This is a genomic window from Nocardia sp. NPDC003979 (assembly GCF_053605015.1).
The window spans coordinates 280,239-376,181 of sequence record NZ_JBSGIJ010000006.1 but is presented as its reverse complement, the minus strand read 5'-3'; the positions used below and the strand labels follow the sequence as shown (position 1 = coordinate 376,181).

Below are 95,943 nucleotides of genomic sequence, written 5' to 3'. Positions count from 1 at the left end.
ACGAATGGATCTTCCCCGAGATCGCCGATCTGGCACCGTGGTCCGCGCGCTGGGCCGCTGTCGTCGGCCCGGTCGCCACCCACGCGGTGGACGCGCTCGAGACTCGCGCTTCGCGCATGCGCTTCGAGCGCTGTTCGCGCGGCCGGGCCGCTGCGCCGCTTCGCGGCGTTCCCTCCTCGAGGTCGGGAAGGGTGCGTGGTTCGGGGTGCGGTCATGGCGGACTTGGGTGGTGCGGTGTGGCTGGGAGTGCGGTAGGTGGCGCACTGAGTGGTGCAGTAGGGCTGGGAGTGCGGTAGGTGGCTTACCTGAGTGGTGCCGGGTGGCTGGGAGTGCGGTGTGTGGCGGGCTCCGAGGGGTTCCGGCCCGGGGTTCGAATCAAGCGATGGCCGGTGCCATCGGGTCGTCGGCGAACTGGGTTCTGTAGAGCTCGGCGTAGCGGCCGTCGGCGTTGAGGAGGTCGGCGTGGGTGCCGCGTTCGATGATGCGGCCGTCTTCCAGGACGAGGATCTGGTCGGCGGCGCGGATGGTCGAGAGGCGGTGGGCGATCACCAGGGCGGTGCGGCCGGTGAGGGCCTCGGTGAGGGCTTCCTGGACGGCGGCTTCGGAGGTGGAGTCCAGGGAGGCGGTTGCCTCGTCGAGGATCACTACGCGCGGCTGCTTGAGCAGCAGGCGGGCGATGGTGAGGCGTTGGCGTTCGCCGCCGGAGAGGCGGTAGCCGCGTTCGCCGACGACGGTGTCGAGGCCGTCGGTGAGCGAGTCGACCAAGTCGCCGAGGCGGGCGCGGTGCAGGGCGTCCCAGAGTTCGTCTTCGGTGGCTTCGGGGCGGGCGAGCAGCAGGTTGGCGCGGATGGTGTCGTGGAACAGGTGCCCGTCCTGGGTGACCAGGCCGACGGCGCGCTGGATCGATTCGGTGGTGAGCTCACGCACGTCGGTGCCGTTGAGCCGGACCGAGCCGGAATTGACGTCGTAGAGTCGCGAAACCAGTTGGGCGATGGTCGATTTGCCCGCACCGGAGGAACCGACGAGCGCGATCAGCTGGCCGGGTTCGGCGCGCAGCGATACATCGTGGAGCACCTCCACCCCGCCGCGCGTGTCGAGCGTGGCGACGTCCTCTAGCGAGGCGAGCGACACCTTGTCGGCCGACGGGTACCCGAAGTGCACGCCGTCCAGTTCCACCGAGACCGGGCCGTCGGGCACCGCGACGGCGCCGGGCGCGTCCTCGATCAGCGGCTTCAGATCCAGCACCTCGAACACCCGCTCGAAGCTCACCAGCGCCGACATGATCTCGAGCCGGGCACTCGCCAGCGCGGTGAGCGGGGTGTAGAGCCTGGTCAGCAGCAGCGACAGCGCGACGACCGACCCCGCGTCGAGGCTGCCTGCCAGCGCGTACCAACCGCCGAGACCGTAGACCAGGGCCAGGGCCAGGGCCGACACCAGCGTGAGCGAGGTGACGAACGTGGTCTGCAGCATCGCCGTGCGCACCCCGATGTCGCGCACCCGGGTGGCCCGCACGGCGAATTCCGCCGATTCCTGCTGCGGCCTGCCGAACAGCTTCACCAGGGTGGCGCCGGGCGCGGAGAACCGCTCGGTCATCTGCGTGCTCATGGCCGCGTTGAGCTGGGCGGCCTCGCGCTGCATCTCCGCGAGACGATTACCCGCGCGCCGGGCCGGGATGACGAACACCGGGAGCAGCACGAGTGCCAGCAGCGTGATCTGCCAGGAGATGCTGAGCATCACCGCGAGGGTCAGCAGCAGCGTCACCAGGTTGGTGATCACGCCGGACAGGGTGTCGCTGAACGCGCGCTGCGCGCCGATCACATCGGAGTTCAGCCTGCTCACCAGCGCACCCGTCCTGGTCCGGGTGAAGAACGCCACCGGCATCTTCTGCACGTGGTCGAACACGGCGGTCCGCAGGTCGAGGATCAGCCCTTCACCGATCCGCGCAGACAGCCAGCGGATCACCAGCCCGAGCCCCGCGTCGACGATCGCCAACCCCGCGATGGCGAGCGCCAGAATCACCACCGTGCGCGGCGCCGACCCATTGACGATGTCGTTGACCACCTTGCCCGCCAGCACCGGCGTTGCGACACCGAGCACGGCGGCAACCACGCTGAGCAGCAGGAACGCCGAAATCCGGCGGCGGTGTGCCTGCGCGAACCGCAGGATCCGGCGCGCGGTGGCCATGCTGAACGGCCGCTCCTCCTCCGGCGCGTTCATCCGCCGATACATCTGGCTGTAGGCCACGGACTCGATACTCATGTGTGCTCTCCCTCGGCTCCCCGCCCAGTCAACTCCTGCCCACCGACAGTAGAACCTCAAGTTAGGTTGAGAGCAAGCCGAAATTCGGGCTACCCAACTGGGCCGGATGGCGGCTTGTGGGCGGGTGGTCACCCGGGCCGAGGTGAGCACCGGGAATAGGCTGGACGAGTGACGAGGCGCGTGGATGCGGAGCGGTCGGCCGATGCTTTGCGATCGCGGGTCGGCTGCGTGGTCGATGTGTCCTCGCGCAGACTGGCCGAGTACTCCTCCGACGCCTCCAACTATCGCGTCCGGCCCACCATGGTCGTTTTCCCGCGCGGCGACGACGATGTGGCGGCGACGCTGGAATTCGCGCGCGAGAACGGCCTGTCCGTGACCCCGCGTGGGGCGGGCACCTCCGTGGCCGGAAACGCGATCGGCCCCGGGATCGTCGTCGACTTCAGCCGCTATATGAATGCCGTTCGTGCTGTCGACGTGGAGTCCGCGACCGCACGGGTTCAACCGGGTCTCGTACTCTCCGACCTCCAAGCCCACCTGCGCCCGCACGGCCTGCGCTTCGGTCCCGATCCCTCCACCCAGGACCGCTGCACCCTCGGCGGCATGATCGGTAACAACGCCTGCGGCCCCCACGCCCTGGCCTGGGGCCGAACCTCCGACACGGTCCGTGAACTACGCATTCTCGACGGAACGGCCACCGAGCGGCGCTTCGGCACCGGCCCTTCCACGCCTGCGCGGTCGCACGCCGACGGCCGATTGCCGGACAGCAGCCTCCGAACATCCGGGCTTTCCGTGATACCGGGCCTGGCGGAGTTCACCCGCGACAACCTCGCGGTGCTGCGGACAGAACTCGGCCGGTTCGACAGGCAAGCGTCGGGATACAGCCTGGAACACCTCTTGCCGGAACGAGGTTCGTCGACAGCGAAGGCTTTCGTAGGCTCGGAAGGAACGTGCGGCGTGCTGCTCGAAGCCGAAGTCGCGCTTGCTCCCCTGCCGGACGCGACAGTCCTCACCGTGCTCGGCTACCCCGATATCGCCTCGGCCGCGGACGATATCGCGGCCGTCATGCAGTGCGCACCGATCGCGGTGGAGGGAATCGATGCCGGTCTGGTCGACGTCGTACGCACCCACCGCGGCACGGTCCCCGACCTCCCACGCGGCCGCGGCTGGCTGTTCGTCGAAACCGCAGGCGCCACACCCGCCGAAGCCCTGGCGCTAGCCCGGCAACTCGTCAAGGAAGCTCACGCCGATGACCACCGCATAGTCACGGATGCCGCTGAGACGAAAGCACTCTGGCGTATCCGGGCCGACGGTGCGGGCCTCGCCGGCCGCTCCCCCGACGGCAAACCGGCCTGGCCTGGTTGGGAGGACGCCGCAGTCCCCCCGGAAAGTCTCGGCACCTACCTGCGCGAATTCGCCTCGCTCACCGAAGAATACGACGTATCCGGGCTGCTCTACGGCCACCTCGGCGACGGCTGCATCCACGTCCGTCTCGACTTCCCCATCGCCGACGCCCCACAGCGCTTCCGCTCGTTTCTCTTCGACGCGGCGCATCTGGTTGTGCGCCACGGTGGTTCACTGTCCGGCGAACACGGTGACGGTCGCGCCCGCTCCGAACTGCTCGAGGTCATGTACTCGCCGGCCGCACGCGCGGCTTTCGCCGGCTTCAAATCCTTGTTCGACCCGGACGGCATCCTGAACCCGGGCGTGCTGGTCACCCCGCGCCCCGTCGACACCGACCTGCGCGTAGCCGGTCTGAGCCCGGTCCGGGCCCATGGCTTCGCCCTCCACAACGACAACGGCGATTTATCCACAGCTGTGCACAGATGTGTAGGAATCGGCAAGTGCCGAGCCGACACCGGTGCATCGGGTGGCTTCATGTGCCCGTCGTACCTGGCGACCGGCGACGAAAAGGACACCACACGTGGCCGCGCGCGGGTCCTCCAAGAAGTGGTCCGTGGGGAACTGGACTGGCATGCAGAGGAAGTCGAGGAATCTCTCGACCTGTGCCTGTCGTGCAAAGCCTGCTCCTCGGACTGCCCCGCAGGTGTCGACATGGCCACCTACAAATCCGAAATCCTCTACCGCCGCTACCGCCGCCGCCCCCGCCCGGTGGATCATTACGTGCTCGGCCAACTCCCCCGCTGGCTCGCCCTGGCGCAACGTGCCCCACGCGTGGTCAACAGACTCGCCGACGCAAAGTTCCTGCGTCGAATCGGAATGCGCCTGTCTCGCATAGACACTCGCCGCGAGATGCCGACGCTGGCGTCGAAGTCGTTCCGTCGAATGTGGTCGGCGCTGGGCGGAAACCAGCGCACCGAGCCACTATCGAGTGCGCACCCTCCCTTCTCACAGCTCGCGATCGACCGTGAACATGCCACTCAGATCGACCGTGAACATGCCACTCAGCCGGGTGAACGCGGCACCGTCCTGCTCTGGATCGACACCTTCACCGACACTTTCGACCCCGAAAACGCCCTCGCCGCAACAGAACTCCTCGAACGACTCGGCTACCGGGTCGTCATCCCCACCACCCGCGTCTGCTGCGGCCTCACCTGGATCAGCACCGGCCAGCTCGACGGCGCACGCAGCCGCCTGCGCGCCACCGTCGATGCTCTGGCCCCCCACGTGGCCGAGGGCGGCAAGGTGGTCGGGCTGGAACCGTCCTGCACCGCCACCCTGCGCGCCGACCTCCCCGAGCTGCTCCCCGACGACCCACGCGCCGCCCGGGTGGCCGCATCGGTCCGCACGCTCGCCGAATTCCTCCTCGAGCACCCCGACTGGCGACCGCCGGCCCGCGCGGACACGGTCGTCGTCCAGCCGCACTGCCACCAGCACGCCGTCGGCGGCTTCACCGCCGAACGAACCATCCTCGCGGCGATGGGCGTGACGGTCCGGGAACTGGCCGGTTGCTGCGGGCTCGCCGGAAACTTCGGCATGCAGCGCGGCCACTACGACATCTCCGTAGCGGTCGCGAACAATGCTCTGCTCCCGGCGCTGGAAACGCTGGAACCGGACGCGGTCTTCCTGGCCGACGGCTTCTCCTGCCGCACCCAGGCCGCCCAGCTGGCCCGCAGACCCGGCCTGCATCTGGCCAGGTACCTGCTGGAACGGTGACCGGGCTCAGCTGCCGAAGGGCAGGGTGCCCGGCGGGATCTGATACCCGGAACTGCCTGCGAAGATATTGCCCCATGCGGCGAGCAGCCAGTTGAGCGCGTCCGTGATCATCCGTTGCCTCCTGTGACGAGGGGATGCCGACTGTTTGCCGACGAGGGTTTCATCGTCGCGAATGTGGTCGGTATTACGAAATGGCGTCGTCGGGGGAGAAGGGCGCACAATGGGTCGGTGCGTGACCAGACCCTGAACCCGGACCTGGCCGGGCTGTCACGGACGGTCCGGTCGAGCAGGCCCTTCGACGTGGGGCTCACGGTGGCGCCCCTGCGCCGGGGAATGGGCGATCCCTGCCATCGCACCGACCCGGACGGCTCGCACTGGCATGCCTCGCGCCTGCCGAGCGGCCCGGTCACCTACCGGCTCACCCAGGACGGCCGTGACGGCGTGCACGCACGCGCCTGGGGTCCCGGTGCGGAGGAGTTCCTCAGCGGCCTGGACCGCATGCTGTGCCTCGAGGAGAACGTCGAGGATTTCGCCCCCGAGCATCCCAAGCTGGTCGAGGCGCACCGCCGCGTCCCCGGCCTGCGGATGCTGCGCACCGGCCTGGTGCTCGAATCGCTGATCCCGGCGATTCTCGAGCAGAAGGTGCACACCAAGTCCTCCTTCGCGGCGTACCGCACGCTGGTGCGCGAGTTCGGCACCAAGGCCCCCGGTCCGGGCGACCTGATGATCGCGCCGGACGCCGACACCTGGCGGCGGATCCCGTCGTGGAAATTCCATCGCGCCAATGTGGGCCCACAGCGCGCGCAGACGATCGTGCGCGCCGCCCGCGTGGCCGACGCCATCGAACGCACCGCCTGCCTCGACCCGCGCGAAGCGGCGACCCGGCTGCGCAGTATCCCCGGCATCGGCGTGTGGACCGTCGCCGAGACCGCACAGCGCGCGTTCGGTGACGCCGACGCCCTCTCCGTCGGCGACTTCCACCTGGCCGCCACCGTCGGCTGGAGCCTGCTCGGGCGCCCCATCGATGACGACGCCATGGTCGCCTACCTGGAACCTCTTCGCCCACACCGGTATCGGGCCGTGCGTCTGCTCATGCTCAGCGGCCAGGCCCACAAACCGAAATTCGGCCCGCGCACACCGATCACCGATCACCGCGCCCGCTGATCGATCGGCCCCAATTCACTGCACGGAACCCAAGGGAGAGTGCAGGATTCCCCACAGCGCGAATCGAAGGAGCACGGCTGTGGCCACTGCATCTAACCGAACTCCGGCGGCGTCTACGCTGCCGCGCCGTCAACTCGGCCGCCATCTGCGTGAATGGCGGACCAAGGCGGGCCTGACCATCGCCGAGGCGGCCAAACGCATGGAATGGGGGGCGAGCACCCTGCAACGCCTGGAAAAGGGCCACGCCGACCGCATCCGCACCATCGATATCAACGAACTCTGCCGAATCTACGGCGTTCCGCGCGAGGTGACCGACGGACTGGCGGGGCTTGCTCAGCAGGCCGCCGTCAAGAGTTGGTGGCACGCGTACGGCGACCTCATTCCCGAGAACTTCGACATCTACATCGGTTTGGAGGCTTCCGCCCGCACCCTGCGCACCTATCAATCCGAGCTCGTCCCCGGTCTGCTGCAGACCGCGGACTATGTGCGCACACTGAATCGACTTGCCTGCCCGAAGGATTCACCCACCGAACTCGAACGGCGCGTGTCGCTGCGCATGCAGCGCCAGACCCTGATCGGGCGCGAACACGAACCGGCCGAACTCGATGTCGTTGTGCACGAGTCGGTCTTGCATCGCGTCGTCGGTAATGCCAAGGTGATGGCTGCGCAGTTGCGCCATCTTGCCGATTTCGGTACCCGGGGCAATGTCGCACTGCGTATTCTGCCGTTTGCCGCCGGTGTTCCACTCGGAGTCTCCACCGGACCTTTCACGGTTCTCGAGTTCGGCACCGATGGCAGCGGTAAACCGGTCGAACCACCGGTGGTGTACGCCGAAGGCTTTACCGGCGACCTCTACCTGGAACGACGCACGGATGTCACACGGTACGACCGGGCTCACGAGTGCCTCCGGCGCCATGCGCTGGATTGTCAACCGAGTAGAGACCTGCTCCGGCGGGTCGCGAAGGAGTATGTGGCATGAGTTTCGATCTCGTCGACGCACACTGGTTCAAGAGCACCCGCAGCAGCGCGAACAAAGATTGCGTGGAAGTTGCCTTTCTGTTCGGCGGGCACGTCGGCGTGCGTGACAGCAAGAATCCGGCGGGGCCCGCGCTGGTCTTCGACGGACCGAGCTGGGACGCCTTCACCCGCAGCATCGACACCGGGGTACTGGCGTGAACACCAAACGCGATATCGATCTCACCGGGGCCACCTGGCAGCGCGCAGGCGACGGTGACGACGCGAGCGTCGAGGTGGCGATGCTCGACGAGGGCAACGTAGCCCTGCGTGACGGCAAGAACCCGGACGGCCCGGTGCTCATCTTCACTCCGAGCGAATGGGCGGCGTTCACGGCGGGCGTACACGACGGTGAGTTCGACCGCCCGTAACGTTTGCCGAATGCCCCCGGTGGGTAATCCTTCGCCATGGACCGAGGGTTGAAGAAAACTGCACCCCGGTACCGGAGGCTGGCGCCTGAGGACGGGGTGGAACGCCTGATCGTGATCCTGCTTTTCGCGGTATCGGCGATCGGAATCTACACACTCACCGGATCGTTGCTCGCGGCGCTGTTCATCGGATTACTGGTCGGATCGGTAGCGGTAGGGACCGTGGCTGTCTTGTAGCGGACAGCCACGGTCTCATCGCCGGAACAATTTATTGCCGAGCCAGACAATCGGATCGTATTTACGGTCGACCACCCGTTCCTTGAGCGGAATCAACGCATTGTCGGTGATCTTGATGTGTTCCGGGCACACCTCGGTGCAGCATTTGGTGATATTGCAATAGCCGAGGCCCGCGTCCTCCTGGGCGAGTTCGCGCCGGTCGGCGGTGTCGAGCGGGTGCATCTCCAGTTCCGCGATACGCATCAGGTAGCGCGGCCCGGCGAATTCCTGCTTGTTCTCCTCGTGGTCGCGCACCACGTGACAGGTGTTCTGGCACAGGAAACATTCGATGCACTTGCGGAACTCCTGCGAGCGCTCCACGTCGACCTGCTTCATCCGGTACTCGCCCGGCGCCAGCTCCGGCGGCGCGAAAGACGGGATTTCCCTGGCCTTCTCGTAGTTGAACGACACGTCGGTGACGAGATCCTTGACCACCGGGAAGGTGCGCATCGGGGTCACCGTGATGACCTCGTCGGGGGCGAATGTCGACATGCGGGTCATGCACAGCAGCCGTGGCCGCCCGTTCACCTCGGCCGAACACGAACCACACTTGCCCGCCTTGCAATTCCAGCGCACCGCCAGATCGGGGGTCTGGGTGGCCTGCAGGCGGTGGATGATGTCGAGCACCACCTCGCCCTCGTTCACCGCGACGGTGTAGTCCTGCAGGTCGCCGCCGTCGATGTCACCGCGCCAGACCCGGAAACGAGCGTCGTATCCCATGGTCACGCCTTTCCTTCGGCGGCCGGGTGGGTCGCCAATTCTTGCTCGGTGTAGTACTTTTCGAGCTCGGAGAATTCGAACAGTGCCAGCAGGTCCTCGCGCATGGGAGTCTGTTCCTTGCGGGTGACGGTGACGCCGGGAACCAGTCCGTCCGAGCGCGCCGGATCCAGCGCACAGACCAGCAGCGAATTGCGCCAGGTCGGGTCCATGCCCGGGTGGTCGTCGCGGGTGTGTCCACCTCGGCTCTCGGTGCGCAACAGCGCCGCCTGGGCAACGCATTCGCTGACCAGCAGCATGTTGGCCAGGTCGAGCGCCAGGTGCCAGCCGGGATTGAAGTGCCGGTTGCCCACCACGGTGACCCGCGCGTACCGGGCGCGCAGGTCGGCCAGTTTGTCGATGGCCTCGCGCACCTCGTGCTCCTTGCGGATGATGCCGACGAGGTCGTTCATCGTCTCCTGCAGCTCGGCGTGCAGGGTGTACGGGTTTTCGCCTGCGCCGTCCGTCGGCGGATCGAACGGTGCGAGAGCGGTTTTCGCCGCCGACTCGATATCGGCGTTGGTGGGTGCGGGGCGCTCCGTCAGCCCGCCGACGTAGGCCGCGGCGCCGAGGCCTGCCCTTCTGCCGAACACCAGCAGGTCCGACAGCGAATTCCCGCCCAGTCGATTGGAACCGTGCATGCCGCCGGAACACTCACCGGCAGCGAACAATCCGGGCACTATGGCCGCACCGGTATCGGGATCGACCTCGATACCACCCATCACATAGTGACAGGTCGGGCCGACCTCCATCGGTTCGGCGGTGATGTCCACATCGGCCAGCTCCTTGAACTGGTGATGCATCGACGGCAACCGCCGCACGATCTCCTCGGCGGGCATCCGGGACGCGATATCCAGGTATACCCCACCGTGTTCGGTGCCGCGGCCCGCCTTCACCTCCTCGTTGATCGCGCGTGCCACTTCGTCGCGGGGGAGCAGGTCGGGGGTGCGGCGCGCGGAGTCGTTGTCGCGCAACCACTGATCGGCCTCGGCCTCGGTCTCGGCGTATTGGCCTTTGAACACCGGCGGGATGTAGTCGAACATGAACCGCTTGCCCTCGGAGTTCTTCAGCACGCCACCGTCACCGCGCACACCCTCGGTGACGAGGATTCCCTTCACGCTCGGCGGCCACACCATGCCCGTCGGATGGAATTGCAGGAACTCCATATTGATCAGCGTGGCACCTGCGCGAAGCGCGAGGGCGTGCCCGTCGCCGGTGTACTCCCACGAGTTCGAGGTGACCTTGTAGGACTTGCCGATACCGCCGGTCGCGAGCACCACCGCGGGCGCCCGGAACAGCACGAATTGCCCGGACTCGCGGTAGTAGCCGAACGCACCGGCGATCCTTCCGCCCTCGGTGAGCAGCTCGGTGACCGTGCACTCGGCGAAGACCTTGATCCGCGCCTCGTAATCGCCGGTCGCCGCGTAGTCCTCCTGCTGCAGCGACACGATCTTCTGCTGCATGGTCCGGATCAGTTCCAGCCCCGTCCGGTCACCCACATGCGCCAGACGCGGGTAGGTGTGGCCGCCGAAATTGCGCTGGGAGATGCGTCCGTCCGGCGTCCGATCGAACAGCGCCCCATAGGTTTCCAGCTCCCACACCCGGTCGGCTGCCTCGCGGGCGTGCAGCTCGGCCATCCGCCAGTTGTTGAGGAACTTGCCGCCGCGCATCGTGTCCTTGAAGTGGGTCTGCCAGTTGTCCTTCTCGTTGGCATTGCCCATCGAGGCCGCGCACCCGCCCTCGGCCATCACGGTGTGTGCCTTGCCGAACAGCGACTTACACACCACCGCCACCGAAAAGCCTTGCTCGCGTGCCTCGATCACGGCTCGCAGACCCGCGCCGCCCGCCCCGATCACCACGACGTCGTAGTCGTGCCGTTCCACCTCTGGCATCGAAATGAAGCTCCTCGCGTTGTCGCGGTTCAGTTCACGAACCGCAGATCCGAAATGGTCTGGCTCGCCACCAACATCACGTAGAAGTCGGTGAGGACGAGGGTGCCGAGCGTGGTCCAGGCCAGCGCCATGTGGCGGGTGTTGAGTTTGGACACCTGAGTCCAGAACCAGTACCGCACCGGGTGAGCCGAGAAATGCTTGAGCCTGCCGCCCGCGATATGCCTGCACGAATGGCACGACAGCGTGTACGCCCACAGCAGGACGACGTTCACCAGCAACACCACATTGCCCAGGCCGAAGCCGAAACCGCCGCCGCTGCCGTGGAACGCCGACAGTGCGTCGTAGGTGTTGATCAGTGAAACGACCAGCGCCACATAGAAGAAGTAGCGGTGCGCGTTCTGGATGATGAGCGGCAACCGTGTCTCGCCGCTGTAGCGCGCGTGCGGTTCGGCCACCGCGCACGCCGGCGGCGACATCCACATCGACCGGTAGTAGGCCTTGCGGTAGTAGTAGCAGGTGAGCCGGAACCCGAGCAGGAACGGCAGCACCACGAACCCGAGCGGAATCCACATCGGCAGCTCGGGAAACGGCGTACCGAAATGGCTCGAACCCGGCACACACGAATCGCTGAGGCAGGGGGAGTAGAACGGTGTCAGATAGTGGTACTCCGGCACCCAATAGGCCGTGCGCACAAATGATCTGACCGTCGCGTAGACGACGAAGGCGGTCAGGCCGAGGGTGGTGAGCAGCGGCGGCAGCCACCAGCGGTCGGTGCGCAATGTGCGCGCGGCGATACGGGCCCTTGTTCGGCTGAAGACGCCGGTCCCCGCGGCGGGGGTGGTGGTCGGTGCGGCACTCACGGTCGATGCCTCGCTGCTCTGCAGGTGTGCGGCGGCAATCATTCCCCACCGCTGTGGACTGTGATGTGGAGCACCATACGCCTGTGTTCCGGCCGCTCGAGTCGGGTCGCACGCACTCACCTGCCGCGCATGGCGGTGATCTCCATCACAGCGTTGCGCCTGTGAAGGCGCGTCATGCCCGTGCAACAAACGTGTGGTGCCCTATGGCGATGAGAAGAGCCGCGATCGTGGCGCCGGTCCGCACCCCGAGCGGGGTGGAGGGCGGAGCGCTGTCGGGAATGCCCGCCGAGTGGCTGGCGACGACGGTCCTTTCGGCGGTGATCGAACGCTCCGGCATCGACCCGCTGCGCATCGAGGACGTCGCCATGGCCTGCGTCGACGGCGGCCTGGCGAACGTGCCTGCCGTCGGTGCGCTGGCCGCACGAGGCGCCGGGTTGCCGTTCGCGGTGCCCGGCTTCCTCACCGACCGGCACGGCGGCAGCGGGCTGCAGGCCGTGATCACCGCGGCCATGATGGTGCAGACCGGCGCCGCCGACGTGGTGGTCGCCGGGGGAGTGGAATGCGTGACCACCCCGGCCGGACTACCCGGCGGCGTCGAGGGCCTGCACAATGCCGAAGGGCTGGCGGGCTACTACGGGATCGACCGCGCCGCGGCCGACGAATTCGCCGTGGCCAGTCATCGCAAAGCCGCGCGGGCCTGGCGCCAGGGCGCGTTCGGCGCGGAAGTGGTTCCGGTGGATGTCGGCCCGGGACACGGTGGTCACCAGATCGGCCGTGACGAAGGCGTGCGCGACGACCTGTCCACACACACCCTGGCCGGCCTGCGGCCCCTGCTGCCCGACGGCGTGGTGACGGTGGGGAACATGAGCAGCCACCGGCTCGGTGCGTCGGCCTGCCTGGTCGTCGCCGAGGACCGGCTGACCTCGCTCGGCCTGACCCCGATGGCCTTCCTCGCGGGCTGGGCCGCCGCGGGCTGTGACACCTCGGGGCCCGCGCTCGGCGCCGCACCGGCGGTCGCCAAACTGCTCGGCCGCACCGGTCACACGCTCGACGATGTCGACCTGCTCGAGATCAACGAGGGCTACGCGGTGGAGGTGCTCGCCCTGGCCACCGCCTGGGAACTCGACCCGCTCGATCGCCTCAATGTGAACGGTTCCGACATCGCGCTCGGTCACCCGGTCGGTGCGACCGGCCTGCGGATCATGACCACGATGCTGCACGAACTCGGCCGCACCGGCGGGCGATTCGGGTTGGAAGCCATCGCCCTCGGCCACGACCACGGCATCGCCGCGCTGTTCGAATCCGCCGAATCCGACGAGCCGGTCGAGACCCCACGCGGCGCCCGCTTCCACGGTGTACGCAGCAGTCGGCGATTGGGTAGACACCGCGCCTGACCGGTCGGCGGCACCGTGGGCGAGTCCCGCGGCAGTGTGTCAGGCTCGTGCGCCGCTGACAGGGATCGGCGCGGCAACCCGGAGGCTGCCGCGCCGAGGTAGTGCTCCTACTTGGTCCTCGGCCGCGAGTGGAAGCCGAGGCCCTCGTCCTGCGCACCCATCCAGGCGGCCTCGTCGGACTTGCTGTCGGGAACATAGATCGGTTCCGCCCGGCGCGGCACGGCCAGTTCCGGCGGGGGCGCCTGCTCGAAGTCCTCGGCGTCGATGACGAGCCGCTCGAGGTCGTTCTCCAATCGGCGCACGGTGGCCGCGTCGCCGTAGTTGGAGCGCAGTGCGCCGATCGATTGCCGGAGTTGGCCGACCGCGTAGCGCAGTTCCGCGATATCGCTGCGTGTCATCGTTACCTCCTGGGTATATGGCGGGCATACCGACTCGCCGGATCACGGGCACGCCCGAAAAGCTCCCGGGCCGCGCTGCACCGAGCTGTGTGACTCACCACACAACGTGATCTCCACCACAGTAACTGATCTTTTCGGTTTACGCCCGAAGTTGCTGGGGATTCGGCGGTTGCCGTCGGATAACTGTTGGATGTCAGCCCGCGATGGCGTAGCGGTTGTGAACACTCACACCGGCCCGCTCCACCAGCGCCGCGATGGCGTGGGCCACCTCCTCGGCGTGTTCGAGAATCACGCTGTGTCCGGCGCCTTCGATCCGCACCAGCTCGGCACCGGCCAGCTCCGAAGCCATCGCGATCGAATGGGTGAACGGCACCATCAGGTCGGCCGACCCGGCGAGCACCAGCGCGGGCAGGTTGCCGAAGCGGCGCAGGGTGTGCGCCTCGTCGAAAGTCAGCAGCGAGTTCAGGAAGCCCGCCATGGTGAGCAGCGCGGTCTCGTTGAGGATCGCCGTGGCGATCGCCGTCGTCCTGGTGCGCTCGCGGCCCTCGCGGATCAGGGGCCCGAACACCCAGCGTGACAGGCGCTTCGAGGCCTGCATCACCCGTGGCGCGTGGACCACCGCGCGCTGCAGGGAGGCGACGGCGTGCCGGTTGAGCAGTCTGCCGAGACCCAGCTCGGTGAGCCCGCCCGCCGCGCCCGCGATGAGGCCGACGCCGGTGACCCGCGTGCCGATGGTCTCGGGGTAGAGCCGGGCGTAGGCGAGCAGCACCATGGCGCCCATCGAGTGCCCGACGAGCACCACCGGACCGGCAGGCGCGATCGTGCGCAGCACCGCGTCGAGGTCGGCGGCGAGCTGGTCGATGGTGTAGGTGTCGTGGTGGGCGTGGCCGGATTCGCCGTGGCCGCGGTGGTCGTAGAAGACCATCTTGGTGTCGGAACTCCACCGGGTACGCAGCTGTTCGCGCAGGCGGGCCCACGATTCGGTGCGCAGGCAGTGGCCGTGCACGAAGACGACGGTCATCGGGGCGTCGGGGGAGCCGTAGGTGCGGGTGGCGATCGGCGTGCCGTCGTCGGCGACGACGGTGCAGCGGCGGGCATCGGCCGTTGTGGTGTCCATGGGCTTGGCCTCCCGGTCGGCTGCGTGCGCGGGCTGTGGTGGTGTTTCGACCTAGGTAGCCCTGGCGTTAGCCGGGCATGCCTCGCGTTATTCAGCCGATGCGCAAAAGACTCCGGCGCGGCGGTTCCCGTGATCGCAGGAATCTCTAAAGGAATCTAGGGTCTCATCTAGATGCCCGAAGAGGAGTATCGAGACGGTGTTCGTCAGCTCTCTATATTGATGTCTAGTAGAAAAGCTATAGGGCTGGATAGTTCTATACGCTGCGTAGATAGCGCCCGAAATGTGGAACCGTGAAGCCGATCGTCCCGCGCTCGGCGGAGTAGATCAGGCCCTTCTTGATGAGCCCGTCGCGGGCAGGGGAGACCGAGGCGGGCTTACGGCCCAGCTCGGCGGCGACCGCGGCCGTGGCGACCGGGCCGTCGTCCCCGGCCAGGTCGGCCATCGCCCGCATGTACTCGCGCTCCGCGGGGGTCGCGCGTTCGTAGCGCGAACCGAAGAAGCCGACGGCGAGTTCCTCCTCGGCGGCGGGGGAGGCCACGGCCACGTCCTCGGCCGTGATCGGGCTCTCGGGTGCCTGATCCCAGGCCGCCTTCCCGTACGCCTGCACGAAATACGGGTAACCGTCGGCCCTTTGGTACAGCGAATCGAGCGCCTCGGAGGTGAACTTCACCTCCTCGCGCTCGGCGGGCGCGATCAGCGCCTGATCCGCCGACTCCCGATCGAGCCGGTCGATGCGGTGATAGCTGAACAGACGCTCGGAATAGCTCTTCGATGCCGACAGCACCGCGGGCAGGTGCGGCAGGCCCGCGCCGACCACGATCAGCGGCGCGGCATCCTGGCTCAATTCGTGGCAGGCGCCGCAGATCGCCGACACATCGGCGGGCCCCAGATCTTGCATCTCGTCGATGAATATGCCGATGCCCACCCCGATCGCGGCGGCCAGCGCCGCGGCCTCCTTGAACAACTCGATCAGATCGATCTCGATATCGCCGGAATCGGCCCGGCCGGTCACCGCGGGCACATCGATACCCGGCTGCCAGCGTTCGCGCATGCCCTTGTCGGCGGTGGCGCGCAACGCGAAAGCCTTGAGGATGCCGAGGAAATCGTCGACCTGTTCCGGATTGCGATGCGCCATCGCGACCGCGCGCACCGCCATGTGCAGCGCCGAGGACAGCGGCCTGCGCAGATCCTGATCGGGCCGGGCCTCGATCTTGCCGGTACCCCAGCCGCGCGACACCGCGGCCGACCGAAGCTGATTGAGCAGCACGGTCTTTCCCACTCCGCGTAACCCGGTGAGCATCACGCTGCGCTCCGGCCGCCCGCGCGCCACCCGTTCCAGCACGATGTCGAAGGCGGCGAGTTGCTTGTCGCGCCCGGCCAATTCGGGCGGACGCTGACCGGCGCCGGGAGCATAGGGATTGCGCACGGGGTCCATGCCTGGCAACCGTAGCGCGTGTGCACGGCAGAATCTCGGTAACTCTGTGCCGTGTCCTAGATACTGCTAGCGAACCCGAGAAAGAACGGAGCCCGATGTTCGAGGAGCCAAGCTCGGAGCAACCATCGCGAGACGAGGACGCCACGTCACCGATCTACCTGACGCCCGCCCAGGTCGTCGCCGGCTGGCGGGTGCCGCCCGGCGCGCACCGGGCCGACACCATCAAGCGCGGCGTGCTGGCCGCCCTCGCGGCGGGAACCGGCGACATGAACCCCGTGGAGGCCGTCGCCCACATCGCCATCGGCCCGGTCGTCGCGGCGCTGGGCCGGCTCGAGGCCGATCTCGCCGATGCCCGCAGCCGCATCGCCGAACTCGAACAGGCGCTGCGCGACCGCGACGTGCAGTGACATCGGGAGACCGGACCGTTATCCCTCTCGACACGCCGTGGCAGCGCGCTGAACAGGGCTTTGGCGGCAGCGGGAAAACAACTTGCGGGCACCGCTGGACACCGTGGATCACAGGCCGTAATCTTCTCGTGACTTAGTGGAGTCTGTCGCTTCGTCAGAGAAGCGGCGCCATGGGTCACCGCCGAATAATCGTGTTTCCCAAGCGAACACGACAGCGCGGCGGGTGAGCAGCAAGATCGGAGACTCGTCTCGGTGGGTAAACACAGCTTGCAGCGGGATTCTCGTCTGCCGAATTCCGTCAAGGGTGCACTCGTCATGGGTGCGGTGGCCGCCACAACCGGTGCGATGCCAGCGATTTCGCAGGCCGCCACGATCAACATTCCGGGCCTCGGCAATTTCGATCTGCCGCCCGAACTCGAGCAGCCCGCCCAGCAGGTGGAAAAGCAGCTGCAGTCCATGGTCGCCCCGCAGGGCCAGGCCGCGCCGCAGCTGCCGAGCGTGCAGTTCGACAACCCCTTCGAGCAGCAGCAGCAGTCGGCGGGCAACATCGCCCTCGACGCCGCGCGCAGCAAGCTCGGTGCCTCCTACAACTGGGGCGCCGCGGGCCCGTCGAGCTTCGACTGCTCCGGTCTCGTGCAGTGGGCCTACCGCCAGGCCGGTGTCGAGCTGCCCCGCACCAGCTTCGAGCAGTCCCACGTGGGTGCGCCCGTGTCCTTCGACAACCTGCAGGCCGGTGACATCGTCATCACCAACGGTGGCGGCCACGTCGGCATCTACGCGGGCAACGGCCAGCTGCTGAACGCCGTGCAGTCGGGCACCCCGGTGTCCTACACCCAGCTCTCCGCCGACGACGTCGTAACGGCACGCCGTATCGTCTAAGGGGTGTCCCCAGCGGAACAACGATCACCCGACCAGGCCCGCGTCGACGCGTGGACCTGGTCGGTTCGTCTGTTCAAGACCCGGTCGGCGGCGGCCGACGCCTGCCGCGCCGGGCACGTGCGCGTCAACGGGGTGACGGTGAAACCCGCCCAGCCGGTGCGTCGCGGTGACGAGATCAGGATCCGGCACGCCGGGACGGAACGCATCGTCGTGGTCGAGCAGATCATCCACAAGCGCGTCGGCCCACCCGTGGCCGCCCAGTGCCTGATCGACCGCAGTCCACCGCCCCCACCGAAGGAAATCCTTGCCACCTTGCCGCGCCGCGATCGTGGTGCGGGCAGGCCGACGAAACGCGAACGCCGCGAGACGGACCGGCTGATGGGACGCACCGACTGATAGCCCGGTATTCGCTGGATGTGGATGCGGAATCATTGCGGTGGTCGGTCGTCGCCGCCATCGCCTACGGTGGCACTCATGGGTGAGCACAGAGCTATGTTGACGACGCTTCTCACCTGTGGTGTCGCCGCGATCTCCTCGGGCCCACGGCTGCTGTGGCCACGCGGCGCCGACACCCGCTTCCTCGCCGCCCTCGAGCAGACGCCACTGCCACCGGCGCGCCACACCGTCTCGCTCGCCGCGCTCACCCAGGCCGAGTTGTCGGCACCGACGGCGGCGGTCGTCGAGGGCACGCGGACGTTGCGCTGCACGCCGCTCACCATGTCGGCCTTCCTGATCCGCCACCCCGAGGCCACCTTCCTGGTCGACCCCGCCCTCTGCGCAGGCGTGCACCAGCGGGTGCTGCCCGAACTCCCCTTCCCCATCGCGCGCGTTGTCGCCCTCGACGACCCCGTGCGCGGGCTGAGCGAGGCACTCGCCGACCACGAGCTCACCGGCGCCGACATCGACTTCGTGCTGCCCACCCACCTGCACTGGGATCACGTCTCCGGGCTCTACGAGTTGCCCGGCTGGGTGCCTATCCGCGTGCCGGGAGCCGAATATCGCTGGGCCATGGGCGATTCCGGTCCGCCGTTCGCCGTGGCGCGTGGCCCGCTGCGTGGACGGGTGTTCGACCTGTACGACCTCGACGGCCCACCGGTACTCACCTTCCGTCGCAGCCACGACCTGTTCGGCGACGGCTCTGTTCTCATCGTCGACCTGGTCGGCCACACGCCCGGCAGCGTCGGCGTACTCCTGGCGGTCGACGACGGCAGCCGCGTGCTGCTGGCGGGTGACGCGGTGTGGAGCAGGCGGCAGATCGAACTGATCCGCGAAAAGGCGCCGATTCCCGGCGATTTCGTCGACCACGACCGCACCGCCGCGTTCGAGACCATCCACCGCCTGCACGCCCTGCCACCGGAGATCGAAGTGATCCCCGCCCACGACCGCGCCGCCGTCAACGCCCGCGTCACCGCATCCTGACCCGGCGAGCAGCTCAACCGGCCGCGAGTCCTTCGGCGACGCTGGAATACCTGGGCTGCCAACCCAATTCCGCGTGCGCGAGTTCGCTGGAGATCCGCATCGACGTATCACCCATCAGCGCGGCGATATAGGGCACACCGAGCCGAACCAGCCACAGCGGCAACCGGATCGGCCGCGGCGCCTGCTTGCTGTGCCGCACCAGACGGAAGAACTCACCCCAGGTGATCGGGGTGTCGTCGGCGAGGTTGTAGGCACGACCGGCCACTCCACGTTCCAGCGCCGCCACCGTCGCGGCGGCGGCGTCTTCCACATGCAGCCAGCTGTTCACCCCGCCCTCGCCGAGGGGCCCGACCGGCTGACGCTTGCGCATCATGTCGCCGAAGAGGTCGCTGAACGCGCCCGGACCGTAGAACAGCCCGTAGCGCAACGCGATCGCCTCGAGTCCGGACGCCGCGAACGCCTGCTCCTCCGCCGACACGCACGCCCGCACGACTTCGTCGGCCACGCCGCCGTCGTACACGCCGAACGTGTCGCGCTCGGTGAGCGGAACCGTGCCGTGGTCGCGGTAGCCGTAGCCGAGGATCAGCGACTGGGTGAGAAAGCGCCGGGCACCGACCAGCTCTGCCGCCTCGAGCAGATGGGCGGAGCCGACGGTGCGCAACAGGCCGGTCGGATCGTCGGCGGGGATGCGGCGCTGAGGCTTGGCATCGCGCAGCGCGGTGGCCTGGTGGATCACCGCATCGGCGCGCACACCGTCCAGGGCGCGCAGCAGCCCCTCGCGATCGAGGACGTCGGCGGTGACGGGCTCGGCACCGAGTTCGCGAACCAGCCCGTGGTTGGCCGGGTTGCGCACGATGGCGGTGACGGCGTGCCCGTGGGCGGTGAGTGCGCGGATCAGAGGGCGCCCGATGGCACCGGTCGCCCCGGCGAGCAGAACCTGCATGATCGTTCCTTCCGGTGAGGTGGTTCCTTGCTTCCTGGACGGGACGCGGCGTCGTGATGTGACGGTCTGTGACCCGGTTCACGCTGGTCAAAGGCGACTGCGAGATTGGGTGATGTCACGGCGGTTCCACGGCGTGTCGGTGTGTATCGTGCGGCTCATGCGAGTCGACGGGCGGGAGATCCCGGTCACGGGGAGTCTCCTGCAGCCGAGGATCAGGCGGACGAGTGACATCGTCCGGGTGGTCGCGGCGTCGTTGGGCGTCGGCGTGGTGGTGGCGGGTTCGCTCATCACCCGGCCCGAATGGCTGGCGCTGGAACGGTCCGTCGCCAAGATCGTCGACTTCCTCAGTCCCGAGCAGTCGACGCTGGTCTATCTGATCTACGGGATGCTCATCCTGGCGTTGCCGTTCGCCATCTTCATCGAACTCGTGGTGCGCCGACAGTGGAAACTGCTCTTCGGTTACGGCGCGGCGGGATTGCTCGCGGTGCTGGCACTGTCGATCACCGGGGCGGGCATCTCCACGCCCAAATGGCATCTGCCGGTGCCCGACCGGTTCGACACGTTCCTTTCCCAGTTCCTCGACGATCCGCGCTGGATCGCCATGCTCGCCGCCATGCTCACCGTGTCGAGCCCGTGGTTGCCGGTGCGGCCGAGGCGCTGGATGTGGTTTCTGCTGCTGATGTTCGCGCCGATCCACCTGGTGGTGAGTTCGGTGGTGCCCGCGCGGGCGATGCTCGGCCTGGTCGTCGGCTGGCTTGTCGGCGCCGTGATCGTCTGGCTGGTCGGCACACCCGCGCTCGAGGTGCCCCTCGACGCTGCGGTGCGCGTGCTGGCCGCACGCGGGTACACGGTGAACTCGTTCCGGGTGGTGCGCCCCGCCGGTCGCGGGCCGCTGCTGCTCGCCACCGCCGTCGACGGGCCCGAATCCGAACTCATCGTCGAGCTGTACGGCAAGAACCAGCGCAGTTTCGGTGCCATCCGCCAGCTGTGGCGCTGGCTCACCTTCCGCTCCAGCGAGACCGCGCCACTGCACGGCTCGCTGCACCGGGCGGTGGAACATCGCGCGCTGCTCGGTATCGCCATCGGTGATCTCGGTATGGCCTCGGCGCATCAGGTCGCGGTGGCGAGCCTGAACCGTGGCTGGATGCTGTACGCGCACACCGTGCCTCGCGGCACACCCTTGCGCAAGCTCTCCGCGCAGGTGCTGCCCGGGGTGTGGCGCTCGCTGGTCCGCCTGCACGACAACCAGATCAGCCACGGCGACCTGCGCCCCGACCATGTGCGAATGTGCCAGGGCGACACCCTGTTCAACGGTTTCGCCGCCGCCGAATTCGGTGCGTCGGACTCCCAGCGCCAAACCGACATCGCGCAACTGCTCGTGTCGACCACCGCGCTGTTCGGCAAGCACGAGGCCGTGTCGGCGGCCGTCGGCGTACTCGGCGAGAGCGCCGTCGTCACCGCCGCGAGCAGGCTCACCAAATCGGCCATGCCTGCGGGCATCCGCAAGACGGTGCCGAAATGGGCCAAGGTGATGGCCACCGCGCGGGAAGAGGTGCGTGAACAGACCGGTCACGACCGCATCGGCTCCGAACAGCTCACCCGGTTCACCCGCAACCAGGTGATCCAGCTGGTGCTGCTCGTCGCGCTCGTCTACGTGGCCTACCCGTTCTTCAGCCAGGTGCCCACGTTCTTCAGCCAGCTGCGCACCCTGAATTGGTGGTGGGCGCTGCTGGGCCTGGTCATCACCGCGTTCACCTATGTCGGTGCGGCGGCCGCGCTCGGTGCCTGTGCCGACGGGCTGGTCAGGGTCCGCGACCTGTTCCTCGAACAGTTCGCCAACACCTTCGTCGCCACCACCACCCCGGCCGGTGTCGGCGGACTCGCCCTGAGCGTGCGGTTCCTCGTGCAGGCGGGCATGTCGACCGCGCGCGCCACCGGAGCCGTCGCCTTGCAGCAGTCCATGCAGGTGCTCACCCACCTGGTGCTGCTCGTGGTGTTCAGTGTCGTCGCGGGCACCTCGACCAACCTCGCCCACATCGTGCCCGACGCCACCGTGCTGTACCTGGCCGCCGGGGTGGGCGTCGGGTTGATCGGCGCGTTCACGTTCGTACCGAAACTGCGCCGCTGGGTGAACCATTCGGTGTGGCCGCAGATCCGGGAGGTGGTGGGCGAGGTCGTCGCCCTCGCCCGCAACCCGGTGCGGTTCTCCGTGATCGTCGGTGGGTCGGCGGTGATCACGCTCGGCAAGGCGTTCGTGCTGTGGGTGAGCGTCGAGGCCTTCGGCGGCGGAACCGATTTCGTCGCCGTCACGATCGTCACCATGATCGGCGGCACCCTCGCCTCGGCCGCGCCGACCCCCGGCGGTGTCGGTGCGGTGGAAGCGGCCCTGATCGGTGGTCTTGCCGCCTTCGGGGTGCCCGCCGAGATCGCGGTGCCCGCCGTGCTGCTCTATCGCGTGCTCACCTGCTGGATCCCGGTGGCGCTCGGCTGGCCGATCATGCGCTGGATGGGCGAGAAGAACATGATCTAGTTCGCCCGCAGCGCGATGGTGAGCCCGTCCTTCTCGCAGATCGACGGGACGGCCGGGTCGGGCTGGGCGTGGCAGTCCCAGCCGTCGACGTCGAGCTCGTCGGACGGCTGGATCGTCGTCACGTAGGTGGAGGCGACGTTGATCGCCTCGGTGCAGCCGGGGCGGCCCTCCGGCGAGCCGACGGCGATCACCGTGCGGGTGCCGCCGACGGCGTCGGTGACCGGCCCGCAGTCCACGTCCTCGACGGGCTCGTCGGGGGCCGAGCTCGTGGTCCTCGACGCGGTGGAAGTCGCCCTTGTCGTGCTCGATGCCGCTGCGCGGGTCGGCTCGACGATCTTACTCGGCGGGGCGACCACCTGGGCCGATGTGGTCGGCGCGACGGTGCTGCTCGGATGTGCGGACTGGTTGCCGGAGTCCTCACCACAGCCGGAGGCTCCGGCGATCACGGTGAGCGCGGCGACCGCGCACACGACGAAATGAATCTGCTTCAACGCATCCTCCAGAGTCTGGGGTCCCGCCGATACGTGCGCATTCAATCACGATGCGGCGCAACGCTGTCTGATCCGCGCGCAGCAGAATCGGGAATTCTCGCTGCCCGAATCGCCGGTTGCCTGCCGGTCGCTGAACATGCCGGTCGGTCGGATCGGTTTGCTGATCGGCCGGGGTGGGGAATCACCGCGAGGATTGCCGACCGTGCCAAGCGTCGTATCCAGCGCCTAAGCTGTCTGGGACGTAGCCGGATCATGACCGAGAGGTGTTGCTTCGATGGGATCCCGGACGGTGGTCGCCGACGTCGCCGACGAGCTGGCCCGCCGTGTCGCCACCGGCGAGTACCGGCCGGGCGAGCTGATGCCCTCGGTGCGCCAGGTCGCGGACGAATTCGGGATGAACCGGGCCACCGCCCAGCTCACCCTCGGCAGGCTCGAGTCCTACGGCTTCGTCGAGGCGCGCCGTGGCAAGGGCTTCACCATTCGCGATGTGCGCTCCGAAGGCGGGATGGACGCCTACCGGCACCTGTTCCGCTTCTCCCTGTCGGCGCCCGAGATCGCGGCGGAGATGTTCGCCGACATCGTCGAGGTGGAACGCGGCATCGTGCTCGAGGCGCTGCTCACCTACACCGGCGCGGCGAAAACGCTCGACCACCGCGAACTCGCCGCAACCGTCGACGAGCTCGAGGCGCTCGCCCGCCACGCCGTGCCCGACTATCCGCGCATCATCGCCACCGAGATCGCCCTGATCCGGCGGGTGCTCGGTGCGCTCGGGATGAGCATGCAACGCGCGGTGCTCAATACGATCGGTGACATGGTCGCCGAGGTGCCCGAGGCGGTCACCGCCTACTTCGCCGTCGCCGCCGACCTGCACGTGCTCGTCTGGCGTGCGCTGCTCGCGGTGTGGGAGTCGGGCTCCGAGCCGACAGAGGCGCAATCGGCCCTGTTCGTCGACCTTTTCGCGCTGTACCACGAGAAGGTGATCGCCCGGTTCGACGATCTGCTCGGCATCACCGGCCCCGCTGCCGAGGCCGAATCAGCCTGAGCTGTCTGGGTCGCCGTGGCGGCGGGCCTCGGCGGCGTGCCGCGCGTCGGCCGTGTGATGCCATGGCAGGTGCGCTCTGGGCACGATCGAATCGAGGATCGGTCCGACGTGCGGCGGGTAGGACGCCCGCAGGCCCGAACCGACCATCACACCCAGCGCGATCGACATCACCGACAGCAATGCCGAGGCAATCACTTCCAGCCCGCCGCTCGCGGCCCCACCGTGGGTGCGCATCACCAGCTCCGAGATGCCCGTGAGGCTGATGCCGCCGGGCACGAGCATCCAGAACGCGGGCAGGAACGCCACCTGCGTCGGCGGTGCGTTCTTGCGGTTGCGGATCAGGTAGGCCGCGGGCACGGCGACGAGTCCGCCGAGAAACGTGCCGGTCAGCGGGCCCGACAGGGCCTTACCGGCGAACTGCGCGAGATAGGTGATGTAGAGGACGAGCAGCAGCCAGCCCACCGAATTCTGCGGCGCGCTCGACCGCCACGAATGCCCGTACCCGATCAGCAGTACCCCGAGCAGCGGTGCCCACCAACCCAATTGGGCCGAACTCACCGGAACCGTCTGCAACTGCCCGAGCAGACTGATGCCCACGAACAGCCCGAAGGCCAGCAGGAACAGCATGTTGATGCCGTAGACGAGCCGACTGGCCCCAGCGACCATCGACCCGGTCGACAGCTCGATCGTGCCGTTGGTGAGCATCGCCCCGGGCAGCAGCGTCGCCACGGCGGGGATCAGCAACTGCTGCGGCTGACCACCGGCCAGCGCCCCGGGGAACCCGAACGACAGCATCGCGACCACGGCCGCCGCGACCACCGGCAGCGACGACTTCAGCAGGCGGAACCGGTCGGCCAGCTGGGTGAGCAACCCGACGATCAGCCCGAGCACCACGTACCCGACCAGGGCCCGCGCCCCGGGATTGAGCATCATGCCGATCCCGACCGTCAGCACCACATGACCGAGCAGGATCACCAACGGCGGACTGCCCGGTTTCGCCGACAGGATCTTGTCGAGGTCGGCCGACGCCTCGGCCGGCGGCGGCGCGTCCTGCTCGATCTTGTCGATGAGCTTGTAGAGCCCGGCGATCTGGTCGAGCGGCAGGGTGCCGACCCGCGCGTCGAGCATGTCGACCGCGGATCCCTCGCGCGTACGAACGCGCACGAACACCGCCGTGGGCAGCACCATGAAATGGATGTTGTCGGTGGCGTATCGCTTGGACAGCCGGTCGAGGATCTGCTGCACGCCCTGGGAGGTCTCGCCCGAGCCGACCAGCGCCACGCCGAGGCGGCACAGCAGGTTCAGCAGGTCGGCCGGTACCGGTGGGTCGTCCACCGGCGCCGGCCGGCCGGGGTACTGCGCGCGGGTGGTCGCCACGGCCTCGGCGACCCGCTTGCGCGCCGCCGCCCACGTGCTGATCCTGTGTTCGGAAGCCATGTCACCGCCGTCCGCAACCGTTGGGCACTGTGCACCTGGGTGAGATACCGCGAGTCTAGGCGAGCAGTGCCGTCGCGACGGTGTGGCGCCGGCAACCTACCGGCATCCGTACGGTCAGGAGTTCAGGGTGTTGAGCCGATCGCACGCGGTGACGTATTCGTTCACCAGTCGCTCGATCACATCGGCGCTGCGCTCCACCTTGTTCATCATGCCGACCACCTGGCCCACCGGATTGAAGTTCACGTCCTTGGCGGCCTCGGGGTAGCGGTGGCCGCGCTTGACGCCGTCGAGGGCCACCATCATCTGCAGCGGCATCGGCAGCGGGTCGGGAGTGCCGGTCGACTCCCAGGCGTCGGTCCAGTCGTTGCGCAGCATGCGGCACGGCTTGCCCGTCCACGACCGCGAGCGGATGGTGGAGTGGCTGTCGGCCTCGAGGTAGGTCTCCATCTGCGCGGGCGGCACATTGGCCTCCTCCACGGTGAGCCACAGCGAGCCTGTCCACGCGCCCGCCGCGCCCATCGCCAGCGCCGCCGCGACCTGCGCGCCGTTGCCGATACCACCGGCGGCCAGCACCGGAGTGTCACCGATCGCCTCGAACACCTGCGGCCACAGCACCAGCGAGGACACCTCGCCGCAGTGCCCGCCGCCCTCGGTGCCCTGGCACACCACGAAGTCGAGGCCCGCGGCCTTGTGGTTCATGGCGTGCTTCACCGAACCGCACAGCGCGCCGATCACCCGGCCGGAGTCCTGGATGCGCTTGATGACATCGTCGGGCGGGGTGCCGAGCGCGTTGGCGACGAGCTTGGCCTTGGGATGGTTCAGGATGACGTCGACCTGCGGGCCCGCGGTGGTCGCGGTCCAGCCGAGCAGCTCGTTGTGGTGTTCGCCGTCGGGCAGCGGCGGCACGTTGTGGTCGGCGAGGATCTGCTGGGCGAAGTCGCGATGGCCCTGCGGAACCATCTGCGCCAGTTGCTTCTCCAGCTGTTCGGGGGTCAGCCCGTCGACACCCTTGCCCTCGTACTTCGAGGGAATCACCAGGTCGACGCCGTAGATGCCGTTGACGTGTTCATCGAGCCAAGCCAGCTCCACCTCGAGCTGTTCGGCGGTGAAGCCGACCGCGCCGAGCACCCCGAGTCCGCCCGCATTGCTCACCGCCGCCACGACGTCGCGGCAGTGGGTGAAGGCGAAGATCGGGAATTCGATGCCGAGCTGTTCGCAGAATTCGGTACGCATACCGAACTGTAACACGTTCTAGTTTGGTGGAGAATGCCCAATTTCTAGAGTGCCGCGTCCTCCAGCGCCGACAGCGATTCCTCCAGGTGATCGAGCAATCGATGCAGGTCGGGCAGGGTGCGGCGGCACCCGACCAGACCGAAATCGAGGTTGTCGGCATTGGAGGTGAGGGTGATGTTCACGGCCTGGCTGTCCAGTGGGATGGAGAGTGGGAAGACCGCGTCCAGGCGCGCGCCGTTCCAGTACATCGATTCGCGCGGACCGGGCACATTGGAGATGACGATGTTGAACGGCGGCGCCGTCATCGACGCGAACCCCGGGAGCAGCATCGCCGCCATCGGGCTCACCACCGCACCCGACACGGCGAGCGTCTGCAGCGGACCGAGCCCGTGATACACCTGCTTGTTGCGCCGCATCGAATCACTCACCACCCGAAGGCGTTCCGCCGGGTCCTCGATATCGGTACCGAGATTGCACAGCAGCGCAGCCACTTTCACGCCCTGTGTGTCCAGGTCGTCCTCGTCGCGCAACGACACCGGAACCATCGCGATCAGCGGCTTGTCCGGTAAGGCGTTGTGCTCGAGCAGGTATGCGCGCAGCGCGCCCGCCGACATCGCGAGCACCACATCGTTGAGCGTGGTGCCGGTCGACTTCTTCACCTGCTTGAGCCGGTCCATCGACCAGCTGCGCACCGCGCACTTGCGGGCGCCGCCGATCGGCACGTTGAGCATGGTGCGTGGCGCCTCGAACGGGAGGGTGAGCTGCTGCTCGAGCAGCCCGGTCCTGGTGGCTTTCAGCAGCGCGGCCGCCGAGGAACTCGCCGACGACAGCGCGCCGAGCAGTCCCGTCTTCGGCTGCGCGGTCCGCGGCGTGCGCTCCTTGCGTGGCAGGTTCCACGGAACCGTCACCTCGGTCGCGAACGGATCGGTGGTGAGGGTGCGCTGCATGATCCGCTGGGCGGAGACGCCGTCGATCAGCGCGTGGTGCATCTTCGCGTACAAGGCGAAGCGGCCGTCGGCCAGACCCTCGATGAAATGCATCTCCCACATCGGGCGGTGCCGGTCGAGCAGCGCGCTGTGCAGGGTCGAGACGTGGTCGAGCAACTGGTCCATCCCGCCGGGCGCGGGCAGTGCGCTGTGCTGCAGGTGATAGTCCAGGTCGACCTCGTCGTCCTCGGTCCACGCCAGCTGTGGAGCACCCAGCCAGGTGGCGGGCCGCCTGCTGAAGGTTGGTCGAACGCTGTTGTCGGCCAGTAAGGTTTCGCGGAGTTCGCGAAGATAGTCGGGCCCGGCATCCTCGGGCGGTTCGAACAGTTGCAGTGACCCGACGTGCATCGGGTGTTCCCGAGATTCCGCGAGCAAGAACAGCGCATCCAACGGCGCTATGAGATCCATGCGAGATCGCCCCCTGACGACAGGTGATGGCAAAGATTTCAGATGATCGACCACGCTGTCGGGTACGGCACCCCTGCGTGCCGTATGTATCCACGCTACCCGGTGGTGCGGGGTGCCGTCAGCCGAACGTCGCGACCCTGCCGAACTCCACAGCGCACCACTGTTTCACCTCGTGCGGGGAAACAGTGGTCCGGACGAGGTTGCACCGGGCTGCGAATCAGTGCGTCCGCCGGGCTCGCATGCGATGGCGGATCAGGCCCTGACCGTTTCGGCTGCGCGTGGGTCGGCCGCATCGCGCGGATCATCGTCCAGTGCTTCGCTCGGGTGCTCTGATTCCGCGAGCGGCTGAGTCTCGGCGACCTGTTCGGGTTCGGCCTGGACATCAGCGGATTGCTGTGGCGCGGACGGTGGCTGCTGCGGCTCCACGGACTCGGGTGCATCGGAATGTGCTGTCGGCGGCGGGGTTTCGGCAACGGGCCGCACCGGTACCGGAGCCGGTTCCGCGCCTACGGTTTTCGAGGCGATCTCGATCCCGAGTTCGATCCGCGTGGTCTCCACCAGCGCCCGCTCCTGCTCGGCCGCATGCCGCATCGCCTTCTGCCACAGCGACGCCATCTCCTCGAGCTCCTCCACCGTCGCCTCCACATCGATGTGGAGCTTCAGGCGCTGCATGGTGATGTGCTGGGCGACGGTGAGCGTGCGCAACAGGTCTTCACACTTGTTGGGGATGCGGCGATGGGCAACCACCCGCAACCGAGTGAGCATCCCGCTCGGGCCACCCCAGATCAGCTTGTGGATCTGCGCGCCCGCATTGTCGATCTCCTCGGTCGTCAGCAGTTCCCAATCGCCACAGCTGGCCAGATCGGCCCGCACCGACGCCGAGGTCTCCAGGATCGAAGCGACCGCGGCGAGCACGGCCTCGCGCCGCCACGCCTCGTGATCGCGTTGGTCGCCGACCATGTTCGACAGCTCGACGTGGCGTTGCGCGGCGTCGAGCGCCTGCCTGCCACGCTCGTCGGCCGAGGCGATCGCGTCGCGGTGGGTTCGGTTGTTGGCGAGCACGCCGACCAGAACTGCGCCGGCGACGGGGAGCGAGCCGAGGAGTGGGAGCCACTGAGTCACCCGCCGATCATTGCACCGAGGCCCGTCACAGTCACCATGATCGGCGCGTCGGACCCCGATGTCGGTGCGTTCCCGGCGGGCGCGGACACGAAAAACCCGGTGCGACACGAGGTCACACCGGGTTCTTCGGCGTCGATCAGTTCGTCGCGGTGGTGGACGGCTCGACAGTGGTGCTCGGCGCGACCGTTGTGGTCGGAGCCACCGTTGTGCTCGGCGCGGGCGCCTGGGTGGTGGTTTCCGGGGCGGCGGCCTGGTTGGTCGCAGGCTCTTCGGTGGTGGTCGGCGGAACCGTCGTGGTGGACGGTGCGACGGTCGACGATTCGACGGTGGTCGTCGGCTTCGACGTGCTGGTCGCCGCCTTCGACGTGCTCGACGTAGGCGCGGCCACCTTGGACGTGCTCGGCGCCGCCGAGGTGGTCGTGGTCGCCGGCTTGGTCGGCGCGGCGAGCGCGGCCGTCACATCGGAGTCCTCCGGAGCCGACTTCGCGTCGACCGTCTCGCCCGCCTGCGCCTGCTTGGCCAGGTGTGTCAGCCAGGCGGCGGCGTACTCCGCCGAGGTCAGCGGCTTACCGTTGGCCGCATCGGAATCGCGCCAGTAGTCGAAGTGATGACCGGTGCCGTTGGGGCCGAGAGTGAGCTGGTACGGATCGCTCAGCGCGACCGGGATGGTGTTCTGGTTCGTGACGATCAGCCCGATGATCTCGTTGAACACCTTCTGCGGCAGGTACGCCAGCGGCGAGATCTTCTCGGCCGCAATCGTGTCCGCCTTCGCGGGTGCCTTGGTCTCACCCGGCTTGTAGTCCGGGTCCGACACCTTCAGCAGCACGTCGAGGAAGGTTTCGTCGCTGGCCATCCAATTCGGGTTGGCGGCGATATCGGAGAAGGCGGCCATCGCGATCCGGCCGAGAGTGAACGCCATGTCCTGGCCCGTCGCCGGGGTGAGACCGTCGCGCTGCAGATCGTCGACATTGATCTGCCTGCCCACGTTGGCGGCCAGTTGCAGCAGCGAAATGTTCTCCGGGGCGGCACAAGTCAGGTCGCCCTCGGAGCAGAACGAGGCGATCTTGCCGTTGAGGGCGCCGAAGTCGCCGCCCGTGGTGACGCCCTTGCCCGAGATCGGCTTCGTGCCGTCCTGGTACTTCTGGTCGAAACCGTCCGGGTTGGCGAACGGGTCCTCGGCGCCGATGAACGGGCCCTCACCCGCTCCGCGACCGGCGTCGGCGAACATCACCACACCGAGCACGTCGTCGGGGTCGACCACTCCGTAGCCGTCCGCCGGGTCGTCGTTGCCGATGCCCTCGGCGACGCGGCGGACCACGTCGGCGCCCTCGCTGTAGCCGACGATGGAGAACTTGGTGTCCGGGCACGCCGCGGAGATCTCACGCATCACCCGCTGGGTGTTGGCGACACCCGCGTTCACCGCGTCCTCGTAGGTCGACATGTCCGCCGGATAGGCGATGTACACGGCCGCGTACTGGCCTTCGGCCAGATCGTCACGTGGCGCGTTCACCACCGGGTCGACCCACACACTGCTGTGGTCGCCCGACAGCGCCGCGGGCAGCGGGTTGCCGTTGGCGTCGAGCAGCATGGCCGTGGTGCCCTCGACCGGGGTGTCGTTGCGTCCGGCCACCGAGATGGTCACCATCTCGCGGCACTCGGTCACCGATGTGGTGAGGGTGTATTCGGGGGAGGCGGGCTTCGATGTCACCGCGAACGACGCGGCGACGATGGCCGCGACCCCCAACGCCGCAGGCGCGGCAACAGCAGAAGCGATGCGATGTTTCGCGAGAAACGCACGCAGATTCATATGTTGATCCCGTTCGAACGACCTACAGGTGGGCAGGCCCCCCGACGGGCCGCATGTCACGAACCATGTCGCCCCCACCTGCAAGATCGTTACTGCGGCGTACGGGACCGTATGCCCCCATTTCCATTGTCATGTTGGCTCGCTATCGCCGCGAGGGTGATGGCGGGGGCCGGGTGATAGCGTCCGAATGGAACAATGACGACGTGAACCGACCCGTCATCCCCAGGTAGGACTATGACCTCGCACCTCCCGGCCGACACCGTGCACCTCGCGCTGCTGCCCGGCTTCCTCGACCCGGTGAACCTGCTCAACTCCTTCGGCACCTGGATGCTCGCCGGGCTGCTGCTTGTGGTGTTCATCGAGTCCGGGTTGCTGTTCCCGCTGCTGCCCGGCGATTCCCTGCTGTTCACCGCCGGGTTGATCGCGGCGTCGAAGTCGACCGAGATCGAACCGTTCGCGCCGATCGGGGTGCTGCTCGTGCTGATCCCCGTCGCCGCGATCCTCGGCGATCAGGTCGGGTACGTGATCGGTGCGCGCGGTGGGACCGCGTTGTTCAAGAGCAACGACGCCCGGTTCTTCAAGAAGCGCTATATCGACGAATCCCACGAATTCTTCGAAAAGCACGGACCGATCACCATCGTGCTCGCCCGCTTCGTCCCCATCGTGCGCACCTTCGCGCCCGTGGTGGCAGGCGCGTCCGGCATGCGGTACCGGACGTTCCTCGTCTACAACGTGGTCGGTGGTGTCGCCTGGGGTTCCGGTGTCACCTATCTCGGCTTCCTGCTCGGTCAGATCGCCATCGTCCGCGACAATGTCGACCTGATCTTCCTGCTCATCGTCGCCGTCTCCGTGCTGCCGATCGTCGTCGAGGTCGTCAAGCGGATGCGTCGCAAGGGTTCTCCCGACGACGACACCACCGAGCGCGTCAACTCCTGACCGGCCCGGCCGGGAAGTATGTCGCTTCCCGGCCCCGTCGGCCTCATCCGGCGATTTCGCGCACCGAATCCGCGATCGCCCGGAAATCCTTGCGCAGGATCGCACCGTGATTGCTCGGCACCTTCGCCCCGAGCTCGATGTTCTCGTTGCGGGCGACAGCCGAATCCAACCCCTTTCGGATCTTCTCCTGCTCGTCCTTCTTGCTGCCGAACGACGTTCCCGAAGCGATCACATACCGCACCGGAACTGTGATCGCGTCCAGCACCGGACCCAGCGCACTCTCCCGCGAGAGTTTCCCGAGCTCGATATTGCTCTCGGCCTGCTCGGCCGCTGACAACCGCGGCGTCAACCCTGTCGGCCGCAGCAACGGCATCACCCAGTTCAACCGCTTGAACAGTTTCCGGATCCGCTGCTCCATCGCGTCGTCGAGCCAGTCGTACGGAAACGCGCCGTCCACAAGCACCGCCCCGATGGTCCGCTCCGGATTCCGTTGCGCCCAATGCGCTCCCACGACCGCGCCATAGGACCACGCCACGACGATGGCCCGCTCCACACCTCTGGCCGCGAGCACGGCATCCACATCCCGCACCGCCGCCTCGAACGAGTAATCCTTCGAAGTCCTGGACTTCCGCCCACGCCCCCGCTCGTCGAAGGTGATGTGCCGGAAGCCGTCACCCAATTCGGCAATGGTCTTCTTCCAATAACCCTGGGTAGCGAACTGCCCGTTCAGGTAGATCACCGGAATCCCGTCGCCACCGGTGTCGGTCACCGCCAGCGCGGTGTCGTCCACCTCGACCATGCCGCTCCACGCATTACCCCGAGTAGTTCCCTGAGCAGTCATCACTCACGCCTTCCAGTCGTTCTCGCCGTTACGAGAACCACTGTCACGTCGTCCCCTGATACCGCCCTGACATCCCACCTACACGCCCGCTGACATACACGGTGACCAGGTCACCACAGCTGTCCAAGTCGGCTCCTAGTGCCTTCCAAACCTCGGGGAGCATCCTCGGAACACATGCGAAGTCCCAGGAAGGAAGCCGAAATGCTTGTTATTACCGGCCAAGTCATTGCCACCGTCGCCGTCCTTGCCAATGCCGTCGTCTACGGCACCGATGTCTGCGGGGCGGTGATCATGCGCTCGGTGTATCGGAAGCTCGACGACGCGACGGTCACCGTGAGTGCGGGGTGGGGTCACTACTACGGCGACAAGCGCATGCCGGTCATCGGCGCCGGAGGCATAGTGACCGCGGTGCTCACCCTGCTGATCGCGCTGCTGGCCGGCCAGCTGGGCGCCGCCGTCGCCGCGGCAATCACGGTGGCGGCTCTATTCACCTGGCTCGCCCTCTACGTGCGCATCGCCAAGCCGATCAATTCCCAGCAGACCGCCGCCGCTCTGTCGGGCATCATTCCGCCGAATGCCCGGGCGCTGCAAAACAAGTGGGACAGCATCCTGAAGTATCGAGTCGCCCTGCAGTTCAGCGCCATCGCCGGCTTGTGCGCCGCACTGATCCTGTTCTGATCCGTCACCGTGGTGAAGGCCGCAAATGTATCGCTCCGAAACCGATCAGCCGCGCGCCATATCCACGAATCGGCTCAAATGCAGCTGGTGCGCAACGGTGATCGTGGCCGTCGGACCGTTACGGTGCTTGCCGACGATGAGGTCGGCTTCGCCGCCACGCGGGTCATCGCGTTCGAACGCGTCCGGGCGGTGCAGCAGGATGACCATGTCGGCGTCCTGCTCGAGCGAGCCGGACTCGCGGAGGTCGGACACCATGGGGCGCTTGTCGGTTCGCTGTTCCGGACCACGGTTGAGCTGGGAAATCGCGATCACGGGAACTTCGAGTTCCTTGGCCAGCAGCTTGAGGTGACGCGAGAATTCCGAGACTTCCTGCTGCCGCGACTCGACCTTCTTGCCCGAGCTCATCAGCTGCAGGTAGTCCACCACAACGAGTTTCAGATCATGACGCTGCTTGAGCCGCCGCGCCTTGGCCCGAATCTCCATCATGGTCAAGTTCGGCGAATCATCCACGAACAGCGGCGCCTCACTGATCTCACTCATCCGCCGCGCGAGCTTCGTCCAGTCGTCATCACTCATCCGCCCGGACCGCATATCACCCAGCTTGATCTTCGCCTCAGCCGAAAGCAGACGCATCACAATCTCGGTCCGGCTCATTTCGAGCGAAAAAATAACACTGGCCATGCCGTGCTTGATCGAGCAACTACGCATGAAATCCATTCCAAGGGTCGATTTACCGACACCAGGCCTCGCGGCGACGATGATCATCTGACCCGGGTGCAGACCGTTGGTGAGCTCGTCCAGTTCGGTGAAGCCCGTGGGGACGCCGAGGGAGATTCCGCCTCGGGAGGCGATGGAGTCGATTTCGTCCATCGTCGGCTGGAGGAGTTCTTCGAGGGGGGTGAAGTCCTCGGTGGTGCGGCGTTCGGTGACCTCGTAGATCTCGGCCTGGGCGCGGTCGACGACCTCGGCGACGTCCTGGCCGTCGGCGCCTGCGTAGCCGAACTGGACGATGCGGGTGCCCGCTTCGACGAGGCGGCGCAGGATGGCCTTCTCGGCGACGATCTCGGCGTAGAAGCCTGCGTTGGCGGCGGTGGGGACGGTCTGGGTGAGCGTCACCAGGTAGGCGGGGCCGCCGATGCGCTTCAGCTCGCCACGGCGGTCGAGGCCGGCGGCGACGGTGACGGGGTCGGCGGGTTCGCCGCGGCCGTACAGGTCGAGGATGGTGTCGTAGACGGCCTGGTGGGCGGGGCGGTAGAAGTCGCCGGGACGCAGCACCTCCACCACGTCGGCGATGGCGTCCTTGCTCAGCAGCATGCCGCCGAGGACGGACTGTTCGGCAGCCATGTCGTGCGGGGGCTGGCGGCCGAAGTCCTCGCCAGGGGGCTCGGGTGGAAACTCGGTATGCGCGCGGTCACCGGTGGTAGTCACCAGAATCGACCGTCCTCTCTGCCCGCGGAACCGGGGGTTTCACATCGATGTACTCGTTGTACTCCCGGGCACCGACACGAGTGCCAGCAATCGGTTCCCTGCACGATTCCCGGGGTCACGTGCGAGGCGATGCGATGAACCTAGGCGACGTTTTCGAGCCACGCCAAACCGACATGTGCACACAACTGTGGATAACTTGGGGGTAGTTCACCTGTTGTTGTGCAGCCCCTGTGGAAAACGTGGGGAAAACCCAGGTCAGTGCGGTAGAACGCCCTGATAGACAGCCCTTTACCAGACTTCGACCCTGTGGATTAAAGAAGTTGCGGCGTGTCGGCGAACGTGAACAACCGGGCGTGTTGGGTAAACAGCGGGCGTTCACGTTATGACCGGAGTCACAATTCTGCCGGTCGGTTTCCTCGGTAATCCACAGGCTGAATAACAGGAGGTCAGGCAGTTGCCGACTGTGGGCCAGGTTACTCGGCCACAACGAACCCAAATCTCGGCTACTCACCAGCTATCGGAGAAGATCCCTCGACGAGGGCAGCAGAAACCACCCCCGTGACAACACGGGGGTGGTTTCCGGCGAAACTAGTTCGCAGTGACCTCGAGGTCGAACTTGGCAACCACATCGGGGTGCAGGTGCACCACGATGCCGTGCTTACCGGTCGCCTTGATGTGCGACTTCGGCAGCTCGATGCTGCGCTTGTCGACCACGGGGCCACCGGCGGCCTTGATGGCCGAGGCCACGTCGGCGGTGGTGACCGAACCGAACAGCTTGCCGCTGTCGGCGGTCTTCACGGCCAGCGAGACACCGGTCAGGCCCTCGATGGCCTGCTTCAGCTCGTTGGCGTGATCCAGGTCGCGCACCTTGCGGGCGTCCTGGGCGCGGCGGATGCCGTCGACCTGCTTCTGGGCACCACGGGTGGCCTGGATGGCCAGACCGCGGGGCAGCAGGAAGTTGCGGCCGTAGCCGTCCTTGACCTCGACAAGGTCGCCGGGGGCGCCGAGATTGTCTACATCAGCAGTGAGGATGAGCTTCATCTGTCCGACTCCCTTTCTCAGCGAGCAGTCGACACGTAAGGCAGCAGAGCCACCTCACGCGAGTTCTTGACGGCAACGGCGATGTCACGCTGGTGCTGCACGCAGTTGCCGGTGACGCGGCGGGCGCGGATCTTGCCGCGATCGCTGACGTACTTACGCAGCAGCGTGGTGTCCTTGTAATCGATATTGACGATTCCGGACTTGCTTTCCTTGCAGAAAGCGCAGGCCTTCTTCTTCAGTACCTTTTCGCGCGCGGGCGCTTTAGGCATGGTTTTCTCTCCGTACTATGAGTGCCGTTCGATCAGAACGGCGGTTCGTCATCCATGCGGCCGCCGCCCCCGAAGGAGCCGGCCGCGGGCGCGCTACCCCACGGGTCGTCGTCGCCGGCATTACCTGCCGGGCGTCCGCCACCACTGTTGGCGTTGTAGCCGCCTGCGCTTGCACCACCACCGGCATTACCGGAACCACCACCGAAGCCACCGCCTCCGCCACCACGACCGGCCTTGGAGACCTTCGCGGTCGCGTACCGCAGCGACGGGCCGACCTCGTCGACCTCGAGCTCGACGACCGTGCGCTTCTCACCCTCGCGGGTTTCGTAGGAGCGCTGCTTGAGCCGTCCGCTCACGATCACGCGAGCGCCTCGGGTCAGGCTTTCGGCGACGTTCTCCGCTGCTTCGCGCCAGATGTTGCAGCGCAGAAACAGTGCCTCGCCGTCTTTCCATTCGTTCGAATTGCGATCGAACACACGGGGAGTCGAAGCGACGGTGAAATTCGCCACCGCTGCGCCCGCGGGCGTGAAACGAAGCTCGGGGTCTGCCGTCAAGTTTCCGATGACGGTGATGACCGTGTCGCCTGCCATGGGGTTCCTCCTGCTCGGGGGTGCAGTCCACATCCTGGATTTGCGCTGAGCCTAAAGCCAGGCTCCGACACAAAGGAGGTGAACTACTTGTCGTTGCGCAGAACCTTGGTGCGCAGCACCGTCTCGTTCAGGCCCAGCTGGCGGTCGAGCTCGCTCACGGTGGCCGGGGTCGCGGTCAGGTTGACGATCGCGTAGATGCCTTCGGCCTGCTTGGCGATTTCGTAGGCGAGCCGGCGGCGGCCCCAGATGTCGACCTTGTCGAGCTTGCCGCCCTCGGTCTTCACGACCGAGAACAGATTATCCAGGGACTGCCCGACGATGCGCTCGTCCAGGCTGGGGTCGAGGATGACCATCACTTCATATTGACGCACGGACCAATCACCTCCTGTGGACTGGTAAACGGCCACGGACTTTCCGTGGCAGGAGGGTTCGTTGCGTCAGCAACCCGCCAAGGCTACATGAGCAGGTAGTTGCCGACGAAATCGATCTTCGCGGCGGGTATGCACCGGGCGCCGGGGCAACAGCCGCTTAATGTGGTCGACATGACCACGGCCGTACCGCAGCAGCATTCGGCACGCCGTGCGGCGACAGCCACGGCGTTGACCTTCCTGATCGTGCTGTTGTGCGGGCTCACCCTCGCCCTTGCGTATGCGAACAAGGCGCGGTGCGCGGGCGGCGCGATCGACGAATCGGGCCGCAGCCTGGTCTTCGAGGAGCGCAAGGACACCGCTGTCTGTTATTCGGATATCCAGTTCCTCTGGCTTGGCCGCGATATCGACAATCACGTTTTCCCGTACGTCGACGGTGCCATCACCGACGACGGCGCGCTCACCGGTGGCGCCGTCGAGTACCCCGTGCTGAGCGGCCTGCTGATGTGGGCGGGCGCGATCGGCGCGACCAACGACGCCGACTTCCTGTGGCATTCGGCGCTGCTGCTCACCCCGTTCGCCCTGCTCACCGCCTGGATGCTGGCGCGAATGGCCGGTCCGGCCGCACTGCTGTGGGCGATCGGCCCGCCGCTGGTGCTCTACGCCTTCCACAACTGGGAGCTGCCGGTGGTGTGCACGGCGGTGGCGGCGGTCTATGTGATGACGATGCTGACCGGTCTGTCCGTGCGGACCCGGGGAATCATCGCGGGGGTACTGCTCGCGCTCGGTTTCTGCCTCAAGATCTATCCCGGAATCTTTTTGCTGCCCTTGGCCTTCTACGTCCTCACCGAGGGTGCGCCGCGTGACGGGCGCCGCTTGCGCGAACTCGATGTGGCAGGCGCGTCGCAGACACTGCTCGCGGCGATGGCGACGGCGGTCGCGGTGAATCTGCCGTTCGTCCTGGCGGGCGTCGAGGGCTGGCGGGCCTCGATCACCTTCCAGCAGATGCGGCAGGCCGACATCACCACCAATTCGATCTGGTACTGGGGTCATCAAGCCCTGTTCGGCCGGACCGCCGAAACGTCGGCAAGCTGGCACACCATGGTCTCGGTGGTCTCACCGCTGCTGATCTTCGCGTCGTTCGCCCTTGCCCTGTGGCTCGGTTACCGGCGCTGGACCCCGGCCTCGGCGTTCCCTTGGGTAGGCGTGAGCGGTGCGATGCTCGCCGGTTTCCTGCTTTTCCACAAGGTGCACTCACCCCAATACACTTTGTGGATAATTCCGTTCCTCGTGTTGCTCCAGGTGCCGTGGACACTCGTCGCGGGCTACCTGATCGCCGACATCGCGGTCGGCGTCGGCGTCTTCCGTTACTTCGCGGCGATGGGCGAGGGGAAGAACGTGCACCTCATGGAAGGCATCGTCCAGTTCGGTGTCTGGGCACGGGTCGTCCTGCTCGTCATCCTGTTCTTCGTGTTCCTGCGGGCTGGTCCACGCCGCACCGACCAGAGCGTCTCAGGACAGCTCCGGCGCGAACTGCAACCGGCCTGAGAAACGACAACGGCGGCGGATCCGTCGAGGATCCGCCGCCGCAGGTCACCACGTCTAGACCGACGCGGGTTCCTTGGTGTCTTCGATCGCGTCCGGCTCCGCCTTGCGGTTGCGGATGATCGAGCTGATCAGCGCCGCGCCGATGAACGCCACACCGATCAGACCGGTGATGAGTTCGTCGACGTGCACACCGATCGAGACCAGCAGGATCGTGGCCAGCGCACCGATCGCCCAGTGGGCGCCGTGCTCGAGGTACACGTAGTCGGCCAGCGTGCCCTGGCGGACCAGGTACACCGTGATGGACCGGACGAACATCGCGCCGATGAGGCCGAGGCCGAGCGCGATGATGATCGGGTCGGAGGTGATGGCGAACGCGCCGATCACGCCGTCGAAGGAGAACGACGCGTCGAGCACCTCGAGGTAGAGGAACAGGAAGAACGCGGCCTTACCGGTGGCCTTGACCAGCGTGGACGGGCCGCCCTGCGGGCCCTCTTCGAGCTCCTCGGTGTGGAACATCGAGCCGAGACCGTCGACGAGGATGTAGGTGATCATGCCGAGCAGGCCGGCGATGAGCACCGTCGAACGCTTGTCGTCGGCGGCGAGGAACTCCGCGACCAGCACCAGGCCGGTGCCCGCGACGACGACGGAGAGCATGTCGAGCTTGCCCGCCTTCGCCAGCGGCTTCTCCAGCCAGCTCAGCCAGGTGATCTCGCGCTCTTCGAAGATGAAGTTCAGGAACAGCAGTGCGAGGAACATGCCGCCGAAGGCCGCGATCTGCGGGTGCGCGTCGGTGAGCAGCTTCTCGTAGCTGGGGCTGCCGTCGGGGAAGGTGAGGGCATCGTTGGCCGGCGGGTTCAGCGCCAGGTCGAAGGCCTCGACCGGGTTCAGTCCGGCGGTCGCCCACACGATGGCGAGCGGGAACACCAGACGCATACCGAACACGGCGATGAGGATGCCGACGGTCAGGAAGATCCGCTGCCAGAATTCGCTCATCCGTTCCAGCACGGTGGCGTTGATGACGGCGTTGTCGAACGACAGCGACACCTCGAGGATGCCGAGGATCGCACACAGTGCGAGGGCGGTCAGACCACCGTAGAGGTAGGCCACGACCAGCGACAGCACCGTGATGACGATGGACAGGCCGAAGATGCGCGTTATCACGCGGAGGGACCTTTCTGTGTCACACGAGCAGGGGGCCCGCAGTGACAAGCCCCCTGCTCATGATGATGACTAGACGTTGACGCCGTAGTCGCGGGCGATACCGGCCAGGCCGGAGGCGTAGCCCTGACCGATGGCGCGGAACTTCCATTCGGCACCGTTGCGGTACAGCTCACCGAAGACCATAGCCGTCTCGGTGGAAGCGTCCTCGGACAGGTCGTAGCGGGCCAGTTCGGTGCCGTTGGCGCGGTCGACAACGCGGATGTAGGCGTTGCGCACCTGGCCGAACGACTGCTGACGGGTCTCCGCGTCGTAGATCGAGACCGGGAAGAAGATGCTCTCGATGGTCGGCGGGGTGTTGGCCAGGTCGACGTTGATGACCTCGTCGTCGCCCTCGCCCTCACCGGTGGTGTTGTCGCCGGCGTGCTCGATCGCGCCCTCGGGCGACTTCAGGTTGTTGAAGAACACGAAGTGCTTGTCGGACACGACCTTCTTGTCGGCGCCGGTCGCGATGGCGCTGGCGTCGAGGTCGAAGTCGGTGCCGGTGGTGGTGCGCACGTCCCAGCCGAGGCCGACCGCGACCGCGGTCAGGTTCGGGGCCTCTTTGGTCAGCGAGACATTGCCGCCCTTGGACAGACTGACACCCATGCGGGAATCCCTTCGGTTAGTCCGGTGTGTCGTTTCCCAGCATGTCCGAATCGCCGGGTACCGCTACGACAGTAATAGGTTTCGGCGAACTTGCGTAGGAACAACCGAGAGCCCTGGTAGCGAGGGGGAATCTCCTACGATCGAGCACAGCGGGCGGGTGACCGCTGCGTGGTTCGGAAAGGGGATACGCCGGTGACACCTCGCAGACGCGGATGGTTCAGGTCGGGGCCCGACAATGGCTGGATCAGTGGGGCGCGGGCCGCGACGGCCGCCGCCTTCCTCGATATGGATCGCAGGCAGACGGCAGCGGAGGCAGGTGTGGCGGCGAGCGAGCAGGTGTTCCCCGAGCGCCACATCGGCGCCGTATGGGAACCGGTGCGCGCGCGTTGCTATGCCGCGTCGGGCGCCTATCTGAGTTTCACCGACGAGCTCGACAGCGCCGAGGCCGCGGGGACGGCGATCGCCGACGGTCCGGCCAGGGCCGACGCGCTGGTTCGTGAGCTCGCCGACGCCGCGCGCGGGGTCGACGAGTTCTATCACGCGCATCGGGCCGGCCTCGAGCACGCGGTGAGTGTGCGGGCGTCGGTGCCGCAGTTGCTCGCGCAGGTGCGGGCCGAGGCCGAGCGGGAACTCGCCGCGGCCGAGTCGTCGGAGTATGTCTCCTACCCTTCGGTGGCCGCGGGCGTGCGGAAATTGAGTGAGGCACTGGTCACAGCCTCCGTGGTCGATCCGGGTACCGCCGTCGCGGCTGCCCGGGAGGTCGCGACCGAGGTCCGCCAGTCGTGTGTGGAATTGCGGGAAGTGTTGGCGCAGGCACCATCTCGTGCCAACGCCGCGTCCAACGCGATCGCCTCGGTGACCACCCGGCTGGCGGCCGTGCGCAACCGGGCCGACGCGCTCGGCCCCGCGTACTCGGCGTTGTTGCGCGAGTTCAACGCTGCGAGTTCGGCGGATCTGACGAACAATGAACGCGAAAGCCGGCGCGGTATCGAGGCCGCGGACGCGGCGCTGGTACGCGCGCGTGTCGCGGCTGCCGATCGCGACCCGGAGACCGCCCTTGACCTGACAGCGACCGCGCGCGAACACCTCGCCGAGTCCGAACAGCTCGTCGATGCCGTCACCCGGCGGCTCGAACTGTTGCGCGAGGTACGTGCGGACCCCGAAGCGCAGCTACGCACCGTACGATTCCGGCTGCGGGACGCGCAGATGCTCGCCGTCGATCGAGGGCTGGTCGGCGAGTGGGGTTCGGTGCTCGATGCGCAAGCCGAACGCCTCGATCGCATAACGGCCGGACTGACCGGTCGTCACCCAGACTATTGGGCGTATGTTTCTGAACTGCGAACCGTCGCGGAGTTCATCGCCGGAGTGGTCGATCGCATGCGAAAAACCGTAGGAACCGACAGCACTTAGGACCGCACACGACATGACACGGGTCGACGAATGAGGTGGGGGGAATGACCGCAGGCTACGCCATCGCACCGGAGGTGAACCTGCGAAAGCAGGTGCCGCTGCGCCACTTCCACAACTTGCAGGGCCCGCGCAGCCGTGAGTTGTTCCTGGTGGAGCCGGAACCGATCCCGGGAACCGCCGACCGCGAACTGCTCGCCACCGCCCTCGGCGCCACCCTGTACGTGCCCGCGACCCGTCCCGATCTGGCCGCGACGATCCTGCGTCGCGCCGCGCGAGGAGTGTGCTCGATGGTGATCGACCTCGAGGACGCCGTGGCCGACCATCAGGTCGACGCCGCGAAGGAACATGCGGTCGCCACCCTCGACCTGCTCGCCGGAGTCGCGGACCCCGTGCCGATGCTGTTCGTCCGGGTGCGCGACGTGCAGACCGTCACCGAATTGGCCGACCGGCTCGGCCCGGGCGCCGACATGCTCACCGGTTTCGTCTTCCCCAAGTTCGACGCCGTCACCGGGCCCGCCTACCTGGCCGCGCTCGACGCGGCCGGTGACCGCCTCGGCCGCCCCGTCTACGGCATGCCGGTGCTCGAATCGGCGAACCTCGTGCATCGCCAGACCCGCGACGAGCAGCTCTCGCGCATCGCCGAGCTGCTCGCCGAGCATCGGGACCGGTTGCTCGCGGTGCGCATCGGCGCCACCGACATGTGCTCGACCTTCGGCATCCGCCGCGACCGCGACCTCACCATCTACGACGTTCGGGTGATCGCCGACGTGATCGCCGACATCGTCAACTACCTCGGCCGCGCCGACGGCACCGGTTTCATCATCACCGGCCCGGTGTGGGAGTACTTCGCCGACCACGAACGCATGTTCCGTCCGCTGCTGCGCACCGCCCCGTTCGAGGAATCCGACGCGGTGCCGTTCCGGCAGTACCTGGTGAGCCGCGATCTCGACGGGCTGCTGCGCGAGATCACCCTCGACCGAGCCAACGGCATCCAGGGCAAAACGGTGATCCATCCGTCGCACGTGGCCGCCGTGCACGCGCTGTCGGTGGTGACGCACGAGGAATACGCCGACGCGCTGCACATCATGGAGGCCGATGTCGGCGGGGTGGCTGCCTCCGAGTACCGCAACAAGATGAACGAGATGCGCCCCCACCGCAGTTGGGCCCGCCAGACGCTGGTCCGGGCTCGCGCGTTCGGGGTGGCGAACAAGGGAGTGTCCTTCGTGGATCTGCTGACAGCGATGATCGCGGAATGAATGCCGTGAGCACGACCGACATGCCGTGGGCCACCGTGCATCTGGGGATTCGCCTGCACCACGGGCAGGCTTTCACCGCCTGCGGCTCCTCGGACGGTTCGTCGGCGGTGACCGCGATCGACCCCGCGCCTGTCGAGCCGGGCGCCGCATTGCCCGATGCGCTGTCGATCGATGAACTGGTGCGTCCGGGCTTGCGCCGTAATCCGCGCCGCGCTCATCTGCTGGTCTCCACGGTGCTCGGCAAGCATCTGCCCACGGACCCGCGTGTGGTGATCGGCGCCGGTAACCGCCTGGCCGACCTGGTGCGCGACAAGCTCGGCGACCGAGAGGCAGTTGTTCTCGGATTCGCCGAGACCGCAACCGGTTTGGGGCACTGTGTAGCGGCGCGACTCGAGGCCGGCTGCTACCTGCATTCCACCCGGAGGAGCGAGCCCAGGGCCACCACGCTCACCGGTTTCGAGGAGGGCCACTCGCACGCCACCTCCCACCAGTTGCAGCCCGCGCCCGCCGAGATCTTCGCCAACGACCTGCCGCTGGTGCTTGTCGACGACGAGATCTCCACCGGCGATACGGCCATCGACGCTGTGCGCGCCCTGCACGAATTCGCGCCGCGTTCGCAGTACGTGCTGGCCTCGCTGGTCGACTTGCGGACCGCCGCCGACCGGGACAAGTTCGAGAAGTTCGCGGCCGAACTCGGGGCACGCATCGACACCGTTTGTCTGGCAACAGGTCTGGTCGACCTACCCGCCGGACTCGTCGACGCGGTGGCGGCTTTGTCCGAGCCGCGACTCAATCCCCGATCGGTTCGGCCGGGTTCGTACAGCCGCATCGAATTGCCTTGGCCGGACGCTGTTCCCGAGGGTGGGCGGCACGGCGTTCTACGCACCGACGCCGCGGCTTTCGACGACGCCCTGGCCATTGTCGTCGACGAAGTGCGGGCACATTTGGACGCCGAGTTCGCTGGTCGGCCGGTCATCGTGCTCGGCCACGAGGAACTCATGTACCTGCCGGTGCGTCTGGCCGCCGGGCTGGCCGACGCGGGGATCCTTGCCCGCTTCCAAACCACCACCCGCTCACCGGCTTACGTCCTCGACGAGCCGGGCTATCCGCTGCGCCGAGGTTTCCGCTTCACCGCCCCCGAACCCGACCCGACCGCCCAGCGCTACCTCTACAACGCTCAGTGGGAGGGTGAGAACCCGGTCCTGCTGGTCGTCATCGACCCGCCCGCCGACACGCCCGAACTCGTCGCCCCCGGCGGTCTGGTCGATGTGCTCACCGCGTCGGGTGCCGATGTTCTGGTCGCCGTCGTCCCGGGCGCCGATCCCCGCGAGCTGCACGCCGCTCGCCTTGCGCAAGCGTCGGACGAGGGGGCGCCGCGCGATGCCCGGGGTCGGGAAGAGCTGGTGACTATTGATCACTGGGTCGTAGAGTCGCGTGGTACCGGTGAGCTCGCTGTCGGGCCGAACGACTTCCCTGCTCCGCTGCACGGCCCGAACTTCGGCTCGTACGCGCGCGAGGATGTCTCGTGGCTGCTCAAAGACCTCTCCGACATCGACCTGGAAGCCGATGTGGCCGAGCGGGAACGACGGATCCAGGCAGGCAAAGCCCACTACGCCGAGTCGCTGCCGGTCGAGTACCAGCCCGACGCCGCCTACCGCGAACTGTTCGACCACGTGCTCGCCGAGAGCGCCGAGCGGCTCGCCCTGGCCGTGGCGACGGTGGCCGAATTGGTCGTCGCCGAACGCGGCGAGAACATCGTGCTGGTGTCGTTGGCCCGCGCCGGTACACCGATCGGTGTGCTGATGCGGCGCTGGTTGGCCAGCGGTATCGGTCGCCCGGCTTTGGACGCGCCGCACTACGCCGTATCCATCGTCCGCGATCGCGGCATCGACTCGGTAGCCCTGGATTACCTTGCCAACCATCACGATCCGTCCACGATCGTGTTCGTCGACGGCTGGACCGGCAAGGGCGCCATCACCCACGAACTCACCGCCGCCCTGGACGCCTATCACGCGGCGGGCGGCGCCAGGTTCGACGACGAACTCGTGGTGCTGGCCGACCCGGCCAATTGTGTGCGAACCTTCGGCACCCGTGACGATTTCCTCATCGCCTCGGCTTGCCTGAATTCGACTGTCTCCGGACTGGTTTCACGCACGGTCTTGAACGAAAAGCTGATCGGTCCGCGTGACTTCCACGGCGCCAAGTTCTATCGCGAACTGGCCGCCGACGACGTGTCGAACAAACTGATCGACACCGTCACCGCCGCCTTCGAAGCCATTCGTGACAAGGTGCCCGCCGCGGTCGCCGCGATCCGGGATTCCGATCGAACTCCCGACTGGTCGGGCTGGGCGTCGGTGGAGAAGGTGCGTGCCGAATACGGCATCAGCACAGTGAATTACGTGAAGCCCGGCGTCGGCGAGACCACCCGGGTGCTGCTGCGCCGCGTACCGTGGCGGGTGCTGGTGCGGGAGGCCGACGCACCCGAGCACGCCCACATCCGTCTGCTCGCCGCCGCACGCGATGTCCCGGTGGAGGTGGTGCCGGATCTGGCCTACTCCTGCATGGGCCTGATCAAGGAGCTATCGCAGTGACCGCCCTGTTCGCCACCGACCTGGATCGCACGATGATCTTCTCGCGCAACGCCTTCCACGGCGCCGAAAGCGTCGAGAAGGAATGCGTCGAGTATTACGAGGGCGAACCCCTGTCCTACATGACCACCATCGCGATCGCCCGTTTGCGTGAGCTGGCCGCGAACGCGCCGGTGATCCCGACCACCACCCGCACCATCGAACAGTTCCAGCGCATCGAATTGCCCGGTGCGCCGTGGCGTTTTGCCATCACGAGCAACGGCGGCAATATCCTCGTCGACGGCATTCCCGATCCGGCGTGGCGGTTGTCCATCGACGATCAGGTCAACGCGACCGGCGCGACCTTGGCTTCGGTCGGTGCCGAGTTGCGTTCGCGGATCAGCGATTCCTGGGTCACCAAGTATCGCGAGGCCGACGAATTGTTCTGCTATCTGGTCGTCCGGCCCGAGGCGGTCCCGGCGGGTTTCCTCGCCGAATGGGACACCTGGTGTCGCGCCAACGGCTGGTCGGCCTCCCAACAGGGCCGCAAGATCTACACCATGCCCGACGCGGTCTGCAAGAGCCGCGCCGTCGCCGAAGTCCGCCGCCGCCTTACCGAATCCGGCGAATTACCCGAGGGCGCGCGACTGTACGCCGCAGGCGACGGCGCCCTCGACGCGGCCATGCTCGAATCCGCCGACGCCGCCATCCGCCCCCGCCACGGCGAACTCGAAGAACTCGCCTACACCGCCCCCAACCTGACCGTCACCACCGCCGCCGGCATCCTGGCCGGCGCGGAAATCCTCGACTGGTTCCACGCCGCCCTCCCCGTCGCGGATCCGGTCTAGTACTGCTGCTGACCCGCGAGTTTCTGGGTGACGACGGCCTGGATGCGTTGCAGGCCGCCCACGCTCACGCCGCTCTGCAACTGACCTTCGATGGTGCGGACCAGGGCGTTGTCGCTCATCACCTTTTCCGAGGACTGGATGAGGACGGTGCCCGCGCCGGTGAAGTCGAACTGGCGTTCCTCGCCGGAGGTGGCGCCCATCGCGGCCGCGCCCGCCGAGAGGAAGCCGGTGATCCAGCCCTGGTCGTAGTGGTGGCTCGGGGACGGGCAGTCGGCCCAGCCGACGAGCGCCTCGGGGTCCACCCGCAGCGGGGGTTCGGCGAACATCACCGGTCCGTTGGACGAGGCGAGGAACTTGCCGGTGCCGATGAGGGTGAGGAAACCGGGCACGATCGACTGTTTCAGCGCGAGGCCCGGTTCGAACGCGAGCAGGTTGGCGCCGCGAATCGTGAGGTTGCCGTCCTCGAGATCGTAGGAATTGATGTCGTAGCCGCGGTCGCCGATGATGAGCTTGCCGTGGCCCTCGGCCACCACGTACTCACCGGCGAACAACGGTGCCGAGAACTGGCTGCTCACCATTTGGGTGAGATGGCCCTGCAGACCGTGCGTGAGCAGCTGGAAATTGATCTGCCCGTAGTAGGCGATCATGGCGCCCTTGCGCATGAACCACGGCCCGGTCAGGTCGATGCAATAGGCGTAGCTGTTACCCGGAATATTGTCGCTGGCACCGAGATTCATGGGGGACAGGATTTCGCTCATGACTCACAACTTCTCTTCGGAGGCCTGCACATACACGACACCCTGACCGTGGCAATGCAATTGCATCGCCTCGCCCGATCCGCGACCCACCGCGTCGCGCCAGCTCATCGCCGCCTTCAATTCGGTCTGCACGTTTCCGTACGCCGCGACGAATGCCTGCGGGTCGACGACCACCGGATTCGGTCCGCCCACTTGCAATTCCAGGAATCCGCCGTGCGCCAGCAGCACCGCCGAACCCTGACCGCTCAGTTGCGTGGTGAACATGCCCTGCCCGGTCGCCACACCCGCGGCGGCTCCGCGCAGCGCACCCATCAAGCCACCACCGCCACCACCACCGGAACTGGCCACCGACACCACCGAGGCCTGCAGCCCGGCAGTGTTCGCCAGCAGCCGCGAGGCCTCCACCCGTAGCACCGCACCGGGCTGCATCTGCACCACGTGCACCTCGAGTCCGGCGAATCCGTAATGGACGGAACCGTTTCCGCGCGCGAGCATGGTCCGCTCGTGTTCGCCTGCCATCATGGCGCCCGCCATGCGCATCAGCCCACCGCCGCCGCCCATGCCGCCACCCGCGCCGGGAATCTGGTGTGGGGAGAACTGCACCTGGCCGGTGTAGAACAGCATCGCGCCGGTGCGCCCGACCACCCCGCCCGCCTGGGCGACGTCGACCTTGACGACCTTGCTGTTGACCTTCTCGAACATCGTCGCTTCCCTTACCGTTCCGCGGGCTGGATCAGCACAACGCCCTGGCCGTCCCACCGCAGCGAGAACGCCTCGCCCGCGTCCTGGCCGACCATCGTGCGCCAGGAGACGTCGGTGACGAACGACTGGTTGAGATTGCCGCGCGCCGCGACGAACGCATCGGGGTCCACGATCAGCGGGTACTGCGGCGACACCTCGAGGTGGATCAGCGGCCCACCGGCCGACAGCAGCGCAACTTGGCCCTGACCGCTCACCGTTGTGGTGAAAAGGCCACTGCCCGAAGACATTCCACCCACACCGGCGAACCGCACGTCGGTGCGCAGATTGCCCGCGAAGGCCAGCAACTGCTGCGACTCGACCTGCAACGTGTCGTTGTTCAGGTTCACCACGGTGACGTTCTGGCCGTTGACCGCGAAGAACACCCGGCCGTTGCCGGTGCACTCCATCAGCGACAGCTTCTCGCCGGTGGCGCGGCGCTTGAGACCGTTGAGCACGCCCTCGCCGCCGCCGAAGCCGGCCGATTTGAACTGCACATTGCCCTCGTAGGCAACCATCGAGCCCGCGATCGCGCGGATACTGGTCCCCGCGAGATGTGCCTCGATCACTTTTTTCGATTGTTCGAACAACTGCGCCATTCCTGGCCCCTTTGTAAGGCGGGTGCGACGCCCCGATCCGAGTGCGACGTCACCCTAACCGATCGGGAGGCTGAACGCCCGGGCCCGGTTTCTCGTACAGTGACAACAAGACCGCACCGACAAGCGAAGGGTCTAACTTGTCTGCAACACTCGCCAAAGGCCAGAACGGTCCGCTGGCCGTCAGTGACGTGGTGATTTCGCTCCAGCTCACGGCACCGGCCGATCTGTCCGCGCTGCTCGTCACCGAGCAGGGCAAGGTCCGCACCGACGCCGATTTCGTGTTCTACAACCAGCCGAGCGGTCCGGGTGTGGACCTGCGACCCGGTCCGGCCGGGCAGCCCGCCTCGCTCGCGGTGTCGCTGCCCGCCGTGCCCGCCGAGATCGACCAGATCCGCGCGGTCATCACCCTCGACGACGCGAACAGCAATTTCGGTCGTTTCGCCCCGCCGACCGCGATCATCTCCGACGCCGCGGGCAACCAGCTGTACTCGTACCTCATCGAGGGCCTCAACGCCGAGTCGATCGTGATCGCGTTGGAGCTGTACCGCCGTCAAGGTGGCTGGAAGGTGCGCGCCGTCGGCCAGGGGTACGCCGGTGGGTTCGCCGCGCTGGTCACCGATCACGGTGTGCAGGTGGATGATTCGCCCGCACAGCCCGCCGCCGCACCGCAGCAGGCCGCCCCGCCGCCCCCGGCGCCGAGTTACCAGCAGCCCGCGCCGGCCTACGCGCCGCCCGGTGGGGGTTACCCGCCGCCCGCACCGCCGCAGCAGCCCCCCGTGGGTGGTGGCTATCCGCCGCCGCAGCAGGGTGGTTACCCGCCGCCGCCCGGTGGGGGCTACCAGCCCGCCGCCTCGCCTGCCGCGCCGCCGCAGCCGACCGGGGAGATCAGCCTGAGCAAGGACCGGCCGGTCAGCCTGCAGAAGGGTCAGCGGGTCACCCTGCGCAAGGAAGGCGCCGCGCTCACCTTCGTGAAGATGGGGCTGGGCTGGGACCCGGTGCGCACCCGAGGCATGTTCGGCAACCGCACCGTCGACATCGACCTCGACGCCTCGGTGTGCCTGTTCGCCGACCAGAACCTGGTCGACGTGGCCTACTACGGTCAGCTCTCGTCCAAGGACGGTTCGGTCCGCCACCAGGGCGACAACCTCACCGGTGAGGGCGAAGGCGACGACGAGATGATCCTCGTCGACCTCACCCGCATCCCCGCCCACATCTCCACGCTGCTGTTCATCGTCACCTCCTACAAGGGACACACCTTCGAGCAGGTGCAGAACGCCTTCTGCCGCCTGATCGACGGCACGACCAACGGCGAACTCGCCCGCTACACCCTCGCGGGCGGCATGCCGTTCACCGCGATGGCGATGGCGAAGGTGTACCGCGTCGGCGGTGACTGGAAGATGCAGGCGCTCGGCGAGGGATTCCAGGCCAAGCATCCCGGCGAGGCCGTCCCGCAGCTCGGCCGTTTCCTCGGCCGCGACTGACCTTCCGCACCACACAGCAAGGCAGACACCGTGATTCACCTGAAGGCAGGGCAGAACACCGCACTGACCGCCGACTCCGTGCGTTTCACCGCGCAGACCACGGGCACCGTCGAACTCGGCGCGCTCGTGGTCGGCGAGGATCTGCGGGTGCGCGACGAACACGATCATGTGTGCGCGTCGCGACCCGCGGCTCCCGGTGTGCGGTTCGGTGGCAGTTCGGTGGAACTGACCCTGTCCCAGGTGCGTTCGGACGCGCACGCCGTGCTGCTGTTCGTCGCCGCCGGGCACGTGCTCGGGCCGGTGACCTCGTTGCTCGCCGAGAACGATGTTCCCGCAGCGGAATTCGTCATCTCGCCGACGGCGGGTGAGAGTTCGCTGATCTGTCTCGAAGTGTACCGGCGGGGGTCGGGCTGGAAGTTGCGTGCGCTCGGCCAGGGTTATGCCGGTGGTGTGGCTCAGTTGCTGAGCACACATGGCGTTCCTGGCCAAAGTCCCTCGGGTGCCGCCGCTTTCGGGCACAACGCGGCAAATGGCGTGCAGTCGGCGACCGGTGGTTTCGGGTCGGGCGCGCAGGGCGATTCGTTCAGCGGTAGTGCCCACGGTGGCGTACCTGGCGGTGCTGCCTTCGGCGGTGTGCCCGGCGGTGCTGCGCACGGCGGTCACGTTCCGGATGGGACGGTACCGGTGGCGCCGGTTCATGGAGCAGCCGCGTCGGCGGGACCAGCTTCGGGTCATGCTGCTGCCTCGACCGAATCGCTCGCCCAACCGACGCCCGCCCCCGGCATCCCCCTCGAAGTCGACCACGGCCTGCAGCGTATGTGGATGATCTTCGAGGACGCCGCACGCTCCGCCGCAGCCCTCGTCTCGGCGCGCGACTACGCCGCCAAGCGCCTGGATCAGGAACTGTCGGAAGCGGTTTCGAATCCCGCAACCCGCAATACCCCTGCCGCCGACGCCGCCCGTCAGGCCGCGCAACGCCGTCACGACGAGTTGGTCGGCCGCGCCGATGCCGACCACCGCCGCGACAGCGACATGCTCGCCCGCGAGATCGCCGAGGCCGATTCCGTGATGCCCGCGGCTCTCGCCTCCTGGCTCGCGCCCGCCTGGACCACCCGCGCCGCCGCCAGCGACGGCATCCGCCTCGGCGAACTCTACGCACCCGACCGCGGCGACCTGCGCGTCCCGTATTGCGTTCCGGTGCCGCTGAATCGGCCGCTGTGGGTCGACACGGAGTCCAGCGCGGCCGCCTCCCGCGTGGTCGGCGCCCTGCTGGCCCGCCTCGTCGCCGCCATCCCCGACCGGCCGACCCGCATCGACCTGATCGACCTCACCGGTGGTCTACGCGGCCTCGCCACACCTCTGTCCCCGTTGCTCGCGGGCCCGGTGATCGCCGACCACCTCGACATCTCCCCGCGCCTGGCCGAACTGGCCAATGCCGCCGAACTGGCCGAAATCGCCTACCACGCAGGCGAAGTGGCGCCCCCGAAAGAACACCGCATCCTGGTAGCGGCCGACTTCCCCCACGGCTACCAAGCCACCGACGTAGTCCGCCTCGGCCAGCTCATGGTCCGCGGCGACCTCATCGGCCTCTCCCTCCTCATCGTCGGTACCGCCACCCCCGACGCGGCCGACGCCCCCGCCACCCTCCTCTCCCAATCCTGCCGCCACCTCCCCACCCTCCCCGGCACCCCCCTCTTCGACCCCTGGACCGGCAACGCCTGGGAGCTCGACCTCGACATGCTCCCCCTCGAACCCGAACTCCAGGCCCGCTACCTGCGGATGTAGGACCGCTCAGTAGACGCGGGACGGTCCTGCGTCTACTCGGACGGCGTCCGGATGCGCGGGGTCGGTCCAACTCCTCCGTGGTTGAAGGAAGTGTGGGAGCCAGGGGAGGAGGGGGTCCGGGGCGCGGTCGAGGATGCCGCCCGCTGGGTCGTCTACGTGGTCGCGGCGGACCAGGTCGGCTTCGGGGCGCAGGATTTGGTAGATGATCATGGCGCACAGGCCGACGACAGCCAGGTCGCGCAGCACCACCGTGGCGGTGAACCACTGTTCGGGGAGGCCCTTGTTGTCCTCGCCGAGGTAATAGAACATGCGTGGTACCCAGACCAGAGCGTCGATTGTCATCCAGGCCAACAGGATTCGGCGGTGGGGAAGGGCCAGGACGGCCAGGGGTACCAACCACAGGGAGTACTGCGGGCTCCACACCTTGTTGGTGAGCAGGAACGCGGCGACCACCAGGAAGCACAGTTGGGCGAGGCGGGGGCGGCGGTTCGCGGTGAGTGCCAGGTAGGCGATCCCCGCGCAGGCCAGCACGAACAACAGGAGCGAGACCGTGTTCAGGATGGTCGGGGGCTCACCGTGCGACAGCGGACCGTCGAAGCCCTCCCAGCCGGTGAACGAGGCGATCACGTTGTAGATCGAGTCGGGGTCGGCGTGACGTGTGGTGTTGAGCCGGAAGAACTCTCGCCACCCGTTCGGGAACAGCACCGCGATCGGCAGGTTCACCGCACCCCACGTGCCGAGGGCCGCCGCCACGGCCAGCGTGGCCGAACCGAGCGGACGCTGCGCGAAAACCTGTGTCCGCGTCGGGGTCGCACGCAGCCAGGCCAGCGCCGCTGCGAGACTGTCGATATCGCGTAATCGCAGGCCTGCTTGGGCGGCGGGCACACGTTGCATCGGATCGGTGCGCAGACACAGCACGATGATCGGTCCGAGCAACAGCAGCGGATACAACTTCGCCGCACCGCCCAGACCGAGCAGCACCCCGGCGAGCACCGGCCGCCGCCGTGCCCACGCCAACAACCCGGTGGCCGCGAAAGCCGTTGCGAGGGCATCGAAATTGGTGAAGATGTGCACGATCACCAGTGGCGACACCGCGATCAACGCGGCATCCCAGACCCGGCGCCCGGCTAGTCGCGACGACGCCCACACCGTGATCAACCACCCCACGGCCAACCCGAGCGCGACCACATTGAAGTACACGACAACCGACAGCGCACCGGGTAGCGGCAGGTGATCCCACACATTGCCGATCTGCATGGCCGCGTACTGGTAGAGCCCCGAAAGCACCGGGTACTCCATGTATCTGACCTCGGTGCCACCGTCGGGTGTCGACTCGAGCCAATACTTCTTGTACGGGAACGCACCCTCGTTGAGCCGCTCGGCGCCGTAGAGCGGCACCGTGTCGGAGTAGCACATGGCCACGTATTGGCGGCCGTTGTTCCAGTCGAGCATCAGCCCGCCCGCGCCGTCGTCGGTCTGCTGGATGCAGCCCGCCTTCGTCGCCCAGCCCAGCGCGAGGAAGACCACGGTGAAAGCGAACAGCACCCGCAGCGGCGTCCAGAACCGGACTCGGCCGATCAGCGCGTGCGCGCCGACCGGGCCGCCGATCACCGTCGACAGTTGCGAGGTGAGGGAATCGTTGCGGCTCGGGCGGTCTCGCGCATCGATCGAACGCAGGTCCGGTGCCAGTGGGGCGGGCGACACGTACCGCGGCTCGCGCCCGGGCCAGGTGTCGTTCGGCGCCGGCTGGTCCGCGAGTTGCTGATCGGTCACGACATCCGAGGCTACCGGTGGCTATCGGGAACGCGTCGGTGTGGCTCCCGCGCCGCCGCTCTCCTCGTCGTCGTTGCCGCCACCACCAGGCCTGCCGTTGCCGTTGCCGTTGCCGGGCGACTCACCCGGCGTCGCGGTCGGCTGACCGGGCAGCGGGCCGGTGGTCGGCTCGGCCTGCTGCGGCGCCTGCACGGCGGGCTGCTGCACACCGGGCACGGGGATGCGGATGCCGGGCAGGATCTCCACCTGCGACGGCACGATCACCGGCGGCGCGACGGTCGGCGCGGTGGTCTCCGGCGCCGTGTAGGGTGCCGACCATTCCGGCACACCGGCCTGGCCCTTGATCGCGGCGGGCTTGGGGAACGTCTCGGTGGGGGTGCCCGCCAGGGCGCCGTCCATCGTGGCCTTCCAGATGTCGGACGGCAGGCCGGAACCGTAGATGTGCGAGCCGCCGTAGTTCTTCAGCGGGTCACCCTGTTCGGTACCGACCCACACCGCGGTCGACAGCGACGGCGTGTAGCCGACCATCCAGGCGTCGCGGTTGTTGCCGGTGTCGCCGAGCTGGTGGGTACCGGTCTTGGCGGCCGATTCCCGGCCACCGGCCAGGTTGTGGTTGTTGGAGTAGGCCGCGATCGGCTTCATCGCCGCGGTGACATTGTCGGCGACGGCCGCGCTCACCCGCTGCTCACCGGCCGGTTCGCCGCGATCGAGCAGCACCTGCCCGTCGGCGGTGACGACGCGCTGCACGAAGTGCGGTGCGTGGTACATGCCGGAGGCGGCCAGCGTGGCGTAGGCCGAGGCCATGTCGAGCGGACGCGACTGGTACTGGCCGAGGATGATGCCGTTGTTGGGGCCCGCGCCGTCGGGTTCGGTGAGCGTGGGGCCCACGCCCGGCAGTTCCTTGGCGATGCCGAGCTTGTGACCCATGTCGGCGATCTTCTGCGGACCGTTCTGCATGTCGAGCTGCATCCGGTAGAAGCTGGTGTTCAGCGAACGCTTCAGCGACTCGGCGATCGTGCACATACCGCACGACTGGCCTTCGACATTGTTGATCTCGATGCCGTTGACCTTGAGCGGCGAGCTGTCGTACATCTGCGACAGCGGAATGCCCTGCTCGAGGTTGGCGGCGAGACCGATCACCTTGAACGACGAACCGGTCGGCAGACCCGCGTTGGCGAAGTCGTAGCCCTGGCCGTCCTCACCGCCGTAGTAGGCGCGGACAGCACCGGTGCGCGGGTCGATGGACACCACCGCGGTGCGCAGGTTCTCGGGTTCGCCGTCGAGCTTGTTGCGCGCGGCGTTCACCGCGGCTTCCTGCGCCTTCGGGTCGATGGTCGTGGTGATCTGCAGGCCCTCGGTGTTGAGCTGCTGCTCACTGATCCCCGCGGCCGACAGTTCCTCGAGCACCCGGTTCTTCACGTGGCCCTCGGGGCCGGAGTCCAGGCTGTTCTCGCCGAGCGACGCGGCGGGCACCACGGCCGGGTACTGCATCGACTGACGTTCGGCCGCCGACAGGTTGCCGCCGGAGACCATGCCGTCGAGCACGTAGTTCCAGCGCGACTTCGCGCCGGTGGGGTTCTTCTCCGGGTCCAGCAGCGAGGGCAGCTGGATGGTCGCGGCGAGGACGGCGCCCTCGGACACGGACAGCTCCTGCACCGGCTTGCCGAAGTAGGCCTTGGCGGCGGCGTCGATGCCGTACGCGCCACGACCGAAGTAAATGGTGTTCAGGTAGGCGGCAAGGATTTCCTCCTTGCTCCACTGGCGGGCCATCTTGGCCGAGATCACCAGCTCGTGCATCTTTCGGGTCATCGAGCGCTCGTCACCGACCAGCGCGTTCTTCACGTACTGCTGGGTGATGGTCGAACCACCACCGGCGCTTTCCTTGCCGAGGATGTTGTCGCGGGCGGCACGGGCGAAGCCCGACACCGAGAAGCCCGGGTTGGTGTAGAAGTCGCGGTCCTCGGCGGCGATCACGGCATTGCGCACATGCGGCGGGATCTGGTCGATGGAGACCTCGGTGCGGTTGCCCTGCGGCGGAACCACCTTGCTGATCACGCTCGTGCCGTCGGAGGCGTAGATCATGGCGACCTGATTGGTCTCCAGATCCTCCGGCTTGGGCACAGACACAGCGGTGTAGGCGACGAGGAAAACGGCACTCGGCACGACGATGGCCAAGGCCATCAGGACATACATTGTCCGGCGCACGGCACGCCACGGCGATTTCTTGGTCACCGAACCATCCCTACCCGAGCCGTCGTCGCCCCCGCCACCATCGCGGCGATTGCGTGGCCCGACCGGCGGGGGTGTGCCGCCGGTACCGGTGGCGCGACGTTCACCCGTGGTCGGTCCGCCCGGACGACGACCCGCGCCCGGTCGCGCGGCGACGGGTGTGCCACCGGTACGCGGACGACCCGCCTCCTCGCGCACGGTCCGCGGCGGATGACTCGCCCGCACCGTCGACTCGTCGACACCGGGACGGGGAAGTTTCTGAGTGGCGCCGGCAGCCCCGGCGGCGGGCGCGGCCGGACGACCCGGCGCGGGCCTGCCCTGCGGCGCACCGGGACGCTCCTGCGGTGCACCGGGTCGCTGCGGCGGCTGACCGGGCCGACGCGGCGGCATCCCACCTGGCGGCGGCGCGGGCTGACGGTTCTGCGGCTGCGGACCACGTGCACCCGGCGCGGGCCCACGCCCGGCCGGTGCGGGCGGACGCCCACCCGGTCCACCCTGCGGGCGCGGCGGTCCGGCGGGCGGCGTCGGCCGACGCGGCGGCCCGACAGGACGATCACCGGACTGCTGACCTGGTTGTGCACCCCGCGACGGGCGGCCGCCGCGCGGATCGTCACCGTAGGGGGAGGGCTCGTAGGGCGAACTCACTGACCAGATCTCCATAACTCGTAAGGTTCGACCGGCACACAACATCCGCGCCGGAGGACCGGCGCGGATATTTTGCACCCCGAACTGCGGCGCGTCACGCGGCCGCTGTCATTCGGCCGCAGAGCGACGTCCCGCTCTCGGTCCCGCCCGGCGACGGGCGGGCGCGGGCGCCGACCCGAGCACGTACGACTGCACCAGGTGGTTCCAGCTGCACGAGCGGCACACCTCGACGACATGCACCGAGAATTCCTCGTTCGACTCTGCCATCCGCGTCAACTCGTCGGGTGTGCGCGCCGACCCGGCCGCCTGGCCGAGCCCGTCGCCGAACACCCACGACACCAACGTCAGCTGCTCTTTCCGGCAGATCGGGCAGGTCACCTCGCTGCCGCGGCCATGGAACTTGGCGGCCCGCAGCAGGTAGGGATTGGCATCGCACACCTCGGCGACGCCGACCCGCCCCGCGTAGACATCGGCGAGCAGCGACCTGCGCCGGAGCGCATAGTCCACCACCTGCCGCTGAATTCGCACGATCACCAGAGTAGCCGGGATTGATTTCCACCGCCGGTGCCACCGCTTGTTGCCCCCGGCGGCCTTAGACTCCCGATACCGGGTACTTTCCGGGTCTTTTCGCAGGTGAGGCATGGCAAGTAGATGGCAGATTCTCCACAGGCGCGCTCCGTCGCCGATCCCCGGACAAGGGCGCGTGATATCGATCGCGCCGAGGTGTCGACCGTGCTTGACGCGGCCTACGCGGAGGGCCAGCTCGGTGCTCAGGAGTACCACGACCGGGTGAAACGGGCCGGTTCGGCGCGCACACTCGGTGAATTGCGTGGTCTGACCGCCGATCTGCAGTCGCCGGCGGTCTTCGGTCCGACCACCGAACGGAAGCGCTTCGGCCGCAAGCATTCCGGCGAGTACCCGGCCAGGACCAAGGCGCGCGACGACGACCGGGCACGCACGATCGCCGCCCTCGACACCGCCCGCGCCGACGGTCAGCTCGATGCCGAGGAGCACACAGCGATGACCGAGTTGGCCGCCGAAGCGCGCACGCTCGGTGAGCTGACCACCCTCGTCGCCGAGCTGCAGCAGCGCCCGGCGCCACCGGTTAAACCCAAGGCGCGCAACACCTTCCGCATCGTGACGATCGCGGCCGTCGTGCTCGCGGCGGTCGGCGGCTTCGCCTGGACGATCCGGGACGACGAACCGGCCGCGAAGGAAACCGCCGCGTCGGTCGACTACGACGCGGCGCCGCCCCTGGTGATCCCCACCCCGAACCTCAACACCGTCGCCGGGTTCGTACAGTTCCGCGACGACTACCGCATCAAGTTCGGCGACGCCGTCGTCGACGAGGCAGTGCTGCACGACGAGCACGCCTCGGCGGTCCGCCGCGCACCCGACAACGGCGACTGGACCGTGAGCTACACCTATCGCGGCGGTTTCGAACGCTCGAATTCGCAGGTCACCACCCGTGACCGCAAGGCGGTCGACATCGACCTGGCCCAGGTGAACACCGACGCCCTCGCCGCGGTGCTGAACACCGCCGCCGCCACCCTCGGTGTCCGCGACGGCGTGGTCACCCACTACCGGATCGCCAACGACACCTGGGTCGGCAGGCCCTCGATCACCGTCTACGTGCGCAACGAGGTCTCCCAGTCCGCGCATCTGGTCCTCGCGCTCTCGGGCGAAGTGCTGAAGACCTACCCGTACGAAAGATGACGCCATGAAGACCACCTCCCCGGCGAAGAACCTGCGGGCCCGTGACGCCGACCGCGCCGACGTGTGCGCCCTGCTCGACGCCGCCCTGGCCGACGGCCAGCTCACCGAGGCCGAGCACGGCAAGCGCACCGCCACCGCCATGCGCGCCGAGACCTTCGGCGACCTCGACCGCCTCGTCGACGACCTGCAGATCCCCGACGGGCTGGCCGCCACCCCGGTCGCGCGCGGTGTACCCCGCGCCCCGCGCCGCTGGTGGCTCCCGGTGGGCGCGGTCGTCCTCGCCGGCCTGGTCGGCGCAGGTGCCGGTCTGCTCGGCCGCAGCACCGTCCTCGCGCCGCCGCTGCCCGATCTCACCACCGGCAACGGCTTCGCCCATTTCCTCGCCGACTACCGCGCCGAATACGGAAGCGCGCTCGCCGACGAGTTGACGCTCTATCCGGAGTACGCGCTGGTCGAGCGCGATTCCGGGAAGCCGGGCAAGCAGGACGAGCTGCAATATCGCGGCGATTTCGACCGGTGGGGTTCGTCCGGTTCGCGACCGCCGGGCACCCGCTCGTTCGACCTGGCCACGGTCGACCCGGCGAAGTACGCGCGCCTGATGTCAGGCGCCCCGCAGACCACCCGCGTGCCCGGTGGCTGGGTGTCGCACGTGCTCGTCCGGTTTCCACCGGGTGGCGCCAAAGATGCCGAGCCGGAAATCAGCATCTACGTCAAGAACGAGGCCGAGCAGAGCGGATATCTGAAGATCCGGCTCAGCGGCGAACCTATCGCGGTGTACCCGGCAGACTCCTGACCTGCTGATCCGCTCGGCCCCGACGGTCGGTCCCCCACCCGTGTGAGGGATACGACTGCACCCTGATGTATCGCTCCGATATAGTGGGAAGTCGCATCCATCGGTTAGGTCCGTTCGGCCTGTCAGGCCGTCATAGTCAGGGAGTGAGGTCGGCATGCTCGAGTTGGCGATTCTCGGCCTGCTCCTCGACGCGCCCATGCACGGTTACGAGCTGCGCAAGCGGTTGACGGGCCTGCTCGGGGCGTTCCGGGCCTTCTCCTACGGTTCGCTCTACCCGACGCTGCGCCGGATGCAGGCCGACGGGTTGATCGCCGAGGAGATACCGGAGGGCGCGACCGCGCGCCGTGCGCGCCGCGTCTACCGGCTCACGCCGGTCGGGCGGGAACGGTTCAAAGAACTCCTCGCCGATACCGGTCCGCAGAACTACACCGATGACGGCTTCGGTGTTCATCTGGCCTTTTTCAGCCGCACTCCCGCCGAGGCGAGGATGCGGATCCTGGAGGGCAGGCGACGCCAGGTCGAGGAGCGCCGAGAGGGTCTGCGGGAAGCGATCAAGAAGGCCAGTGGCTCGCTGGATCGCTACACCCGCCAGCTCCACCAGCTCGGATTGGAATCAAGCGAGCGCGAAGTGCGCTGGCTCAACGAGTTGATTGCGGCGGAGCAATCGACGAAGGCGGCACCACAGAAAGAGGGAAAGAGCGGCCATGAGTGATGTCAACAAGGTTGGATCCGGCGAAGTACGCGTCGCGATCGTCGGTGTGGGCAACTGCGCATCGTCGCTGGTGCAGGGCGTGCAGTACTACAAGGATGCCGACGAGAGCGCGACCGTTCCCGGCCTCATGCACGTCAAGTTCGGTCCCTATCACGTCAAGGACGTGAAGTTCGTCGCCGCGTTCGACGTCGACGCCAAGAAGGTCGGTTTCGACCTGGCCGAGGCCATCTTCGCCAGCGAGAACAACACCATCAAGATCTCCGACGTGCCGCCCACCGACGTGACGGTCCTGCGTGGCCCGACCCTCGACGGCATCGGCAAGTACTACGCGCAGACCATCGAGCAGTCCGAGGCTCCGGCGGTCGACGTGGTCAAGGCCTTGAAGGATGCCAAGGTCGACGTCCTGGTCTCCTACCTGCCGGTCGGCTCCGAAGAGGCCGACAAGTTCTACGCCCAGTGCGCCATCGACGCGAATGTCGCGTTCGTCAACGCGCTGCCGGTGTTCATCGCCTCCGACCCGGTGTGGGCCAAGAAGTTCACCGACGCCGGTGTGCCGATCGTCGGTGACGACATCAAGTCCCAGGTCGGCGCGACCATCACCCACCGCGTGATGGCCAAGCTGTTCGAGGACCGCGGCGTGGTGCTCGACCGCACCTACCAGCTCAACGTCGGCGGCAACATGGACTTCAAGAACATGCTCGAGCGTGATCGCCTGGAGTCGAAGAAGGTGTCCAAGACCCAGGCCGTCACCTCGAACCTCACCGGTTCGCTGGCAGGCAAGGTGCACGACCGCAACGTCCACATCGGTCCCTCGGACTACGTGGAGTGGCTCGACGACCGCAAGTGGGCCTACGTCCGCCTCGAGGGCCGCGCCTTCGGTGACGCCCCGCTGAACCTGGAGTACAAGCTCGAGGTGTGGGACTCGCCGAACTCGGCGGGCATCATCATCGACGCCGTCCGCGCGGCCAAGATCGCCAAGGACCGCGGCATCGGCGGACCCGTCATCCCGGCCTCGGCCTACCTGATGAAGTCCCCGCCGGAGCAGATCGCCGACGACGTCGCGCGCACTCAGCTCGAGGCGTTCATCATCGGTGCCGACTAGTCACTGAACGAATAAGGCCGGGCACCCGATGGTGTGCCCGGCCTTTTTCGTGGGACTCAATCCAGGGAGACGTACACCTCGACCGAGGTGGGCCCGGTGTAGCGCTCCAGTTCCGCGGTGTGGGAGCGGGTGATGGTTCCGGCGTTCTCGGCCTTGATCACCTGGGCCCAGGCGGTGCGCAGCAGGTCGTAGGGCTTGTCGGAGACGACGAATTTGGCGTAGCGGCCCGCGGGGATGCGGGTCAGGACGTCGCCTTCGTCCACGTCGTCGAGGCCGGCCACCTCGTAGCCGAGGACGGCTACCGCGTGGTCGTTCTGGCCGATGTAGGCGGCGGTCCGGGTGACCGGCTTCTCGCGGGACAGGTAGCGGTCCCAGGTGAAGTTCACCAGGTCGAGATCGCGGGCGGTGACCTCGCGACCGGCCAGCGGGACGGTGAGTCCGGCGATCAGGCTGTTGTCCAGGGTGACGATCTCGAAGTCGGCGGTCATCGGCTGTCCCCGCTCTGCGCGTCGGTCAAGGAAACGAAGATCTCGACGGTGCGTTCGTCGGGGTACTGCTCACAGTCGCCGGTGTAGGCGCGCACGAACTCACCCGCGGCCTCGGCGTCCCACACCTGCCGCCACAGGGCGACGATGGTGTCGCCGATCTCGTCACCGTGCGCCACGAACCGCGCGTAACGGCCCGCCGGAATGCGGGCGAGCACGTCACCCACCTGCAGGTCGGCCAGGGTTTTGCACTCGTAGCCGACGATGTGGGTGAGATAGGAGTTGATCTCGGGCGCGAAGTCGACGTACCCCGTCGCGAACGGTCCGGGTAAGTCCTGTCGTGCCCGCAGCCGCTGCCACGCTTCCACCACTTTGGCGCGTCGTGGCCCCTCCACAGCGAGCGCCGGACTGCGCAGCACAGTGCCCGCGATCAGCATCTCGGGACGGTCAACGACATTGAAATCCACCTGCGTAGCCCCTATGTCTAGTCTCGTCGTCGCTCGAGCGCACATCTTCCCGCATGGATACGACAGGTTCCGCGCCGGGATTCCGCCGGCGCCCGATCTCCGGATGCGCACTGGCCAACGATGTTGCCATGTTCGTGCAGATGTGTGGTCACGCCTGTCCAATCCGTGATCTATCGCGGTGCATCACCACCGAGTCCGGGGAACCATTCGCCGGGTGTACTCGGGCTCGGAGCGGGCGGGATGATGATGATCGGCGCCGGATTGCGTGGTGTGTCGCTCGGTGGGTTGAGGATGTCGAAGCCACCACCACCGCCGCCACCGGACGAGGGCGGCGGAGCAGGTACCAGTGACCCGCTGCCGCCCAGCGGCGGAGTCGGGAATTCCTCCGCAGGCGAACCGGCGAGCGCGGTGTCCATCGTCTGCTTCCAGATGTCGGCGGGCAGCCCCGAACCCCAGATCGGGTTGCCGCGTCCGTCGCGCAATGGCTGCGGATGCTCCGTGCCCACCCACACCGCCGTCGACAGCGACGGCGTGTACCCGACCATCCAGGCGTCCTTGTTGGCCCCGGTCTCGCCCAACTGGGTCGTCCCCGTCTTGCTCGCCGACGGCCTGCCCCCGGCCAGGCCGTGGCCGTTGGAGTAGTTGGCGATCGGCTCCATCGCCCGCGTGGTCGCGTCGGCGATGGCCGGGCTGATGCGCTGCTCCGGCTCCGGAAGTTGTTTGCCCCTGCGGGTTTCCGGCGGACCGCGATCGAGCAGCACCTGACCGTTGCCGGTGGTCACTCGCTGCACGAAGTACGGCTGCCGGTACACCCCCGACGCGGCGAGCGTGGCATACGCCGACGCCATATCGATCGGCCGAACCTGGTACTGCCCCAACACGATTCCGTTGAGCGGTGGCTCGCCGTTCTCGGTGAGCGTCTCGCCCTCGACCCCCGGAATGTGCTCGGGGATGCCCGCGAGATGCGCCGCCTGGGCCACCGAGCGTGGACCGTCGGCCATCGTCATGGTGAGCCGGTAGAAACTGGTGTTGAGGGAGCGTTTCAGCGCCTCGGCCAGCGAACACCGTCCACACGAGTCGCCGTCCACATTCTTGATGGTCGTACCACGATCGGTGATGGGCGAACTGTCGATCGCCCGCGTCACCGGGATGCCCTGCATCTGGGCGGCGACGAGCGCGAAAACCTTGAAGGCCGAACCGGTTTGCAGCGGTGCCTGGGCGAAGTCGAAGCCGGTGCCGTCCTCGCCGCCGTAGTAGGCGCGCACCGCACCGCTTCGCGGGTCGATCGACACTACGGCCGCCCGCAATTCCGGTGGCTGCCAAGAGGATCGAGCGCGCACGCTGTCGACGGCGCCCGCCTGCGCGACCGGATCGATGGTCGTGGTGATCTGCAGGGCGCCGGTATTGATGTCGGCGTCGGTGAGCCCGGCGGCGCGCAGTTCCCGCAGCACCATGGTGCGGATGTGGCCCTCGGGCCCCGATGCCTCGGGTTCGGTCGCCACGTCGTCGAGGGCGAGGATCGGGGGGAACACCGTCGCGTCACGGTCGCCCGGAGCGAGTACGCGCATCTCGACCATCCCGTCGAGCACGTACTGCCAGCGGGCCCGCAACTGGTCGAAGTGGGTTTCCGGGTCGAGCACCGAGGGGGAACGGATCACCGCGGCCAGCACCGCGCCTTCGGCCAGTGTCAGTTCCGGCACCGGCTTACCGAAGTACGCCTTGGCCGCCGCCGCGATGCCGTAGGCGCCGCGACCGTAGTAGATGGTGTTCAGGTACGCGGCGAGGATCTCGTCCTTGCTCCACTGCCGCGACATCTTCGCCGCGATGATGAGCTCGCGCATCTTGCGGGTGACGGTGCGTTCGGAGCTCAGGAAGGCGTTCTTCACGTACTGCTGGGTGATCGTCGACCCGCCACCGGCGTTGTCGTGCCCGGCCAGGTTGTCCCGTGCCGCGCGCAGGAACCCGCTCGTGGAGTAACCGGCGTTGGTGTAGAAGGTGCGGTCCTCGGCCGCGAGCACCGCCTCCCGCACGTGCATGGGCACCTCGGTCAGCGGGATCGGGATCCGGTTGCCTTGCGGCGGAATGATTTTCGCCAGCACCGTTGTGCCGTCGGCGGCCAGCACCGTCGCCGGTTGCTCGACGGCCACCTCGCCCGGTTCGGGGATCTCCGAGCTCCAGTACACCGCGAAGAACAGCAGCGCGGGCACACACACGAAGATCACGAACAGCGCGAAGACCAGCCGCCGGATCCGCTGCGCCCTGGTGCGTGGCTGGCGGGGTTCCGGGTCGTCGTCGCCCGCCAGCCGGGCAGCCTGGGCTCGCCGGGCCGCACCCTTGCGCGGCTGCTGCTCGCGCAGAGGATCCCGGAAGCCTGCGATCGACGTATACGGCACGTCCTCGTCGGAACGCCCGCGCCTGCCGGCCACGACCATCTCCTCCCGTCGGTGCAGGCGACTTTACCCGCCTGCACCGGCATAACCCGGGAGGAGCACGCCCGTCAGCTCTTCACGCCGCCCGCGGTGAGGCCGGAGATGATGCGGCGCTGGAAGATCAGCACCATGATCACCAGCGGCACGGTGACGATCACACCGGCCGCCATGATCGCCGCGTACGGCTGGACCAGCGGGTCGTTGCCGGAGAAGCTCGCGATGGCGACCGTCACGGGCTTGGTCTGCTCACCGGAGAGCAACCGGGCGAGCAGATATTCGTTGACCGAGGCGATGAACGCCAGGATCGCGGTGGTGAACACCGCGGGCGCCGCAAGCGGCAGCATGACCAACCGGAACGCCTGCAGCTTGCTCGCACCGTCGATGCGCGCGGCTTCTTCCAGCTCCCAGGGCAATTCGGCGAAGAACGACGCCAGGATGTACACCGTCATCGGCAGTACGAACGAGATGTTCGGGATGATCATCGCCTGGTACTGGCCGATCCAGCCGAGGTCGGTGAACAGCTGGAACAGCGGCGTCACCAGCACGACGGCAGGGAACATCGACGCCGACAGGATCAGCCCCGAAACCAGGTACTTGCCCGCGAAGGTCATCCGGGCGAGCGCGTACGCGGCGAGCACGCCGAGCAACAACGCGACCACCGTCGTCACCGAGCCGATGATCACGCTGTTGAGCAGCGCCTTGCCGAAGTCGTTGCCGCGGCTGGTGTCGAAGGCGTTGCGGAAGTTCTCCAGCGTCACGTGGGTCGGCCACGGCGTGCTGTCGAAGGTGTGGGCCGGGTCGCGGAACGCGACAACGGCCATCCAGTAGAACGGTCCGAGCCCCCACACGAGCACGATCGCCACACCGAGGTACAGGCGAACTGTTCCGAGCCGTTTGCGCCACGAAACCGGCTGTGTCGCAACAGGTTCGCGTTCGACGGTGGGCTCTTTGGTCATCGAGATGCTCATCAGTTCGCCTTCCGCTGCTCTTCCTGCGTGCGAACGGCGTTGGCGCCCAACACCTTCACCAGCAGGAACGCGATCGCGAACACCAGCACGAAGGTGATCGTCGACAGGGCGGCCGCGCTGTTGGGACCTTGGCGCACCTGGTCGACCACCAGGATCGACAGGGTGCTGGTGGCCGGGTTCGCGCCGGTCATGATCGCGGGCAGGTCGTACATGCGCAGCGCGTCCATGGTGCGGAACAGCACCGCGACCAGCAGTGCGGGCTTGAGCAGCGGCAGCGTGATGTGCACGAACCGCTGCCAGGCCGAGGCGCCGTCGACCTTGGCCGCCTCGTACACGTCGTTCGGGATCACTTGCAGCCCGGCCAGGATCAGCAGCGCCATGAACGGGGTGGTCTTCCACACGTCGGCCACGATCACCGCGAACCGCGAGGCCCACACATCCGAGGTCCACAGGATCTCGGTGCCGAGCACCCGGTTCACCACGCCGTCGTACTGGAACATGAACTCCCACAGCCGCGCGGTGACAGCGGTGGGGATGGCCCACGGGATCAGTACCGCGGCCCGCAACAGCGCCCGGCCACGGAAGGTCTTGCCCATCACGATGGCCATGCCGAGGCCGAGGGTCGCCTCGATCGTCACGGTCACCACGGTGAAGAACAGGGTGACCCCGACCGCCGCCCAGAACTGCGACCCGAGTGTGCCGGTCGGGCACGACACCGTACCCATCAGCGAATTGCATTGCTGCAGTAGCCAATGGGTGTAGTTGTCGAAACCCGCGCTGCCGCCCTCGACGAACATGCCGGTGGCGGGGTCGATGCCTGCGTCCTTGCGGAACGACATCCACAGCGCCTGGAACACCGGATAACCGATGACCACGGCCAGCGCCACCATCACCGGCGTCACGAACAGCCACGCCCGCCGTGATTGCCTCAGTTGCAGCGCTAGCCCGCGCTGCTTGGCTCCCGAAGGATCCGACACCGTTTCTACTCTCCTACGGTCTGGTCGGGTCCGCTGCGCGTACCGCTACGAACCAGCGGTCTCGATGCCCTTTTGCATGCCTGCGACTGCGTCGTCGACGGACTTCGTGCCGTTCAGGGCAGCATATGCGTTGTCCTGGATGGCCTTTGACACCGCCTCGTAGAACGGCGAGACCGGTCGCGGCACCGCGTTGGCGATCGACTCCTTCAGTGCGGGCAGGTACGGCATCTTCGCGATCAGGGCCGGGTCGTCGTAGAGCGAGGTACGCACCGGCGGGAAGGCGCCCTGGGCGACGATCTGCTGTGCCTCTTCGCTGACCATGAAGCGAACGAAGTCGGCGGCGGTGGCCTTGTTCTTGGAGAACGCGCTGATCGCGACGTTGTAGCCGCCGAGGGTCGAGGCGCCGACATCGGTCTTGCCGGGCAGCGGTGCCACGCCGAAGCGGTCCTTCACCATCGAACCCTCGCCGTTGGCCTGGCCGTACAGGTACGGCCAGGTGCGCAGGAACAGCAGCTTGCCCGACTCGAACGCGTTCGCGCTCTCACCTTCCTTGAAGCTGATGGCCTCTTTGGGGATGTCGCCGCGCTGGTAGGCGTCGACCAGAACCTTCAGGCCCTCTTTGGATTCGGGGCTGTTCACGGTGGGGGTCTTGCCGTCGGCGCCGACGAAGCTGCCGCCGTAGGCGTTGATGACCTCGGAGGTGTTCACGGTCAGGCCCTCGTAGGGGAACAGCTGACCGGCGTAGCAGCCGATGTTGTTGTCGCGCGCGATCTGGCACTGGCTGAGCATCTCCGACCAGGTGCGCGGCGGGTTGGGCACCAGGTCCTTGCGGTAGTACAGCAGGCCGCCGTTGGTGTTGCGCGGGGCGGCGTACAGCTTGCCGTTGTAGGTGGCGCTGGCAACGGTCGGCGCCAGCAGCGGCGCGGTGTCGATGGCGAAGCTGCCTTCGAGCGGCTGGATCCAGCCCTTGGCGGCGAACTCCGCGGTGTAGGGCACGTCGAGGGCGACCACGTCGTAGCCGTCCTGCTTGGAGCGGAAGTGCTCGGCCATGTCGTCGCGCTGCTGGTCGGCGTCGGCCGACTGCTCCTTGAACGTCACCTGCTCGTTCGGGTGCGCGGCGTTCCAGCGGTCGATGAGCTGCTTGACCATGCCGGTCTCGGAGACGTCCTTACCCTCGACGTAGGTGATCGGTCCACGCCCGGTCAGGTTCTGGTCGAGGGCGTTGCCGCCGTTGTCACTCGAGCAGGCGCTGGCGAACGATGCGGTAAGCAACGCAATCGAGGCAGCAGCCATCGTCGCTCTGGGGACAAACTTCAAGGCCATCGCAGACACTCCAGGGTCGAGACAGTGAGCAGCAGCACAGTGCGTCGGTGCAGGGGCAAACATACATGGTGTGGCCCGCCGCGTCCGATCGTCCCGTCACTTCGGCTACTTTGCGGTCAGTTCGGTGTGCGGCCGGTGTCGGTGCGGTGTCCTAGGCTCGTTCCGTGACCAGCCCCACGCCGTCCGCACCCGACCGGATGCTGTCCCGGATCGGTGGTTTGCTGCGCAAGGCCGAGGCCACCGACAACGAGCACGAGGCGGAGGCGTTTCTCGCGGCCGCGCAACGGCTGGCGACGAAGTCGTCGATCGATCTGGCGGTGGCGCGCTCGCATGTGGCGAGGCGTGAACGCAGGTCCACCCCGGTGCAGCGGATCATCCCGATCGGGGAGCCGGGGCGGAAAGGGCTGCGCACGTACGTGCAGTTGTTCGTCGCCATCGCCACGGCCAACGATGTGCGCTGCGATGTCGCGCGCACCTCCACGCAGGTCTACGCCTACGGTTTCGACGCCGATATCGACGCCTGCGAGGCGTTGTACGCGAGTCTGCTGGTGCAGATGGTGCGGGCCTCGGATCACTACATCAAGTCGGGTGCGTATCGCGAGGCCACGGTGGTGAAGGTGGTCACGGAGAAGCGGTTCGGCCGCACGGTGCGTCGCAAGGTGCAGGCCCCCGTCGCCGGTGTGACAGCGCGACTGAATTTCCAGATGGCGTTCGCGGCGCGGATCGGCGCGCGACTGGCCGAGGTGAAGGCCGAGGTGGTCGCCGAGGAATCGGCGGTCGAGTCGACCGGAACCGCACTCGCGCTGCGCGACAAGGAACTCGCCCTCACCGACTTCTACACCGCCACCTCGGAAGCGCGCGGCACCTGGCGTGGACCGCAGACCTCCACCGGCCACTCGGCCGCGGCCAGGCAGGCGGGCGACCGGGCGGGCCGCAACGCCCGCCTCGGCCCCTCCACCGAACTACCCGCCGCACGCGGCGAACTCACGGGATGAACCGCGAGCCCGACGATGTCTCCGGTCCGGCTCCACGACGCGACACCCAGCGGGCGCGGGTGTACGACGCCGAGCAGTTGGTGCGCGGTGTCTTCGATCGCGCCGAGGAATTCGGGCATCGCACTGTCGATATCTACGGATCGCAGGTGACCTTGCCGGTCGAGCGGCGATTCGCGTCGGTGGAATCGGTGCAGAGTTATGTCGACAAGGTGCTCGCGTTGAATTGGGTTCGAGCCCGATGGGATCGGGCGGTGATTTCGGTGCGGGTCCGTGCGCGGGCGGGCACGGCCGCGGCACACTACGAACGTGCCGCTGCCGTGCTGGCCGTCCCACTCCATACCGGCGCCACCGCGTGGGCGCTGCGCGAACTCGTTGTTCTGCACGAACTCGCCCATCATTTGGCGCCGACCCCCGACGAAGTGTCGCACGGACCCGAATTCTGCACTCGCTATGCGGAATTGGCCGACGGCGTGATCGGTCCCGAAGCGGCTCTGCTGATCCGGGCGACATTCGCCGGTTGCGGAGTCCGCTTCGGGTGAGTCGCCCTATCGGTTGCCGGTGCTACCCGGGGCGCTGCCACGTCCGCCCGACCCCTGTCCGCCCGGGGCGGGAGAGGTGCAGGATTTGCTGTCCGTGCAGGGGGAACCGCTCGTGGAACCACCACGCCCACCACCGCCCTGCGAGCCGTGCGCCGCGGCGAAACTCGTCTGCTCGGGTGTCACCGCAGCGGCCACACCGACCCCCATCACGCTGAACGCGGCGATCATCGCGGCGGCAATTGCTGTCTTCATTGTTTCCCCTTTGTTCTCGGCTACGAGTTCATCGTGCGCGAGGGGAGCTAATGAATTCTCAAGGGCCGCTTATAGATAAGCCTCGAGGCCCCGGCGCACGAGCACCGGGACCTCGATTCGACGGATATTGCCGATCAGTCGTCGGCCACCTGGACGTCGACGTCGATATTGCCGCGGGTCGCGTTGGAGTACGGGCACACCTGGTGCGCCTGGTCGGCCAGCTGCTGTGCTTCCTCGCGGGTGAGGTGGGGGAGGGTGACCTCGAGGGTGACGGCGAGCTGGAAGCCGCCCTTGTCGTTCGGGCCGATCGAAACCTGCGCGCCCACCGCGGAATCGGCGATATTCGCGCCTGCCTTCTTACCGACCAGGCGCAGCGCGGAGTGGAAGCACGCGGCGTAACCGGCCGCGAACAGCTGCTCGGGGTTGGTGCCCGCGCCGTCGCCGCCCATTTCTTTCGGCGGGGCGAGCACCACATCGAGCTTGCCGTCGGTGGTGCGGGCGGAGCCGGTGCGGCCTTCGCCGGTGGCAAGGGCTTCGGCGGTGTAGAGAACCTGCATGGGGAGTCTCATTTCTCGATGAGGGAATCGGTCAGTTTGCGGAGCAGAGTGCGGAGGGCGGCGGCTTCGTCGCCGGTCAGACCCGCTGCTCGAGCCATTTCCGTGGGGATGGCGCAAGCTCGGGCGCGGACGGCCCGACCGTGATCGGTGAGCACGATGTCGACGCGGCGTTCGTCGTCGGCCGCGCGTCTGCGCTGCACGTACCCGGTCGCTTCCAGTCGCTTGAGCAGTGGTGACAGGGTGCCGGAGTCGAGATCGAGCGCCCTGCCGAGTTCGCCGACGCTGCGGCCGTCGCGTTCCCACAGCGCCAGCATCACCAGGTATTGCGGGTAGGTGAGTCCTAGTTGTTCCAGTTTCGGACGGTAGACCGCCGTCATCGCTCGCGAGGCCGCGTAGAGCGGGAAGCACAGCTGCTCGTCGAGGGTGAGTCCGTCGGTCATGTGGGCAACTGTAGCGCACAATTAAGTTGTGTACAACTGATTAGGTCGAGTGCTCGCCGGTCGGTGGTCGTACCGGTATGGTCGGCGTCTACGAAACGGAGCCGGACGTCGGCGTGTCCTCGAGCAACGCGCGCACCCGCTCGTACCGTCGCAGCCACCACCGCACCCGCTCGGCATCCGGATGCCGGTATCGATCCATCGCCACCGGATCGGGCTCCGGCGCACTGGTCGGCACCGTCAACCACCCGTCGACCGGGCGCAGCGAATCCGCGACCAGATCACCTTCGAACAGCGCGAGAGTGCCCAGCCCGCAGGCGAATTCGAGATCCGGCAGCGTCCCGGCCAGAGCGATCTGGGCTGCCAGCCCCACACTCGTCTCCAGTGCCGACGACACGACCGTCGGCAGTCCGGCGGCCTCGGCAACCGCGAGCGCCCGCCGCACCCCACCGAGCGGCGTGCATTTGAGCACCGCCACATCCGCCGCCCCCGCCACCGCGACGCGCAGCGGATCCTCCGCCCGCCGAATCGACTCGTCGGCCGCGATCGGCACCGAAACCCGCGCCCGTACCTCCGCGAGTTCCTCGATACTCCGGCACGGCTGCTCGACGTACTCCAATCCGCCCGCCGCCGAATCGATTTCCCGAATTCGCCGCACGGCTGTCTCGACATCCCACACCGCATTGGCATCGACCCGGACGGCGCCGGAATCCCCGAGCGCCGCCCGCACCGCCGCCACCCGCGCCAAGTCCTCGGCTAGCGAATCAGGATGATCGGCGACCTTCACCTTCGCTGTCGCGCATCCGGATTCACGGACGATTCGCGCCGCACGCTCGGGATCTACGGCAGGCACGATGCAATTCACCGGTACCCGCTCACGCACTGGCGCGGGCCACCCGATCGTCGCCTGCTCGACAGCGGTAGCCAACCACCCCGCCGCCTCCCGATCGTCGTACTCGGGGAACGCGCAGAACTCCCCCCACCCGTTTTCCCCCCGAATCAACATCCCCTCGCGCACGGTGATCCCCCGAAACCGCGTACGCAGCGGAATCGCATAAACGAAGGTCTCGAAGTCCACGTCGCCGATCGTAAAGGTTCACTTACCCGCGGCTGAGCCTCACAACCTTTCGATGATGGTCGCGTTGGCGAGCCCACCCGCCTCGCACATGGTCTGCAAGCCGTAACGGGCGCCACGCTGGTGCAGGGCATGGACCAGCGTTGTCATCAGGCGGGCCCCGGAGGCGCCGAGCGGGTGACCGATGGCGATGGCACCGCCGTTGACATTCACCTTGCTCAGGTCGGCGCCGGTTTCCTGCGCCCAGGCCAGGACGACGGGCGAGAACGCCTCGTTGATCTCGATCAGGTCGATGTCGGACAGGTCGAGGCCCGCCCGGCGCAGCACCTTCTCGGTCGCGGGGATCACCGCGGTGAGCATGAGCAACGGGTCGTCGCCCGCGACGGCGAAGCTGTGCAGCCGGGCGAGCGGGCGCAGGCCGAGCTGCTCGGCCCGCTCGCCCGACATGATGAGCACGGCCGAGCTGCCGTCGCTGACCTGGCTGGCGGAGGCGGCGGTGATCTCCCAGCCGATCTGCGGGAAGCGCGCCGCCATGGCCGGGTCGTAGTAGGCGGGCTTCAGCTTCGCCAGCGTTTCGAGTGTGGAGCCGACGCGGATGCCCTCGTCGGCGGTCAACCCGTTCAGTGGGGCGAGTTCGCCGGTGAAGAGCCCGTCTTTCGTTGCGCGGGCGGCCTTTTCGTGGCTGCTCAACGCGAACTCGTCGAGCTGGGTGCGGCTCAGCCCCCACTTGGCGGCGATCAGCTCGGCGCTGATGCCTTGGGGGACCAGGTCCTCCGGATACCGTTGCGCGAAGGCGACCCCGGACAGGTCGGCGGCCCCGAGCGCACTGGAACCCATCGGAACTCGCCCCATGGACTCGACGCCCGCCGCGACGACGATGTCGTACGCGCCCGCGATCACGCCCTGCGCGGCGAAATGGATGGCCTGCTGGCTGCTTCCGCACTGCCGGTCGACGGTGGTCGCCGGCACCGACTCGGGGTATCCGGCGGCCAGTGCGGCCCGCCGGGTCATGTTCACGCCCTGCTCGCCGACCTGGGTGACGATGCCGCCGATCACGTCGTCGACCAGTGCCGGGTCGATGCCGCTGCGCTCGATCACCGCGCGCAGGCTGTGCGCGAGCAGGTCGACGGGATGGACGTCGTGGAGTGCGCCGTCGGGTTTGCCCCGCCCGATGGGGGTGCGTACCGCTTCGACGATGACCGCGTCTCGCATGGGAGCCCTCTTCCCTCTGGCTATGTCAGACAATAGCCAGACTAGACGCTAACTATCATCTGCTCAAGTCAGAGAGGCGTATGATGTCGGCTATGGCAGCGGTGATGGAAGGACCCTTGGCCGATCTGAGCAGGTGGGAGACCGAAGGCTGTTCGATCGCCAGAGCCATGGAGCTCATCGGCACCCGCTCGGCCGTCCTCATCCTGCGCGAGGCCTACTACGGCACCACCCGCTTCGACGGCTTCGCCCGCCGCGTCGGCATCACCGACGCGGCGGCCGCGAGCCAGCTCCGCAAACTCACCGCGGCGGGAATCCTGGAAAAGCGCCCTTACCAGGAGGAAGGCAAGCGCACCCGGCACGAGTACGTCCTCACCCAGATGGGCAGGGACCTACTCCCGGTGGTCGTGGCGCTGTGGCAGTGGGGCGACACCTACCTCCAGCCGGGCCCGGCGCCACTGCTGCGCGTCGACACCGAAACCGGCGAGCCGGTGCGGGCTCGGCTCACCACCCCCACCGGTACTCCGGTCGAACTCGAACAGCTCAGCGTTCGCGTCAACCCGGACTACCTGCGTGCCCGCAAGAAGGCAGGCCGCCCACCGAACGACACCGGTGCCTGACATGCCGACCGCACCGATGATGCGGTCGGCATGTCAGGCCGTCGAGCGGCGGATCAGCGCAGCCGCCGACCGTTCTCCGCGCTGAAGAAGTAGAGGTTCGCCGGATCGGTGGTGAGCGAAAGCCGCTCGCCCTTGGCCGGTGGGTTACGCCAATCCACCCGCGCCACAAGGGTTTCCCCGGACGTGCCGCCGGCCCCGGTGGACAGTGCCCGGCCGTAGACGTAGGCGTCGGAACCCAGTTCCTCCACCACGTCCACTTCCATCTGCATCCCCTGACCGCCGACCTCGAGATGCTCGGGACGGATGCCGAGCACCACCGAACCCGCACCCGCGTCGACCACCGCGCGCGGCACCTGCACCGGGTAACCGCCGATGGTGACGGTGCCGTCGGTGACCGGCAGCGTGAACAGATTCATCGCCGGCGAGCCCATGAACCCGGCGACGAACACATTCGACGGGTCGCGGTACAGGTCGCGCGGCGACGCGCACTGCTGCAGCAGCCCGTCCTTGAGCACGGCGACACGGTCGCCCATGGTCATGGCCTCGACCTGGTCGTGGGTGACGTACACCGTCGTCGTCCCGAGCCGCCGCTGCAGCTGGGCGATCTGGGTGCGGGTCTGCACGCGCAGCTTGGCGTCGAGGTTCGACAGCGGCTCGTCCATCAGGAACACCTGCGGCTGCCGCACGATCGCGCGCCCCATCGCCACGCGCTGGCGCTGACCGCCCGAGAGCGCCTTGGGCTTGCGGTCCAGGTACTCGGTGAGGTCGAGCAATTCGGCTGCCGCGCGCACCCTTTCGTCGCGTTCGGCCTTGGACACCTTGGCCAGCTTGAGCGCGAAACCCATGTTCTCCGCGACCGACATGTGCGGGTACAGCGCGTAGTTCTGGAACACCATCGCGATGTCGCGATCCTTGGGTTCGGCGTGGGTCACGTCGTTGTCGCCGATCAGGATGCGCCCGCCGTTGACCTCCTCGAGGCCGGCGAGCATGCGCAGCGAGGTCGACTTGCCACAGCCGGAGGGCCCGACGAGAACGAGGAATTCGCCGTCGGCGATTTCGAGGTCGAGGGCGTCGACAGCGGGTTTGCCCGCGCCGGGGTAGAGCCGGGTGGCGCCTTCGAAGGTCACGGTAGCCATGCGTAGATCATTCTTCCCATCCCGGCAGGAACGTGCCGGACGATCCGAGAACAGGGTCGGCTCGGATCGTAGCGGCCCGGTGCTCCGGACGTGCTGCGGTAGCCTCGGTCCCGGAGCCCACCGAGTACCGAGGAGTGCGGTATGAGTCGTCCAGTTCGTATCGGAGTCCAGCTTCAGCCTCAGCACGCACCGGATTACGGGCTGATTCGTGACGCGGTGTTGCGGGCCGAGGACGCCGGGGTGGACATCGTCTTCAACTGGGATCATTTCTATCCGCTCACCGGTGATCCGGCGGGCGCGCATTTCGAATGCTGGACCATGCTCGGCGCGTGGGCCGAGCAGACCGAGCGGGTCGAGTTCGGTGCGCTGGTCACCGGCGGTGGCTACCGCAATCCCGATCTGCTCGCCGATATGGCGCGCACGGTCGACCGGATCAGCGGCGGCCGGTTGATCCTCGGCATCGGTGCGGGCTGGTTCCAGCGCGACTACACCGAATACGGGTACGACTTCGGTACGGCCGGTAGCAGGCTGAACCTGTTGAAGGACAACATGTCCCGGCTCACCGCCCGCCTGCGCGTGCTCAGCCCACCGCCGGTGCGTGATATCCCGATCCTCATCGGTGGCGGCGGGGAGCGCAAAACGCTGCGTCTGGTCGCCGAGTACGCCGACATCTGGCATTCCTTCGTCGACGTGGAGACGCTGGCGCACAAGAACAAGATCCTGGCCGAGCACGCGGCCGCCGTCGGGACCGACGAGAGCCGGATCGAACGGTCGGTGCAGTGGCAGGGCCGGGCGCAGGCCGAACAATTGCGCGCGGCGGGTGTGAGCCTGTTCACCATCGGCGTCTCCGGTCCCGACTACGACCTCGCCGAGGTGCGCCGCGCGATCGAGTGGCGCGACGAAGTGAACCCGGAATTACTCGAAGGCCTCGCTTAAAATCTTTGACCTGCCCGGATGCACCACACCAGGCGCGGGTGGCGAGTGGGGACCCGGGCGGGCATTAGGGTCTATCGGCATGGCAGGTGTGCGTGCTGTGCGAACCCGGGCGCGGATTGCCGCGCTGTTGCTCCTCGTCGGCGTAGCCGCGACCGGATGCGGTGGCTCCGGTGGCGAGACGTCGACGGGTGACCTGTGCTCGCCTCCCGGCCAGAGCGCGGCGGCGGCGGCGCCGACCAACCTCGCCTCCTCCGAGACGGCGGGCACCGACCGCTACACGACCCCGACCACGGTGCCGCTCGAATCGATCGATACCAGCAAGCTCGGCCTGCTCAGTCCGGGCAAGCTCAGCGTCGGCACCCTCTCGGACGCGCCGCCGAGCATCTGCGTGAACGGCCAGGGCACCTTCACCGGCTTCGACAACGAACTGCTGCGCGAGATCGGCGCGAAACTCGGCCTGCAGGTGGAGTTCTCGGGCACCGAGTTCGCCGGGCTGCTCGCCCAGGTGGCGGGCAAGCGCTTCGATGTCGGCTCGTCCAACATCACCACCACCGATGCCAGGCGCGAACTCGTCGGCTTCACCAACGGCTACGACTTCGGCTATTTCTCGCTGGTCGTGCCGCAGGGTTCGGCGATCAAGGGTTTCGGTGACCTGAACGCCGGTTCGCGGATCGCGGTGGTGCAGGGCACCGTGCAGGACGAGTTCGTGGTGAACCAGCTGCGCCTGGACCCGGTGAAGTTCCCCGACTACAACACCGCGTACGCGAATCTCAAATCCGGCCAGGTCGACGCCTGGGTCGCCCCGTCGGCGCAGGCCGAGGGCGCGATCAAACCGGGCGACGGAATCGTGGTGTCGGAGAACACCTTCAGCCTCGACAACTTCGTCGGCTACGCGGTCGCCAAGAACAACCAGCCGCTCATCGACGCCCTCAACGCGGGCTTGGACGCGGTGATCGCCGACGGCACCTACGCGCGCCTGTACGCCGACTGGGTACCGCGCGAGCTGCCACCGGGCTGGAAGCCGGGCTCCAAAGCCGCACCGGCGCCGGATCTTCCGGACTTCGCCGCCATCGCCGCGAGCAAGCAGCCAGGCGAAGCCGAAGTGGCACAGCAGAAATCGACCATTCAGCAGTTGAAGGACACCTTCTTCGACTGGTCGCTCTACACCAAGGCCTTCCCCGACCTCATCAAGACAGGTCTGCCGAATACGCTGATCCTGGCCGTGGTTTCGGGTGTCCTCGGCACCGTGCTGGGCATGCTGCTCGCGGTGATGGGTATCTCGCGCACCCGTTGGTTGCGCTGGCCCGCCCGCGTGTACACCGACATCTTCCGCGGCCTGCCCGCCGTGGTCATCATCCTGCTGATCGGGCTCGGAATCGGCCCGGTGGTTCGCAATGTCACCGGCGGCAACCCGTACTGGCTCGGCGCGGTGGCGTTGGCGCTGTTGGCAGCGGCGTACATCGGGGAGATCTTCCGCTCCGGTATCCAGTCGGTGGAGCCGGGTCAGCTCGAGGCGGCCCGCGCGATCGGGTTCGGGTACCGCCAGGCGATGACCCTTGTCGTGATCCCGCAGGGCGTGCGCCGGGTGCTGCCCGCGCTGATGAACCAGTTCATCGCCCTCATCAAGGATTCCTCGCTCATCTACTTCCTCGGGTTGCTCGCCTCCCAGCGCGAGCTGTTCGCCGTCGGCCGCGACCTCAACGCCCAGACCGGCAACCTGTCCCCGCTGGTCGCGGCGGGTCTGATGTACCTGGTGCTGACCATCCCGCTCACCCACCTGGTGAACTACATCGACCGCCGGATGCGCACCGGAAAACCGGTTCCCCCGGTCGATCCGCTAGAACAGGCCGTCATCACGGAAGGCCGGGGCGCATGACCGCCACGCCCGCCCGCGCTTGCGAAGGAGTTACAGCTCGATGAGTGCATCCCTGACCGGTACCGGCCTGCATCTGACGCTTGGCAACAACCACATCCTGCGCGGCGTCGACATCCACGTCGACGCGGGCCGGACCACCACCGTCATCGGGCCGTCCGGTTCCGGCAAGTCGACTCTGCTGCGGGTGCTCAACCGCCTGCACGAACCCGATTCCGGCGACATCCTGCTCGACGGCGAATCGGTGCTGCGCGAGAACCCCGACCGGTTGCGTCAGCGCATCGGCATGGTGTTCCAGCAGTTCAACCTGTTCCCGCACAAAACGGTCGCCGACAATATCGCCCTCGGGCCGCGCAAACTGCGCGGGCTCTCCGCTGAACAGGCGCGAGCACTCGCGGTGGAGCAACTCGAGATCGTCGGCCTGGCCGACAAGGCCGACGCGCGACCCGGATCGCTGTCGGGTGGGCAGCAGCAGCGCGTCGCCATCGCCCGCGCCCTCGCCATGAAACCGGAACTGATGTTCTTCGACGAGGCAACCTCCGCGCTCGATCCCGAGCTGGTGAAGGGAGTGCTCGCGCTCATGGCCGACCTCGCCGCCGGCGGCATGTCGATGATCGTGGTGACCCACGAGATGGGGTTCGCGCGCAGCGTCTCCGACAGCGTGGTGTTCATGGACCAGGGCCAGGTCGTGGAGACCGGCGCGCCCGCCGAACTGTTCGACGACGCCAAGACGCCGCGTCTGCGCCGCTTCCTCGATCAGGTCCTCTGACCAGCACGAAGGGCTCGCAGCAACGCATGCGCAACTGCTAATGTCGGAAGAGTTGCAAGCTCGATTCGATCCGGAGGAGAGCAGATGACCACCGCGCACGCCGAACATCCGCAGCACACCCACGTTCACGGCCCCACCTGCGGGCACGTCGCCGTCCCCCACCAGGACCACGTCGACTACGTCCACGACGGGCACTTACACCGCGAGCACGAGGGCCACTTCGACGAGTGCGAACCCTCGTCCCACGTCGCCTGCTCCAACCACGACCACGTCCACGGCCCCGGCTGCGGGCACGTCGCAGTCCCGCACAACGACCACGTCGACTACATCCACGACGGTCACCGCCACGCACCCCACGACGGGCACTACGACGACCACTGACCGCTCATGCCCCGGGCCCTTGGCAGGCCGTCGTGCCACTGGAGCTGGTGACCAGGCAGAAGCCGAGGACGAAGGGCAGCAGGAGCCACTGCGGGTCTTCGAGGATGTCGCTGAAAGCGAGGGCGGCTGAGCCGAGGACGTCGCCGTCGAGGCTGCCCGTCGCGGCCTGTGCAGGCTCGTCAATCGGTGACAGTGGCGAAGGCTGACCAGAGGAGCGGGGAGTTCTCAGGGGTCGGGGTGGTTTGCCATGCTGCGAGCTGGGTTCGTTGCCAGTCCAGGAGCGTCGTCACCGGGGTGGGGGAGTTGTGGGCGGTGTCGACGGCTCGGATGGCGGATTGGAGTGGGTGGCCGGTCGTCGCTGTGAGGGTGTGGAAGGCGTGGTCGGTGGGGAGTGGCCAGCGGGTGGCGGTCACCAGTTCGGCGCCTGCCGACAGGGCCGCGGTTGTCAGGCCGAGGGCCTCGGTGAAGCGCAGGTCGCCACCGCTTTCGCAGGCGATGAGCGCTACCCGGCTCGGCATCGGCCACAGGTCGCGGCCGGGGACCGGTGCGGGGTCGAGCGTGTAGGTGCCGAGCAGCAGGTCCTTGGCCGACAGCGGGCGATGTGAGCGGGTCGGCGCCGCGAAGCCGCGGGTGTCGGTGGTGCACGCCAGGTGCAGTTGCGCGTGCTCGCTTTCCCCGGACTCCGGTGCGGGCGCGGTGACATGGCCGACGTAGATCAGCCGGCTCGCGCCCGCGCGGAGTGCGTCGGACAGCCAGTCGCGGTCCAGATCAGTGCGCCGGAACAGTTCCACCGGATCGGCGACCGTGGGCACGATGCGGTCACTGTAGGTGCTGAAATGTTGCGCCACAATGGAATCCGCACTCGGGCGGCCGAGCACGGACCCGAGCTCGGAGTCCGCGCGGAAACCGGGAACTCGCGGATCCAGCACCGCCACCACCGGCAGGTCCCGAGTCTCGCTCCAGCGCCGCACCATTCGATCCGGCGCCCGAACCACCGACACCGGCGCCAGCAGGCTCACATCGGCGATATCGAGCAGCCGGATCGCCGGATCGGGCGCGATGATCTCCCACGGAACCTGGGCGAGCCGCGGCGAGGGCTGAATCCGCAGATGCGGCCGAATGCCCCGCTGCGACAGCTCGTACAGCTGCACCGCGAGCCCGTACGGCAGCAGCGCGCGTGACAACAATTGTGCCAGTGCGTTTTCCGCCTCGGGATCGACCAGTGCGCCCTCGGTCATCACCCGGCTCAACTCGTCCGGGCGACCAGGATCGGGCACCGCGGCGGCCAACTGCCGCAACACCGCACGCACATCGTCGCGCGGCAGCATCGCCACCCCGCGCGCCGAGGTGTCGTCGACCCACCGCCAGGACACATACACATCGCCCGCGTCGGCCATCCGGATCAGCGCGGTCGGTTGTTCCGTCACAGCGCGATCACCCGGTGGTCGCGGATCAGACGCCCATATCGCTGCTCGGCGTGGGAGATGTAGTCCGACAGCACGATTCGACCGCGATCAGAGAGGCGTGGTGGTGGGGCGACGCGGATTCCCGCTGCGGCGGCTACGTCGGCGAGGGCCGTACCCAGGTGTAGTGCGGGGGCCGAGTCGTCGGAAGCCGGTGGGTCGAGCAGCTCGAATTCGAGGGTGGCTGAGCGTGGTTCGATCACCGACTCGACATCGAGAGCTGTTCCCGCACAACGGCTGTCGACCAGGTCGGCAACCAATTGTCCGTCGCCGGTGCGGGCCGCGCACTGAAAGGCCAGTCGCATGGCTGGTTCGGCGACCGTGCGGTGCCAGTGCTCGCGCTGATTCCCGTTGGGCAGAGTGTGGCGAACCGCATCGATGGCCAGCGCGGCGGGGACCGCGAGGGTGAGCGCACGCGACAGTGTGACCGGATCAGGATGAGCGTCGGCCGCGATCGTTCGGTGCAGCAATTCGGCGTGCCAGTAGTCGAGCTGGGCGCAGTGCATTCCGAGACCGTGTTCGGCGTAGACCTCGAACGACATCGCGAGCAGTTCCTCCGCGAGGGCGAGGTCGTCCTCTGCGGCGGCGACGGTGGCCAGCCGCAACCGCACATCCGCCGCGTCGAGGACCGCACCGGCCTTGTCGAAACAGTCGAGCGCATGCCGATATCGGGCCCGCGCGGTATCGAAGTCACCCCTGCTTTCGGCCAGGTAGCCGTAGGTTTTAGCGCCTATACCCGCGCGATGCTCTAGCTCGGCGCACTCGAAGAATCGCTGGCTGGCTCCCAACGGTTCCTCGGCATCGTCGTAGCGGCCCGACCGCACGAACATGATGGCCAGGTTCTGCTGGGTTTCGGCCACGGCCGCGGCGTCGCCCGCCGCCTCGAACGCGGCCAGCGCCTGCTTCGCGAAGTCGACGGCCAGTTCACGTCGGCCGATCTCGAACGACGCGGCCGCCAGATTCATCAACGGATGACCGATCAGCTCGGGCGCCAACCGGCGGGTCACCTCGAGCGACTCGGCGGCGAGCTCATTGGCACGCGCCCACTGCTGACGGTGCAGTGCGACCGCTGTCAGCGAGAGCAGGCACGCCACCGGCAACAGGCCTTGGTCGGTGCCGTCGGCGAGCAGCGACCGGGCCTCTTCCAGCGTTTCCTGGGCGGAATCGAGCTCACCCAGATGCTGGTAGGCCTGCGAAAGATTGACCAGGGCGGCCGGTCGTTGATGAGCCACGTCGGTGGGCATCACGGCAAGCGCGGTCCGCATCAGACTCACCGACCGCCGATGTTCACCCAGCTCGTCGGCCATGCTCGCCGCATTGATCAGCGCCGCGCTGCGCAGTCGGGGCGGCGCGTCCTGCGCGGCGCGCTCGAAGATCTCCAGCGCCCCGAGCACGTCACCACGCTGGTAGGCCGCGTAACCCGCGGCGAGCTGGTCGTCGTCGCCGTCCGATGTTCTACCGGTCGCTGCCATCGCATCGGCTCCTTGTCGTCCGGGCGCGCTCGGTGATCCGTGCACGCATCAGAAGTCGTCATCGGATTCGGCGGCTGCGGATTCGGCGGCCAACAGCTGGTCACCCGCCTGTCCGGTGACTCGGTTGCGGGCGAAGTCGCGGATGCGCGCACGCATGGCCGACTCGTCGGGATATGTCGTCGCAGGGCCGACACCGGGGACGAAAACCGAGAGCGTGGTGAAGGTTTCGGCGCTCTCGGCCAGCTGTATCTCCGCCGACCAGCTGTCCGTCCGCCGATGCAGCTCGGCGGCGGCCTCGGTTCCGTTGTCTACCTCGAGGCGGACATGTGGGCGAAGGTGCTCGGGTACGTGGAGCGGGCAGTCCGGCGCAGCAACGACGGTGACCCGTGCCGTCGAAATTCCCGAGGACCGGGAGACCGTCCAGGACAGCGCATCGGCGCCGGCGTCGAGAATCCCGGGTGGGCATCGCCGCCAGTCCCAGTCACCGCTCCCATGTGCGACGATCAACCCGTCACCGGGCTGATTTCCACCTGCCGCCAGAGCGTAATCATCAGCGCGAGCGGAGGATTCGACAACAGGGCGGCCTCGCAGGGAGCTCGACTCGGGACTTGCGGTTCGACGAGAACTCAGCTCAGAGATCAACCCCTCGGCATCACCTGGAGTGAACTCGGGCAACTCCGAATCTGCGAGCGCTATTTCGCACATCTCGCTGAGCTGCCCGATCTCCTCGTCCAGTAAGAGACGGTCGAGAGCTGGAATACCGTCGACAGTCGACGCAGGCCACCATCGAGAAGCCCAGTGCGCGTAAGCAAGTCGACGCAAGGCGGCAACCAGCTCGGGCCGAACCGTTTCAGTGGCGATTTCGCCGTCCACCCCGTCGGCCACTGCGATCGCGACATTCTCCCCATAGACCGCCCACAGCCACTCCTGCGCGGCTTCGGGATCGTCGAGCACAGCAGCGGGCAGCCGCCGATCATCGAGCACGCTCCAACTGAGGTGCCCACCAACCACTTCGAGAACCATCGCATCCAAGGGAGCCAGGGTGTCGGTGACCAGCGGAGTTTCACCAGGAGTGATGGTCAGCAGACCATCGGAGCGACTGAGCCGAATCATCAACTGGCCCTCGCCTCCTCGACGTCGTCCATGGCCACGGTGAGCGCTTGCTTTACTCGCGTCCGATGGTCGAGCATGACCGACCGCGCGACCCCGTCGAGCAGATCCCACAGCTCGACCGGATCGAACACCGCCAGCTCCCGAACGTCACGTCCGTGCAACCGAACCCACAGCCTGCGCAGATAGGGCCGCCACGGTGTCTGCAGTTCGGCGGCGACCACCGCCAGCGGTCCGTTCACCGCCTCACCGAGGTGCACCGAGTAGCGCCGCGCTTGCAGGACGTACGCTTCCCGCCGCCAACGCGCGTTCACCACCGCGTGCGCCCGCGACCCGCGGCCGGGCTCGCCGGCGTCCGCCCACTGCCCCTTCGAGCCGTACTGGGCAGCCCCGCCATCCGTAGAACGTTCGCCACGAGCGCCGGACAACTCTGTCCCGACCAGGGCCCGCCTCAGAGGTGCCGCACCCAACGGTGAAAGCCCGAGGGCCAGTTCACAACCAGCCGCCGCTGTCACGCGAAGAGACTCGTCGAGCAATCCCCACGGCGAACAACTCCGGGTCACCTCGGTGCTCACCAACGTCGGCAGGTCGGGCAGATCGGTCCGGTCGATGCTGCCTTGCAGAACGGTGAAGACACGTTCGTAGATGCTCCGGTCGAAAGGGAGCGCGAGGGTGGCGGTCGAGGCGGTGGCGCCGACGGCGGGGCGTGGTGGGCACTCGTGCGCGGTCAGGCCCAGGTCGTCGGCACCGTACCTGGGATGCGGGCGCCACAGCGCGATGCCCCGGTGGGTGCCCACCTTGTCCTCGATCAGCTCGTCGAGCAGCGGGCCGGCGTCGGCGGGATCACCCTCGCGGGCCAGAGTGCTCGCGTCGAGTAGTTCGGTCAGCGCGGAGGCGAGGTCGCGCGCACCGGTGTTCACCAATGGTCTTGCGCGCCAAGCCGACTCGATGAGCGCTGTCAGCTCGGCAAGTCGGTTCGGTTCGGTCACAAGGTTTTTCAGCGCCGTCGTGGTGCGCCCGCCCGTTCCCTCGTGTACCTCGCGCAGCACCGCGGCGGCAAGCTCGCGGGCATCCGCTCCCGGTTCGCCGTGCAGAGTCGCCAGCTCGAAGCATCGCTGGAAGTAGAGATCCTGCGCGTTGCCCTCGGTGATCCGTAAGGCGCGCCGCGCCTGTTTGAGGACGGTGAACCAGCTCGCGCACGCCCGCAGCGCATCGGAACGCGCGAGTACCAGGGACGTCAGCAAGGTGACGCCGTCGGCGTCGAGAACGCTGCCCGCGCACAGCGGATGCTGCACCGGCCGGATGACCAGCGGGTCGAGGATCAGTTTCACGGTGCGCCGCAACGGCGCACCCTGTGGTCCGCTCAAGGCGTCGACACCGTCGAGCCCGCGCCACACCTCGTCGAGCACCATGGCGCGGGGTCTTCGCATTCGACCAGGGTAACCGCAGGTCAGCCGACTGTCCGAGAGAAAACTTGGGATCGGTAGGCGGCGCGGGATTTCTACCTTTCTCTCAACGGGTTCACCGACCCGCTCACACCGAGAGAGAACGGAAACACCATGAACACCAAGCTGATCGCCACCCTCGCCGCTGCCTCCGCCGCGACCGCCCTGTTCGTCACCGGCTGCAGCGACACCGGCAACTCCACCAGCACCCCGTCCAGCACCGCCGCCCCCGCGCCGGCCGCGGGCAAGTCCACCGCCACCGTCGACGGCAAGGAACTGACCGCGAAGTTCGACACCACCTGCGCCGAACAGGGCGGAACCCTGGCGCTCACCCTCACCGATACGGCCAACGCCACCTACGGCAGCCTCTCGGTGAGCGCGACGCTGGAAGGCGAAACGGTGCAGGCCGTCGCCATCGCGGGCAGCCAGGGCGGATCGAGCGGCATGCCGTACGCCGTGGGCTACGGCAACGGCCAGCCCGGCGGCTCGGCCACCCTCGCCAAGGACGGCAACACCTTCCGCGTCACCGGCGAGGGCGTCGGCGCCCCCGACATGACCAACCCGCTGGCCGGCCCGTCGACGGTGAAGTTCGACATCACCTTCGCCTGCTCCACCATCGTCGGCTGACCTGACCCCCTGATCGCGATCCGGTCGCATCCATCCCGAGGAGAATCATGAAATCCAAGCTGCGTGCGGCCGCGGTCGCCTTCGGAATCCTGGCCATCGGCTACTACCTCTACTACGGCCTCACCTACACGCCCGACGAATTCACCGGCTCCATGCTCGGCTGGGTCGGCCCGCAGATGGCGTTGCCCATCATCGCGCTGACGATCGTGCCGATGGTCTTCGCCTTCACCGGCGACGGCATCTTCGAGGCCTTCACCGGTCACAACAGCTCGGAGTTCCGCAGCGGTGAGATCGGTATCGGCACCATCACCTCGTTCCGCCAGACCGGGGTGTCGGTCAACGACCAGCCGCAGGTGCGGATCGAATTCCGCGTCGAAGGCGCCGACGGCAAGACCTTCGACTCCCACGCGAAGATGATCGTGCCGCTCACCGAACTGGCCCTGCTGCGTCCCGGCGTGGTCCTGCCGGTGCGATACCTGCCCGGCCGCACCGACAAGGTGGAGGTCGACCGCTCCGGCGACGCAGGCGCCGCCCAGCGCGCCATGAACGAATCGCTCATCCGCAAGGGCATCACCACCCGCGACAAGCTCGACATCGCCGAACGCGGCATCGCCGCCCAGGCGGTGGTCCGCAGCCTCGATGTGCCCGGTCGCATCCGTGGCGGCTACACCGAGGTGGTGCTCGGGCTGGTCGTCACCCGCCCCGACGGCAGCACCTTCCAGACCGGCGCCGAGAAGTACCTGCCACCGACCGCGATCGGATCGGTGCAGGTGGGACGCATCATCGGCGTCCACTACCTGCCCGGCGACGAACAGGAGGTGGTGATCTCACTGCCCATCAACGCCTGACCCACCCCCCACTCGGCGCGTGCTGCCCACGCGCCGAGTTTTGGTCGTGCGTTCACCTTCACGTTCCCGACGCCTCGCCTGCGCTGCCTACCGTGCCGGAAACCGCACTAATCAGGAGTAATCGTGAGTCTGAAACCGCTCGCCCTTTTCGTCACCCACGACGGTCAGTCGTCACGCTCGGCCATCACCTGCGAATACAAGTGTGGCAATGCCTGCTTCCACGAGGTCCCCAACACCTCCGACGGCGAGTACTTCGGTGACATCGTCGCCCGGCTGAATCGTCGCGGACTCATCAAGGGCGGTGCCGCGGCGGTGCTCGCCGTCGGCGCCGCGAGCATGCTCGCCGCCTGTGGCGACGACAGCTCCGAGACCGGTTCGACTGGTTCGCCCGGCACCGGCACCGGCTTCACGCCCGTCGCGCCGAACAAGGAAGACGCCGTCGTCGTCCCCGAGGGTTACGAGCAGTCGGTGCTGATCCGCTGGGGTGACGCGGTGATCGAGGGCGCGCCCGCCTTCGACTTCGAGAAGCAGACCCCGGCCGCCGCCGCTCAGCAGTTCGGCTACAACTGCGACTTCGCCGGCCTGCTGCCCATCGAGGGTGAGGCCGACAAGTACGTGCTCGTGGTGAGCCACGAGTACAGCACCGAGCCGATGATGTTCCGCGGCTACAACAAGGACGCGCCGACCCGCGAGCAGTTCGAGATCGCCCTCGCCTCGCACGGCCTGAGCGTTGTCGAGGTGCACGGGCAGGCCGGATCGGGTCAGCTGAAGCCGGTGTTCGGCAAGTACAACCGCCGCATCACCGCGACCACCGAGTTCGAGGTGCGTGGTCCGGCCGCCGGTAGCGCGCTGCTGAAGACCAAGGCCGACCCGACCGGCACCAAGGTGCTCGGCACCCTGAACAACTGTTCCGGTGGTGTAACCCCTTGGGGCACTGTGCTTTCCGGTGAAGAGAACTTCAACCAGTACTTCGGCAACGCCGAGAAGGTGACCGACGCCGACGTCGCCAAGAAGCTCAAGCGCTACGGCATCGAGGGCGGTGCGTCCGAGCGTCGCTGGGAGACCTTCGACCCGCGTTTCGACCTCACCCAGGAACTCAACGAGGTGAACCGGTTCGGTTACGTCGTGGAGGTGAACCCGTGGGATGCGTCCTCGGCGCCGGTGAAGCACACCGCGCTCGGCCGCTTCAAGCACGAGGCCGCCACCATCCACGTGACCGCCGACGGCAGCGTCGTCGCCTACAGCGGTGACGACGAGCGCTTCGACTACATGTACAAGTTCGTCTCCGCCAAGAAGGTGCAGCCGGGCGTCGGTGCGTCGAGCATGCGCCACAACATGACCATCCTCGACGAGGGCACCCTCTACGTCGCCAAGCTCACCGGCGACCACGCCGCCGAGATCGACGGTTCCGGCAAGGTCCCCACCGGCGGTTTCACCGGTAAGGGCGAGTGGATCCGCCTGCTCGAGACCGGTGCCGACGGCAAGGGCAAGTCGTTCGTCGACGGCATGTCGGCCGAAGAGGTCGCCGTGTTCACCCGCCTGGCCGGCGACAAGGTCGGCGCGACCAAGATGGACCGCCCCGAGGACTTCGAGACCAACCCGAAGACCGGCAAGGTGTACGTGGCGCTGACCAACAACACCAAGCGCGGCGAGGAAGGCAAGCCGGGCCCCGACGAGGCCAACCCGCGCAAGCTGAACAAGAACGGCCAGGTCCTCGAGCTCACCGACAACCACACCGGCACCGAGTTCACCTGGACGCTGCTGCTGGTCTGCGGTGACCCCGCCGCCGCCGACACCTACTTCAGCGGCTTCGACAAGTCCAAGGTCAGCCCCATCTCCTGCCCCGACAACCTGGCTTTCGACCCCTACGGCAACCTGTGGATCTCCACCGACGGCAACGCCCTGAAGTCCAACGACGGCCTGTTCGCAGTGGTCCTCGACGGCCCCAACCGCGGTGAGACCAAGCAGTTCCTCACCGTCCCCCGCGGCGGCGAGACCTGCGGCCCGATCATCACCGAGAAGCAGGTCATCGTCTCCGTCCAGCACCCCGGCGAGTCCGACGACGCCACGGTCGACAAGCCCCTGTCGAACTGGCCCGACGGCGGCACCACCCAACCCCGCCCGTCGGTCGCGGTGGTCTGGAAGAAGAACGGCGGTCGCATCGGCGTCTAACCCCCGCCGACACCCGATCTGCTGACGAAGCCGCTACCCGACTGGGCGGGTAGCGGCTTTGTCATGTCCGGTAGATATCGCGCCGATGATTCACATCGACCACGGTGACAAGCTTGCGCTTGTCGTCCACGCGGTAGATCACTCGGTAGGTGCCACGTCGGGCGCAGAAGCGGTCGTCCAGCGGCGGCTGGAGCCGTTTTCCCACCCGGTAAGGATTGTCGATCAGCGGTCCGGTCATGAATTCGTAGGCGGCGATCGCCACATTCTCGGGGAGTTTTTCGGTCAGCATCCGCCGGACCGTCGGCGTCGTCTCGAGCGCGTATTCGCTCACGCGCTGCGGTGTGACATCGCGCGTCGCACCGCCATCGCCTCGGCCAGCTCATCGGCGGTGACGGTCTCGCCACGCGCCAGCTCGGCATCGGAGGAGATTAGCCGACCGACCGTTTCCGGGTCGGACAGAATCTCGATCGTTTCCTCCATCGACGCGAGGTCGTCGACGGCCATCAACACTGCTGCAGGCTCGCCGTGCACAGTGATCGTCACCCGTTCGTGCTGGCCGCGAACCCGAGCGACCAGCTCCGAGAGCGTTGCTTTCGCTTCAGCCAGCTTCATAGTCACAAGTATGACCATAAACCGCGTCGATGCAAGCTAGCCCAGCCAGTCGAGGACCGAGGCGGCCGTCCAGGACTGTTGCATGCTGCCGAGCGGGGCGCCGGTGAAGGGTTCGTAGTACTCGGCGAAGCTGCCGTCGGCGGCTTGGCGGAGGCCTTCGGCGCGCAGGAGGTAGGCGCGTTCGGCCCAGCCTCGGCGGGCGAACGCCCAGGAGAACAGCCAGCTCATGACCGGCCAGACGGGGCCGCGCCAGTATTCGCGGGGGCGGAAGTCCTTGGCGACGGGGGACGTCGACGGTGGCAGGGCGTAGCGCAGGTCGGGGTGGCCGCAGAAGCGTGGGCCCTCGAAGGTGTTGAGCAGGGCGCGTTCGGCGGGCCGGGACAGGCCGCCTGAGATCAGCGGCGCGAACATGGCCAGCGTCTCGGTGTTGATCCACCGGCCCAATCGCACGTCGTAATCCTTTGCGGCACCGGTCCGTTCGTCGGCCGTGGCCGCCACGCCCTTGCGGAAGCGGGCCGCCCAACCGTGCAGTTCACGCACATCGGAATGCGGTTGCTTGTACTCCTCGCCGATATCGGCGAGCACCTCGCAGGCCAGTGCGAAGATCGCGGAGACGAACACGTCCTCCACGGCGAAACTCATCACCGAGGTGAGCTGGAAGTCGTCGTAGTTGGCGCGCCGCATCTGTTCGACCAGCCACAGGTACCGGTCGTATTCACGGTCGCTCGGCCGCTGGGTCGGGTCGGAGATGATGGCCGTGTCGGCTCGGTGATACGGCGGAAGATCAACGCCGGGAACGACATTGGCGTAGGCGCGGTCCCAGCGCGGCGAGTTGTCCATGCCGGATTCCCACCCGTGGTACAGCGTGATCCGGCCGTTCTCCTTGGGGTCGCGCGCATGGGCGAGCCACCGGTGCCAGCGCACCAGATCCGGCCACCGCCGATTCAGGAACTCCTGCGCCACCGCCCGCGTGGAACGCCCGTGCCTGCGCGAATGGTCGAGAATGCGCTGCACGGCGATGGCGTGCACCGGCGGCTGGGTGATGCCGGAGGTGTCGGGCCCTTCGGGGGCGTTGGCGGCCAGCCTGCGGCACTCCCAACGCGCGGGCCCGGGGAAATACCCGTCGACACCGTTGGCGAACACGATGTGCGGGATCATCCCGTTCTTCCACTGTGCCGACAGCAGCGTGTCGAGTTCGACGACCGCCCGCTCCACGCTCAACGGTGCGAGCCCGACCGCGACGAACGCCGCGTCCCAGCTCCACATGTGCGGATACAGGCGCGGCGCGGCACTGGTCATGGTGCCCAGGTCGTTGCCGCGCAGAAGGTAGGCGGCGCGTGCCGCGAGCTGCGTTGGCGTGAAACCCGGGTCGGTCATCTCCCTATTCTGCGGCGGAGCAGCACCGATGGCATCCCGACATGACTGTGACGATCAGTACCCGGTCTCGCGGGTGACATTCTGCGACGCCGTGCCGACCGAGCTGAGCATGGTGGTGATGCACAACCCGAGCACCAGGTTGATGACCGCCGTCGCGATCTTGGCCTCGATATCGGCGACGAAGGTGAACGGCAGGATCACCGCCACAGCCGTGAGCAACAGGCAGATCCAGGTGAAGAACGTCATCGGACTCGGCATCGCCAGCAGCAGCACCATCAGCAGCGCGGTGGCCAGCAGGGCGGCACCCGCGGCGGCGACGGCATACGACGTGGTGGAGACGGTGCCGTAGGCGCCCGCACCTTCCGGGGAGAGGATCGCGATGCCGAGCACACCGCGCACGAGCATGATCGCGACGACCGCGAGCAGCGCGGCGACGACGGCCGTCCCGATGCCGCCCGCCCACAGCTTGCCCACATTCACCTTGGGCTCCTGGGGTTCGCCCGGCTGCGGGGCGTACTGGCCCTGGCCGTAGTGCGGCTGGCCCTGCTGCTGCGGATACTGCGGGTCCGAGGGTCCGTAGTTGTACCGGGGATCGGTCATAGTGCGACGGTACTAGTGCACGCCGACATCCGCCCGAGGAACGCACAGGGTGTCGGTGTCCATGCGCCGGATTAGCGTGGGACCTATGACGGTGACAAGTACTCCCGCCCCGATTGCCCTCATCACCGGCGCGAGCCGCGGTCTCGGCGCCGCCATCGCGCGCGACCTCGCCCCGGCCTACGATCTACTGCTCGGCGCCCGCTCCGCCGACGCGCTCACGCCGATCCTGGACGAGCTGCCGGGTGCGACCGGTTGGCCGGTGCCGCTCACCGACTATCCGGCTGTCGCCGAGGCCGCCGCACGCATCGAGCGACTCGACGTGCTCGTACACAACGCGGGCATCGCCGACCTCGGCACCGTCGCCGAATCCTCGCTCGACCAGTGGCGCAACACCCTCGAGGTGAATCTGATCGCCGTCGCCGAACTCACCAGGTTGCTGCTTCCCGCGTTGCGCGCCGCGAACGGGCATGTGGTGCTGATCAATTCGGGCGCGGGGCTGCGGGCCAACGCGGGGTGGGGTTCGTACGCGGCGAGCAAGTTCGGGTTGCGGGCCTTCGCGGACGCATTGCGGCTGGAGGAGCCGCAGTTGCGCGTCACCTCGGTATTCCCCGGTCGCATCGATACGGATATGCAGCAGGCGATCGTGGTCGAGGAGGGGCGGGAGTATCGGCCGGAGGAGTTCCTGACCGCTGAAACGGTGGCGCGGGCGGTGCGAAACGCCGTCGACACACCGCGCGACGCGCATCCGACGGAGATCGTTCTTCGCCCTCGCTGAGACATTGGCGGCTGGCGCCGCGGTTCCCGGCGCTTGACTCCGCCTCTTCCGCTCCCTCCAGGCACTCCTTCGTCGCGCCCTCCAGTCGCTCCCGAGGTGGAGGCGCGCCGAGAACAGGTCAGGCCTGCTGAGCATGGGTGTTCGTCCAAATGTGCTCCCTGGTTCTTCTGCTCGAGGGAATCTCGGGTTACGGTCCGCTGAGCTGTGCCGATGTGGTCGTGAGGAGGAGTGGATGGACAGACGTCGAATGCTGACCTTGCTCGCCGCGGGGACGGTCGGGGCACTGGCCGGTTGCGCCAGCGCTGGCGGCGAGACCGCCCCTGTCGGTGAGGCGGTCGTGCCGGTCCCACCGCCGCCCGCACCGACGCCGAAGCAACCGGTGCTGCCTCCGCCGCCGGGTGGTCCGAAGTCGATCATCGGCGCCGAGACGATCACCGCCCTGCCCGGTCAGGGCTCGAGCATGGCCCTCACCGTCGACGACGGCGCGAGCCCGGAGGTGGTCGGCGCCTACATCAAGTGGGCCCAGGACACCGGCGCCCGCTTCACCTTCTTCGTCACCGGTTCGTTCGAGGCCTGGACCATCCACCGCGATGCCCTGCGCCCGTTGGTCGACTCGGGTCAGATCCAGCTCGGCAACCACACCTGGAGCCACGAGGCACTCACCAAGATCGGTGCCGACGGGGTCGTCGGCCAGCTGAGCCGTACGAAAACCTTCCTGCGCAACAACTTCGGTGTCGACGGCACCCCGTTCTATCGGCCGCCCTTCGGCTACCACAACGCCACGGTCGACAAGATCGCCGCCGACCTCGGTTACACCGTGCCGACCATGTGGTACGGCTCCCTGTCCGACTCCGGTCTCATCACCGAGGAATACCTGATGGAATGCGCCCGAAAGTATTTCGCCGCGCAGACCATCATCATCGGCCACGCCAACTTCCCGCCGGTCACCCACTGCTACGGACAACTCGTCGACATCATCCGCGAGCGCAACCTGTCGCTCGTCACGCTGAACGACGTCCTGGAAGTCCGCAGCTGATGGTCGTGTTCCGGTGGACGTGGTTTCGCACGAACATGGGTAACTCGCCGGGTACGGACTAACCCGCCACTGCACAAGAGCTTGCCGCGTCCCCAACTCTCCCCGGGCCCGAGTCTGGCCAAAGACCCGGGGAGGCGGTCACAGTACGATGTTGACCATCTTGCCCGGCACGACGATCACCTTGCGCGGTGCGGCTCCCTCGAGCAGTGTTACCACCTTCTCATCGGCCAGCGCTGCCGCCTCGATCGCGGCCGGGTCGGCGTCGGCGGGCACCTGGATCCGGCTGCGCACCTTGCCCTTCACCTGAATCGGGTACTCCACCGAATCAGCGACGAGCAGCGCCGGATCGGCGGTCGGGAAGGGGCCGTGGGCCAGGGAAGTGTTGTGGCCCAGCCGTTCCCACAGTTCCTCGGCGATGTGCGGCGCCAGCGGAGCGAGCATCAGGACCAGAGGTTCCACGGCTGCGCGCGGTGCGCCGTCGGGGTAGTTCTTGGTCAGGTGGTTGGTCAGCTCGATCAGCTTCGCGCCCGCCGTGTTGTCGCGCAGGGCGGCCAGATCCTCGTCGACACCGGCGATGGTGCGGTGCACCAGGCGCAGCGTCTCGTCGGACGGTGCCGCATCGGTGGCCTTCACCGCGCCGGTCTCCTCGTCGACCACCAGTCGCCACACCCGCTGCAGGAAGCGGTGTGCGCCGACGACGTCCTTGGTCGCCCACGGACGCGAGGTGTCCAGCGGTCCCATCGACATCTCGTAGAACCGGAAGGTGTCGGCGCCGTACAGATCGCACATCTCGTCGGGCGAGATGGCGTTCTTCAGCGACTTGCCGATCTTGCCGTATTCCTGGGAAACCTCGATCTCGACACCGTCGGGACCGGTCCAGAAGAACTTCGAGTCACGCTCCACCACCTCGGCGGCCGGCACGTACGCACCACGCTCGTCGGTGTAGGCGTAGCCCTGCACGTAACCCTGGTTGTACAGGCGGCGGTAGGGCTCGCTGCCCGACACATCGCCCAGGTCGAACAGCACTTTTTGCCAGAACCGCGCGTAGAGCAGGTGCAGCACCGCGTGCTCCACACCGCCGACGTACAGGTCGACACCACCCGGGTCGTTCGGCCCGTGCTTGTCGGTGCGCGGGCCGAGCCAGTACTTCTCGTTCTCCTCGGCGCAGAACGTCTCGGTATTGGTCGGGTCGGCATAGCGCAGCTGGTACCAGGAGCTACCCGCCCAGTTGGGCATGACATTGGTGTCGCGGCGGTACCGCTTGGGGCCGTCGCCCAGGTCGAGCTCCACGTTCACCCAGTCGGTGGCCTTGGCCAGCGGCGGGGACGGCTCGGAGTTCGCGTCGTCGGGATCGAAGGTGACCGGCGCGAAGTCTTCCATCTCCGGAAGTTCCACGGGCAGCATGGATTCCGGCAGGGCGTGTGCGACACCGTCGGCGTCGTAGACGATGGGGAACGGCTCACCCCAGTACCGCTGACGGGCGAACAGCCAGTCGCGCAGCTTGTACTGGATCTTCCCGGTGCCGTGGCCCTCCGTTTCGAGGTGGCCGATCATGGCCGCCTTCGCCTCGTCGACCGAAAGTCCGTTCAGGAAGCCGGAATTCACCAGCTCACCCTCACCCGACCAGGCCGCCTCGGTGATGTCGCCGCCGGAGATGACCTCGACGATCGGCAGGCCGAGGGTGGAGGCGAAATCCCAGTCGCGCTGGTCGTGGCCGGGTACCGCCATGATGGCGCCGGTGCCGTAGCCGCTCAGCACGTAGTCGGCGATGAAGATCGGCACCTGGCTGCCGTCGGCGGGGTTGGTGGCGTAGGAGCCGAGGAAGACGCCGGTCTTCTCCTTGTTCTCCTGCCGCTCCAGATCCGACTTGGCCGCGATCGACTTGCGGTACGCCGCAACGGCTTCCGCCGGGGTGGCGCTGTCGTTGGTCCAGCGGGTGTCGGTGTCGGCGGGCCAGGCGGCGGCGGTCAGCTTGTCGACCAGCTCGTGTTCCGGCGCGAGCACCACATAGGTAGCGCCGAACAGGGTGTCGGGCCGGGTGGTGAAGACCTCGATGGTCTCGCCTTCGGGTGCGTCGAAACGCACCTGCGCGCCGCGCGAACGCCCGATCCAGTTGCGCTGCATGGACTTCACGTTGTCGGGCCAGTCCAGCTCGTCCAGGTCGTCGACGAGGCGGTCGGCGTAGGCGGTGATCCGCATCATCCACTGCCACATGCGCTTACGGAACACGGGGAAGTTGCCGCGTTCGCTTCGCCCGTCGGCGGTGACCTCTTCGTTGGACAGCACCGTGCCGAGGCCCGGGCACCAGTTGACGATCGAATCCGACTGGTAGACCAGGCGATACGAGTCGAGCAGGGCCGCACGCTCGGTGGCGCTCAGCGATGCCCAGTCGCCCTCGGGCACCGGACGCGCACCGCCGGCGAACTGCTCTTCCAACTCGGCGATCGGCCGGGCACGACCGGCCTCCTGGTCGTACCAGGCGTTGTAGATGCGCAGGAAGATCCACTGCGTCCACCGGTAGTACTCGGGATCGGTGGTGGCGAAGGAGCGACGCGGGTCGTGACCGAGGCCGAGCCGGTCGAGCTGACGCTGCATCGTCGCGATGTTCGATTCGGTGGTGACGCGCGGGTGCGCACCGGTCTGCACGGCGTACTGCTCGGCGGGCAGGCCGAAGGCGTCGTAGCCGAGCGCGTGCAGCACATTGCGCCCGCGCATGCGGTGGTAGCGGCCGAACACGTCGGTGGCGATGTAGCCGAGCGGGTGGCCCACGTGCAGGCCCGCGCCCGACGGGAACGGGAACATGTCCTGGATGAACAGCTTGTCGTCGGGGGTGTCGCCCGCGAGCGGCCCGACCGGGTTGGGCGCGTTGAAGGTGCCGCGTTCGGCCCAGTTGCGCTGCCAGCGCTGTTCGATCCGCCCCGCCAGCTCGGCGTTGTACCGGTGCTGAGGTACGTCACTCTCGGTCGCACGAGTGTCCTGCACGGTCCCGCCTTCTTGTTCTCGCCGATCAGGGGTAAACATCGTCTAACAGGGTAGAACGTCGTAGCGAATTCATTTCCGAAGGGCCGCGCAGCGAGGCGCGCTGTGCGGCGGGTCACCTCGGCGGGGAGCACCGGATCGGTACTCGACAAGGGTGCGCTAGCCTGCATGAATGGTCGTCGTCGCTCTTCTGCTCTTCGCGCTGGCCGCGGTCGCCATCATGACCGGTGTGCTCGGGCTGCTCGGCAAGTTGCCCCGCAATCGTTTCCTCGGTGTCACCACCGAGGCGGCCCTGCACAGCGACGACAATTTCCGCATCGCCAACCGCATCGCCGCCCCGACCTCCGTCGGCGCGGGCGCCCTGCTGTTCGCAGGCGGCCTCGTGGTCCTGGTCGCGGGCGGTTTCGCCGCCCTCGGCGTAGCCGCCGCCGTCGCCGTGATCGCGATCTTCACCCTCGGCGCAGGCGCGACCGCCGCGGCCCGCACGGTAGAACCCCTCCTGCCCCCCGCCCCAGCCGGCGGCTGCGGCTCCTCCTGCGGCAGCTGCTCCCTCCGCGACACCTGCGCCCCCGCCAACTGATTCCTGGTCCCGCCGCCGCCCTTCCGGTACAACGGAAGTAGGTACTTACCGGGGGGTTCATGATGATTTTCGGAGTGGTGGTTCTCGTAGCGTTCGGTGGCGTGGTCGCCGTCAGCTTCGTTCCTTGGCTCGGCATCGCCTTGTTCGTGCTCGCGGGGGTGCTGTTCGTCGTCGGCATCGTGCAGAGCAGGCGTGAGCGGGTCCTGTTGACGAAGCCGCAGGCTCGTCGTGCCGGTGCGGCGGGTGCCAGTGGTGGCGGTTGGTCGGCGGCGGGATTCTTCGACTGGGGCGGTGGCGGTGGTGGTCACTCCGGAGATGGCGGCGGTGGTGGCGGCTGCGGCGGGGGTGGCGGCTGCGGAGGCGGCAGCTGACCAGGTGCCGCTGCTAGTTCGCGGTAAGTGAATCGCAAGGTGGCGCACCTAGATTCGGGATCGAGAGGCAGATCCCGAATCAGGAGGAGCCATGAGTTTTGTCGATCTCGTCGGCACGGTTCTCAGTGTCGGCGTCGCTGTACTGGTTGTGGCGATGGTGGTGTTCGTTCCGCTGGCCATTCTCGTCGCGATCTTGCAGGCGGCCCTCGCTTCGGGATCTCGGCAGTACCCGCCGGGCCCGCGTCAGCGCCGGAATCGGAACGACCGCTGGTCCAGTGGTAGCGACTGGACCTACAACGGTGGCTACGCGAGCGGCGGCTATTCGGGCGGCTCGTCCAGCAGCTGGTCGGACGGCGGTTCGTCGAGCAGCTGTGACTCCG

At 67.5% G+C, this 95,943-nt stretch carries 90 protein-coding genes (1 of these 90 cut by a window edge); 41 read left to right on the top strand and 49 right to left on the bottom strand.

Annotated features, from left to right (window positions below; all coding sequences use genetic code 11):
• Positions 1-375: 375 nt before the first annotated feature.
• Positions 376-2,259 (bottom strand): ABC transporter ATP-binding protein, encoded by a 1,884-nt coding sequence (locus ACWEVR_RS16690; protein WP_452467623.1) that lies wholly within the window; start codon positions 2,257-2,259, stop codon positions 376-378.
• Positions 2,260-2,427: 168 nt separating this feature from the next.
• Here ACWEVR_RS16690 and ACWEVR_RS16685 point away from each other — a divergent pair, with 168 nt between their 5' ends.
• From ACWEVR_RS16685 to ACWEVR_RS16660, 6 genes are all read left to right on the top strand, one after another.
• Complete coding sequence (locus tag ACWEVR_RS16685) at positions 2,428-5,373, top strand: FAD-binding and (Fe-S)-binding domain-containing protein (protein WP_452467622.1); 2,946 nt, start codon at positions 2,428-2,430, stop codon at positions 5,371-5,373.
• Positions 5,374-5,601: 228 nt separating this feature from the next.
• Positions 5,602-6,537 carry a DNA-3-methyladenine glycosylase family protein gene (locus tag ACWEVR_RS16680; RefSeq protein ID WP_452467621.1) on the top strand — a complete coding sequence of 312 codons (936 nt, stop codon included), beginning with the start codon at positions 5,602-5,604 and terminating at the stop codon, positions 6,535-6,537.
• 79 nt (positions 6,538-6,616) lie between these two features.
• Positions 6,617-7,516, top strand: a complete 900-nt coding sequence (locus tag ACWEVR_RS16675) for a helix-turn-helix domain-containing protein (protein ID WP_452467620.1) — start codon at positions 6,617-6,619, stop codon at positions 7,514-7,516.
• A complete protein-coding gene (locus tag ACWEVR_RS16670) occupies positions 7,513-7,713 on the top strand; it encodes a DUF397 domain-containing protein (RefSeq protein ID WP_067497279.1) in 201 nt (66 codons plus the stop codon). Before ACWEVR_RS16675 ends, ACWEVR_RS16670 begins: the two co-directional genes overlap by 4 nt.
• Entirely contained in the window at positions 7,710-7,922 is a 213-nt protein-coding gene (locus tag ACWEVR_RS16665) for a DUF397 domain-containing protein (protein WP_067497277.1), read from the top strand. Before ACWEVR_RS16670 ends, ACWEVR_RS16665 begins: the two co-directional genes overlap by 4 nt.
• A gap of 96 nt (positions 7,923-8,018) precedes the next feature.
• Positions 8,019-8,156: a hypothetical protein gene (locus ACWEVR_RS16660; protein WP_243749793.1), complete on the top strand. Its 138-nt coding sequence runs from the start codon at positions 8,019-8,021 to the stop codon at positions 8,154-8,156.
• Positions 8,157-8,171: 15 nt separating this feature from the next.
• On the opposite strand, the gene ACWEVR_RS16655 is transcribed toward ACWEVR_RS16660, so the two are convergent.
• From ACWEVR_RS16655 to ACWEVR_RS16645, 3 genes are read right to left on the bottom strand one after another with little or no spacing between them, the layout of a single operon-like run.
• Positions 8,172-8,915, bottom strand: coding sequence for a succinate dehydrogenase/fumarate reductase iron-sulfur subunit (locus ACWEVR_RS16655; protein WP_452467619.1), 744 nt, complete (start codon positions 8,913-8,915; stop codon positions 8,172-8,174).
• A gap of 2 nt (positions 8,916-8,917) precedes the next feature.
• Positions 8,918-10,843, bottom strand: a complete 1,926-nt coding sequence (locus ACWEVR_RS16650) for a fumarate reductase/succinate dehydrogenase flavoprotein subunit (protein ID WP_452467618.1) — start codon at positions 10,841-10,843, stop codon at positions 8,918-8,920.
• Between the two features lie 29 nt (positions 10,844-10,872).
• Entirely contained in the window at positions 10,873-11,745 is an 873-nt protein-coding gene (locus ACWEVR_RS16645; RefSeq protein WP_452467617.1) for a hypothetical protein, read from the bottom strand.
• Positions 11,746-11,912: 167 nt separating this feature from the next.
• On the opposite strand from ACWEVR_RS16645, the gene ACWEVR_RS16640 reads away from it, so the two are divergent.
• Positions 11,913-13,097 carry a thiolase family protein gene (locus ACWEVR_RS16640; protein ID WP_084457523.1) on the top strand — a complete coding sequence of 395 codons (1,185 nt, stop codon included), beginning with the start codon at positions 11,913-11,915 and terminating at the stop codon, positions 13,095-13,097.
• 107 nt (positions 13,098-13,204) lie between these two features.
• Here ACWEVR_RS16640 and ACWEVR_RS16635 read toward each other — a convergent pair whose 3' ends face one another.
• From ACWEVR_RS16635 to ACWEVR_RS16625, 3 genes are all read right to left on the bottom strand, one after another.
• Positions 13,205-13,495: a hypothetical protein gene (locus tag ACWEVR_RS16635; RefSeq protein ID WP_067497270.1), complete on the bottom strand. Its 291-nt coding sequence runs from the start codon at positions 13,493-13,495 to the stop codon at positions 13,205-13,207.
• A gap of 193 nt (positions 13,496-13,688) precedes the next feature.
• Entirely contained in the window at positions 13,689-14,612 is a 924-nt protein-coding gene (locus ACWEVR_RS16630) for an alpha/beta fold hydrolase (RefSeq protein WP_452467616.1), read from the bottom strand.
• A gap of 253 nt (positions 14,613-14,865) precedes the next feature.
• Positions 14,866-16,047: an AAA family ATPase gene (locus tag ACWEVR_RS16625; protein ID WP_067497266.1), complete on the bottom strand. Its 1,182-nt coding sequence runs from the start codon at positions 16,045-16,047 to the stop codon at positions 14,866-14,868.
• A 95-nt stretch (positions 16,048-16,142) separates the two neighbouring features.
• On the opposite strand from ACWEVR_RS16625, the gene ACWEVR_RS16620 reads away from it, so the two are divergent.
• The 4 genes from ACWEVR_RS16620 to ACWEVR_RS16605 all read left to right on the top strand — a co-directional run bounded on the left by ACWEVR_RS16620 (position 16,143) and on the right by ACWEVR_RS16605 (position 18,752).
• A complete protein-coding gene (locus tag ACWEVR_RS16620; RefSeq protein ID WP_452467615.1) occupies positions 16,143-16,454 on the top strand; it encodes a hypothetical protein in 312 nt (103 codons plus the stop codon).
• Between the two features lie 315 nt (positions 16,455-16,769).
• Positions 16,770-17,333 (top strand): C40 family peptidase, encoded by a 564-nt coding sequence (locus tag ACWEVR_RS16615; protein WP_067497265.1) that lies wholly within the window; start codon positions 16,770-16,772, stop codon positions 17,331-17,333.
• Positions 17,334-17,336: 3 nt separating this feature from the next.
• A complete protein-coding gene (locus tag ACWEVR_RS16610; protein ID WP_357150740.1) occupies positions 17,337-17,729 on the top strand; it encodes an RNA-binding S4 domain-containing protein in 393 nt (130 codons plus the stop codon).
• Positions 17,730-17,807: 78 nt separating this feature from the next.
• On the top strand, positions 17,808-18,752 hold the full coding sequence (locus ACWEVR_RS16605) for an MBL fold metallo-hydrolase (RefSeq protein ID WP_452467614.1): 945 nt from the start codon (positions 17,808-17,810) through the stop codon (positions 18,750-18,752).
• A gap of 13 nt (positions 18,753-18,765) precedes the next feature.
• Here the strand turns inward: ACWEVR_RS16605 and ACWEVR_RS16600 are convergent, their stop codons facing one another.
• The gene (locus ACWEVR_RS16600; RefSeq protein ID WP_452467613.1) at positions 18,766-19,695 is read right to left on the bottom strand and encodes an NAD-dependent epimerase/dehydratase family protein; all 930 of its coding nucleotides are present in this window, start codon (positions 19,693-19,695) and stop codon (positions 18,766-18,768) included.
• A 157-nt stretch (positions 19,696-19,852) separates the two neighbouring features.
• Here ACWEVR_RS16600 and ACWEVR_RS16595 point away from each other — a divergent pair, with 157 nt between their 5' ends.
• A complete protein-coding gene (locus tag ACWEVR_RS16595) occupies positions 19,853-22,225 on the top strand; it encodes a flippase-like domain-containing protein (RefSeq protein WP_452467612.1) in 2,373 nt (790 codons plus the stop codon).
• Here the strand turns inward: ACWEVR_RS16595 and ACWEVR_RS16590 are convergent.
• Positions 22,222-22,716 (bottom strand): hypothetical protein, encoded by a 495-nt coding sequence (locus ACWEVR_RS16590; RefSeq protein WP_452467611.1) that lies wholly within the window; start codon positions 22,714-22,716, stop codon positions 22,222-22,224. The two genes, ACWEVR_RS16595 and ACWEVR_RS16590, sit on opposite strands and share 4 nt — an antisense overlap.
• A gap of 274 nt (positions 22,717-22,990) precedes the next feature.
• On the opposite strand from ACWEVR_RS16590, the gene ACWEVR_RS16585 reads away from it, so the two are divergent.
• Positions 22,991-23,758 (top strand): GntR family transcriptional regulator, encoded by a 768-nt coding sequence (locus ACWEVR_RS16585; protein WP_439265826.1) that lies wholly within the window; start codon positions 22,991-22,993, stop codon positions 23,756-23,758.
• Here ACWEVR_RS16585 and ACWEVR_RS16580 read toward each other — a convergent pair.
• From ACWEVR_RS16580 to ACWEVR_RS16560, 5 genes are all read right to left on the bottom strand, one after another.
• Positions 23,750-25,195 carry a threonine/serine ThrE exporter family protein gene (locus ACWEVR_RS16580; RefSeq protein ID WP_452467610.1) on the bottom strand — a complete coding sequence of 482 codons (1,446 nt, stop codon included), beginning with the start codon at positions 25,193-25,195 and terminating at the stop codon, positions 23,750-23,752. The two genes, ACWEVR_RS16585 and ACWEVR_RS16580, sit on opposite strands and share 9 nt — an antisense overlap.
• Positions 25,196-25,309: 114 nt before the next feature.
• On the bottom strand, positions 25,310-26,428 hold the full coding sequence (locus ACWEVR_RS16575; RefSeq protein ID WP_452467609.1) for an NAD(P)H-dependent flavin oxidoreductase: 1,119 nt from the start codon (positions 26,426-26,428) through the stop codon (positions 25,310-25,312).
• Positions 26,429-26,472: 44 nt separating this feature from the next.
• Entirely contained in the window at positions 26,473-27,822 is a 1,350-nt protein-coding gene (locus tag ACWEVR_RS16570) for a WS/DGAT/MGAT family O-acyltransferase (RefSeq protein ID WP_452467608.1), read from the bottom strand.
• 252 nt (positions 27,823-28,074) lie between these two features.
• Entirely contained in the window at positions 28,075-28,944 is an 870-nt protein-coding gene (locus tag ACWEVR_RS16565) for a hypothetical protein (protein WP_452467607.1), read from the bottom strand.
• A 136-nt stretch (positions 28,945-29,080) separates the two neighbouring features.
• On the bottom strand, positions 29,081-30,751 hold the full coding sequence (locus ACWEVR_RS16560) for a cutinase family protein (RefSeq protein WP_452467606.1): 1,671 nt from the start codon (positions 30,749-30,751) through the stop codon (positions 29,081-29,083).
• Positions 30,752-30,985: 234 nt separating this feature from the next.
• Between ACWEVR_RS16560 and ACWEVR_RS16555 the strand changes: the two genes are divergently transcribed.
• Positions 30,986-31,687 carry a VTT domain-containing protein gene (locus ACWEVR_RS16555; protein WP_452467605.1) on the top strand — a complete coding sequence of 234 codons (702 nt, stop codon included), beginning with the start codon at positions 30,986-30,988 and terminating at the stop codon, positions 31,685-31,687.
• Positions 31,688-31,730: 43 nt separating this feature from the next.
• Here ACWEVR_RS16555 and ACWEVR_RS16550 read toward each other — a convergent pair whose 3' ends face one another.
• Positions 31,731-32,528 carry an alpha/beta fold hydrolase gene (locus ACWEVR_RS16550; protein ID WP_452467604.1) on the bottom strand — a complete coding sequence of 266 codons (798 nt, stop codon included), beginning with the start codon at positions 32,526-32,528 and terminating at the stop codon, positions 31,731-31,733.
• Positions 32,529-32,729: 201 nt separating this feature from the next.
• On the opposite strand from ACWEVR_RS16550, the gene ACWEVR_RS16545 reads away from it, so the two are divergent.
• Positions 32,730-33,206: a DUF1772 domain-containing protein gene (locus tag ACWEVR_RS16545; protein ID WP_452467603.1), complete on the top strand. Its 477-nt coding sequence runs from the start codon at positions 32,730-32,732 to the stop codon at positions 33,204-33,206.
• 45 nt (positions 33,207-33,251) lie between these two features.
• On the opposite strand, the gene dnaB is transcribed toward ACWEVR_RS16545, so the two are convergent.
• The 5 genes from dnaB to rpsF form a co-directional block, all read right to left on the bottom strand.
• On the bottom strand, positions 33,252-34,634 hold the full coding sequence (dnaB, locus tag ACWEVR_RS16540; protein WP_157105125.1) for a replicative DNA helicase: 1,383 nt from the start codon (positions 34,632-34,634) through the stop codon (positions 33,252-33,254).
• 588 nt (positions 34,635-35,222) lie between these two features.
• Positions 35,223-35,675 carry a 50S ribosomal protein L9 gene (gene rplI / locus ACWEVR_RS16535; protein WP_067497239.1) on the bottom strand — a complete coding sequence of 151 codons (453 nt, stop codon included), beginning with the start codon at positions 35,673-35,675 and terminating at the stop codon, positions 35,223-35,225.
• 17 nt (positions 35,676-35,692) lie between these two features.
• Entirely contained in the window at positions 35,693-35,944 is a 252-nt protein-coding gene (gene rpsR, locus ACWEVR_RS16530) for a 30S ribosomal protein S18 (RefSeq protein WP_067497238.1), read from the bottom strand.
• 32 nt (positions 35,945-35,976) lie between these two features.
• Positions 35,977-36,534 carry a single-stranded DNA-binding protein gene (locus tag ACWEVR_RS16525; protein ID WP_067497236.1) on the bottom strand — a complete coding sequence of 186 codons (558 nt, stop codon included), beginning with the start codon at positions 36,532-36,534 and terminating at the stop codon, positions 35,977-35,979.
• An 83-nt stretch (positions 36,535-36,617) separates the two neighbouring features.
• Entirely contained in the window at positions 36,618-36,905 is a 288-nt protein-coding gene (gene rpsF / locus ACWEVR_RS16520) for a 30S ribosomal protein S6 (RefSeq protein WP_067497234.1), read from the bottom strand.
• A 171-nt stretch (positions 36,906-37,076) separates the two neighbouring features.
• On the opposite strand from rpsF, the gene ACWEVR_RS16515 reads away from it, so the two are divergent.
• Positions 37,077-38,450 carry a glycosyltransferase family 87 protein gene (locus ACWEVR_RS16515; RefSeq protein WP_452467602.1) on the top strand — a complete coding sequence of 458 codons (1,374 nt, stop codon included), beginning with the start codon at positions 37,077-37,079 and terminating at the stop codon, positions 38,448-38,450.
• 54 nt (positions 38,451-38,504) lie between these two features.
• Here ACWEVR_RS16515 and ACWEVR_RS16510 read toward each other — a convergent pair whose 3' ends face one another.
• Together ACWEVR_RS16510 and ACWEVR_RS16505 are read right to left on the bottom strand one after the other, a co-directional pair.
• The gene (locus ACWEVR_RS16510; protein WP_452467601.1) at positions 38,505-39,611 is read right to left on the bottom strand and encodes a DUF475 domain-containing protein; all 1,107 of its coding nucleotides are present in this window, start codon (positions 39,609-39,611) and stop codon (positions 38,505-38,507) included.
• A gap of 69 nt (positions 39,612-39,680) precedes the next feature.
• Positions 39,681-40,256, bottom strand: coding sequence for a TerD family protein (locus ACWEVR_RS16505; RefSeq protein WP_067497229.1), 576 nt, complete (start codon positions 40,254-40,256; stop codon positions 39,681-39,683).
• A 192-nt stretch (positions 40,257-40,448) separates the two neighbouring features.
• Here ACWEVR_RS16505 and ACWEVR_RS16500 point away from each other — a divergent pair, with 192 nt between their 5' ends.
• Genes ACWEVR_RS16500 through ACWEVR_RS16485 form a run of 4 tightly spaced genes read left to right on the top strand, consistent with a single transcriptional unit; the run spans position 40,449 to position 46,337 of the window.
• Positions 40,449-41,666, top strand: a complete 1,218-nt coding sequence (locus tag ACWEVR_RS16500; protein WP_452467600.1) for a hypothetical protein — start codon at positions 40,449-40,451, stop codon at positions 41,664-41,666.
• Between the two features lie 44 nt (positions 41,667-41,710).
• Positions 41,711-42,922, top strand: coding sequence for an HpcH/HpaI aldolase/citrate lyase family protein (locus ACWEVR_RS16495; protein WP_174550367.1), 1,212 nt, complete (start codon positions 41,711-41,713; stop codon positions 42,920-42,922).
• The gene (locus tag ACWEVR_RS16490) at positions 42,919-45,513 is read left to right on the top strand and encodes a phosphoribosyltransferase (protein ID WP_452467599.1); all 2,595 of its coding nucleotides are present in this window, start codon (positions 42,919-42,921) and stop codon (positions 45,511-45,513) included. The genes ACWEVR_RS16495 and ACWEVR_RS16490 overlap by 4 nt, the downstream gene beginning before the upstream one ends.
• Positions 45,510-46,337, top strand: coding sequence for an HAD family hydrolase (locus ACWEVR_RS16485; RefSeq protein WP_452467598.1), 828 nt, complete (start codon positions 45,510-45,512; stop codon positions 46,335-46,337). Before ACWEVR_RS16490 ends, ACWEVR_RS16485 begins: the two co-directional genes overlap by 4 nt.
• Here the strand turns inward: ACWEVR_RS16485 and ACWEVR_RS16480 are convergent.
• The 3 genes from ACWEVR_RS16480 to ACWEVR_RS16470 are packed head-to-tail and all read right to left on the bottom strand — an operon-like array spanning position 46,334 to position 48,432.
• Complete coding sequence (locus ACWEVR_RS16480) at positions 46,334-47,095, bottom strand: AIM24 family protein (protein ID WP_067643392.1); 762 nt, start codon at positions 47,093-47,095, stop codon at positions 46,334-46,336. The genes ACWEVR_RS16485 and ACWEVR_RS16480 overlap by 4 nt on opposite strands.
• Positions 47,096-47,098: 3 nt before the next feature.
• Positions 47,099-47,797, bottom strand: coding sequence for an AIM24 family protein (locus tag ACWEVR_RS16475; protein WP_067643395.1), 699 nt, complete (start codon positions 47,795-47,797; stop codon positions 47,099-47,101).
• Between the two features lie 11 nt (positions 47,798-47,808).
• On the bottom strand, positions 47,809-48,432 hold the full coding sequence (locus tag ACWEVR_RS16470) for an AIM24 family protein (RefSeq protein WP_067497217.1): 624 nt from the start codon (positions 48,430-48,432) through the stop codon (positions 47,809-47,811).
• Between the two features lie 137 nt (positions 48,433-48,569).
• On the opposite strand from ACWEVR_RS16470, the gene ACWEVR_RS16465 reads away from it, so the two are divergent.
• Both ACWEVR_RS16465 and ACWEVR_RS16460 read left to right on the top strand, forming a co-directional pair.
• Positions 48,570-49,913, top strand: coding sequence for a TerD family protein (locus ACWEVR_RS16465; RefSeq protein ID WP_452467597.1), 1,344 nt, complete (start codon positions 48,570-48,572; stop codon positions 49,911-49,913).
• 30 nt (positions 49,914-49,943) lie between these two features.
• On the top strand, positions 49,944-51,698 hold the full coding sequence (locus ACWEVR_RS16460) for a TerD family protein (RefSeq protein ID WP_452467596.1): 1,755 nt from the start codon (positions 49,944-49,946) through the stop codon (positions 51,696-51,698).
• A 6-nt stretch (positions 51,699-51,704) separates the two neighbouring features.
• Here the strand turns inward: ACWEVR_RS16460 and ACWEVR_RS16455 are convergent, their stop codons facing one another.
• The 3 genes from ACWEVR_RS16455 to ACWEVR_RS16445 all read right to left on the bottom strand — a co-directional run bounded on the left by ACWEVR_RS16455 (position 51,705) and on the right by ACWEVR_RS16445 (position 56,873).
• Complete coding sequence (locus ACWEVR_RS16455) at positions 51,705-53,402, bottom strand: glycosyltransferase family 87 protein (protein ID WP_452467635.1); 1,698 nt, start codon at positions 53,400-53,402, stop codon at positions 51,705-51,707.
• Positions 53,403-53,492: 90 nt separating this feature from the next.
• Complete coding sequence (locus tag ACWEVR_RS16450; RefSeq protein ID WP_452467634.1) at positions 53,493-55,664, bottom strand: transglycosylase domain-containing protein; 2,172 nt, start codon at positions 55,662-55,664, stop codon at positions 53,493-53,495.
• A gap of 789 nt (positions 55,665-56,453) precedes the next feature.
• Positions 56,454-56,873 carry a DUF5318 domain-containing protein gene (locus ACWEVR_RS16445; RefSeq protein ID WP_159372838.1) on the bottom strand — a complete coding sequence of 140 codons (420 nt, stop codon included), beginning with the start codon at positions 56,871-56,873 and terminating at the stop codon, positions 56,454-56,456.
• Between the two features lie 123 nt (positions 56,874-56,996).
• Between ACWEVR_RS16445 and ACWEVR_RS16440 the strand changes: the two genes are divergently transcribed.
• From ACWEVR_RS16440 to ACWEVR_RS16425, 4 genes are all read left to right on the top strand, one after another.
• Positions 56,997-58,061 (top strand): DUF1707 SHOCT-like domain-containing protein, encoded by a 1,065-nt coding sequence (locus ACWEVR_RS16440; protein WP_452467595.1) that lies wholly within the window; start codon positions 56,997-56,999, stop codon positions 58,059-58,061.
• Positions 58,062-58,065: 4 nt separating this feature from the next.
• Entirely contained in the window at positions 58,066-58,854 is a 789-nt protein-coding gene (locus ACWEVR_RS16435; protein WP_452467594.1) for a DUF1707 SHOCT-like domain-containing protein, read from the top strand.
• A 154-nt stretch (positions 58,855-59,008) separates the two neighbouring features.
• A complete protein-coding gene (locus ACWEVR_RS16430) occupies positions 59,009-59,566 on the top strand; it encodes a PadR family transcriptional regulator (RefSeq protein WP_067497596.1) in 558 nt (185 codons plus the stop codon).
• Positions 59,559-60,668, top strand: a complete 1,110-nt coding sequence (locus ACWEVR_RS16425; protein WP_067978279.1) for an inositol-3-phosphate synthase — start codon at positions 59,559-59,561, stop codon at positions 60,666-60,668. Before ACWEVR_RS16430 ends, ACWEVR_RS16425 begins: the two co-directional genes overlap by 8 nt.
• Positions 60,669-60,724: 56 nt before the next feature.
• Here the strand turns inward: ACWEVR_RS16425 and ACWEVR_RS16420 are convergent, their stop codons facing one another.
• The 6 genes from ACWEVR_RS16420 to ACWEVR_RS16395 form a co-directional block, all read right to left on the bottom strand.
• Positions 60,725-61,156, bottom strand: a complete 432-nt coding sequence (locus ACWEVR_RS16420) for a GyrI-like domain-containing protein (RefSeq protein WP_452467593.1) — start codon at positions 61,154-61,156, stop codon at positions 60,725-60,727.
• Positions 61,153-61,620, bottom strand: coding sequence for a GyrI-like domain-containing protein (locus ACWEVR_RS16415; RefSeq protein WP_452467592.1), 468 nt, complete (start codon positions 61,618-61,620; stop codon positions 61,153-61,155). The genes ACWEVR_RS16420 and ACWEVR_RS16415 overlap by 4 nt, the downstream gene beginning before the upstream one ends.
• Before the next feature lie 170 nt (positions 61,621-61,790).
• The gene (locus ACWEVR_RS16410) at positions 61,791-64,052 is read right to left on the bottom strand and encodes a transglycosylase domain-containing protein (protein WP_452467591.1); all 2,262 of its coding nucleotides are present in this window, start codon (positions 64,050-64,052) and stop codon (positions 61,791-61,793) included.
• A gap of 65 nt (positions 64,053-64,117) precedes the next feature.
• A complete protein-coding gene (locus ACWEVR_RS16405) occupies positions 64,118-65,017 on the bottom strand; it encodes a carbohydrate ABC transporter permease (protein ID WP_452467590.1) in 900 nt (299 codons plus the stop codon).
• Positions 65,017-65,994: a carbohydrate ABC transporter permease gene (locus ACWEVR_RS16400; protein WP_067643411.1), complete on the bottom strand. Its 978-nt coding sequence runs from the start codon at positions 65,992-65,994 to the stop codon at positions 65,017-65,019. Before ACWEVR_RS16400 ends, ACWEVR_RS16405 begins: the two co-directional genes overlap by 1 nt.
• A gap of 45 nt (positions 65,995-66,039) precedes the next feature.
• Complete coding sequence (locus ACWEVR_RS16395) at positions 66,040-67,317, bottom strand: ABC transporter substrate-binding protein (protein WP_452467589.1); 1,278 nt, start codon at positions 67,315-67,317, stop codon at positions 66,040-66,042.
• 197 nt (positions 67,318-67,514) lie between these two features.
• On the opposite strand from ACWEVR_RS16395, the gene ACWEVR_RS16390 reads away from it, so the two are divergent.
• Positions 67,515-68,312 carry a DUF2786 domain-containing protein gene (locus tag ACWEVR_RS16390; protein ID WP_439266103.1) on the top strand — a complete coding sequence of 266 codons (798 nt, stop codon included), beginning with the start codon at positions 67,515-67,517 and terminating at the stop codon, positions 68,310-68,312.
• Complete coding sequence (locus ACWEVR_RS16385) at positions 68,309-68,851, top strand: TIGR04338 family metallohydrolase (RefSeq protein WP_452467588.1); 543 nt, start codon at positions 68,309-68,311, stop codon at positions 68,849-68,851. The genes ACWEVR_RS16390 and ACWEVR_RS16385 overlap by 4 nt, the downstream gene beginning before the upstream one ends.
• Positions 68,852-68,857: 6 nt before the next feature.
• Here the strand turns inward: ACWEVR_RS16385 and ACWEVR_RS16380 are convergent, their stop codons facing one another.
• The 5 genes from ACWEVR_RS16380 to ACWEVR_RS16360 form a co-directional block, all read right to left on the bottom strand.
• Positions 68,858-69,103 (bottom strand): hypothetical protein, encoded by a 246-nt coding sequence (locus tag ACWEVR_RS16380; RefSeq protein ID WP_452467587.1) that lies wholly within the window; start codon positions 69,101-69,103, stop codon positions 68,858-68,860.
• Positions 69,104-69,237: 134 nt separating this feature from the next.
• On the bottom strand, positions 69,238-69,660 hold the full coding sequence (locus ACWEVR_RS16375; protein ID WP_378670410.1) for an organic hydroperoxide resistance protein: 423 nt from the start codon (positions 69,658-69,660) through the stop codon (positions 69,238-69,240).
• Positions 69,661-69,668: 8 nt separating this feature from the next.
• Positions 69,669-70,100, bottom strand: a complete 432-nt coding sequence (locus tag ACWEVR_RS16370) for a MarR family winged helix-turn-helix transcriptional regulator (RefSeq protein WP_452467586.1) — start codon at positions 70,098-70,100, stop codon at positions 69,669-69,671.
• An 88-nt stretch (positions 70,101-70,188) separates the two neighbouring features.
• On the bottom strand, positions 70,189-71,175 hold the full coding sequence (locus tag ACWEVR_RS16365; protein WP_452467585.1) for an o-succinylbenzoate synthase: 987 nt from the start codon (positions 71,173-71,175) through the stop codon (positions 70,189-70,191).
• A gap of 39 nt (positions 71,176-71,214) precedes the next feature.
• Positions 71,215-72,384, bottom strand: coding sequence for a thiolase family protein (locus tag ACWEVR_RS16360; protein ID WP_452467584.1), 1,170 nt, complete (start codon positions 72,382-72,384; stop codon positions 71,215-71,217).
• A gap of 92 nt (positions 72,385-72,476) precedes the next feature.
• Here ACWEVR_RS16360 and ACWEVR_RS16355 point away from each other — a divergent pair, with 92 nt between their 5' ends.
• Positions 72,477-73,001 (top strand): winged helix-turn-helix transcriptional regulator, encoded by a 525-nt coding sequence (locus ACWEVR_RS16355; RefSeq protein WP_452467583.1) that lies wholly within the window; start codon positions 72,477-72,479, stop codon positions 72,999-73,001.
• Positions 73,002-73,054: 53 nt separating this feature from the next.
• Here the strand turns inward: ACWEVR_RS16355 and ACWEVR_RS16350 are convergent, their stop codons facing one another.
• Positions 73,055-74,137 (bottom strand): ABC transporter ATP-binding protein, encoded by a 1,083-nt coding sequence (locus ACWEVR_RS16350; RefSeq protein ID WP_452467582.1) that lies wholly within the window; start codon positions 74,135-74,137, stop codon positions 73,055-73,057.
• Between the two features lie 141 nt (positions 74,138-74,278).
• Here ACWEVR_RS16350 and ACWEVR_RS16345 point away from each other — a divergent pair, with 141 nt between their 5' ends.
• The 4 genes from ACWEVR_RS16345 (at position 74,279) to ACWEVR_RS16330 (ending at position 78,096) form a co-directional block, all read left to right on the top strand.
• Positions 74,279-75,073 (top strand): LLM class F420-dependent oxidoreductase, encoded by a 795-nt coding sequence (locus ACWEVR_RS16345; RefSeq protein WP_452467581.1) that lies wholly within the window; start codon positions 74,279-74,281, stop codon positions 75,071-75,073.
• 79 nt (positions 75,074-75,152) lie between these two features.
• Positions 75,153-76,949: an ABC transporter substrate-binding protein/permease gene (locus tag ACWEVR_RS16340; RefSeq protein ID WP_452467580.1), complete on the top strand. Its 1,797-nt coding sequence runs from the start codon at positions 75,153-75,155 to the stop codon at positions 76,947-76,949.
• A gap of 40 nt (positions 76,950-76,989) precedes the next feature.
• A complete protein-coding gene (locus tag ACWEVR_RS16335; RefSeq protein WP_357150704.1) occupies positions 76,990-77,715 on the top strand; it encodes an amino acid ABC transporter ATP-binding protein in 726 nt (241 codons plus the stop codon).
• Positions 77,716-77,799: 84 nt separating this feature from the next.
• The gene (locus tag ACWEVR_RS16330; RefSeq protein ID WP_067497651.1) at positions 77,800-78,096 is read left to right on the top strand and encodes a hypothetical protein; all 297 of its coding nucleotides are present in this window, start codon (positions 77,800-77,802) and stop codon (positions 78,094-78,096) included.
• Positions 78,097-78,275: 179 nt separating this feature from the next.
• On the opposite strand, the gene ACWEVR_RS16325 is transcribed toward ACWEVR_RS16330, so the two are convergent.
• Genes ACWEVR_RS16325 through ACWEVR_RS16310 form a run of 4 tightly spaced genes read right to left on the bottom strand, consistent with a single transcriptional unit; the run spans position 78,276 to position 83,571 of the window.
• Complete coding sequence (locus ACWEVR_RS16325; protein WP_452467633.1) at positions 78,276-79,493, bottom strand: CHAT domain-containing protein; 1,218 nt, start codon at positions 79,491-79,493, stop codon at positions 78,276-78,278.
• A 26-nt stretch (positions 79,494-79,519) separates the two neighbouring features.
• Complete coding sequence (locus ACWEVR_RS16320; RefSeq protein WP_452467579.1) at positions 79,520-81,031, bottom strand: tetratricopeptide repeat protein; 1,512 nt, start codon at positions 81,029-81,031, stop codon at positions 79,520-79,522.
• A gap of 48 nt (positions 81,032-81,079) precedes the next feature.
• The gene (locus tag ACWEVR_RS16315) at positions 81,080-82,144 is read right to left on the bottom strand and encodes a hypothetical protein (RefSeq protein ID WP_452467578.1); all 1,065 of its coding nucleotides are present in this window, start codon (positions 82,142-82,144) and stop codon (positions 81,080-81,082) included.
• Complete coding sequence (locus ACWEVR_RS16310; protein WP_452467577.1) at positions 82,144-83,571, bottom strand: hypothetical protein; 1,428 nt, start codon at positions 83,569-83,571, stop codon at positions 82,144-82,146. The genes ACWEVR_RS16315 and ACWEVR_RS16310 overlap by 1 nt, the downstream gene beginning before the upstream one ends.
• Positions 83,572-83,700: 129 nt before the next feature.
• Between ACWEVR_RS16310 and ACWEVR_RS16305 the strand changes: the two genes are divergently transcribed.
• From ACWEVR_RS16305 to ACWEVR_RS16295, 3 genes are all read left to right on the top strand, one after another.
• The gene (locus ACWEVR_RS16305) at positions 83,701-84,213 is read left to right on the top strand and encodes a lipoprotein LpqH (RefSeq protein ID WP_452467576.1); all 513 of its coding nucleotides are present in this window, start codon (positions 83,701-83,703) and stop codon (positions 84,211-84,213) included.
• A 47-nt stretch (positions 84,214-84,260) separates the two neighbouring features.
• A complete protein-coding gene (locus tag ACWEVR_RS16300) occupies positions 84,261-85,061 on the top strand; it encodes a hypothetical protein (RefSeq protein WP_452467575.1) in 801 nt (266 codons plus the stop codon).
• Between the two features lie 123 nt (positions 85,062-85,184).
• Positions 85,185-87,233, top strand: a complete 2,049-nt coding sequence (locus ACWEVR_RS16295; protein ID WP_452467574.1) for a PhoX family protein — start codon at positions 85,185-85,187, stop codon at positions 87,231-87,233.
• 61 nt (positions 87,234-87,294) lie between these two features.
• Here ACWEVR_RS16295 and ACWEVR_RS16290 read toward each other — a convergent pair whose 3' ends face one another.
• From ACWEVR_RS16290 to ACWEVR_RS16275, 4 genes are read right to left on the bottom strand one after another with little or no spacing between them, the layout of a single operon-like run.
• On the bottom strand, positions 87,295-87,564 hold the full coding sequence (locus tag ACWEVR_RS16290) for a type II toxin-antitoxin system RelE family toxin (RefSeq protein ID WP_452467573.1): 270 nt from the start codon (positions 87,562-87,564) through the stop codon (positions 87,295-87,297).
• On the bottom strand, positions 87,561-87,845 hold the full coding sequence (locus tag ACWEVR_RS16285; protein ID WP_452467572.1) for a type II toxin-antitoxin system Phd/YefM family antitoxin: 285 nt from the start codon (positions 87,843-87,845) through the stop codon (positions 87,561-87,563). Before ACWEVR_RS16285 ends, ACWEVR_RS16290 begins: the two co-directional genes overlap by 4 nt.
• Before the next feature lie 36 nt (positions 87,846-87,881).
• Positions 87,882-89,222 (bottom strand): glucosylglycerate hydrolase, encoded by a 1,341-nt coding sequence (gene ggh, locus ACWEVR_RS16280; RefSeq protein ID WP_452467571.1) that lies wholly within the window; start codon positions 89,220-89,222, stop codon positions 87,882-87,884.
• A 54-nt stretch (positions 89,223-89,276) separates the two neighbouring features.
• Entirely contained in the window at positions 89,277-89,822 is a 546-nt protein-coding gene (locus tag ACWEVR_RS16275; RefSeq protein ID WP_067497675.1) for a DUF6069 family protein, read from the bottom strand.
• 85 nt (positions 89,823-89,907) lie between these two features.
• Between ACWEVR_RS16275 and ACWEVR_RS16270 the strand changes: the two genes are divergently transcribed.
• Together ACWEVR_RS16270 and ACWEVR_RS16265 are read left to right on the top strand one after the other, a co-directional pair.
• Positions 89,908-90,597, top strand: coding sequence for an SDR family oxidoreductase (locus ACWEVR_RS16270; protein WP_452467570.1), 690 nt, complete (start codon positions 89,908-89,910; stop codon positions 90,595-90,597).
• A gap of 232 nt (positions 90,598-90,829) precedes the next feature.
• A complete protein-coding gene (locus ACWEVR_RS16265; protein ID WP_452467569.1) occupies positions 90,830-91,633 on the top strand; it encodes a polysaccharide deacetylase family protein in 804 nt (267 codons plus the stop codon).
• A gap of 138 nt (positions 91,634-91,771) precedes the next feature.
• Here the strand turns inward: ACWEVR_RS16265 and leuS are convergent, their stop codons facing one another.
• On the bottom strand, positions 91,772-94,615 hold the full coding sequence (gene leuS, locus ACWEVR_RS16260) for a leucine--tRNA ligase (RefSeq protein WP_452467568.1): 2,844 nt from the start codon (positions 94,613-94,615) through the stop codon (positions 91,772-91,774).
• A gap of 169 nt (positions 94,616-94,784) precedes the next feature.
• On the opposite strand from leuS, the gene ACWEVR_RS16255 reads away from it, so the two are divergent.
• The 3 genes from ACWEVR_RS16255 to ACWEVR_RS16245 form a co-directional block, all read left to right on the top strand.
• The gene (locus tag ACWEVR_RS16255) at positions 94,785-95,192 is read left to right on the top strand and encodes an SdpI family protein (protein ID WP_452467567.1); all 408 of its coding nucleotides are present in this window, start codon (positions 94,785-94,787) and stop codon (positions 95,190-95,192) included.
• A gap of 74 nt (positions 95,193-95,266) precedes the next feature.
• The gene (locus ACWEVR_RS16250) at positions 95,267-95,563 is read left to right on the top strand and encodes a hypothetical protein (protein WP_439265914.1); all 297 of its coding nucleotides are present in this window, start codon (positions 95,267-95,269) and stop codon (positions 95,561-95,563) included.
• A gap of 91 nt (positions 95,564-95,654) precedes the next feature.
• On the top strand, positions 95,655-95,943 hold the 5' portion of the coding sequence (locus tag ACWEVR_RS16245; protein ID WP_452467566.1) for a hypothetical protein. Its footprint extends 68 nt past the window's final position; only the first 289 of its 357 coding nucleotides appear in the window; the start codon lies at positions 95,655-95,657; its stop codon lies beyond the right edge, outside the window.

Coding starts and splice junctions, on each gene's coding strand:
- ACWEVR_RS16690 (WP_452467623.1), bottom strand. CDS start 2,259: ATGAGTATCGAGTCCGTGGCCTACAGCCAGATGTATCGGCGGATGAAC.
- ACWEVR_RS16670 (WP_067497279.1), top strand. CDS start 7,513: ATGAGTTTCGATCTCGTCGACGCACACTGGTTCAAGAGCACCCGCAGC.
- ACWEVR_RS16655 (WP_452467619.1), bottom strand. CDS start 8,915: ATGGGATACGACGCTCGTTTCCGGGTCTGGCGCGGTGACATCGACGGC.
- ACWEVR_RS16650 (WP_452467618.1), bottom strand. CDS start 10,843: ATGCCAGAGGTGGAACGGCACGACTACGACGTCGTGGTGATCGGGGCG.
- ACWEVR_RS16645 (WP_452467617.1), bottom strand. CDS start 11,745: ATGATTGCCGCCGCACACCTGCAGAGCAGCGAGGCATCGACCGTGAGT.
- ACWEVR_RS16640 (WP_084457523.1), top strand. CDS start 11,913: ATGAGAAGAGCCGCGATCGTGGCGCCGGTCCGCACCCCGAGCGGGGTG.
- ACWEVR_RS16635 (WP_067497270.1), bottom strand. CDS start 13,495: ATGACACGCAGCGATATCGCGGAACTGCGCTACGCGGTCGGCCAACTC.
- ACWEVR_RS16630 (WP_452467616.1), bottom strand. CDS start 14,612: ATGGACACCACAACGGCCGATGCCCGCCGCTGCACCGTCGTCGCCGAC.
- ACWEVR_RS16625 (WP_067497266.1), bottom strand. CDS start 16,047: ATGGACCCCGTGCGCAATCCCTATGCTCCCGGCGCCGGTCAGCGTCCG.
- ACWEVR_RS16620 (WP_452467615.1), top strand. CDS start 16,143: ATGTTCGAGGAGCCAAGCTCGGAGCAACCATCGCGAGACGAGGACGCC.
- ACWEVR_RS16615 (WP_067497265.1), top strand. CDS start 16,770: ATGGGTGCGGTGGCCGCCACAACCGGTGCGATGCCAGCGATTTCGCAG.
- ACWEVR_RS16605 (WP_452467614.1), top strand. CDS start 17,808: ATGGGTGAGCACAGAGCTATGTTGACGACGCTTCTCACCTGTGGTGTC.
- ACWEVR_RS16600 (WP_452467613.1), bottom strand. CDS start 19,695: ATGCAGGTTCTGCTCGCCGGGGCGACCGGTGCCATCGGGCGCCCTCTG.
- ACWEVR_RS16595 (WP_452467612.1), top strand. CDS start 19,853: ATGCGAGTCGACGGGCGGGAGATCCCGGTCACGGGGAGTCTCCTGCAG.
- ACWEVR_RS16585 (WP_439265826.1), top strand. CDS start 22,991: ATGGGATCCCGGACGGTGGTCGCCGACGTCGCCGACGAGCTGGCCCGC.
- ACWEVR_RS16580 (WP_452467610.1), bottom strand. CDS start 25,195: ATGGCTTCCGAACACAGGATCAGCACGTGGGCGGCGGCGCGCAAGCGG.
- ACWEVR_RS16575 (WP_452467609.1), bottom strand. CDS start 26,428: ATGCGTACCGAATTCTGCGAACAGCTCGGCATCGAATTCCCGATCTTC.
- ACWEVR_RS16570 (WP_452467608.1), bottom strand. CDS start 27,822: ATGGATCTCATAGCGCCGTTGGATGCGCTGTTCTTGCTCGCGGAATCT.
- ACWEVR_RS16560 (WP_452467606.1), bottom strand. CDS start 30,751: ATGAATCTGCGTGCGTTTCTCGCGAAACATCGCATCGCTTCTGCTGTT.
- ACWEVR_RS16555 (WP_452467605.1), top strand. CDS start 30,986: ATGACCTCGCACCTCCCGGCCGACACCGTGCACCTCGCGCTGCTGCCC.
- ACWEVR_RS16550 (WP_452467604.1), bottom strand. CDS start 32,528: ATGACTGCTCAGGGAACTACTCGGGGTAATGCGTGGAGCGGCATGGTC.
- ACWEVR_RS16545 (WP_452467603.1), top strand. CDS start 32,730: ATGCTTGTTATTACCGGCCAAGTCATTGCCACCGTCGCCGTCCTTGCC.
- rplI (WP_067497239.1), bottom strand. CDS start 35,675: ATGAAGCTCATCCTCACTGCTGATGTAGACAATCTCGGCGCCCCCGGC.
- rpsR (WP_067497238.1), bottom strand. CDS start 35,944: ATGCCTAAAGCGCCCGCGCGCGAAAAGGTACTGAAGAAGAAGGCCTGC.
- ACWEVR_RS16525 (WP_067497236.1), bottom strand. CDS start 36,534: ATGGCAGGCGACACGGTCATCACCGTCATCGGAAACTTGACGGCAGAC.
- ACWEVR_RS16515 (WP_452467602.1), top strand. CDS start 37,077: ATGACCACGGCCGTACCGCAGCAGCATTCGGCACGCCGTGCGGCGACA.
- ACWEVR_RS16505 (WP_067497229.1), bottom strand. CDS start 40,256: ATGGGTGTCAGTCTGTCCAAGGGCGGCAATGTCTCGCTGACCAAAGAG.
- ACWEVR_RS16495 (WP_174550367.1), top strand. CDS start 41,711: ATGACCGCAGGCTACGCCATCGCACCGGAGGTGAACCTGCGAAAGCAG.
- ACWEVR_RS16490 (WP_452467599.1), top strand. CDS start 42,919: ATGAATGCCGTGAGCACGACCGACATGCCGTGGGCCACCGTGCATCTG.
- ACWEVR_RS16480 (WP_067643392.1), bottom strand. CDS start 47,095: ATGAGCGAAATCCTGTCCCCCATGAATCTCGGTGCCAGCGACAATATT.
- ACWEVR_RS16475 (WP_067643395.1), bottom strand. CDS start 47,797: ATGTTCGAGAAGGTCAACAGCAAGGTCGTCAAGGTCGACGTCGCCCAG.
- ACWEVR_RS16470 (WP_067497217.1), bottom strand. CDS start 48,432: ATGGCGCAGTTGTTCGAACAATCGAAAAAAGTGATCGAGGCACATCTC.
- ACWEVR_RS16450 (WP_452467634.1), bottom strand. CDS start 55,664: ATGTATGTCCTGATGGCCTTGGCCATCGTCGTGCCGAGTGCCGTTTTC.
- ACWEVR_RS16440 (WP_452467595.1), top strand. CDS start 56,997: ATGGCAGATTCTCCACAGGCGCGCTCCGTCGCCGATCCCCGGACAAGG.
- ACWEVR_RS16435 (WP_452467594.1), top strand. CDS start 58,066: ATGAAGACCACCTCCCCGGCGAAGAACCTGCGGGCCCGTGACGCCGAC.
- ACWEVR_RS16430 (WP_067497596.1), top strand. CDS start 59,009: ATGCTCGAGTTGGCGATTCTCGGCCTGCTCCTCGACGCGCCCATGCAC.
- ACWEVR_RS16425 (WP_067978279.1), top strand. CDS start 59,559: ATGAGTGATGTCAACAAGGTTGGATCCGGCGAAGTACGCGTCGCGATC.
- ACWEVR_RS16420 (WP_452467593.1), bottom strand. CDS start 61,156: ATGACCGCCGACTTCGAGATCGTCACCCTGGACAACAGCCTGATCGCC.
- ACWEVR_RS16410 (WP_452467591.1), bottom strand. CDS start 64,052: ATGGTCGTGGCCGGCAGGCGCGGGCGTTCCGACGAGGACGTGCCGTAT.
- ACWEVR_RS16405 (WP_452467590.1), bottom strand. CDS start 65,017: ATGAGCATCTCGATGACCAAAGAGCCCACCGTCGAACGCGAACCTGTT.
- ACWEVR_RS16395 (WP_452467589.1), bottom strand. CDS start 67,317: ATGGCCTTGAAGTTTGTCCCCAGAGCGACGATGGCTGCTGCCTCGATT.
- ACWEVR_RS16390 (WP_439266103.1), top strand. CDS start 67,515: ATGCTGTCCCGGATCGGTGGTTTGCTGCGCAAGGCCGAGGCCACCGAC.
- ACWEVR_RS16385 (WP_452467588.1), top strand. CDS start 68,309: ATGAACCGCGAGCCCGACGATGTCTCCGGTCCGGCTCCACGACGCGAC.
- ACWEVR_RS16380 (WP_452467587.1), bottom strand. CDS start 69,103: ATGAAGACAGCAATTGCCGCCGCGATGATCGCCGCGTTCAGCGTGATG.
- ACWEVR_RS16375 (WP_378670410.1), bottom strand. CDS start 69,660: ATGCAGGTTCTCTACACCGCCGAAGCCCTTGCCACCGGCGAAGGCCGC.
- ACWEVR_RS16370 (WP_452467586.1), bottom strand. CDS start 70,100: ATGACCGACGGACTCACCCTCGACGAGCAGCTGTGCTTCCCGCTCTAC.
- ACWEVR_RS16360 (WP_452467584.1), bottom strand. CDS start 72,384: ATGCGAGACGCGGTCATCGTCGAAGCGGTACGCACCCCCATCGGGCGG.
- ACWEVR_RS16355 (WP_452467583.1), top strand. CDS start 72,477: ATGGCAGCGGTGATGGAAGGACCCTTGGCCGATCTGAGCAGGTGGGAG.
- ACWEVR_RS16350 (WP_452467582.1), bottom strand. CDS start 74,137: ATGGCTACCGTGACCTTCGAAGGCGCCACCCGGCTCTACCCCGGCGCG.
- ACWEVR_RS16345 (WP_452467581.1), top strand. CDS start 74,279: ATGAGTCGTCCAGTTCGTATCGGAGTCCAGCTTCAGCCTCAGCACGCA.
- ACWEVR_RS16340 (WP_452467580.1), top strand. CDS start 75,153: ATGGCAGGTGTGCGTGCTGTGCGAACCCGGGCGCGGATTGCCGCGCTG.
- ACWEVR_RS16335 (WP_357150704.1), top strand. CDS start 76,990: ATGAGTGCATCCCTGACCGGTACCGGCCTGCATCTGACGCTTGGCAAC.
- ACWEVR_RS16330 (WP_067497651.1), top strand. CDS start 77,800: ATGACCACCGCGCACGCCGAACATCCGCAGCACACCCACGTTCACGGC.
- ACWEVR_RS16325 (WP_452467633.1), bottom strand. CDS start 79,493: ATGGCCGACGCGGGCGATGTGTATGTGTCCTGGCGGTGGGTCGACGAC.
- ACWEVR_RS16320 (WP_452467579.1), bottom strand. CDS start 81,031: ATGGCAGCGACCGGTAGAACATCGGACGGCGACGACGACCAGCTCGCC.
- ACWEVR_RS16315 (WP_452467578.1), bottom strand. CDS start 82,144: ATGATTCGGCTCAGTCGCTCCGATGGTCTGCTGACCATCACTCCTGGT.
- ACWEVR_RS16310 (WP_452467577.1), bottom strand. CDS start 83,571: ATGCGAAGACCCCGCGCCATGGTGCTCGACGAGGTGTGGCGCGGGCTC.
- ACWEVR_RS16305 (WP_452467576.1), top strand. CDS start 83,701: ATGAACACCAAGCTGATCGCCACCCTCGCCGCTGCCTCCGCCGCGACC.
- ACWEVR_RS16300 (WP_452467575.1), top strand. CDS start 84,261: ATGAAATCCAAGCTGCGTGCGGCCGCGGTCGCCTTCGGAATCCTGGCC.
- ACWEVR_RS16285 (WP_452467572.1), bottom strand. CDS start 87,845: ATGAAGCTGGCTGAAGCGAAAGCAACGCTCTCGGAGCTGGTCGCTCGG.
- ggh (WP_452467571.1), bottom strand. CDS start 89,222: ATGACCGACCCGGGTTTCACGCCAACGCAGCTCGCGGCACGCGCCGCC.
- ACWEVR_RS16275 (WP_067497675.1), bottom strand. CDS start 89,822: ATGACCGATCCCCGGTACAACTACGGACCCTCGGACCCGCAGTATCCG.
- ACWEVR_RS16270 (WP_452467570.1), top strand. CDS start 89,908: ATGACGGTGACAAGTACTCCCGCCCCGATTGCCCTCATCACCGGCGCG.
- ACWEVR_RS16265 (WP_452467569.1), top strand. CDS start 90,830: ATGGACAGACGTCGAATGCTGACCTTGCTCGCCGCGGGGACGGTCGGG.
- ACWEVR_RS16255 (WP_452467567.1), top strand. CDS start 94,785: ATGGTCGTCGTCGCTCTTCTGCTCTTCGCGCTGGCCGCGGTCGCCATC.